76 protein-coding genes, 1 tRNA gene, 1 pseudogene and 1 riboswitch are annotated in these 96,531 nt (G+C 66.2%); of the genes and pseudogenes, 40 read left to right on the forward strand and 38 right to left on the reverse strand.

Annotated elements, in window-relative coordinates; all coding sequences use genetic code 11:
• Positions 1-2: 2 nt before the first annotated feature.
• The 6 genes from bamA to U1H82_RS17025 all read left to right on the forward strand — a co-directional run bounded on the left by bamA (position 3) and on the right by U1H82_RS17025 (position 6,007).
• A complete protein-coding gene (gene bamA, locus U1H82_RS17000; RefSeq protein ID WP_322966156.1) occupies positions 3-2,585 on the forward strand; it encodes an outer membrane protein assembly factor BamA in 2,583 nt (860 codons plus the stop codon).
• Positions 2,585-3,250, forward strand: a complete 666-nt coding sequence (locus U1H82_RS17005) for an OmpH family outer membrane protein (protein WP_322966158.1) — start codon at positions 2,585-2,587, stop codon at positions 3,248-3,250. Before bamA ends, U1H82_RS17005 begins: the two co-directional genes overlap by 1 nt.
• A gap of 7 nt (positions 3,251-3,257) precedes the next feature.
• Positions 3,258-3,746 (forward strand): 3-hydroxyacyl-ACP dehydratase FabZ, encoded by a 489-nt coding sequence (fabZ, locus tag U1H82_RS17010; RefSeq protein WP_322966159.1) that lies wholly within the window; start codon positions 3,258-3,260, stop codon positions 3,744-3,746.
• A gap of 100 nt (positions 3,747-3,846) precedes the next feature.
• The gene (gene rpmE, locus U1H82_RS17015) at positions 3,847-4,077 is read left to right on the forward strand and encodes a 50S ribosomal protein L31 (protein ID WP_042487709.1); all 231 of its coding nucleotides are present in this window, start codon (positions 3,847-3,849) and stop codon (positions 4,075-4,077) included.
• 135 nt (positions 4,078-4,212) lie between these two features.
• Entirely contained in the window at positions 4,213-4,530 is a 318-nt protein-coding gene (locus U1H82_RS17020; protein ID WP_322966160.1) for a PilZ domain-containing protein, read from the forward strand.
• 100 nt (positions 4,531-4,630) lie between these two features.
• Positions 4,631-6,007 carry an L-serine ammonia-lyase gene (locus U1H82_RS17025; protein WP_322966234.1) on the forward strand — a complete coding sequence of 459 codons (1,377 nt, stop codon included), beginning with the start codon at positions 4,631-4,633 and terminating at the stop codon, positions 6,005-6,007.
• On the opposite strand, the gene U1H82_RS17030 is transcribed toward U1H82_RS17025, so the two are convergent.
• The 7 genes from U1H82_RS17030 to U1H82_RS17060 form a co-directional block, all read right to left on the reverse strand.
• Entirely contained in the window at positions 6,008-6,808 is an 801-nt protein-coding gene (locus U1H82_RS17030) for a ThuA domain-containing protein (RefSeq protein WP_322966161.1), read from the reverse strand.
• Between the two features lie 175 nt (positions 6,809-6,983).
• Entirely contained in the window at positions 6,984-8,543 is a 1,560-nt protein-coding gene (locus U1H82_RS17035) for a DHA2 family efflux MFS transporter permease subunit (RefSeq protein ID WP_322966162.1), read from the reverse strand.
• Positions 8,543-9,727 carry an HlyD family secretion protein gene (locus U1H82_RS17040; RefSeq protein WP_322966164.1) on the reverse strand — a complete coding sequence of 395 codons (1,185 nt, stop codon included), beginning with the start codon at positions 9,725-9,727 and terminating at the stop codon, positions 8,543-8,545. The genes U1H82_RS17035 and U1H82_RS17040 overlap by 1 nt, the downstream gene beginning before the upstream one ends.
• A complete protein-coding gene (locus tag U1H82_RS17045; protein WP_322966165.1) occupies positions 9,724-11,127 on the reverse strand; it encodes an efflux transporter outer membrane subunit in 1,404 nt (467 codons plus the stop codon). Before U1H82_RS17045 ends, U1H82_RS17040 begins: the two co-directional genes overlap by 4 nt.
• Positions 11,124-11,576 carry a MarR family winged helix-turn-helix transcriptional regulator gene (locus U1H82_RS17050; protein WP_322966166.1) on the reverse strand — a complete coding sequence of 151 codons (453 nt, stop codon included), beginning with the start codon at positions 11,574-11,576 and terminating at the stop codon, positions 11,124-11,126. The genes U1H82_RS17045 and U1H82_RS17050 overlap by 4 nt, the downstream gene beginning before the upstream one ends.
• A gap of 84 nt (positions 11,577-11,660) precedes the next feature.
• Positions 11,661-14,162, reverse strand: a complete 2,502-nt coding sequence (locus tag U1H82_RS17055; protein ID WP_322966167.1) for a glycoside hydrolase family 9 protein — start codon at positions 14,160-14,162, stop codon at positions 11,661-11,663.
• A 342-nt stretch (positions 14,163-14,504) separates the two neighbouring features.
• Entirely contained in the window at positions 14,505-15,140 is a 636-nt protein-coding gene (locus U1H82_RS17060) for a tetratricopeptide repeat protein (RefSeq protein ID WP_322966168.1), read from the reverse strand.
• Positions 15,141-15,379: 239 nt separating this feature from the next.
• Here U1H82_RS17060 and U1H82_RS17065 point away from each other — a divergent pair, with 239 nt between their 5' ends.
• Entirely contained in the window at positions 15,380-16,066 is a 687-nt protein-coding gene (locus U1H82_RS17065; protein WP_322966169.1) for an Npun_F0296 family exosortase-dependent surface protein, read from the forward strand.
• 148 nt (positions 16,067-16,214) lie between these two features.
• Here the strand turns inward: U1H82_RS17065 and U1H82_RS17070 are convergent, their stop codons facing one another.
• The 4 genes from U1H82_RS17070 to paoA all read right to left on the reverse strand — a co-directional run bounded on the left by U1H82_RS17070 (position 16,215) and on the right by paoA (position 21,554).
• Positions 16,215-17,576, reverse strand: a complete 1,362-nt coding sequence (locus U1H82_RS17070) for a cation:proton antiporter (RefSeq protein WP_322966170.1) — start codon at positions 17,574-17,576, stop codon at positions 16,215-16,217.
• Positions 17,577-17,746: 170 nt separating this feature from the next.
• Entirely contained in the window at positions 17,747-19,957 is a 2,211-nt protein-coding gene (gene paoC / locus U1H82_RS17075) for an aldehyde oxidoreductase molybdenum-binding subunit PaoC (protein WP_322966172.1), read from the reverse strand.
• A complete protein-coding gene (locus tag U1H82_RS17080; RefSeq protein WP_322966173.1) occupies positions 19,954-20,904 on the reverse strand; it encodes an FAD binding domain-containing protein in 951 nt (316 codons plus the stop codon). Before U1H82_RS17080 ends, paoC begins: the two co-directional genes overlap by 4 nt.
• Positions 20,901-21,554, reverse strand: coding sequence for an aldehyde dehydrogenase iron-sulfur subunit PaoA (gene paoA / locus U1H82_RS17085; RefSeq protein WP_322966174.1), 654 nt, complete (start codon positions 21,552-21,554; stop codon positions 20,901-20,903). The genes U1H82_RS17080 and paoA overlap by 4 nt, the downstream gene beginning before the upstream one ends.
• 281 nt (positions 21,555-21,835) lie before the next feature.
• On the opposite strand from paoA, the gene U1H82_RS17090 reads away from it, so the two are divergent.
• Entirely contained in the window at positions 21,836-22,828 is a 993-nt protein-coding gene (locus U1H82_RS17090; RefSeq protein ID WP_322966175.1) for a methyltransferase, read from the forward strand.
• A 61-nt stretch (positions 22,829-22,889) separates the two neighbouring features.
• A complete protein-coding gene (locus U1H82_RS17095) occupies positions 22,890-24,503 on the forward strand; it encodes a DUF5597 domain-containing protein (RefSeq protein WP_322966176.1) in 1,614 nt (537 codons plus the stop codon).
• Here the strand turns inward: U1H82_RS17095 and U1H82_RS17100 are convergent.
• Genes U1H82_RS17100 through U1H82_RS17110 form a run of 3 tightly spaced genes read right to left on the reverse strand, consistent with a single transcriptional unit; the run spans position 24,494 to position 28,289 of the window.
• Positions 24,494-26,095, reverse strand: coding sequence for a sensor histidine kinase (locus U1H82_RS17100; protein ID WP_322966177.1), 1,602 nt, complete (start codon positions 26,093-26,095; stop codon positions 24,494-24,496). The two genes, U1H82_RS17095 and U1H82_RS17100, sit on opposite strands and share 10 nt — an antisense overlap.
• Positions 26,074-26,796: a response regulator transcription factor gene (locus tag U1H82_RS17105; protein WP_322966178.1), complete on the reverse strand. Its 723-nt coding sequence runs from the start codon at positions 26,794-26,796 to the stop codon at positions 26,074-26,076. Before U1H82_RS17105 ends, U1H82_RS17100 begins: the two co-directional genes overlap by 22 nt.
• On the reverse strand, positions 26,793-28,289 hold the full coding sequence (locus U1H82_RS17110) for a DUF4153 domain-containing protein (RefSeq protein WP_322966180.1): 1,497 nt from the start codon (positions 28,287-28,289) through the stop codon (positions 26,793-26,795). Before U1H82_RS17110 ends, U1H82_RS17105 begins: the two co-directional genes overlap by 4 nt.
• A 192-nt stretch (positions 28,290-28,481) precedes the next feature.
• Here U1H82_RS17110 and U1H82_RS17115 point away from each other — a divergent pair, with 192 nt between their 5' ends.
• From U1H82_RS17115 to U1H82_RS17140, 6 genes are all read left to right on the forward strand, one after another.
• On the forward strand, positions 28,482-30,293 hold the full coding sequence (locus U1H82_RS17115; protein ID WP_322966182.1) for a DUF885 domain-containing protein: 1,812 nt from the start codon (positions 28,482-28,484) through the stop codon (positions 30,291-30,293).
• A gap of 99 nt (positions 30,294-30,392) precedes the next feature.
• A complete protein-coding gene (locus U1H82_RS17120; protein WP_322966183.1) occupies positions 30,393-30,983 on the forward strand; it encodes a hypothetical protein in 591 nt (196 codons plus the stop codon).
• 169 nt (positions 30,984-31,152) lie between these two features.
• Positions 31,153-31,464, forward strand: coding sequence for a hypothetical protein (locus U1H82_RS17125; protein WP_322966184.1), 312 nt, complete (start codon positions 31,153-31,155; stop codon positions 31,462-31,464).
• A gap of 110 nt (positions 31,465-31,574) precedes the next feature.
• Positions 31,575-32,279 (forward strand): hypothetical protein, encoded by a 705-nt coding sequence (locus U1H82_RS17130; protein ID WP_322966185.1) that lies wholly within the window; start codon positions 31,575-31,577, stop codon positions 32,277-32,279.
• Positions 32,280-32,406: 127 nt separating this feature from the next.
• Positions 32,407-34,332: a 1-deoxy-D-xylulose-5-phosphate synthase gene (dxs, locus tag U1H82_RS17135; protein WP_322966186.1), complete on the forward strand. Its 1,926-nt coding sequence runs from the start codon at positions 32,407-32,409 to the stop codon at positions 34,330-34,332.
• Positions 34,329-34,502 carry a hypothetical protein gene (locus tag U1H82_RS17140; protein WP_322966188.1) on the forward strand — a complete coding sequence of 58 codons (174 nt, stop codon included), beginning with the start codon at positions 34,329-34,331 and terminating at the stop codon, positions 34,500-34,502. Before dxs ends, U1H82_RS17140 begins: the two co-directional genes overlap by 4 nt.
• Before the next feature lie 320 nt (positions 34,503-34,822).
• Here the strand turns inward: U1H82_RS17140 and U1H82_RS17145 are convergent, their stop codons facing one another.
• Positions 34,823-35,503, reverse strand: coding sequence for an RBBP9/YdeN family alpha/beta hydrolase (locus tag U1H82_RS17145; RefSeq protein WP_322966189.1), 681 nt, complete (start codon positions 35,501-35,503; stop codon positions 34,823-34,825).
• Between the two features lie 162 nt (positions 35,504-35,665).
• Here U1H82_RS17145 and U1H82_RS17150 point away from each other — a divergent pair, with 162 nt between their 5' ends.
• The 5 genes from U1H82_RS17150 to proC all read left to right on the forward strand — a co-directional run bounded on the left by U1H82_RS17150 (position 35,666) and on the right by proC (position 38,777).
• Complete coding sequence (locus tag U1H82_RS17150; RefSeq protein WP_322966190.1) at positions 35,666-36,400, forward strand: TlyA family RNA methyltransferase; 735 nt, start codon at positions 35,666-35,668, stop codon at positions 36,398-36,400.
• 90 nt (positions 36,401-36,490) lie between these two features.
• Positions 36,491-37,042, forward strand: a complete 552-nt coding sequence (locus U1H82_RS17155) for a TspO/MBR family protein (RefSeq protein WP_322966191.1) — start codon at positions 36,491-36,493, stop codon at positions 37,040-37,042.
• Positions 37,043-37,063: 21 nt separating this feature from the next.
• Positions 37,064-37,321 carry an accessory factor UbiK family protein gene (locus U1H82_RS17160; protein WP_322966192.1) on the forward strand — a complete coding sequence of 86 codons (258 nt, stop codon included), beginning with the start codon at positions 37,064-37,066 and terminating at the stop codon, positions 37,319-37,321.
• 138 nt (positions 37,322-37,459) lie between these two features.
• Positions 37,460-37,963, forward strand: coding sequence for a type III secretion system chaperone family protein (locus tag U1H82_RS17165; protein ID WP_175312383.1), 504 nt, complete (start codon positions 37,460-37,462; stop codon positions 37,961-37,963).
• Positions 37,964-37,973: 10 nt separating this feature from the next.
• The gene (gene proC, locus U1H82_RS17170) at positions 37,974-38,777 is read left to right on the forward strand and encodes a pyrroline-5-carboxylate reductase (RefSeq protein WP_322966193.1); all 804 of its coding nucleotides are present in this window, start codon (positions 37,974-37,976) and stop codon (positions 38,775-38,777) included.
• 328 nt (positions 38,778-39,105) lie between these two features.
• Here proC and U1H82_RS17175 read toward each other — a convergent pair whose 3' ends face one another.
• Positions 39,106-39,603, reverse strand: a complete 498-nt coding sequence (locus tag U1H82_RS17175; RefSeq protein WP_322966194.1) for a MarR family transcriptional regulator — start codon at positions 39,601-39,603, stop codon at positions 39,106-39,108.
• A gap of 51 nt (positions 39,604-39,654) precedes the next feature.
• Between U1H82_RS17175 and U1H82_RS17180 the strand changes: the two genes are divergently transcribed.
• The 8 genes and pseudogenes from U1H82_RS17180 (at position 39,655) to U1H82_RS17215 (ending at position 46,690) form a co-directional block, all read left to right on the forward strand.
• Entirely contained in the window at positions 39,655-40,758 is a 1,104-nt protein-coding gene (locus U1H82_RS17180; protein WP_375339554.1) for a branched-chain amino acid aminotransferase, read from the forward strand.
• A gap of 63 nt (positions 40,759-40,821) precedes the next feature.
• Positions 40,822-40,896, forward strand: a tRNA-Gln gene (locus tag U1H82_RS17185).
• A gap of 211 nt (positions 40,897-41,107) precedes the next feature.
• A pseudogene (locus U1H82_RS17190) lies at positions 41,108-41,362 on the forward strand (transposase); the annotation flags it as partial.
• A gap of 86 nt (positions 41,363-41,448) precedes the next feature.
• Positions 41,449-41,769, forward strand: coding sequence for a hypothetical protein (locus tag U1H82_RS17195; protein WP_322966196.1), 321 nt, complete (start codon positions 41,449-41,451; stop codon positions 41,767-41,769).
• Positions 41,770-41,917: 148 nt separating this feature from the next.
• A riboswitch (TPP riboswitch) is annotated at positions 41,918-42,027 on the forward strand.
• A 33-nt stretch (positions 42,028-42,060) separates the two neighbouring features.
• Complete coding sequence (locus U1H82_RS17200) at positions 42,061-44,370, forward strand: TonB-dependent receptor (protein ID WP_322966197.1); 2,310 nt, start codon at positions 42,061-42,063, stop codon at positions 44,368-44,370.
• Between the two features lie 8 nt (positions 44,371-44,378).
• Positions 44,379-45,518, forward strand: coding sequence for a phosphotransferase enzyme family protein (locus U1H82_RS17205; protein WP_322966236.1), 1,140 nt, complete (start codon positions 44,379-44,381; stop codon positions 45,516-45,518).
• Complete coding sequence (gene pnuC, locus U1H82_RS17210; protein WP_322966237.1) at positions 45,518-46,087, forward strand: nicotinamide riboside transporter PnuC; 570 nt, start codon at positions 45,518-45,520, stop codon at positions 46,085-46,087. The genes U1H82_RS17205 and pnuC overlap by 1 nt, the downstream gene beginning before the upstream one ends.
• 99 nt (positions 46,088-46,186) lie before the next feature.
• The gene (locus U1H82_RS17215; RefSeq protein ID WP_322966198.1) at positions 46,187-46,690 is read left to right on the forward strand and encodes a cupin domain-containing protein; all 504 of its coding nucleotides are present in this window, start codon (positions 46,187-46,189) and stop codon (positions 46,688-46,690) included.
• Positions 46,691-46,717: 27 nt separating this feature from the next.
• Here the strand turns inward: U1H82_RS17215 and U1H82_RS17220 are convergent, their stop codons facing one another.
• The 3 genes from U1H82_RS17220 to U1H82_RS17230 form a co-directional block, all read right to left on the reverse strand.
• Complete coding sequence (locus U1H82_RS17220) at positions 46,718-50,005, reverse strand: family 43 glycosylhydrolase (protein ID WP_322966199.1); 3,288 nt, start codon at positions 50,003-50,005, stop codon at positions 46,718-46,720.
• 179 nt (positions 50,006-50,184) lie between these two features.
• Positions 50,185-51,201: a metallophosphoesterase gene (locus U1H82_RS17225; RefSeq protein WP_322966200.1), complete on the reverse strand. Its 1,017-nt coding sequence runs from the start codon at positions 51,199-51,201 to the stop codon at positions 50,185-50,187.
• Positions 51,202-51,432: 231 nt separating this feature from the next.
• A complete protein-coding gene (locus tag U1H82_RS17230) occupies positions 51,433-54,375 on the reverse strand; it encodes a TonB-dependent receptor plug domain-containing protein (RefSeq protein ID WP_322966201.1) in 2,943 nt (980 codons plus the stop codon).
• 95 nt (positions 54,376-54,470) lie between these two features.
• On the opposite strand from U1H82_RS17230, the gene U1H82_RS17235 reads away from it, so the two are divergent.
• Positions 54,471-56,846 carry a S9 family peptidase gene (locus tag U1H82_RS17235; RefSeq protein ID WP_322966202.1) on the forward strand — a complete coding sequence of 792 codons (2,376 nt, stop codon included), beginning with the start codon at positions 54,471-54,473 and terminating at the stop codon, positions 56,844-56,846.
• 17 nt (positions 56,847-56,863) lie between these two features.
• On the opposite strand, the gene eutC is transcribed toward U1H82_RS17235, so the two are convergent.
• The 4 genes from eutC to U1H82_RS17255 are packed head-to-tail and all read right to left on the reverse strand — an operon-like array spanning position 56,864 to position 61,101.
• Entirely contained in the window at positions 56,864-57,619 is a 756-nt protein-coding gene (gene eutC / locus U1H82_RS17240) for an ethanolamine ammonia-lyase subunit EutC (RefSeq protein WP_322966203.1), read from the reverse strand.
• Positions 57,620-57,621: 2 nt separating this feature from the next.
• Positions 57,622-59,010, reverse strand: a complete 1,389-nt coding sequence (locus U1H82_RS17245; protein ID WP_322966204.1) for an ethanolamine ammonia-lyase subunit EutB — start codon at positions 59,008-59,010, stop codon at positions 57,622-57,624.
• Between the two features lie 10 nt (positions 59,011-59,020).
• On the reverse strand, positions 59,021-59,908 hold the full coding sequence (locus U1H82_RS17250; RefSeq protein WP_322966206.1) for a proline iminopeptidase-family hydrolase: 888 nt from the start codon (positions 59,906-59,908) through the stop codon (positions 59,021-59,023).
• Positions 59,905-61,101: an MFS transporter gene (locus tag U1H82_RS17255; RefSeq protein ID WP_322966207.1), complete on the reverse strand. Its 1,197-nt coding sequence runs from the start codon at positions 61,099-61,101 to the stop codon at positions 59,905-59,907. Before U1H82_RS17255 ends, U1H82_RS17250 begins: the two co-directional genes overlap by 4 nt.
• A 268-nt stretch (positions 61,102-61,369) precedes the next feature.
• On the opposite strand from U1H82_RS17255, the gene U1H82_RS17260 reads away from it, so the two are divergent.
• The 7 genes from U1H82_RS17260 (at position 61,370) to U1H82_RS17290 (ending at position 68,843) form a co-directional block, all read left to right on the forward strand.
• Complete coding sequence (locus U1H82_RS17260) at positions 61,370-61,984, forward strand: glutathione S-transferase family protein (RefSeq protein ID WP_322966208.1); 615 nt, start codon at positions 61,370-61,372, stop codon at positions 61,982-61,984.
• A 165-nt stretch (positions 61,985-62,149) separates the two neighbouring features.
• Entirely contained in the window at positions 62,150-65,167 is a 3,018-nt protein-coding gene (locus U1H82_RS17265) for a TonB-dependent receptor plug domain-containing protein (protein ID WP_322966209.1), read from the forward strand.
• 166 nt (positions 65,168-65,333) lie between these two features.
• The gene (locus tag U1H82_RS17270; protein WP_322966210.1) at positions 65,334-66,380 is read left to right on the forward strand and encodes a glycosyltransferase family 2 protein; all 1,047 of its coding nucleotides are present in this window, start codon (positions 65,334-65,336) and stop codon (positions 66,378-66,380) included.
• A gap of 5 nt (positions 66,381-66,385) precedes the next feature.
• A complete protein-coding gene (locus tag U1H82_RS17275) occupies positions 66,386-67,366 on the forward strand; it encodes an acyl-CoA dehydrogenase family protein (RefSeq protein WP_322966211.1) in 981 nt (326 codons plus the stop codon).
• Complete coding sequence (locus U1H82_RS17280; RefSeq protein WP_322966212.1) at positions 67,363-68,016, forward strand: PIG-L deacetylase family protein; 654 nt, start codon at positions 67,363-67,365, stop codon at positions 68,014-68,016. Before U1H82_RS17275 ends, U1H82_RS17280 begins: the two co-directional genes overlap by 4 nt.
• Positions 68,013-68,606 (forward strand): class I SAM-dependent methyltransferase, encoded by a 594-nt coding sequence (locus tag U1H82_RS17285; protein ID WP_322966213.1) that lies wholly within the window; start codon positions 68,013-68,015, stop codon positions 68,604-68,606. The genes U1H82_RS17280 and U1H82_RS17285 overlap by 4 nt, the downstream gene beginning before the upstream one ends.
• Before the next feature lie 48 nt (positions 68,607-68,654).
• Positions 68,655-68,843 (forward strand): hypothetical protein, encoded by a 189-nt coding sequence (locus U1H82_RS17290; protein WP_322966214.1) that lies wholly within the window; start codon positions 68,655-68,657, stop codon positions 68,841-68,843.
• A gap of 29 nt (positions 68,844-68,872) precedes the next feature.
• On the opposite strand, the gene U1H82_RS17295 is transcribed toward U1H82_RS17290, so the two are convergent.
• From U1H82_RS17295 to U1H82_RS17315, 5 genes are read right to left on the reverse strand one after another with little or no spacing between them, the layout of a single operon-like run.
• The gene (locus U1H82_RS17295; protein ID WP_322966215.1) at positions 68,873-70,117 is read right to left on the reverse strand and encodes an MFS transporter; all 1,245 of its coding nucleotides are present in this window, start codon (positions 70,115-70,117) and stop codon (positions 68,873-68,875) included.
• Positions 70,114-70,659 carry a cytochrome b gene (locus tag U1H82_RS17300; protein WP_322966216.1) on the reverse strand — a complete coding sequence of 182 codons (546 nt, stop codon included), beginning with the start codon at positions 70,657-70,659 and terminating at the stop codon, positions 70,114-70,116. The genes U1H82_RS17295 and U1H82_RS17300 overlap by 4 nt, the downstream gene beginning before the upstream one ends.
• Positions 70,656-72,071 (reverse strand): efflux transporter outer membrane subunit, encoded by a 1,416-nt coding sequence (locus U1H82_RS17305; protein ID WP_322966217.1) that lies wholly within the window; start codon positions 72,069-72,071, stop codon positions 70,656-70,658. The genes U1H82_RS17300 and U1H82_RS17305 overlap by 4 nt, the downstream gene beginning before the upstream one ends.
• A 2-nt stretch (positions 72,072-72,073) precedes the next feature.
• Entirely contained in the window at positions 72,074-75,181 is a 3,108-nt protein-coding gene (locus U1H82_RS17310) for a multidrug efflux RND transporter permease subunit (protein WP_322966218.1), read from the reverse strand.
• 3 nt (positions 75,182-75,184) lie between these two features.
• A complete protein-coding gene (locus U1H82_RS17315; protein ID WP_322966219.1) occupies positions 75,185-76,318 on the reverse strand; it encodes an efflux RND transporter periplasmic adaptor subunit in 1,134 nt (377 codons plus the stop codon).
• Positions 76,319-76,443: 125 nt separating this feature from the next.
• Here U1H82_RS17315 and U1H82_RS17320 point away from each other — a divergent pair, with 125 nt between their 5' ends.
• Complete coding sequence (locus U1H82_RS17320) at positions 76,444-77,121, forward strand: response regulator (protein ID WP_322966220.1); 678 nt, start codon at positions 76,444-76,446, stop codon at positions 77,119-77,121.
• Entirely contained in the window at positions 77,118-78,182 is a 1,065-nt protein-coding gene (locus tag U1H82_RS17325) for an ATP-binding protein (protein ID WP_322966221.1), read from the forward strand. Before U1H82_RS17320 ends, U1H82_RS17325 begins: the two co-directional genes overlap by 4 nt.
• Before the next feature lie 109 nt (positions 78,183-78,291).
• Here the strand turns inward: U1H82_RS17325 and U1H82_RS17330 are convergent, their stop codons facing one another.
• The 3 genes from U1H82_RS17330 to U1H82_RS17340 all read right to left on the reverse strand — a co-directional run bounded on the left by U1H82_RS17330 (position 78,292) and on the right by U1H82_RS17340 (position 83,308).
• Positions 78,292-79,464, reverse strand: a complete 1,173-nt coding sequence (locus U1H82_RS17330; RefSeq protein ID WP_322966222.1) for a glycoside hydrolase family protein — start codon at positions 79,462-79,464, stop codon at positions 78,292-78,294.
• Positions 79,465-79,525: 61 nt separating this feature from the next.
• The gene (locus U1H82_RS17335) at positions 79,526-81,073 is read right to left on the reverse strand and encodes a glycoside hydrolase family 43 protein (RefSeq protein WP_322966223.1); all 1,548 of its coding nucleotides are present in this window, start codon (positions 81,071-81,073) and stop codon (positions 79,526-79,528) included.
• 426 nt (positions 81,074-81,499) lie between these two features.
• Entirely contained in the window at positions 81,500-83,308 is a 1,809-nt protein-coding gene (locus U1H82_RS17340; RefSeq protein ID WP_322966224.1) for a DUF885 domain-containing protein, read from the reverse strand.
• Positions 83,309-83,467: 159 nt separating this feature from the next.
• Between U1H82_RS17340 and U1H82_RS17345 the strand changes: the two genes are divergently transcribed.
• A complete protein-coding gene (locus U1H82_RS17345) occupies positions 83,468-84,691 on the forward strand; it encodes a histidine-type phosphatase (protein ID WP_322966225.1) in 1,224 nt (407 codons plus the stop codon).
• A gap of 43 nt (positions 84,692-84,734) precedes the next feature.
• Here the strand turns inward: U1H82_RS17345 and U1H82_RS17350 are convergent, their stop codons facing one another.
• The 7 genes from U1H82_RS17350 to U1H82_RS17380 form a co-directional block, all read right to left on the reverse strand.
• Positions 84,735-87,161, reverse strand: a complete 2,427-nt coding sequence (locus U1H82_RS17350) for a TonB-dependent receptor plug domain-containing protein (RefSeq protein WP_322966227.1) — start codon at positions 87,159-87,161, stop codon at positions 84,735-84,737.
• Positions 87,162-87,427: 266 nt separating this feature from the next.
• Positions 87,428-89,473 (reverse strand): M13 family metallopeptidase, encoded by a 2,046-nt coding sequence (locus U1H82_RS17355; protein ID WP_322966228.1) that lies wholly within the window; start codon positions 89,471-89,473, stop codon positions 87,428-87,430.
• Between the two features lie 106 nt (positions 89,474-89,579).
• The gene (locus U1H82_RS17360; RefSeq protein WP_322966229.1) at positions 89,580-90,212 is read right to left on the reverse strand and encodes a pyridoxamine 5'-phosphate oxidase family protein; all 633 of its coding nucleotides are present in this window, start codon (positions 90,210-90,212) and stop codon (positions 89,580-89,582) included.
• A 59-nt stretch (positions 90,213-90,271) separates the two neighbouring features.
• Positions 90,272-91,264, reverse strand: a complete 993-nt coding sequence (locus U1H82_RS17365; protein ID WP_322966230.1) for an SDR family oxidoreductase — start codon at positions 91,262-91,264, stop codon at positions 90,272-90,274.
• Positions 91,265-91,288: 24 nt separating this feature from the next.
• Positions 91,289-91,723: a pyridoxamine 5'-phosphate oxidase family protein gene (locus tag U1H82_RS17370; RefSeq protein ID WP_322966231.1), complete on the reverse strand. Its 435-nt coding sequence runs from the start codon at positions 91,721-91,723 to the stop codon at positions 91,289-91,291.
• 193 nt (positions 91,724-91,916) lie between these two features.
• Entirely contained in the window at positions 91,917-94,355 is a 2,439-nt protein-coding gene (locus U1H82_RS17375) for a S9 family peptidase (RefSeq protein ID WP_322966232.1), read from the reverse strand.
• Between the two features lie 157 nt (positions 94,356-94,512).
• Entirely contained in the window at positions 94,513-94,905 is a 393-nt protein-coding gene (locus U1H82_RS17380; RefSeq protein ID WP_322966233.1) for a nuclear transport factor 2 family protein, read from the reverse strand.
• A gap of 389 nt (positions 94,906-95,294) precedes the next feature.
• Between U1H82_RS17380 and U1H82_RS17385 the strand changes: the two genes are divergently transcribed.
• Positions 95,295-96,502, forward strand: a protein-coding gene (locus U1H82_RS17385; protein ID WP_322962882.1) for an IS3 family transposase whose coding sequence is annotated in 2 segments (ribosomal slippage) — positions 95,295-95,619 and positions 95,619-96,502 — 1,209 coding nt in all. Because the reading frame shifts where the segments join, the coding sequence is not laid out codon by codon here.
• Positions 96,503-96,531: the final 29 nt, after the last annotated feature.

Here is a 96,531-nt window from a genome sequence, read left to right on the forward strand (position 1 = left end):
CGCTGCGCGTCGAGGGTGCGCAGCGTATCGAGCCCGAGACGGTGTTGTCCTACACCAAGCTTCGGGTCGGCATGCCCTATACGCCCGAAACGCTCGACCAGGCGCTGAAGGACCTTCAGGCGTCCGAGCTGTTCGCGGATTTCTCGATCTCCGGCGTGGAGACGGGCGACATCGTGCTGCGCGTGCGTGAGAACCCGATCATCAACCGGGTCATCCTGGAGGGCAACAAGCGCCTGAAGGAAGACAAGATCAAGAAGGAGATCAAGCTCGCGCCGCGGCAGATCTTCACCCGGACCGCGGTTCGCCAGGACGTGGCCCGCATCATCGAGCTGTATCGCCGCCAGGGCCGGTTCGGCGCGGTGGTCGAGCCCAAGATGGTCAATCTCGACCAGAACCGCGTCGACGTGGTGTTCGAGATCAGCGAGGGGCCGAAGTCCAAGGTCCGCCAGATCAACATCATCGGCAACGAGAAATTCTCCGACGATCAGCTGCGCGGTGCGATGTACACCAAGCAGTCGCGCTGGTTCCGTTTCCTGTCCTCGGCGACCAGCTATGACCAGGATCGCCTGGCCGCCGACCAGCAGAAGCTGCGCCTCTTCTATCTGACCAACGGCTATGCCGATTTCCGTGTGACCAGCGCGGTGGCCGAGCTGACCCCGGACAAGAAGGACTTCATCATCACCTATGTGGTGGAGGAAGGTCCGCGTTATAAGTTCGGCGACGTCAAGGTCGACAGCCAGATTCGCGACTTCGACAATGCCAAGCTGGCCGCCTCGCTGCCCATGAAAAAGGGCGACTGGTACAACGCCAAGCTGATCGAGGATTCGATCGACAGCCTCAGCCAGACGGCGGGTCTGTTCGGCTATGCCTTTACCGATGTGAACCCCGACTTCCAGCGCGACAAGGACGCGCTGACCATGTCGATCACGTTCAACATCGCCGAAGCCAAGCGCACCTATGTCGAGCGGATCGACATCAACGGCAACACGCAGACGCAGGACAAGGTCGTCCGCCGCGAAATCCGCGTGGCCGAGGGCGACGCCTTCAACAGCTTCCAGGTGCGTCGCAGCCAGGATCGCATCAATTCGCTCGGCTATTTCCAGGAAAAGCTGGAGATCAAGCAGAACCCCGGCTCGGCGCCCGACCGCATCGTGCTGGAAACCAATGTCGAGGAACAGTCGACCGGCTCGCTGCAGCTGTCGGCCGGTTACTCGTCGCTGGAACGCTTTATCATCCAGGCGAACATCACCCAGCGCAATTTCCGCGGCAAGGGCCAGGAACTGCGCGCTGGCGTGAACTATTCGGCCTATTCCAAGTCGATCGAACTGGGCTTCACCGAGCCCTATGTCTTCGACAAGAATATCGCGTTGGGCGTCGACGTGTTCCGCCGCGATTACAACTCGTTCAACTATCTGGGCACCACCCGCCAGACGACCTACAGCCAGGTGTCGACCGGCTTCCAGGTCCGGGCGGGCGTGCCGCTGACCGAATATTGGTCGCTGTCGGGGCGCTACGGCCTGACCTATGATCAGGTCGGTCTGGCGTCGTCCTTCTTCAACGCCGACGGCACCTGTAACTATCAGCAGGCGGGTCGCTATCTCTGCGACTCGATCGGCAACCGCTGGACCTCGTCGGTCGGCTACTCGTTGATCTATGATAGCTTGAATAGCCGCCTGCGTCCGACCGCGGGCCATCGCTTCTCGTTCAGCCAGGACTTTGCCGGTCTGGGCGGCGACGTGAAGTATATTCGTACCCGTGCGGAAGGTGCCAAGTTCAAGGGGCTGGGCAAGGGCTTCGTCTTCTCGATCTTGGGGGAAGGCGGCTATATCCACTCGCTGGAAAAGAGCCGTGGTCCGGGCATCGATCCGGTCCGCATCGTCGACCGTTTCTATCTGGGCGAGCCGCAATTCCGTGGCTTCGACATTCGCGGCGTCGGTCCGCGCGTGCTGCGCGTGCCCTATGTCATCGGTGCCGATGGCAGCCAGTCGAAGCAGACCGACCGCGACCAGATCGTCGACGACGCGCTGGGTGGCCGCGCCTATTACCTCGCTCGCGCCGAGCTCGAAATTCCGTTGGGCTCGGGTGCGCGGGAAATGGGTCTGCGGCCGAGCATCTACGTCCAGGCGGGCAGCCTGTGGGGCGTGACGCGCCCGCTGCCGTCGCTCAATTTCCCGCAGGCCAAGGACGCCAGCGGCAAGCTGCTGTTCAACAAGGATGGCTCGCCCACGCTGGCCCCGGTGGCGGCGACCGACGGGCAGGGGCGTCCGCTGTACGCCGTGCCCACCGACGCTACCACCACGGCCAATAATACGGCCGGGCTCAGCACGATCTGCCCGACCGGCTATGCGCCGCTGGGCAGCACGGTTGCCTGCTCGGGCACGTCGGTCAACACCGCGCTTCAGAACACCAGCTATGCCGTCGAGGAATTCTACGGCGGCACCTGGAAACCGCGTGTGTCGATCGGTATCGGTGTGAACTGGAATTCACCATTTGGACCGCTGCGCATCGACCTTGCCAAGGCATTGGTCACGCAGCCGGGCGACGACCCCAAGCTCATCACTTTCAACGTAGGGACGCAGTTCTGATGAAGACGATTTCCAAGCTCCTCCTCGCGGCGGCCCTTGTCGCGCCGGCCGCCACCGTCGCGACCACCGCGCAGGCCCAGGTGAACGGCGTCGCCGTCGCCGACCCGCAGGGTGCGATCGCCGGTTCGCGCGCCTGGACCACCGCGCGTCAGCAGATCGAGACGACCTACAAGGCGCAGCTCGACCAGGCCGAAGCCCGCCGCACCGCGCTTGGCCGTGAACTGGAACCGCTGGTCCAGGCGTTCCAGACCGCCCGCGCCGCGCCCAACGCCAACCAGGCCGCGCTGCGCACCCAGGCCGAGCAGATCCAGGCCAAGCAGCAGGCCGCCGAGCAGGAACTGTCGCGCCTGACCCAGCCCGCCGCCCGTGCGCAGAGCTATGCGATCGAGCAGATCCAGGCGCGTCTGGGCGAAGCGGTGCAGAACGCCGTGCGCGCCAAGAATGTCAGCCTGCTGATCAGCCCGCAGGCCGTGCTGTTCATGCAGCCGACCGCCGACATCACCTCGGCGGTGACCGCCGAACTGGACAAGCTGGTCCCGACCGTCAGCATCACGCCGCCCGCCAACTGGCAGCCCGGCCAGCAGGGTCAGCAGGGTGCGGCCCCCGCCGCCGCTCCGGCCGCGACTGCTCCGGCGCCTGCGCGTCGTCAGAACAGCGGCCGGTAATCCGTTCGTGAGTGACGCCGTGAGCGAGAATGTGAAGACCGTTATCGGCCCGCTGGACGTCACGCGGATCATGGCGGCGATCCCGCATCGTTATCCGATGCTGCTGGTCGATCGTGTCGAGGAACTGGTCCTCGACACGTCGATCCGCGCGGTGAAGGCGGTGACGATGAACGAGGCCTTTTTCCAGGGCCATTATCCCGGCCGTCCGATCATGCCGGGCGTGTTGATAGTCGAGGCGCTGGCGCAAGCCGCCGGTGTCCTGGGCGTGGAAAGCCTGGGCCTCGCCAATTCGGGCAAGCTGGTCTATTTCATGTCGATCGACGGCGTGAAGTTCCGCAAGCCCGTCGAGCCCGGTGTCCTCCTGCATCTGGAGGTCGAATTCGTGTCGAAGCGCACCCGCGTCTGCAAGTTCGCCGGTGTCGCCAAGATTGACGGCGTCGCCGTGGCGGAGGCCAATTTCACCGCGATGATCGCCGATCCGCCCGCCGAAGCGTAAGCGCGCGTCACGGGCTTTTGACTATCGGGGCGCGGTCCGCTATGGGCCGCGCCTTGAGCTTTAAGGCTGGTCGGAACCAGCCATTTTCCGGAGCAACATCATGAAGACCGATACGCATCCCGACTATCACATGATCAAGGTGCAGATGACCGACGGCACCGTGTTCGAAACCCGCTCCACCTGGGGCAAGGAAGGCGACACGATGCAGCTGGACATCGATCCGCTGGCGCACCCGGCCTGGACCGGCGGTCGCGGCACCATGCTGGACACCGGCGGTCAGGTCGCGCGCTTCAACAAGCGTTTCGGCGGCGGTCTCACGCTCCGCAAGTAATCGTTTCCGGCGTCAATGCCGAACGATCAGAAGGCCCGGTGCTTCCCACGAAGCGCCGGGTTTTTTGCGTCAGTCGACGGCAAACGCGCCTTTTAGGTTTGCAGTCTGTTAACCAGCGGTCTTTAGACTGATCGCATGTTCGCCGCCGAGTTCGAACCTGCCGGATTTACCAATCGCCGTCGCTCTCCCCGCGCGACGACGGCGCTGGACACGGATATGGGGCGGGGCGGGCTGGACCGGGCGCTGTGCCGGGTCACCGACATCTCCATCCACGGTGCGCGCCTTCAGACCTATACCGAGCTGCGTCGGGGCTCGAAAATCTGGTTGCGCCTGCCGCATGTCGGCGAAATCGAGGCGAAGGTCGTTTGGGCCGCCGACTTTGCCGCCGGCTGTCATTTCCAGACGCCGTTGACCCGTGCGGCGTTCGAGATCCTGGCGCCGCTGACCTCCTGATCCGTTCCCTTCGGCTGGTCAGCGCCGCGCGCGTGCGCTAGACGACGCAAAAGCCGTAACAATTGGAACGATCTTGACCCCGTCCGCCATTCCCGTCGGTATGCCTGCGCGCAGCGATGACAGCATCGCCGCCGTCAGTGTCACCGAGCTGTTCACGATCGGTATCGGCCCCTCAAGCTCGCACACGGTCGGCCCGATGCGCGCGGCCAAGGCGTTCGCGGTCGAGATGCTGGACACCGGCCTGATCCCGGAGCGGGTGCAGGCCGAGTTGTTCGGCTCGCTCTCGCTGACCGGCCGGGGGCACCATAGCGACCGCGCGGTCCTGCTGGGGCTGGCGGGCGAGACGCCCGAACGGGTCGATCCCGATGCGATCGACGGCCTGCTGGCGGAGATTGCCGCGACGCGGCAGCTGTTGCTCGACGGGCGTCATGCGTTGCCCTTCGATCCCGAACAGGATGTGCTGTTCCGGCCCGGTTTCCTGCCCGCGCATCCCAATGGCATGGTCTTCACCGCCTTCCTGCCCGATGGCAGTTCGGTCGTGCGCCGCTTCTATTCGATCGGTGGCGGCGCGATCCGGATGGAGGGTGCCGAGCCGATGCGGACCAACAGGCGGCTCGCGCATCCCTTTGCCTCTGGCGCCGAACTGCTCGAGCGGACGGCGGAAACCGGCCTGTCGATCGCGCAACTCGTGCGTGCCAATGAGGCGGCGTGGCGCGAGGATGGCGAGACCGATGCCTTTCTCGACCGGGTGCGCGATGCGATGGTCGGCGCGATCGATCGCGGCTGTGTCGCCTCGGGCATCCTGCCCGGCGGGCTGAAGGTGCAGCGGCGCGCGCAGGCGATCAAGCAGAAGCTGCTCGACCGTGGCCCACGCACCGACCCCAGCCTCGTGTTCGAATGGGTCAGCCTCTGGGCGCTGGCGGTGAATGAGGAGAATGCGGCGGGTGGCCGCGTCGTCACCGCGCCGACCAACGGCGCAGCGGGCGTGATCCCGGCGGTGCTGCGCTATTACGAGGCCTTTGTGCACGGCGCGACGCGTGACGGGGTGCGCACGCTGTTGCTGACGGCGGCGGCGGTGGGGATGCTCTACAAGAAGCGCGCCTCGATCTCGGCGGCGGAGATGGGGTGCCAGGGCGAGGTCGGCGTGGCCTGTTCGATGGCGGCGGCAGGGCTGGCGGCAGCGCTCGGGGGAAGCCCCGCGCAAGTCGAGAATGCCGCCGAGATCGGCATGGAGCATAATCTGGGGCTGACCTGCGACCCGATCGGCGGTCTGGTCCAGATTCCGTGCATCGAACGTAACACGATGGGCGCGATCAAGGCGATCAACGCAGCCTATCTGGCGCTGCACGGTGACGGCAAGCACATCGTCAGCCTGGACCAGGTGATCGAGACGATGCGCCAGACCGGCGAGGACATGAAGTCGCAATATAAGGAAACCAGCCTCGGCGGTCTGGCAGTCAACGTCGTCGAGTGTTGATTATTCCTTCGCCGCCCAGCGGACCGCGTTGGTCAGGATGCGGCGATAGTCGGGGTCGTCGTAAAGCTGCGGCTCATGGCCGAGCGCGGAGTAGAAGACCCGCCCCTTGGCGCGCGGGTTGATCCACATGACGGGATGCGCGGCGCCCATGCGGAGCGTGTCGCCCGGACGATAGCTGGCTTCGTCCACTTGCGCCAGGATGGTCATGCCGCGCGTCGCGGGGTTGCTGCCGAAGCTGTACCATTCGTCGCGGGGCGTCCACGGCGTCTTGACCCCGGTCATGATCGGGTGGCGGGGCTGCATGATCTCGACGCGGGCGGGCTGGATATGGTCCGCGCCGCCCGGATGGCCGGTGAAGGTCGTGCCGATGATCGTATCGACATACCAGGGTGCCTTGTGGCTGTTGTCGCCCGCCGCATGAAGCGCCACCACACCGCCGCCTTGCGCGACGAAGCGGGCGAAGGCCGCCTGCTGCTCGGGCGTCAGGAAGTCGCCGCTGGCGCTGTTCAGGACGACGACCGAGAAATGCGCGAGCTGTTCGTCATTGAAGACGGCGGCATTCTCGGTGGTGAAGCTGGGGCGGCCAAGCTGCTTGGCGATGTCGGCGAGGACGATGTTGGAATGCGGGATATGCTCGATATGTCGCCAGCCATTGGTCTTGGACACGATCAACACGCCGTGCCGGATATCAGCGGGCAGGGCGGGGGCGACGGTATCGACAACCTTGGGCGGCAGATGCGGGTCGGAGGGCGCTTGTGCCACGGCGACTAGCACCATCATCATCAGCGTTTTCAGCATCATCGCCCTCCCTTTTCGCGGAGTGTAGCAAGCTGACGGCGAAGGGCAATTCGTTCCTCCCCTGCAAGGGGAGGTGGCAGGCCGAAGGCCTGACGGAGGGGTGTCGCCCTATCGATAGCGGGACACCCCTCCGACGCGCTGCGCGCGCCACCTCCCCTTCCAGGGGAGGAATTTCATATCAATCCGCCGCGATCGGGCCGTCATGCGGCTTGGGCCGCCGGGTGAACCAGGTCAGTGCCGCCAGCACGATGCACAGCCAGGCCGAGACATAGAAGATGTCGGTCGAGGCGAGCAGATAGGCCTGTCCCACCATCTGCCGTGTGACGGCGGCGGCCGCCTGCACATCGGTCAGGCCGAGATGGTTGAGCCCGGTCCGCGCCATCTGCCACACCGGGTTCTGGCCGATCGCCTCGGACAGATGCGCCTGGTGCAGCGCCTCGCGCCGGTCCCACATGGTCGTGGTCAGCGACGCGGCGAAGCTGCCCGCCGTGATGCGCGCGAAGTTGGAGATGCCGGTGGCGGAGGGGATGCGCGCCTGCGGCACGCCGTCCAGCGCGATGGTCAGCATGGCGAGGAAGAAGGTGCTCATCGCGATACCCTGCACCATCAGCGGCAGGACGAAATCGCTGAAGCTCGCCTGCGTATTCAGCCCCGATCGCATCCAATAGGATAGCCCGAACGCCGCAAAGGCGATCGTCGCCATGACCCGCGCATCGACCTTGCCCGACAGCCGCGCGACGATCGGGGTGAGGACCACCGCCACCGCCCCGCTGGGGGCGGCGACGAGCCCTGCCCAGGTCGCGGTGTAGCCCAGCTGGGTCTGGAGCCAGAGCGGCAGCAGCAGCGTGTTGGCGAAGAACACCGCATAGCCCAGGCAGAAGGCCAGCGTCCCGATGCTGAAATTGCGCCCCTTGAACAGCGACAGGTCGACCGCCGGATTGGCGTCGGTCAATTCCCAGATCAGCCAGGCGATGAAACCGACGATCGCGATCACGGTCATCACCACGATCCGGGTCGAATGGAACCAGTCGTCATTCTTGCCCAGATCCAGCATCATCTGAAGCGCACCGACCCAGACGACCAGCATGATCAGCCCGACCTTGTCGATCGGCAGGTTGCGGGTCGGCGTCTCGCGGCTCGACAAGCCCCGCCAGCAAATACCGGCACAGAACAGGCCTACGGGAACGTTGATGAGGAAGATCCAGCTCCAGTGGTAATTGTCGGAGATGTATCCGCCCAGGATCGGCCCCATGATCGGCGCGACGAGTGTCGTCATCGACCAGATGCCGAGCGCAGTGGACCGTTTTTGCGGCGGGAAGATCGAAATGAGCAGCGCCTGGCTGCCGGGGATCATCGGCCCTGACACCGCACCCTGCAGCACGCGGAAACCGATCAGCGAGGACAGGTTCCACGCGATCCCGCACAGGAACGAGGCGATGGTGAACAACAGCACCGAGACGCAGAAGGTGCGCACCACCCCGAACTTGCCCATCAGCCAGCCGGTCAGCGGAACCGCCACGCCGTTGGCGACGGCAAAGGCGGTGACGACCCAGGTCGAATTGTCCGAACTGACGCCCAGATTGCCCGCAATGGTGGGCAGCGAGACGTTGGCGATCGTCGAGTCGAGCACCTGCATGAAGGTGCCCAGCGCCAGCGCGAAGGCGACAAGCGCCAGCGCCGGGCCTTTCAGCGGGGCGGGGCCGCTATTCCCGCCCGCCGGTGCGGCGGCCCCGGCCATCAGTGGTTCGCCGCGATGATCTGCGCGATCCGGGCCTCGATGGCCGGGTCGTTGCCGTCGGTGGCCTTGGTGCTGTCGACCAGGGTCGCGGTATTGCCGATACGCGGGCCATTCTGGTCGGCGGTGTCGACCGTGACGGTGGCCGACAGGCCGACGCGCAGAGGGTTCTGGCGCAGTTCGTTAGGGTTCAGGGCGATGCGCACCGGCACGCGCTGGACGATCTTGATCCAGTTGCCACTGGCATTCTGCGGGGGCAGCAGGGCAAAGGCGTTGCCGCTGCCCGCACCTAGGCCGACGACCTTGCCGTGATAGACGATCTTGCCGCCATACATGTCGGCGGTGATCGTCGCGGGCTGGCCGATGCGCAGGTCGCGCAACTGGGTTTCGCGGAAATTGGCATCGACCCAAAGGCGGTCGAGCGGCACCACCGCCATCAAGGGCGTACCCGCCGCGACCTGCTGTCCCACCTGCACTGTGCGCTGGGCGACGACGCCGTCGATCGGTGCGGTGATGTGCATGTGGCTGAGGGTGATCGCGGCGCGGCGATAGGCGGCGATCGCGGCCATGACGGCGGGGTTGGTGCCGACCTGCGTACCCTGCACGGCCGAGCGGGCTTGCGCTGCCTGGGCCCGTGCGACGTTCAGATTGGCGATCGCGACCTTCACCGCGTCGGCCGCGTGCGACAGTTCCTCGCCCGACACCGCCCCTTCGGCGGCCGCACCCTTGCGGCGGGCATAGTCGGACTGGGCGCGGGCCAGTTCGGCCTGCGCCTGGACGATGGTCGCGCCGCTCTGATTGACCTTGGTGAAGTCGGCGCGAGTCGCGCGTACCGCCTGCGCCAGCTGGGCGGCGGCGGCGGCGAGGCCGACATCGGCGGTTGCTGGATCGAGGTCGATCAGCGGCGCACCCGCCTTCACCGTCTGGGTATTGTCGGCATGGATGGACAGCACCGTGCCCGGATCGCGTGCGGTGATCGACACCACATCGCCTGCGACATAGGCATCGTCGGTTTCCTCCTCGGGCTTGGCGAGCAGGAAGTGGAATACCGCCCAGACGATCGCCGCGATGACGACGACGATCGCCAGGATGGTCAGGCCGGTGCGGCGCGCCTTGGGCTTGCCGCCCGCCGGGGCCTGGGTGGTAGGAGCGGGGGAGGAGGGGGCGGCGGCTTCGGTGTCGCTCATTGCGTGATACCTTGCGAAGAAGAGGAGAAACCGCCGCCCAGTGCGACGGCCAGCGCGATGCGCGCCTGGACCGCGTCGGCGGCGAGATTGGCGTCGGCCTGTTCGGCGTCCAGCTGGCGGATGTCGGGGTCGATCAGCCCCAGTTGCGATTGCAGCCCGCTCGACACGCGAATGGCGTTCAGGCGGCGGGTTTCGGACAGGCCGCGCGTCACATCGGCCTGGCGCGCCCGTTCGGTCGCGATGGTCTTGCTGCGCGTCACCGCATCGGCGGCCTCGCGCACCGCGCCGACGACACGATTGTTATAGTCGGCGGTGGCGAGATCGAGTGCCGCCGTCGCCCCTGCCAGCCCGGCACGAAGCCGTCCGCTGTCGAAGATCGGCAGGTGGATGGCGGGGCCTGCCCCGGCCGTCCCCGCATCGGCGGTGAACAGATTGCCTAGCCCCACCGCCTGGAAACCGGCCAGTGCGGTCAGGTTGATATTGGGCAGGAACGCCTTGCGCGCGACCTCCTGTCCCTTGCTCGCCGCATCGATACGGGCAAGCGCGGCGGCGATGTCGGGCCGCCGCGCCAGCAGGTCGGCAGGCACTGTTGCCGGGATGGGCAGGGCGGTATCGAAGGCGAGCCTGGTCGGCGCGATCGTCGCAGGATAGTCCAGGCCCCGCCCGGCCAGCGCCGCCAGCGCATTGCGCGACAGGGCGGCCTGCGTCTCGGCACGGGCGAGTGCCACCCGCGCCTGGGCGAGCAAGGTCTGCGCGCCGGTCGCGTCGATCTGGCTGGCGAGCTGATGCCGGATGCGGGCCTGGACCAGCCCCAGCGAGCGGGTGCGCGTGGTGATCGTCTGGCGTGCGATCGCCGCCTGCCGCTCGGCACGGGCCAGCTCGACATAGGTCTGCGCGACCGACCCGGCCAGCGCCAGCCGCGCCGCCGTCACGTCGAGTGCCGCGGCACGGGTCGAGGCGCGCGCGGCATCGATCGCCGCCGCCTGACGCCCGAACAGGTCGATGGTCCAGTTCAGATTGGCCTGCGCCTGACCCAGCCACTGGGTCGTGCCCGCATAGGGTGGCGGGATCGTATAGCGGCCCGAAATCCGGCTATATTGTTCCTGCGCGTCGAGCGACACCGAGGGGCCGTCATCGGCGCGGCGGGTGGCCAGCACCGACTCCGCCTGGCGCAGCCGGGCCAGGGCGATGTCGAGCGACGGATTGCCTGCCAGGGCATCGCCGATGATCCGGTCGAGCTGCGGATCGCCCAGCCCGCGCCACCAATCCACGGCGACCAGTGGCGCCTGGGCGCTGCCCAGTCCCAGCTTGTCCGGCATGGTGGGGGCAATGGCGGGATGCGCCTGGGGCACCGAACAGCCCGCGAGGAGCAGCCCGGTCAGAGTGGCGAACCGCTTCATGCCTGTACCTCCAGTCGATTGCGAAGCCGCAGAAGCAGGCGGACGAGCTGATCGGCATCCTCTTCCGACCAATCCGCCATCCAGCTGTTCCACTGGGCGACGACCTTGTCCCTGCACCGCTCCGTGACGGCGCGTCCCGCGTCGGTCAGCGTCAGGCGGACGACCCGCCGGTCATCGGTGCAGCGGCAGCGCGCGACCAGGCCGCGTTCCTCCAGCACGTCGATGACCCGCGTCGTCGCGCCCGTATCGTGGCACAGATGCCGCGCCATCTCGGCCGCCGTCTCCCCGAAACCGCAGAGCAGCGTCATCAGCGCGCTCCACTGGACATGGGTGACTTCCTCGTCCTGAAAAATCGGCTCCATTCCGATCCGGGCAAGCTGGAACACGCGCTTGGTCAGGTAACCGACCGAGCGTTCGGGATCGAAGAGGACAGAATCTTGTTTGACCATAAGACTGCCATGGCAATAGCTGCCACGGCAGTCAATTTGGTCCGGCGATCATGACGCATTTGTCATGATCGCCGGACCCGCGCGTCAGCGCGTTTCCTTCGTCGCCTCGATCGCGGCATTGGCGGCCAGGATATAGGCCGAGGTGGTCGCGACGGTGTATTCGTTCTCGAACCACAGGAACGGCCACTCGGTCTTCAACTCGGGGAAGTCGGGCTTCACGATCAGCACGCCCGGCACCAGTCCGCCGGGGATGAAGCCGTAATCGGCGCGATTATGGCCATAGCCGATCAGCTTGGACGCGGTGCCCACGGTCGAAACCAGCGACAGATTGTTCGCCGGATGCCGCCCCAGCACATAGTCGATCGCGTTCAGCGTATAGTCGGTGCCGACAATCTCCGGAAACGCCTTGTGCATCAGGAAGGCGGTTGATCCGAATTCGACCACCTGATGCGATCCGGCCCAGCTGCCCTCGGCGATCGGCACGCCGAACGGGTTCTTGGCCGCCTCCGCATCCATCTTCGCCTTGGCCTGACGGACCAGCGGGACCAGCGCGGCGCGATATTTGGCGTCCATGAACGGGATGGCCCGCACGGCCGAGGCGCCGACCCACGCAAAGCTCTTCGCAATGACCGGCATCAGCTTGCGCAGGCGATCAGCATAGACGCGCTCGCCCTTGCTGGTGATGAGCATCTCGACAGTCGCGCCGACATTGGCGCCGTCTGCCGACCAGGGCGTGCCGGAGTCGTCGCGCCCGTCGCCCGACTTGATCGGTCCTTTCTGATAGCGTCCCCATAGCACCTTGGCCGCGTCCCACGCGTCGGCCGCCATGGTCGGATCGCTGTCCGCCAGCGCACGGGATGCGGCGGCGAGCGCACCCGCGACCGCCAGGTTGTTGGCGGGCAGGTCGGTGGTGAAGGCCCAGCGATCGTCCTGCGCCCCCGACGATCCGCCCTTGCGATCGCTGGCTCCCAGCGAGGCGTCATAGGTCAGATTGTCGGTCTGCGACCCTGCATCGCCCAGATGGGCATATTGCCGCTGCACCGGATCGATGATGCCGACAATCGCATGGCCGAACACCTTGTACTGGGCGAGCAGTTGCAGGACGCCGTGGCGGATCTGCTGTACCGCGTCCGGCTTGCCGTCGGGCTTGCGGATTTCGACCGCGCGGGCGGCCTCGTCGACGCTCGTTTCGTCCCAGTCCAGGCCGTAGAGTTCACGCCCCCAGACCAGGTCGCGGACCACGGCGGCGTTCTGCGGCGTCTGGATATCGTAATCGCCTGCATCCTGAAAACCGCCGACGTTCAGGCCGGGGATATGCTCGCCGGGCTTGAACGGCGAGTCGAGGTTGGGGCCCATCTTGTAGCCGTCGAAATGGACATGGTTGGGCGGCGCCTGACGCGCATCGTCCAGGTGGGAGGGGGCGGACCAGACGCGATACTGTTCGCGAATGCCGACATGATCCATCTGCTCGGCGATGAAGGTGTCGAGCGAGGTCTGCCAGATGCGGTCATAGGCGTCGGCCGCGATGCGGAACGGGTTGGTCACCTTGCCGCCATAAGCGATGGCATAGACGCCGGGTTCGCGCACCTGCGAGAAGTCGAAGGCGGCGTAATCATAGCGCAGCCAGCGTCCGCGCGGGGCGACGGCGGCGCGCAGGACCGACTGATGCGTGCCATCGGGAGCAAGCCGGACCAGTTCCGCCTCGCCGGGCGCCGGTCCATGCGGATCGGTTTCGATCAGCGCGACCTTCGACCGGCCCGGCGTATAGCCCGCCTGGTTGAACGAGACGACCGGCGCGCGGACCCAGTCCTTCACGACATTGGGGCGGACATGCCAGACGACGGCATTTTCCCTGGCCCCCGCTGCGATCAGCGAGCGGACGACGAACCAGCCATTCTGCGCCCGGTTGCGCGCGTCATACAGTTCCAGCCCGCCCGTATCCGAGGTGATGGTCACGCGGGTCAGCGGGTCTTCGGGCGACAGGGTGATCGACGTGCCGCCCGAGGCGAGCGGCATCGGGTCGCCCGAGCCGTCCTTGGCCATCGGCCCCGTCGGATGGCGCGGGAACAGGCCCGGCGCGGCATCCATCAGATAGGTCTTGCCGAAATAGCTGGTCGGCAGGAAATCGAGATTGAACCCCGCCTTGCCCGCCAGCGCGGCGGGCAGCGGCTGGTCGAGATCGACCGCGATGCGGAAACCGTCGCCCTCCGCCGTCACCTTTACGCGGTAGCCGAGATTCTGATCCTTATAGGTGGAACGGACGACGACCTGATTGGGCTCGGTCCCGCGCGTGCGGCTGACAAAGGCGGGGACGGGGTCCCATTGTTCGGGCGTGCGGTTCAGGCGCACCGCGCCATCGGTGGCGATCCGCTCGCCATGCAGGACGATCTGAATCCCCGCATTCTTCTCGTCGAAGAAGATCGGGCTGAACTGATTCTGGTCGACCATCACGGTCAGGCCCTGCCGCTCCAGCGTTTCGGCCGGGGTGACGGTCAGCGATTGGGTCGATCCCTGGGCCTGCGCGGCGACCGTCCCCGCCATGATGCTTGCCGATGCCAGCAGAGCGACACCCATCCGTTTCAGCATAACCCCTCCTTTATAGATAGCGCTATCATTTTTGCATCTGGATAGGGCGTCGAAACCTGCTCGGGCCTACGCCGCATTCGGAATGCCGGGCGAAGCGTTTGCCGCTCTCGCCTTGGCCGCAATCTGTGCCAGGAGTTTAAATTAAACAACGAAAAAATAGAGACTTGCGCTGGATCAACTTCCGCCATGCCTGGCCGGTTTCCGGCGTTGTCAGGCTAGCATCGGACGGTGCGACCTGCGCGAATATAACGCTCACATGACAGGGGCAGGTTGCGGACATCAAAACGGCGCGGACCGCTTTTGCCGTCCGCGCCGTTTGAGGCTTCCAAATTGGGGAGGACGTTACGTTCGGGATTTATAACGGGGCTGGACGCGGCCAGCTTCGTCCGCCGCTTGGCGGATCAGCTGGATATTGCGCTTGACCGACGCGGCGAGGGCGGAACGGATCGCCTCGTCCGCGTCCGATCCCGCAGGGACTTCTCGCAACAACGCGATCCAGTCGCCGATCGCCTCGTCATGCTTGCCGTTAAAGTCCTTCTCCATCGCGAAGTAGAAGCGCGCGCGGGCATCGCGCCGATCGAGGGCCAGTGCCTTGCGGAAAGCATCGGCGGCGGCTGGGGGCAAATTGGTATCGTTCGACTTGGTCGTCTGCATCAACGCCTCACCCAGCGCCGACCAGGCGGTCGACTGGTTCGGATCGATCGCCAGCGATGCGCCATAGGCCGCCGCGGCCTCGTCGAATCGACGCTTGGCAAGCATGGCGTCGCCAAGCTGCTTCTGCGCCGCGGCATCGCGTGGTGCCTTGGCTGCGGCGGCTTGCGCGGTGGCAGGGGCCATGGCGGGGGTGGGGCGCTCGACGAAGATCGGGGGCAGCGCGGGCTTGTCAGCCGGGCGGCGCAGCAGCGCTGCGACGGTGATGCCCAGGATGACGATGGCGAGCACGATGCCCGCGATAAGGAAAAGCTTGCCCCGTTTCATGGATGATCCCTGCTGATAGCTTGGCGTTGCGACACATGGCCGATTCGCAAGACATAGCGCAAAAGGTAAAAGCTGCGATATCCGCCTGTCTTATCTTGGAACATATCCGCATAAATCCTTGAAAAATAAGTAATTGTGAGGATATTTTTCCATGTTCGATTGCGTGGTTCGCTGCCTTATAAGTCGAATGATACACAGGGGGGCGGCGTCGCTTCCACAGGGAGGACTGAGGACCAACGATGCGCAAGATCACGATTTTCATGCTCACCGCCGCCGCCGCTGTCATTGCGGCACCCGCGCTGGCCACGCCCGCGAGCCCCGGCACGCTGACCAGCGTCGCCAATGACAGCTATACCGCGCAGAACAACGTGCCCGCAGGCTCGACGGTCGTAACCTTCGACACCAATCCGCAACTGCCCAATGGTTTCTCGCTGAACGGTGGCAACATCTATGCGCAGGGGCAGTACCCCGCTTATCTCGCGCCGGAGGGTGACAACACCAAGTTCCTGGTGACGGCGGCCAATGCGACGACGACTCTGACTGCTAACAAGAATTTCGGCTATAGCGGCATTGGTCTCAACTGGGGCTCGATCGACAGCTCGAACGTACTTGATGTGCTGGATATCTTCGGCAGCGTGATCGCGACGATCACCGGCAGTCAGGTTGTCGGCAAAGACTCGTGGGGCGGGCAGGGCAATTTTAACCGCTACGTCACCTATACCCTCGATCCGAAAAGCGGTCAGCAGATCGGTGGCCTGCGCTTCACCAATCCCAATAATAATGCCTGGTCATTCGAAGTCGACGATATCGCGTTCATGGGCGGCAGTCCGGTCTCTGTGCCGGAACCGGCATCGATCGCGCTGTTCGGTGCCGGTCTGGCCGGTTTGGCCGGAGCGGTTCGCCGCCGCCGTCGCCAAGCCGCCTGAATTCGTTGCAAAGCTGCTGCGTCGGTCGGTGTGACCGGCGCAGCCCTTTTCCCCCGCGGCTTCGGCCGCTTTTTTGTGGTCCGGGTGTCGTGGAGGTCTGCGAGGCTGACCGGTCTTCCCGCTCCAGCGTGGAGCTGGAGCCCCGGCCTCATGACGTTGTCGCGTTCAGCGTCTCCATCTCACCCAGCACCCGCGCCTTGCGGCCATAGACATATTCGAACAGCGGGCTGGCCATCATGGTGGTCACGATCGCCATCAGCACCAGCATCGAGAACAGGGTGGGGCCGATAATGCCCTTTTGCAGGCCGATATTGATGATGATGAGCTCCATCAGCCCGCGCGAGTTCATCAGCGCGCCGATCCCCATCGCGGTGCGATTATCCTCGCCACAGGCCCGTGCCGCCAGATAGCAGGCGCCGAACTTGGCCACGATCGAAGCGATCAGGATGCCCAGCGCGACCAGCAGCAGCGGCAACGAGTTGACCATGTCCATCCGCGTGTTCAACCCCGAATAGGTGAAGAACATCGGCAGCAGCAGGACGACCGCCAGCGGCTCGACCTTCTTCTTCAGCTCGGTGACGAACAGGCCACGGGGCATGAACACGCCCAGGATGAAGCCGCCGAAAATGCCGTGCACGCCGATCGCGTCCATGATGAAGGCGGACAGGCAGAAGGCCATCAGAGTGATCGCCAGCACGGTGGTGGTCATCTCGCCCCGTGCCTCGACCGCCCGGCCGAGTGGCGCGAACAGGCGGCGGCCGAACAGGATCAGGACGCCGACATAGAGGAACGCCCCGCCGATCGCGAGGATCGCCACGCCGCTGCCGCCGCCAAAGGTCGCCAGCACAACGGCCAGCACGCACCAGGAAGCGGCATCGTCGAACGCTCCGGCCGCGAGCGACAATGTGCCCAGCGGACTATCGGCCAGTCCCCGCTCGTTGATGATCCGCGCCAGCATCGGAAAGGCGGTGAGCGCAATGCAGGCTCCCATGAACAGGGTCGCATTGGCGCGGCTGACCCCGGCGGTGAAGAGACCGGGCACCTGAAGCAGCAACGGCGTGATCGCCACCGCGATCAGGAACGGCGCGATGACGCCGGACGCCGACACCGCCAGGGCACTGCGCGCCTTGGACTGGAAATGATCGAGCCGCAGGGTCAGACCGACCAGGAACATATAGAGCGCGACGCCCAATTGCGCCCCCGCATAGAGGACGTTGCGGGTTTCCTTCGGAAAAATCGCGCCCTGTAGATCGGGAAAGAACAGGCCGAGTAGCGAGGGGCCCAGTACCACCCCGGCGATCATCTCCCCCACCACCGGCGGCTGGCCCAGGAAACGCTGCCCCGCCCAACTGACGATGCGGCAGGCGAACAGGATCACCGCGAGTTGCAGGAAGAAATGGACGCTATAGTCGCCGGGAACATAGGTCGCGGCCGCCCCGGCGCTGGCCGGGCCATGCGGCGACAGGATGCCGCCAAAGGTCTTCCAGAAACTGTCGATCGCGTCGTTCATCGGTGTCCCATCCCCCCCCCTGCCGGACTTGGTCGGTCCGGCCAGCGTGACAAATGCCCTATAGTGCAACAGGATTTTGAGGAAGTCCGATGGATTTGAAGACGGGTGTCGCAAATCCTGCCCGGCCGCGACATAGCGTCGCGGCCGGGGCTAAAGGCCGCGAATAGGGTTCAGGCGATGGCGGGCAGCCTGTCGAGATGCTTTTCCAGCGTCAGCGGATAGTCGCGGATACGAACGCCCGTCGCGTTATAGACCGCATTGGCCACCGCCGCGCCGACGCCGCACAGGCCGAGTTCGCCCACGCCCTTGGCCTTCATCGGATTGGCCTTGTCATCGGCTTCCTCCAGGAAGATCACCTCCTGATGCGGGATGTCGGCATGGACCGGCACCTCATAGCCAGCCAGGTCATGGTTGACGAAGAAGCCGAAGCGCTTGTCGACCGCCAGCTCCTCCATCAATGCCGAGCCGACGCCCATGGTCATCGCGCCGATCATCTGGCTGCGCGCCGCCTTGGGATTCAGGATACGGCCCGCCGCGCAGACCGCCAGCATCCGCCTTAATCGCGTCACGCCGGTATAGGCATCGACCCCGACCTCGACGAAATGCGCGCCGAAGGTCGACAGCTGCCACGTCTTGTCGAGCGTGCCGAACTCGATCTTGTCCTCGGCGGTCAGCGGACCGGCGGAGGCCGCATCGCGCAACGAGACCGATCGGTTGCCGCCCGACACCTGGCCATCGGCGAAGGTCAGATCGGCCGAGTTGAAGCCCAGCCGCTGCGCCACCGCCTCGCGCAGTTTGACGCAGGCCGCATAGACGCCCGCCGTCGCATTGGCCGCGCCGAACTGGCCACCCGATCCCGCCGACACCGGATAGTCGCTGTCGCCCAGCCGGACATCGACTGCGCTCATCGGCACGCCCATCATCTCGGCGGCGGTCTGGGCGATGATCGTGTAGCTGCCGGTGCCGATATCGGTCATGTCGGTCTCGACCACGACCCGCCCATCCTTGTTCAGCGTGACCCGCGCGCCAGACTTCATGTTGATATGATTGCGGAAGGCGGCGGCGACGCCCATGCCGACCAGCCAACGTCCGTCGCGGACCTGGGCGGGCTTGGCGTTGCGCTGGTTCCAGCCGAAACGCTGCGCGCCTTCCTCCAGGCAACGGACGAGCTGGCGTTGCGAGAAGTGCCGGTCGGGCTTTTCAGGATCGACCTGGGTGTCGTTCTTCACGCGGAAGGCGACCGGGTCCATGCCCAGCTTTTCGGCCATCTCGTCCATCGCGATTTCCAGCGCCATCATGCCCGGTGCCTCACCCGGTGCGCGCATGGCGTTGCCCTCGGGCAGGTTCAGCACGGCGAGGCGCATCGCGGTCAGGCGGTTGGGACCGGCATAGAGCAGCTTGGTCTGGTTCACCGCCGTCTCGGGACCACCGCCGGGCTGGTCGCCCGATCCGCTTTCATGCGCGATCGCCTGGATCGCGCCGTCCTTGGTCGCGCCGATGCGGATACGCTGTACCGTGGCGGGGCGATGGGTCGAGTTGTTGGCCATCAGCGGCCGCTGCATCGCGACCTTGACCGGCCGCCCGACCGCCTTCGCCCCCAGCGCCGCCATCACGGCATCGGCGCGCAGGAACAGCTTTCCGCCAAACCCGCCGCCGACATAAGGCGAGATCAGCCGCACCTTTTCCTTTGGGAGTCCCAGCGTCTTGGCGAGGTCGCCGCGACCCCAGGCGATCATCTGGTTCGAGGTCCAGACGGTCAGCTGGTCACCTTCCCAGATCGCCAGCGAGGCGAACGGCTCCATCATCGCATGGCTATGGTCGGGGGTGGTGTAGGTCGCGTCCAGCTGTACCGGCGCGGCGCTGAAGGCGCTCTCGAACGAGCCCGTCCGGTCTTCCTTGCCGGGCTTGCCCTCTTCGCCGCCGGTCAGCGGCGCACCCTTTAGCGCTTCGTCCAAGTCATATTGGCCCTTGGCGCGGTCATAATCGATCCGCACCAGCCCGGCGGCGGCGCGGGCCTGCTCGAAGGTTTCGGCAACGACGATGGCGACGGCCTGGTGATAATGATCGACCTCGGGACCGCCGAGCAGCTTGACCGTGTTGAAATTGCCCTTGTTGAGCTTGCCCGCCTCGGCGGCGGTGACGATGCCCAGCACGCCCGGCGCGCCGCGTGCATCGTCGAGGTTCATCGATCGGATGCGCCCCTTGGCGATGGCCGCGCCGATGATCCAGCCATAGGCGGCATTGGGTGCCTCGGCATGGCGTTCATAGGCATAGGGCGCGGTGCCGGTGGTCTTGCGCGGGCCGTCGATCCGGTCCTGCGGGCGACCGACCACGGTCATGCGGTCGATGGGGTTGGTGCCGGCTGGCTCGGTGAATTTCATGCGGTCCTCGCCTGGCTGATGGCCGCCGCCAGCGTCCGTTCGACGAGCGGCACCTTATATTCATTGTCCTTGGTGGGGCGGGCATCGGCGAGCAGCGTCGCCGTCACTGCCTTGGCCCCCTGCGGCATCGCGGCCTCGGCCGCTTCGACCCGCCAGGGCTTGTGCGCGACGCCGCCGACCGCGACGCGGCCCGTGCCGTCCTTCTGGACGATGGTCGCCACCGACACGAGCGCAAAGGCGTAAGAAGCGCGGTCGCGCACCTTCTCATAGATATGGGTGCCGCCGACCGGGCGGGGCAGGGTGACGGCGGTAATGAGTTCGCCCGGTTGCAGCGCGGTTTCGATATGCGGCGTATCGCCGGGCAGGCGGTGGAAGTCGGCGATCGGGATGGCGCGAGTTTGGCCTTCCGGGTTCACCGTTTCGACCACTGCGTCCAGCACCCGCATTGCGACGTTCATGTCGCTGGGGTTGGTGGCGATGCAATGGTCGCTGGACCCCACCACCGCGAGTTGGCGCGAATAGCCGCCAATGGCACTGCACCCGGTGCCGGGCTTGCGTTTGTTGCAGGCCATGTTGGTGTCGTAGAAATAGGGGCAGCGCGTCCGCTGGAGCAGATTGCCCGCCGTCGTCGCCTTGTTGCGCAGCTGTCCGCTCGCCCCCGCGACGATCGCGCGCGACAGGACGCCGTAGTCGCGCCGCACTCGCTCGTCGGCGGCGAGCGCGGTGTTGGTGACGAACGCGCCGATGCGCAGGCCGCCTTCCTTCGTTTTCTCGATCCGGTCGAGCTTCAAATCCTGCACGTCGATCAGATGGGTCGGCGTTTCGACCTCGATCTTCATCAGGTCGAGCAGATTGGTGCCGCCCGCCAGGAACTTGGCACCCGGCTTGGTCGCCGCGCGCGCCGCCGCGACCGCGTCCTTGGCGCGCTCATAGGTGAAGGGCTTCATGCCCCCATCTCCTTATTCGCCACTCCTGCGACGTCGGCCATCGCGTCGGCGATGTTGGAATAGGCGCCACAGCGGCAGATATTGCCACTCATCCGCTCGCGCATCTCGATGCCCGATGCCTTGGGTTTGGCGGTCAGGTCGGCCTGGACATGGCTGGGCACGCCGCGCTTGATCTCGTCGAGCACCGCCACCGCCGAGCAGATCTGGCCCGGCGTGCAGTATCCGCACTGATATCCGTCATGGCGGACGAAGGCGGCCTGCATCGGGTGCAGCTTCTCGGGCGTGCCGAGCCCTTCGATGGTGGTGATGCTGTCGCCCTCATGCTGGAGCGCGAGGGATAGGCAGCTGTTGATCCGCTCGCCATTGACCAGCACGGTGCAGGCACCGCACTGACCGTGGTCGCAGCCCTTCTTGGTGCCGCTCAGGTGCAGATGCTCGCGAAGCGTGTCGAGCAAGGTCGTGCGCGGGTCGAGCGACAGGGGCTGCGCCTTGCCGTTGACCTTCAGCGTGACGGGCATGGCGGGGGGATCGGCGGGCATGGTGCTCCTCTTGGTCTGCGCCTCGGCCGGGGCGGAGGCGGCCATCGCGGAGGCCGCGCCCCCGACGATCACGCCGCGTCGCGACACGGTAAATTCACTGCTATCCGCCAATGTCCCGGCTCCCTTGCATCCTGTCCAGACCCCATTTTCAGTCTGTGTTCGGCCGCCGGATGCTATCCCGGTCGCGGATCGCCGGACATGATCGCCGACGTCGCTGGCTGACATTTTGTTCACAACGCATCTAAGCCGTTTTGGTGGCGGCAAAAAATATCATGGGATAAGGGCGGGGCATTGTCATGTCCTCCGCCCCAACCGCTCGATCCAGATCAAGAGCGGGAACCGGCCTGTCCGCTTATCCATATGTTCCTGCAATAAAATACAGCAGGAACAATATGTTGAGTGAAAATCATGACAATCGTGCGGCGTTGCAGAGGGGATCGGAGCCCTGGTATGATCCGGCCCGCCGCCCGGCCTTGCTCGCCTTGCTCGGGCTGTTGGACGATCGGGGATACGACTTCGTGACCCCGACGCCCGCGACCCATGCGCGGGTGGTGAAACGGCCCGATCGCCGAAGTGCGACGAGCCTTCGCGACGTGCTGGGGTGGAGCCTGGCCTTCGATCGTGATCTGCTCGATCCGGCCATGTCCTGGGCGTTGGAGGAGGCGGGGGCGATCCAACCGATATCGGCCGACCGATGGGCCCCGACCTTGCGCGTATCGCGGGTCGGGGCGCAGCTCTACCTGCATTCCGCCTATCCGACCACGCAGGCCGATGCCGTGTTCCTGGGGCCCGACAGCTATCGCTTTGCTCGCTGGATCGCCGAGAATGGAAAGGCCGACGCCCGGACGGTGATGGATTATGGCGCGGGTGCCGGGGTCGGCGGCATATCGGCGGCGAGCGGACTGGCCGAGGCACGGCTGACCCTGGCCGATATCAACCCCAAGGCGCTGTTCCTGGCAGGGATCAATGCCGAGCATGCGGGGATCGCGCATGACACGATCGAGGCGCATGAACCACCGGCGATCGGGCGGCGCTTCGACCTGATCGTCACCCATCCGCCCTTCATGATCGATGCCGACCGTCGTGCCTATCGCGACGGCGGCGACCTGTACGGCGCGCGGCTGTCGCTCGACTGGGTCGTGCAGGGCGTTCGCCTGCTGACGCCGGGCGGGCGGCTGATCCTGCATACCGGCGTGTCGATCGTCGATGGGCGGGACGTGCTGCTCGACGAACTACGCCGCTGCCTGCCCGAACAGGGTCTGGCGATGCGCTATGTCGAACTGGACCCCGATATCTTCAGCGAAGACCTCGACCAGCCCGGCTATGAACAGGTCGAGCGGATCGCCGCCATCGGCCTGATGATCGAGCGCGACGCGGCCAGTTGATGAGCGCTCCCATCCCGTGCACAGAAGGCCTTACATAGCGAAAAAACCTGAGGGGGATGTGATGCGGGGTACGGGATGGGCCGTCTTGGCGCTGGGGCTGGGGAGCCCGCTCGCTGCGCAGACGACAGCGGTGCCGCAGATCGTCAGCAAGGACGGTCGCCATGCGCTGATGGTCGATGGCCGCCCCTTCCTGATGCTGGGTGCGCAGGTCAACAACTCCAGCAACTATGCCGCCGCGCTGCCGCAGGTCTGGCCGGTACTCGATCGCATCCATGCCAATACGATCGAAATCCCCGTCGCCTGGCAACAGATAGAGCCGGAGGAGGGGCGGTTCGACTTCAGCTTCGTCCAGACGCTGCTCGACCAGGCACGCGCGCATGACAAGCGCGTCGTGCTGTTGTGGTTTGCAACGTGGAAGAACACCTCGCCGGGCTATACGCCGGACTGGGTCAAGCTCGACAATCGCCGCTTTCCCCGGATGAAGACGAAGGCAGGGCAGGATCATTACGCGCTGACCCCGATGGCACGCACTACGCTGGAGGCGGACAAGCGCGCCTTCGTCCGGTTGATGACGTACCTCAAGGAGCATGATCCGCAGAACACGGTCATCATGGTCCAGCCGGAGAATGAGGTCGGCAGCTATCGCAACCCGCGCGACTATTCGGCGGCGGCGCAGAAACTGTTCGACGGGTCTGTGCCCGAGGCATTGACGCGCAGGCTCGGCAAGCCGCGTGGCACCTGGGCGGCGGTGTTCGGCGCGCAGGCCGACCGGGCGTTCAACACCTGGTACACCGCGCGCTACATCGATGAGATCGTCGCGGCGGGCAAGGCGGTGAAGCCGCTCCCCATGTACGTTAACGCGGCGCTCGCGGGGCCGTCCAACGTGCCCGATCCTGACGGCGTGGCGAGCGGCGGGCCGCAACAGGACGTGCTCGACATCTGGAAGGTCGCGGCGCCCTCGATCGATGCCGAGGCGCCCGACATCTATGACCGGGCGAGCGCCAATGTGGTCGCGTACATGAACGCCTATGCCCGGCCCGACAATCCGCTGCTGGTGCCCGAGATCGGCAATGCGCGCGCGTTCGCCCGCTATTTCTACGAGGCGTTGGGGCGCGGCGCGATCGGCTTTGCGCCGTTCGGCATGGATGACACGGGCTTCTTCAACTATCCGCTTGGGGCCAAGGCATTGGACGCGGCGACGCTGGACGCCTTTGCCGGGCCTTATGCGGCGCTGGGCGGCGTGATGCGCGACTGGGCGCAGGCGGCGTTCGAGCATCCGAGCTGGGGCACCGCCAAGCCTGATGACGGCAGCGACCGTGAGACGGTGCTGGGCGACTGGCGCATTCGCGCGGAGTTCGGCCAGTGGCAGTTCGGCGAGAAGAGCTGGAGCTGGCTCAAGTCCGAGCCTGCACCGTGGAAGGCCGAGCCGGTCGGCGGCGTCGCGGTCGTCCAGCTGTCGCGCGACGCGTTTCTGCTTACCGGCGACCATGTCCGCGTCCGCTTCGAGCCTGCGGAGCCGGACCCCAAGGCGATGATCGTTCGGGTCGAGGAGGGGCATTTCGCCGATGGCCGCTGGGTGATGGACCGGGTGTGGAACGGCGACCAGACCGATTACGGCATCAACCTGATCGACCGTCCGGTCGTGTTGAAGGTCGTGATGGGCCGCTATCGCTGAACCAAGGGCAGGGTCAGCCGCATCGCGGTTCCCTGTACCGCGTCCGCCAGGGTCAGCGTACCGCCCGATCCCGCGAGCAGCGCGCGTGCGATCGACAAGCCCAAGCCGGTGCCGCCGCTCGTGCGGCGTGAGGTGAAGAAGGGCTCGAAGATGCGGTCCCGGTCGCCAGGCGGGATGCCGCCGCCATTGTCGGCGACGGTGATGACGATGGGGTCGCCCGTCTCGATGCGAAGGGTGATCGCGTCGGCACCCGCCTGCGCGCCATTCTCGATCAGGGTGGTCAGCACCGCCTCCAGCGTTTCGGGCGCGATTTGCGCCCTCAGGGCGGGCGCATCGGCCTCGACCCGAACCGCGACACGGCGGGTGCGGTGCGCGTCGGCGAGCTTGCGGGCGGTGGCCACCACGTCGCACGACCGATCCGCCGCCGCGACGCTCATGTCCGCCCGCGCCAGATCGAGCAGGCGCGAGACGAGCAGCGTCAGCCGCTCCGCATCGGCATCGGCATTGGCGAGGAAGCGGTCGCGCTCCTCCGCCGACATAGTGGCGCCGTGATCCTGCAACAGCTCGATCGCGCCGCGAATGCCGGTCAGCGGCGTCTTGAACTCATGGCTGACCGCATGGGCGAAGTTGCGCAGATAGAGCGAGCGGGCCTCGATCGCCTGCGCCATGGCGGCGAAGTCGCGGTAAAGCTCCTGGATCTCGATCGCCGCCGTCGCCGGGATGGCGGGCACCGTGCCGCGCCCGGCGGCGACATCGCGCGCGGCATCCTGCAACTCCTCGATCGGCCGGGCGATACCGCGCGACAACAGGCCCGACAGCAGGATCAGCGTGCCCAGGATGGACACTATGCCGATGACGATCTTGCCCCAATCCTGATAGAGCCCGACGAACAGCGACCGCGCTGAGCGCGACAGCAGAAGGACGCCGACCACCCGGCCGTTCACCAGGATAGGTCGGGCGTAATGGACCCGCGTCGCCGCCGCGCGCGACAGCCAGTCGAAACGGTAGATCGCCCTGTACCGCGCATCCCGGCGTAGCACGGTGCGCGGCGTGCCGGTCAGCGCGACGGCGACCTCGGGCAATGCGGCATAGCTGCCCTGTCGCCCCGAGCCGCTGACGATCCGCCCGTCCCGGTCCAGCAGCATGATCGAGGCCAGCGTGGCCTCACGGGTGGCCGCCAGAACCGGGGCAAGCCGATGGGCGGCATCACGCGCGTCGGCGACCGGCGGCGGCGCTGCGGCGGGGGCGGGGCGTTCGGGCAGGATCGGCGTGGCGCTGAGATCGACCGCCGTCGCGGTCGGGCTATAGGGATTGGCTGTCGGGGGTGGAGCGCGCTCGACGCTCCGGCCAGGTGGCGCCTCCGGCCACAAGGCAGCGGCGCTGGCGGCGAGCGCGGCGCCTTGGGCCACCAGTTCGGCCTCGGTCTGGCGGACCAGCGTATTCTCATAGACGCGCAAGGCCACCGCGCCGACACCGGGCAGGGCGGCGACCAGGAAGAAGCTGGCGAACAGATAGGTGCGTAAGGTCAGGCGCGGCCAATGGCGCTTGGCCCATGCCTTGAGCGGCCCGATCACGCCGCCCCGCCGGTGCACGCCCCCAGCCGATAGCCGATCCCGGCGCGCGTCTCGATCACATCGGTCCCGCCATGTTCGGCGAACTTCGCGCGCAGGTTGCGGATATGGCTGTCGATCGTCCGGTCTGTTACGGCAAAGCCTGGCCCATGCAGCCGGTCGATGATCGCGTCGCGGCTGAACACCTTGCCCGGCATTACCGCCAGCGTGCGCAGGATGGAGAATTCGGTGACGGTCAGCGGAATTTCGGCGTCCGCCCAGCGCGCCTGCCATCCTTCGATGTCGAGGCACAGGCGGCCCTGCCGGATCACCGCGCCCGCACTTTCGACGCTGGGCGGATGGGCATGGGTGCGGCGCAGGATCGCCATGACCCGCGCCACCACCTCGCGCGGGGAAAAGGGCTTCACGACATAATCGTCCGCGCCCAGCTCGATGCCCAGCACCCGATCGATCTCGTCGTCGCGCGACGACAGGAACAGGATCGGTGTCTCGCTCTGGCTGCGCAGGCGGCGACAGACCTCCAGCCCGTCCATGCGCGGCATGTTGATGTCCAGCACGACGAGGTCGGGATGGTGCGCCGCGACCTCGGTCAGGGCCGCCTCTCCGTCCGCCGCCTCGATCGTATCGAGCCCCGCCTTGCCGAGCGCGAAGACGAGCAGTTGGCGAATATTGGGGTCGTCATCGGCGACCAGGATCGTGCGGGGCATGGGGCACAGGATCACGGGCGACGGCCTTCGTCAACGGGTGGGGGCGGGAAGGGCGCTCCGCCGCACTGGCGCTGCTCGCGTGAGTGGGCCTGCGTTCCGATCCGGCCCCGCGCGGCGGCCAGTCGCCGTGCGCCGCGCCAGGTCCAGCTATGCCAGTCGGCCTGTTCGCGGATCAGACGCGCGGCTACCTGATCGATCACATAACCCGTGCGCTCGCGCAGGATCGGCCCGGCGGCGCGGTGCTCCAACGCGATCAGCGGCAGCAGCGCGGCGGCCCCCGTGCTTTCCAGATGGCAAAGGTCGATGTCATCGGCGCTGTGGGCATGGGCCACGTTCCAGCTGGCGGAGATCGCTCCCAGATCGCTTGCGCATCCGGCGGTCAGCACCACGCCCGCCGCCAGCGCATTGGCATTGACCAGCCAGCGTGCCGATCGCCCGCGCCACATCCGCCAGAGGATCAGGACCAGTCCGAACACGACCAGCCCCATCCAGGCGAGCGCGGCGATCCGCCACGGGGTCAGCGAATAGACCGCGATATAGTCGATGGTCCGCAGGATGCTGGAGGCGACCAGCAGCACATTCTGCCCAACCCACAAGGTGATGAGGCGACGCAAGGTGCGGTCGTCCTCCGACCCGGCGGCATAAAGCACGAAACCGCCCGCCAGCAGCGCGGTCACGATCAGCGGATAGGCGCCGCGATGGGCATAGTCCGCCAGCGTCATCCCTTGGGGCAGCGGCGCGCCGCTCCACAGAAAGGCGAGGTCCAGCCCGTTCTGCACCGCAAAGATCAGGTTGAAGGCGACCAGCGACAGGATCAGCGTCGCTCGCCCCAGGCGGGGGAGCAGCGGCGTCGAATAACGCCCCACGCCCTGCGCCAGCAGCGTCTTTCGTGGCCGCAGGCTGGACCAGGTGAGCAGCAGGAAGGGCAGCGAGAACAGCAACCGGTACAGGATGTCCGACAGGTCGGGAAAACGGATCGCGGCAAAGGCGTCGTCGATCAAAGGATTGGCCTGCGCGAACAGGGTTAGGAACAGCGCGCTGCCCGCCACCGGCACGACCAGCATTGCTGCGACCGCCACCAGCTTGGGCTCGCTGCGCCCTTGCTCGATCCGCGACAGGCGTGCGGCGTCGCGTAGCGGGGCGACAAGACTGAGGACGCCGTGGATGAACAGCCGCCCCGCTGCATGGATCGCATCGTCATAGCGACGCAGCGGCAACAGCGTCGCCATGCCGATCGCGATCAGGAACATCAGGGCCTTGAGCGGCCCCGGATCATCGACCAGCATCAGTCCGAACAGCGTCGCCACCGCGATCGCCACTCGCGCCGACTTGCTGGCGCGGACGTCCGGCCGGGTCAGCAGCAGGACGATGGTCCAGCCGAGCGCGAAGCCGCCCAGCGTCCAGCCGGGCTCTTCGCCGTAGAAGAACAGATGCGCCAACCCGATCAGCGCGGCGGCGCCGATCAGCTTGAGGCGAAAGGTGAATGGTCCCGATGTCCTTGCCGTCATGCCGATCTCCCTTGATCGGGCCGCTATGCGGGGACGGCGTCGAGGGGCGGCGGTCGCCTTCGCGCTATTCCAGTATGGGATCGGTGCAGAACCGGTGCAGACCGCCACGTCAGCGCGCGCGGGAAAATACCTTTCCACTATCCGATCAAGGGCTTAGCCTGTCGGCTTCGACAGGATCGTCCGGGAGTGTTCATGCAGCGTCGCCAATTCCTCGCCTCCGCCAGCCTTGCCGCCGTCTCCGCCGCCACGCCGGTCTGGGCCAGGGCGACCGAAAGGGGTGGCGCGCGCGACGCGGAGCTTCGGGCGATGCTGGACCGCTTCTTCTATGCGCGGTTGGAGGACAGTCCGGAGCAGGCGACCTCGCTCGGCTTCGACACTGGCCCGCGTGCGCATCTGAAGGCTCGGCTCGGTGACGTGTCGCGTGCGGGTGAGGCACGGCAGTTCGCGCGCGCGCGGCAGGAACGCGCGCAGCTTGCCACCATCCCGCGAGCCGCACTGGGGGAGGCGGCGCGGCTGGATCATGACATCGTCGCCTATGGCCTGGACCGGATGATCGCGGGCGAGCGCTTTGCCTATGGATCGAGTGCCGGGCGTTATGCCCCCTATGTGCTCAGCCAATTATCGGGTGCCTATCGCGACGTGCCCGATTTCCTGTCCAGCCAGCACCGGGTGACGCGTGCCGCCGATGCCGATGCCTATGTCGCACGGGTCGAGGCGTTCGGCCCTGCGATCGATGCCGAAACCGAGCGGCAGCGTGAGGATGCGGCCAAGGGCGTCTTCGCGCCCGACTATATCCTGGACACCACGCTGCGGCAGTTGGCGGCGGTGCGCGACAAGGCGCCCGAGGCGACCGGCCCGACGGTCGATCTTGCCGCCAAGCTCAAGGCTGCCAACCTTCCCCCCGAACGGGCGCAGGGTGTTGCGCGGCTGATGGTCGAGCGGGTCTTCCCCGCGCTCGACCGGCAGCGGGCGCTCGTTACCGAATTGCGGGGGCGGGCGGCCCATGACGCGGGCGTGTGGCGACTGCCGGACGGCGAGGCCTATTATACGGCGGCGGCGGCCGCCGCGACCACGACCGAGATGACCGGCGACGAGATCCACCGGCTGGGGCTGGCGCAGGTGGCGGAGATCGGCGCGCGGATCGACGGCATATTGAAGGCGCAGGGCATGGCGCAAGGCAGCGTCGGCGAACGGCTGGTCGCGCTCAACAAGCGGCCGGACCAGCTCTATCCCAACACCGATCCGGGGCGCGAGGCGCTGCTCGAACAGTTACGTTCGCAGGTGGCCGCCATGACCCGTCGCCTGCCCGAACAATTTGCGGTGCTGCCCAAGGCGCCGGTCGAAATCCGCCGCGTGCCCGAAGCGATCCAGGCGGGCGCACCGGGTGGCTATTACCAGTCCGCCTCGCTCGACGGGGCGCGGCCCGCCATTTATTTCATCAACCTGCGCGACACGTTCGACCGGCCGAAGTTCGGGCTGGCGACGCTGACCTATCATGAGGCCGTGCCGGGCCATCACCTTCAGGTCATGTCGGCGCTGGAGAGCCAGGATATTCCGCTGATCCGCAGGCGCGGTTTCTATTCGGGCTATTCGGAGGGCTGGGCGCTCTATTCCGAGCAGCTTGCCGACGAAATGGGGATGTATGAGGGCAACCCGCTGGGTCAGGTCGGCTATCTGCAATCGCTGCTGTTCCGTGCCACGCGCCTCGTCGTCGATTCGGGGATGCACGCCAAACGTTGGAGCCGCGAAAAGGCGACCGACTATCTGATCGCCACCACCGGTATTGCGCGCGGGCGCAGCCAGGGGGAGATCGACCGTTATACCGTCTGGCCGGGGCAGGCGTGCAGCTACAAGATCGGCCACACCGTCTGGACCCGGTTGCGCGACGAGGCGAAGGCCAAGGCGGGCGCGACATGGGACCCCAAGGCGTTCCACCGCGTGCTGACGCTGGGCGCGATGCCGCTCGACGTGCTGGAGCGGGTGGTGCGCGAACGCATGGCCTGAGGCGAGTATTCCTCCCCGTGCAGGGAAGGAATGACGTGGACTTGAGGCTTGGCCAATCGCGATCGGGGCGGATAGGGTCGGCGATGGAGGAAGAAGTCTATGAAGCGTTCCCGTCGTCTGTCCGCTCTTTCGCTACTGGGTCTGGCGGTGGCGCTATCGCCGACCGGAGCGAGCGCCGCCGATAAGGGCGCCCTGCCGCGCAAGATCGGCGACTGGACGCTGGCGGTCAGCGAGGATGGTGACGGGTGTTTCCTGACGCGTATCTATGACCGACCGGGCGATACGACGTTGCTGCTGGGGCTCGACCGGGACGGATCGAATCATCTGACCGTGCTGAACGCCAATTGGTCGATCAAACCGAAGGAGCGGCTGGCACTCGACTTCAAGCTGACGAATGGCGGCTATCCCAAGCATTTCGCGGTCGGACTGGCGACGGATGACAAGCAGGGCTTCGTCACCAGCTTCGAAAAGCCGTTCCCAACCTATCTGGCCAAGTCGCAAAGGCTGGATATCGCGCGGGGGAACGTACCGGTCGAACGCCTGTCGCTCGAGGGCAGCGGCGTGGCGATCGCCGCACTGCGGGATTGCGTCGCCGCCCGGAAAGCCCAGCCAGCCAAGGCCTTGCGTGCCGATGATGGTGGCAAGGGCATTCCCCTCGATCCATTCGCGAAGCGGCCTGCGCAAAAATGACAGAATCTGAACGGTATCTTAACACGAAAGGATGTTCGTCAAATAGATGTCGCGCGGCGGATAGTAAACGCTTGGTCGAAAAACCGGCACGGTCGAACAGAAACAGGATTGTCGAACTTTTCCCGCTCAGCTTCGTTGTTGCGGTTGGTTAACGACTGGATGAACTGTTATGTCGGCTTATGCATCTAAATCCCTTCTCGCCGTGGTGACCTTGGCTGGCGCCGTCAGCCTTGGCGGATGTGCGACGAAATCCTTTGTACGCGAACAGATCGCACCGGTCAGCCAGCGGGTGGACTCGCTGGAATCGCGGCTCCAGCAGACTGACGGCACCGCCAAGGCGGCGCTCGCGGAAGCGCAGGCAGCCTCGGGCCAGGCGCAGCAGAATGGCCAGCGGCTCGATCAGCTCGGCAGCCGCGTCGATGGCGTCGAGCAGCGCCTGACCGTGCAGGAGCAGAAGCCCGCCCGTCGCCCGCGGCATTGATCGCGCAGGCTGTCGCGCGATAAACGCTTTCGAACTGCCGTGCCGGTCCTTCTCCTTATGGGAGAGGGGCCGGCCTTTCCCGTGAGTATGCTCCCCCGATGAAAGTTCTGATGGCGTCGCTGGCCGGGCTGGCTCTGATCCTTCCGGCGGCGGCCCCGGCGCAGCCGACCCCGCCCAAAACCGTCGTATCCAAATCCAAGATCAAGGCGAAGGCCAAAGCCAAAACCAAAGCACCGCAGGCCAAGTCGGAGGCCGGGCCCGTCCTCACGCCGTCACCCGCCGCCGAGCGGGTCATCGCCTGGGTGGCGGGATCGCACGACAATCGCGGCCTGCCTTGGGCGGTGGTCGACAAGGTCAACGCGACGATCTTCCTGTTCGCCCCCGACGGCAAGCCCCTAGCCGCCGAGCCCGTCCTGATCGGCATCATGCCCGGAGACGAGGCAAGCCCCGGCGTGGGTACGAAGACGCTGGCCTCGCTCGGCCCGGCGGAGAAGACGACGCCTGCGGGGCGCTATCTTGCCAAATTCGGCCTGCCGGTTGGGGGTGAGCGGGTGCTGTGGGTGGACTATGCCACCTCGGTCGCGCTGCATCCGATTCCGAAGGATGCGGGGGCGAAGGAAAAGCGGCGCGAGCGGATGCTGTCGCCCACGCCGGACGACAACCGCATCACCTTCGGCTGCATCAACGTGCCCCAAGCCTTCTACGCCAGGCAACTGCGCCCGACCTTCCGCAAGAAGGGCGGCTATGTCTATATTCTGCCCGATACCAAGACGTTGGAAGAGGTCTTCCCGCGGCTGCGGGTGCAGGCGTCATAGCGTCTTGAGTTTCCTGCTCGACAAGTGGGAAGGCCAGGCCGAACTGTCTCATATATCGTCCCCGACAATGACGCCTGGGTGAATAGTGGCAATCGACACCATCGCTTTGCTGCGATAAGCCGGTCAGATGGCAGACATTCCTCAGACCCCGCTGCTCGACACGGTGCACACTCCCGACGACCTGCGTCGTCTCGCCCCCGAGCAGTTGCGGCAGCTCGCCGATGAATTGCGGACCGAGACGATCTCGGCCGTCGGCACCACCGGCGGTCATCTGGGTTCGGGGCTGGGCGTCGTCGAACTGACCGTCGCTCTCCATTATGTCTTCAACACCCCCGATGACCGGCTGATCTGGGACGTCGGGCACCAATGCTATCCGCACAAGATCCTGACCGGCCGTCGTGACCGGATTCGCACGATCCGGCAGGGTGGCGGCCTGTCTGGCTTCACCAAGCGGTCGGAGAGCGAATACGACCCCTTCGGCGCGGCGCACAGTTCGACCTCGATCTCGGCTGCGCTGGGTTTTGCCATCGCCAACAAACTGGCGGGCACGCCCGGCAAGGGCATCGCCGTCATCGGCGACGGCGCCATGTCGGCGGGCATGGCCTATGAGGCGATGAACAATGCCGAGCAGGCGGGCAATCGCCTGGTCGTCATCCTCAACGACAACGACATGTCGATCGCGCCGCCGGTGGGCGGCCTGTCGGCCTATCTGTCGCGCATGGTGTCGAGCCGCGAGTTCCTGGGCGTGCGCGACGTGCTCAAGAAGCTCGCCAAGCGCTTCCCCCGCCCGATCCAGAAGGCGGCGCAGAAGACCGACGAGTTCGCGCGCGGCATGACCATGGGCGGCACGCTGTTCGAGGAACTGGGCTTTTATTATGTCGGCCCGATCGACGGCCATAATCTCGACCATCTGATCCCGGTGCTGGAGAATGTCCGCGACGCCGAGCAGGGCCCCATCCTGATCCATGTCGTGACCAAGAAGGGCAAGGGCTATGCCCCGGCCGAGGCGGCGGCGGACAAATATCATGGCGTCCAGAAGTTCGACGTGATCACCGGCGCCCAGGCCAAGGCGCCGCCGGGCCCGCCCGCCTATCAGAATGTCTTCGGCCAGGCGCTGGCGCGCGAGGCGGAGAGTGATCCGCGTATCTGCGCCATCACCGCCGCGATGCCCTCGGGCACCGGACTCGACAAATTCGCCGTCACTTATCCCGATCGCTTCTTTGACGTCGGTATCGCCGAGCAGCATGCGGTGACCTTTGCGGCGGGCCTTGCGGCGCAGGGGATGCGGCCCTTCTGCGCGATCTATTCGACCTTCCTGCAGCGCGCCTATGACCAGGTGGTCCATGACGTCGCGATCCAGAACTTGGCCGTACGCTTCGCGATCGACCGCGCCGGACTGGTGGGGGCGGACGGCGCGACCCATGCGGGATCGTTCGACGTTACCTATCTCGCCAGCCTGCCCAACATGGTCGTGATGGCCGCCGCCGACGAGGCGGAGCTGGTCCATATGGTCCATACCTGCGTCAACCATGACTCGGGGCCCATCGCGGTACGTTATCCGCGCGGCAACGGCGTCGGCGTGGCGCTGCCCGAGACGCCCGAACTGCTGGAGATCGGCAAGGGCCGCATGGTGCGCGAGGGCAAGAAGGTCGCGATCCTCTCGCTCGGCACTCGCCTGGCCGAAGCGCTGCGCGCCGCCGACACGCTGGAGGCCAAGGGGCTGTCGACCTCGGTCGCTGACCTGCGCTTCGCCAAGCCGCTGGACGAGGCGCTGATCCGCCGGATGCTGACCACCCACGAAGTGGCGGTGACGATCGAGGAGAATGCGATCGGCGGCCTGGGCGCGCATGTCCTGACCATGGCGTCGGACGAAGGGCTGATCGACGGTGGACTGAAGCTGCGCACGATGCGTCTGCCCGATCTGTTCCAGGATCAGGACAAGCCCGAAGTGCAATATGCCCAAGCCGGGCTCGACGCGGATGCGATCGTTGAAACCGTGCTGAAGGCGCTTCGCCACAACAGCGCGAACGTCACCCAGGGCGCGCGCGCGTGATCCGGGGCTGGACCGCCGTCATCGTCTTCACGACGCTGGCGGTGGTCATGATGGTGGGTCTGAACGTGCGGATGTGGCGGCGGATGAAGCAGACCACGGCGGCGGCCAAGGCCGAGGCGGAGCGGGAAGCGTTGGACGCCGAACGCAACCCCAACCCCCGTTCAGCTTGAGCGCAGTCGAAGGCTTCACGGACCTTCCCAAAATCACGTTGTTCCCCGGCGAAGGCCGGGGTCCAGTTGCCACTTGGTCAAGCTGGGGCGAGAAACCGGCGTGGGAGGCCTTCGCTACCCTCCGCAAAGGCCTCCCACGCAACGTTCCGCATCCACTTCGGTAACGCAGAAACTGGGCCCCGGCCTTCGCCGGGGAAGGCGAGGGGTGAGGGTTTCCCTTGGCCTTCGACTTCGCTCAGGCTGAACGGGGTGGGGGGGCTATCACCTCCGTTCACGTTGAGCGAAGTCGAAGCGCACGCCCCGACATTCGCCCGCTTCCCTTACCGCCCCAGATAATGCGCCTGCGCCGCGTCGGTCGCATTCACCGCCAGCACCGCGCGCGCCTCACTCGGCGGCAGCGGTCCTGAGGGCGTCGGCCGGTCCATGCCGCTTGCCGCGATCACCCGGTCGAGCAGTTCCTGCCCCTCCTGCCACCAGCCGAGACCGCTGGCGGCATTGATATGCCCCTGATGCCCGGCATCGACGAAATGGCTGCCCCAATCGACCGCCAGGCTGTGCGCGCGGTCGATCGAGATCCAGGGATCGTCCTGGCTGGCCACCAGGATCGATGGGAAGGGCAAAGGCGTACGCGGCGAGGGCGCGAAACCCTTCAGCGCATCGGGTGCATCGGCGCGATTGACATCGGCAGGCGCGACCAGCAGCGCGCCTGCGACCGGCCAGCCATAGGGTTGTGGCGACAACTCCGCCCACCATGCGACCGCCAAGCAGCCGAGCGAATGCGCCGCCAGGATCACCGGTGCCTGCGCCTGCCGGATCGCCTGATCCAACCGCGTGACCCAGGCGTTGCGATGCGGCGTCGACCACATGCCCAGTTCGACCCGGATCGTGTCGGGCCGCGCTTCTTCCCAAAGGGACTGCCAGTGCGAGCGGCCGGAGCCGCCAAGGCCGGGGACGGTGAGGACCGTTGGTTTGCGGGCCTCATAGGATGCGAACGAACCCATATGGCATCTCCTCGATTCCGGGCCGGGTAGCCGGGGGGCGTGGTGCCGAGCGACTCCGGGTCCATGCGCATCAATGTATTCCTACTAAACTAATAGGCAATAGCTTGTGCGCCGGGCGGATCGCGACTTGCGACGGGCCGAGGTGGCGGGTAGGGGCGGGCCATGGCCAAACAGCGTGTCGACCAGATGCTTGTGGATCGCGGACTCGTCGAGTCCCGGTCGCGTGCGCAGGCGCTGGTGATGGCGGGGCTGGTCTTTTCGGGTGACGTGAAGATCGCCAAGCCCGGTCAGCAACTGGCCGAAGACGCCAATCTCGACGTGCGTGGCCGGGACCATCCTTGGGTGTCGCGCGGCGGCATCAAGCTGGCGCATGGGCTGGAGCATTTCGGCTGGGACGTCGCGGATGCGGTTGCGATCGATGTCGGCAGTTCGACCGGCGGCTTTACCGATGTGCTGCTGCAAAACGGGGCGGCGCGCGTCTATGCGGTGGACAGCGGCACCAACCAGCTCGCTTGGCGCCTGCGCCAGGACAGCCGCGTCATCGTTCATGAACAGACGAGCGCGCGCATTCTGACCGAGGCGCATATCCCCGAGCCGGTCGATATCATCGTATGCGACGCCAGCTTCATCGGGCTGGCCAAGGTACTTGAGCGGCCCCTGCGCTTTGCCGCACCCGATGCGCGCCTGCTCGCGCTTATCAAGCCGCAGTTCGAGGCGGGCCGCGACGAGGTCGGCAAGGGCGGTGTGGTGCGTGACCCGGCGGTGCACCAGCGGGTCTGCGACCAGGTGGTCGCCTGGCTGACCGACAGCGGCTGGCAGGTCGCAGGTGTGGTGCAGAGCCCGATCACCGGCCCCGAAGGCAATATCGAGTTTCTGGTGGCCGCATCCCGAAATTGAACGGGTAAGGGCCAAATAACGTTGACCTTTCCGTTTACTGTCTCCGGGTGGTGGGGCAGATCGACGGGCATCATGGCGAAAGAGGAACGAGTGGGAAAGATCGCATCCAAGGGGCAGTTGCGGATGTCATTCCTGCGCTGGGCGATCGTGATCGTTCCGCTGATCCTGCTGCTGGGCTTCGCTTCCGGCCGTTCGGTGCCCTCGGGGGCCGAGAACAGCTGGTATCGCGCGCTCGCCAAGCCCGAACTGACTCCGCCGGGCTGGGTATTCCCGGTCGCCTGGACGACGCTCTACATCCTGATCGGGCTGGCGCTGGCGATGATCGTCCATGCGCGCGGCGCCAAGGGGCGGGGAGTTGCGATCGGGTTGTTCGCGGTGCAGTTCGCGCTGAACCTGGCCTGGACGCCGCTTTTCTTCGGTGCGCATCGGGTCGGCATGGCGCTGGTCGTCATCGTCGCGATCCTGCTCCTGTCGATCGTCACCACGGTCGCTTTCTCGCGCATCCGCAAGGGGGCGGCGTGGTTGATGGTGCCGTATCTGGTGTGGTTGTCCTTTGCGGGCGTGCTCAACTGGCGGATCGGCCAGCTCAATCCCGATGCGGAAAGGCTTGTGCCGGGGGCACAGACCTCCCAAATGCTGTGAAACGAATTTTGGGAATTTGATATGCAGGCCGATAACAAGCTGTTCGACGATTTCGCCAAGGTGATGAACGGCCTGGCGGGCACCGTGGCGGGCATGGGGCGTGAGGCGGAAGCCAGCGCACGGTCGCGGGCGCGCGAATGGATCGGCGGGCTCGACTTCGTCAGCCGCGAGGAGTTCGAGGTCGCCAAGGCGATGGCCGTCGCCGCGCGGGACGAGGCGGATGTGCTGAGGGCGCGTCTGGACGCGCTGGAAGCGCGCTTGAACGGCACGCAATCCTGACCGACTTGATATCTCAATGGAGCCTGTCTGGCACGCTCGGCCAGATAGCTATCCACAGATTTCGGCATTGGATGGCTTGCGGCCTGCCCCCGCGCAGTGCAACCTGCGCTGGTCTGGGTTTGTTCGCAAGGGCCTGTGATGCTTGAATCGACCGATCATGAAGCCGAAGAATCGGCCCCCATCGACATGCTGGAGGCCTATTTCGCCGCCCATGGATGGGAACATGAACGCCACGACGAGGAAATCGTCGCGACGGTCAAGGGCAGCTGGGCGAGCTACGAGCTTCGCGCTCTGTGGCGTGACGACGACAGCGTCCTGCAATTCCTGGCTTTTCCCGACATCAAGGTGACCGAGGATCGCCGCGCCAGCATCTATGAGGCGCTGGCGCTGGTCAACGAACAGCTGTGGATCGGCCATTTCGAGCTATGGTCCAACAGCGGCATCCTGCTCTATCGCCACGCCGCGATGGTCGATGGCGGCGAGGATGGCACCATCTCGCTTTCCGCCACCGAGCTGCTGGTCGAATCGGCGATCGAGGAGTGCGAGCGCTTCTATCCGGTGTTCCAGTTCGTCCTGTGGGGCGGCAAGACCCCGCGCGAGGCTCTGGCCGCCGCGCTGATCGAGACGCAGGGTGAAGCCTGAGGGCAGGGGCGTGAGGCGCTTTCCGACCGGGCCGATCTGGCTGATCGGATGCGGCAACATGGCAGGCGCGATGCTTCGCCGCTGGCTGGCCGAGGGACTCGACGCCGCCCAAGTCACCGTCATCACCCGCAGCGGTACACGCGCGCCGGAGGGCGTCCGCTCGCTGACCGCTTTGCCGGTCGATGAGACGCCCGCCACGCTGATGTTGGGGTTCAAACCGCAGCAGCTGGACGATATCGCGCCGACCCTGGCGCATCTTCATCCCGCTCTGCTGCTGTCGATCCTGGCCGGGGTCGAAGAACAAACGCTGGCAAGCCATATTCCGGCGGGTGCGGTGGTGCGGATGATGCCGAACCTGCCGGTGGCGATCGGGCAGGGGGTGACGGCGCTCTATACCCGTTCGACCGACCCCGCCGTCCGGGACGCTGCCGAGGCGCTGGCCCGCCCGCTGGGCATCGCCCCCTGGGTGGAGGACGAGGCGCGGTTCGACGCCGTCACCGCGCTGGCGGGCTGTGGCCCGGCCTTCGTCTTCCGCTTTGTCGATGCGCTGGCCCAGGCTGGTGTGGGACTGGGCCTGTCCCCCGAACTGGCGCAGAGCCTTGCGCTGGCGACCGTCGATGGGGCTGGGGCGATGGCGATAGCGGCCGATGCCTCGCCGGACGTTCTGGCGGACCGCGTCGCCAGTCCCGGCGGTTCGACCCGCGAGGGGTTGAACGTTCTCGACGCGGATGATGCGCTAAAGCGACTGATGGCCGACACGCTGGCGGCTTCGGAACGGCGCAATCGTGAGATGGCCGCCGCCGCGCGGCGCTGATCTAGAGCAGGATGACGTCAGTTTGATCCAATCCGTCATTGCGAGCGTAGCGAAGCAATCCAGGGCGTCCTGCCCGGACACTGGATTGCTTCGCTACGCTCGCAATGACGATTCCAGCTCATGTCATCCTTCTCTAAGCTATTAAAAGACCAAGATTTTGCGCGCAGAGGCGCGAAGAGCGGCGGCCATAAGGAAGCCGCCTCCCGTCATGGTTGGCGATGGAGAGCGGAGGGGCGTTTACCACCCAAAATCTCCGCGTCCTCTGCGCCTCCGCGCGAACCAAAACTCTTTCGTGCCTTGGCCACTTCGCTTGCTCTAAGAGCTGTCCTTAGTCGTCGTTGGATCGCAGATCGTCGATCCGGGCCCGCTCGTTTTCGGGGATGAACCCCTCCAGCACGGTCCAGAATCCGGTTACCGCCTGCTGCCCCGCACGCGCATAGGCCTTGGACAGCTTTTCACGCAGCGCGTCGAACAGCTCCGCCTCCATCGCCGCACCCGTGGGGGTCAGGCGCAGCAGCCTTTGTCGCCGATCGCGATCACCGGGGCGCGTTTCGACCAGGTCGCGGCTCGCCAGCTCGTTAAGCACACGGCCCAGCGACTGTTTGGTGATCGCAAGCAGCGATAGAAGCTCGCTGACCGTCATGTCGGGCTTGCGCGCCATGAAATAGAGCGCGCGGTGATGGGCACGGCCCAACCCTTGCGCGGCGAGACCGCGATCAATCGAGCGCACGAGATGGCTATTGCCGAAATACAGCAATTCCATACCCCTACGGAGTTCGGGCTCACGGAGAAATTGTGCCGATGCGGACTGGTTCGAGGCAGCCATGTTGACCCGTCTAGACACAGGGCCTAGGCCACGGCAACCCAAAACAGAGAGATGATCATGGAAGCGCCTCAATCCCTTACGTTTCGGTTCGATCCTTGTGCGACTCCCGTCGTGGCGAGCGAGCGGGCGGCGCGTCTGGTCGATCCGGGGTTCGGACGGGTCTTCACCGATCATATGGCGCTGATCCGCTATAGCGACGACAAGGGCTGGCACGACGCCCAGATCACCGCGCGCACGCCGCTTCAGCTCGATCCGGCCGCGTCGGTCCTGCATTATGCGCAGGAAATCTTCGAAGGCATGAAGGCCTATCGTCTGGCCGATGGCGGCACCGCCCTGTTCCGACCGGAGGCGAATGCCCGCCGCTTTCAGGATTCGGCCCGCCGCATGGCGATGCCCGAGCTGCCCGAGCATCTCTTCCTCGAATCGGTCGAGCGGCTGGTCGCGGTCGAACGCGACTGGATTCCTGAACAGGATGGCGGCGCGCTGTACCTGCGCCCCTTCATGTTCGCCAGCGAGGTGTTCCTGGGCGTGAAGCCCTCGGCCGAATATCTCTATATGGTCATCGCCTCGTCGGTCGGTGCCTATTTCAAGGGCGGCGCGCCTGCCGTATCGATCTGGGTGAGCCAGGGCTATACCCGTGCGGCGCCGGGCGGCACGGGTGCGGCCAAGTGCGGTGGCAACTATGCCGCCAGCCTGCTCGCGCAGAAGGAAGCGATCGCCAATGGCTGCGACCAGGTGGTCTTCCTCGACGCGGTCGAGCGTCGTTGGGTCGAGGAACTGGGCGGCATGAACGTCTTCTTCGTGTTCGACGATGGCAGCCTCGTCACCCCGCCGCTGACCGGCACCATCCTGCCCGGCATCACCCGCGATTCGATCCTGACGATCGCGCGCGCACAAGGGCTGACCGTGCGCGAGGAACCCTATGCCATCGACCAGTGGCGTGCCGACGCCGCCAGCGGTCGCCTGGTCGAGGCCTTCGCCTGCGGCACCGCCGCCGTCGTCACCCCGATCGGCAGCGTCGCGGAGCCCGCCGGTCGATTCACCATCGGCAGCGGCGGCCCCGGTCAGCTGACCACGCGCCTGCGCGAACAACTGGTTTCGATCCAGCGCGGCCAGGCCCCCGACCCCCATGGCTGGATGCGCCGCCTGGGCTGACGATTTCCGCCGATTAAGGGCTTTTCAAGAGCGGCGCGCCGGGTATAAGGCGCGCCTCTCCACTGGGGCGTCGCCAAGCGGTAAGGCAACGGTTTTTGGTACCGTCATACGCAGGTTCGAATCCTGCCGCCCCAGCCAGGCTTTTTCAGTAGTTTGGGTATTACCAGAAAAGTTGCCCGCCGGCCGTTCCGCACTTTTGGGCAAGGTTCGCCTTCGGGGCAGGCAGTCGCCTGCCTGCGCCCCCTCGATTAACAGTCGAGTGGAAAGCGCGGATTTCTGCGGCATTGTCGAGCGGTAGCGCAAAAAATCGAAGGCCCCTCACTCCGTGGCAATAAGGACGCGCACTGTCGATGCCGCCTATGACGCTGATCCGCTACGCACCTTAATCGCCGATGACCTCGGCGCCACCGCGCACATCAAGGCCAATCCCAGCCGAACGGCAAAGCCTTCCATCGACTCGCGCCTCTGCAAGGAGCGCCATCAGGTCGAATGCTTCTTCAACAGGCTTAAACGCTTCCGCCGCATCGCCCTGCGCTGCGAAAAGACGATCGCCGCCTTCCTGGGCTTCGTCCACCTCGCTTCCGCCATGATCTGGCTACGCTGAATGCCGACGCCGCCCGGGGCGCCCTGCACATACGCCGACACTTCCAGGCCCGTGCGTCTGCGGGGCTGACGTGCTAACCCGGCCCCATGTCAAAATCCCAAAGCACGGCCGGTACCGTCAATGTCGACGGCATTTCCTATGACTGGCACCTTCAACGAGAGCCGCATCTGTCCGATGACGAGGGTTGGAAGGGGATGACGATCGCCGTGCTTCAGCAGGATACCAAGCGCGAGGCATGGCTGGAATTTCCGGCGCCCAAGCGGCTGTTGAAGGGGCTGCCGCGTGGCCGTCTCCAGCTGGACGACGCGACGATCGCGCGGTGCGTGCGCTCCGCTCTGTCGGCGGGGTGGGACCCGATGTCGCGCGGCAAGCCGGTGGTGTTCGTGGTCGACGCCGAAGGCAATTGACGCGGCTCCCCGGACGCGGGGCCGGAGCCAGCACCAGCGCGAACCCGTAAAAATCCCCGCCAGACCATGGCCTTGGCGTGGGCGGAGGGCATGCCGCCATATTCCTGTCACGATAACCGTTTGCACGTCCTGAATAAGCGCCTAGACGACGCCATCCCCGGGGAACCGCTGACGCGCGGTTGAGAGGTGGGCAGCAGCCCATGACCCGCCGAACCTGATCCGGGTCATACCGGCGTAGGGAGGGGTGGCGGTTCGTCCGTCGTCCCTTCGAGTGAAGTGGACGTAAAGACGATGCCGGTTGTGATTTCGCGCGATCAGACGCTGATCCGCTATGCTGCTCTGTTGCTGTCCGCCGCATGGCTGGCGCTGCCCGTCGAGGCGATGGCGCAGCAAGGCACCGAAGCTTCGGCCGATATCCGCGTGATCGGTCACCGCGATCCCGAAGGGCTGCTGCCCGATCAGACCGCGCCCAATGCGGTCAGTGCGATCTCCAGCGACTTCATCGTCAAGCAGGCGCCGACGCTCAACGCGTTTCAGCTCGTCAACCTGTTGCCGGGCGCGAATGTCGCCTCCAGCGATCCCTATGGTCTGTCGACGAGTTCGAGCCTGACGCTGCGCGGTCTGGGCCAGGACGAGATTGGCGTGCTGATGGAGGGCGCGCCGCAGAACGATATCGGCTATTATTATGCCTATCCCTCGCAATTCGCCGATCCGGCCAATGTGCGGAAGATCGCGCTCGCGCCGGGATCGGTGGATATCGATGCACCGACGGTGGTGGGGGCGGGGGGCCTGTTATCGCTGACCCTGGACGATCCCAAGACGACGCGTCAGCTGCTCGCCGATCTTTCGGTCGGTTCCTACGACCTGCACCGGGTCTTCGTCCGGGTCGATACCGGGACGATCGGGGATACCGGCCTGAAGGCGTTCCTGTCCTATTCAAATACGCGCGCGGACAATTGGCGCGGCGCAGGTTATGACACGCGCCAGCATATCGATGCCAAGCTGCTGCGCGAATGGGACGGCGGCAACCGCGCCAGTCTGGCCCTGTCGTATAATGATGCCAATTCCTCCAGCTATCCCAGTCCGACACTGGCCGACTGGCAGGCGCTGGGGCGCGGGTTCAACTATGACGCGCGCTACACGCCGGGGAACACCAATTACTGGCGGCTGTACCGCGCGCCGTTCCGCAACCTCTATGCCTCGGCCCCCGTGCATCTGGTGCTCGGCGATCGCCTGACGCTGGACAGCACGACCTATCTGCAATTCGGCTATGGCAATTCGCCCTATGGCACCCAGTTGGCGACCACCGGCAATTTCCTGGGCAATGAGGAACTGGCCGAGCCGATCGCGTTGCCGGGCGCCGTGGACGGTGTCGCGACGGTGCTCGGCAACTATACCGGCGACCAGATGCGGGTCGGCCATGTCGGCAAGCTGACCTTGCAGGCTGGCAGGCACCGGCTCATGGCGGGTCTGTGGTTCGATTATGGTACGGACCGCGTCACCCAGACCTATACGTCGGTCGATGCCGAGGGGCGTCCCGCCGACCCATGGGGATATCGTAGCAAGGCCATCCATACCGCCGATGGCCGCCTGCTCGCTTATGAGAATCAGCGCACCGTCACGGTGACGAAGGGCGTCTTCCTGGCCGACAGCATCACCCTGAGCCCGCGCCTGACGGTGGATATCGGCTTCAAGGGCGTCAACCTGCTGCGTCATGGCCGCAATTACCTGCCGGGCCCGCAAAGCACTGTCCGCCGTGACAGCTTTACCGCCCTGCCGCGTGCCGCCATCCATTATGCGATCGACGACCGGCAGCAGCTCTTTGCCAATGTCACCACCAATTTCCGGCCCCCCAACGAGTTCACGCTCTATGACAGCTATGATGGCGGCGTGGTTTCGACACGCGGGACTGCCGCGCTGAAGAACGAATATTCGGTGTCGCAGGAACTGGGCTATCGCTATATCGGCCCCAATCTGTCGGCGTCGGTCACCGGCTTCCACTATACGTTCCGCAACCGTCAGCTCGCGACGGTGGTCGAGAATGGCGGTGCGCTGGTCAATTCGACGCTGAATGCCGGGGGACAGAGTTCTTACGGCGTCGATGCCGAGATCGACTATCGTCCCGCCAGAGGCGTCAGCGTTTATGTCTCGGGCGAATATCTGCGCGCGCGGATCGACGATGACCTGCCGGTCGGCGACGATTTTCTGCCGACGCGTGGCAAGCGGGCGGTGTCGAGCCCGACGCTTCAGATCGGCGCTGGCAGCACCTATGACGATGGCCGCCTGTTCGGCAGCATCGCGGGCAAATATGTCGGCCGCCAATATGCGACCTTCATGAATGACGAGAGCATCAAGGGGTACGCCACGTTGGACCTGGCGATCGGCGTCCACCTCGCGGACTGGCTCGATGGTAAGCGGACGGACCTGCGGCTCAACGCGATCAACGTCACCGATCCGCATATTCTGGCGGGTGTCCAGTCCGTTACCACCAATGCGCGCGATACCATCGGGCGGGGCGGCACGATCGTTACGGGGCGGGCGCCGGCCTATTATATCGGTGGCGGCGCGGCCGTCGTCGCGACCGTGTCGCGCGCATTCTGAGCATGACCATGTCCGGCGGGGAGCATCGTGTGCATGGCATGGGGCTGGCGATGGAGGCGCCTACCTGGCCTGCGATCACGCCCGACGAAGCGGCGGCGGTGCTGGCGCACTTCACGCAGGCCGAACGGATCGAGGGGCTGCGCTGGCATTCGCCGCGGCCCTTTTCCGCCGCCACGCTGATCGATACGACCGGCGGTACGCTCCTCCTGAAACGCCATGACCGCCGGGTGCGTAGTGTCGCGGGACTGGCGGAAGAGCATGGCTTCATCGCGCATCTCGCGGGTGCCGGGATGCCCGTGGCAGAGGTTCTGCGGACGAGCCATGGGGCGAGTGCGGTGGCGTTGGGGGCGTGGACCTATGAGCTCCATCGCCAGTCGGCCGGGGAAGACCTGTACCGCGACCAGCCGTCCTGGACGCCGTTCCGCCACCAGGAACACGCGTATGAAGCCGGGCGTACGCTTGCCCGGTTGCACCGCGCGTCGCAGGGGTTTGCCGCGCCGCCACGGGCCGTACAGCCCTTGGTTGCCAGCTTCACCATCCTGCCTGCCGCCGATCCGATGGCCGCCGCCCAGGCCTATGTCGATGCGCGTCCGGCATTGGCGGCGTTCCTGGAGAAACGGCCTTGGCAGCGGCAGTTGGCGTCGTTGTTCGCGGCGTCGGGCGAAGGGCTTTCCGGTCTCCTTGCGCGGCAAAAGCCCTTGTGGACGCATAATGACTGGCATCCCTCCAACCTGCTCTGGGCCGGAAACGGCACGGTCGAAACCGTGTTCGATTTCGGCTTGGCCGATCGCACCTGCGCGGCGCATGATCTGGCGACGGCGATCGAGCGGACCGCCTTTGCGTGGCTGGAACTGGGCGAGCGGCGGGATGATCGCATCGCGGACCCCGACGCGGCGCTGTCACTGATCGCGGGATATGAAAGGATGGGCCCGTTGGATAGCGCCATGATGGAGGCGGTCGTCAGGCTGTTGCCGCTGGTGCATATCGAGTTCGCCTTGTCCGAAATCGCCTATTTCGCGGGCGTGGTCGGTGATCTGGATGCGGCCCGGCTTGCCTGGGAGGGATATCTGCTCGGCCATGCGGCGTGGTTCTTCTCGGCGGCGGGGCAGGATTTCCTGGGCCGCCTTCGCGACGGGGCAAGCCTGTGATGTCGCCGCTGGAGATCGCGGCGGTCGCGATCAGCGTCCTGGCGATCTGGCTGACGGCGCGGCGGAATATGCTGTGCTGGCCGCTGAACCTCGTCGCCTGCGCGCTCTACTTCAAGCTGTTCCTCGACGTGCGGCTCTATGCCGACATGGCGTTGCAGGCCGTCTTCGGGATCGGCATCCTTTATGGCTGGATCGTCTGGCGCCGCAACAAGGAAGACACCGGGGCGGTGGTGGTGATGCCGCTATCGCGGCTGCACGCTGGCGTGGGTCTGGTCGTCGGGGCGCTTGGCGCGCTTGCGATCGGGTGGTTCACCAGCCGGCATACCGATGCGGCGTTACCCTGGCTGGACGCGACGCTCAGCAGTTTCAGCCTGATCGCGCAATATTGGACGGCGCGGCGTCATCGCGAGAATTGGCTGCTCTGGATCGCGGTCGACATCGTCTATGTCGGGATGTTCGTCTTCAAGGGGCTCGTGCCGACCGCAGGGCTGTACGCGGTGATGATCGGCCTCGCCATCATGGGCTATCGCGATTGGCGGCGGACAGGGGACGCGACGTCACACGGCTGACGAACGGTGTCGCCCTGCCTGATGACGATGTGCCGATCCCTCTGTTGCCGCGCGCGCTTGTCGATGCAACAACGTCGCTCTCAACGGGGTGATGTTAAGATGCGGATTTCGATCAACAAAATTGCGATCGCCATGCTCGCTGGCGTGACGTTCTCAACCGGCGCGGTGGCGCAGACGGGGGCTGCATCCACTCCTCCGGGCCAAACCGACGTCGCGAGCGCGACTGAGGTTCGCGCGCAGATCGCCGCGATGCTGGCCGATATGAAGCCAGGCCAGGGCTTCGCCTGGCGGCCGCTGCTGCGCGACGGACCGCGCGTCGCTGCCATCGAAATCTGGAGGAAGCCGGGTCGTCCAGCGGTCCATCCGACAGAGGCCGAATATGCCGTGGTGCTGGAAGGTGCCGGTACGCTGATATCGGGCGGCAGGCTGATCGCGCCGGTGACCCGCCGCGCGGATCTGATCGAGGGCGACCGGATCGAGGGCGGGACGACGCGCCCGCTTCGCCCCGGCGACGTGTTGCTCCTGCCCGCAGGCGTGCCGCACTGGTTCGGGATCACGGGCGATCGTCTGGTCCTCCTCGGCACCAAGCTTCCCGCCAATTGATCGCGGTCATCCGCCAGGTCTCGTTGATCACCGCACCGTGACCTCCATGGAAACGCGGCGGTTGGCGGGCGCGACTTCTTCGTCGGGGGCCATATCCAGCAGCGGGCGACCATCGGCGGCCCAGTGGACACGGCGCAGGCGCGCGTCGCGGCCGTCTCCGCCTACGCCATTGCCCCAGGTGTGATAGACATAGAGCGGGTTGCCGTCCTCGTCGGTGGTGAAGGCGCCGTGGCCAGGCCCTTGTTCGAAGCGCCGATAGTCTTCGTCACCCTCGGGCATGGCCACGCTCTTTTGCAGCGGGGCCGACCATTTGCGCCAGGAGTCGATCCGGGTGAGGTCGGCGTCGAGTGGTGCGGAAATGCCGTTGACGACATAGGTCGGGCTGACCCCCGAACTGGAATAGACGAGCGTCAGCCGCTTGTCGTGGACGAGTGCGAAGGCCCCCTCGGCAAGATTCTCCTCGACGGAGTTTTGCGGGGCGATAATCGGGGCGGGCGGGCTGGCAAGCCGTGTGGGTCGGGCGGGATCGACCTTGGCGATCCAGGTCAGCGGATCGCCCAGCGGACCGGATGTCGGGATGTAGCGCTGGGACCAGATATAATAGCCCTGACCACCGACCTCGAAATAGGACATGTCGAGACTGATATTGGCGGGCATGTCCGCGCGGCCGAGCGGGCTGCCATCGGCCTTGCGGATGGCGGCGGGCTTTGACCAGTCGGCGGGATTGGCGGGGTCGCCGCCCTCGCGCAGTTGGATGATGTGCGACTGGACGGTGGACCATGCGCCGCCCTCGCTGGATTGATCGTCCTTCGGGTTGAAGCAGGGCGCGAAGAGGATGGACAGCTTCCCGCCGATCTCATGGATTTCCGGCGCCCAATAGCATCCGGCGATCATGCGCCCTTCGGCGGTGCGATCGTGGCGCGTTCGCCGGTTGAGCAGGTCGACCTCCCGGGTGCGGCCGCCCTGATCATCGGCCAGCTCCGCAATGGTGTCGGCAATGCGAAGCGGCAGATGTGGCGAGCCGACATTGTTGTTGTCGGTGTCGTCGGTGGCCACGAACAGATAGCGTATGCGGCCGTCATGCTCCCATCGATAGATGTCGGGATCGGCGCGATTATAGGCGAATATCTGTGGATAGGGGCGCTGGCGGACCGTGCCGTGGATCAGATAGCGGCCGGGGCGGGTCAGGCTCGCGAGGTCACTCGCGTCCCAGTCCACCGCACGGGTGGCGGTGGAGCCGTCGGAATAGCCCAATGTCACGCGAGCCGCCTTCAGGTCGCGGGTCTGGCCGGCTGAGATGGTTCGAGGGGCGATGGTGGCCGTCCTATTGACGATCCGACCGAAGCGGGTCCTCAGGGCCGTAGCCGTGGCGTCGTCAATCGGCAGGGTATCGACCTCGGGGGTGGTGATGACACCCGAATGAACGTCGCCGACATTGCCGCCGGACATGATCCGCTGTCGTTTTCCTCCCGTTTGGGGATAGAAGGGCGTCTTCTGCCATTCCGTGCGGGCAAGGTCGGCCACGGTCGCCCAGCGCGGTCGGCCCACGCGATCGGCCCATGACACGATGTAGCGGTGAGCGGCGCTGTCCCAGATGGCACGCGCTTTCGTCACCCCGTCAGTCGTGTGGAGATCGAGCGTGCCAAGCTCGGTGAAATCCGGGGATTTGGGATCGCCGCGAAAGACGACCGTCGCGGTCGGGGCGGCGTCGGGCGTGCCATCCATGGCCACCCGCGTCGCGATGATGCCGAGCGTGCCATCGGCAAAATAGAAGGGGAACGGGTCCGCAACCCCTCGGAGGGCGACACGATCGATGCCGACATAGTCCCCGCGTGCAAAGGCGACGCCGTAATTGTCGTTGAGCGGGTTCATGCGACCATCGGCACCGGTCAGCGCGAGATGGACGCCACGTGCCACGGTCGGCTGGTTCGCTTCCTGCGTCGTCGTCGGCGTGCGGGCATAGGCTTCGAGCTGGCGGGCGGAGGCGTCCAGCAGCCTGACGGTGAACCGCTTGGTGACGGTCGTGCCGTCCGGCCGCTTGAGAATGCCCTCCAGGCGAATGATGCGCGCGCCCTTGCCGGGACTGGTGAGGATGCCGTCGAGCAAGGCGCGGCCGTCTGCGCGCCATGTCGCGACATGGCCGGTCGGAACAGGCAGGCGCGTACCCGACACCAGCACCGGTGGGACGATCCAGCGATCGGCGATGGTCGCGGCGTCCGGGCGCGCGGGATTCCAATGCGCGACAAGGGCGTCGCGCTCGGCGGCGGTGATCGCCATCACGGTGCCATGCCGTGGCGATTTGGGCAGGTTGAACTCACGCGGGTAGGTCCACGCGATCTTGCCGTCGAGCGAGTTGGTGCCAAGCGGGATATAGCCGACACCGCCATAATTATCGACCCACAGGTAATAGCGAAATCCGCTGGTATCGCCCGGATTGGCGCGGAACGCGGTCGGCCCTTCCACTTCGGGCGTGCCAGCGCGGCGGCCGATGCAGCGGTCGATGATCTTCCACGCGCCGGACGCGCCATCCGCCCGAAGCGAGGGAGACACCTGCGCCAGGATATCGCTTGATGGACAGCCGCTGGCGTCGCTGATCTTGGTGAAGCGATAATATCGGTCGCCGTCCTTCAGGACCGTCGCATCGATCATCCCCTTGGCCTTGACGGCGCCGGGCACGTCGGCGGCCTTGAACCATGGCTGGGGGGTGGTGAAGCTGCGGAAATCGCGGGTGATGGCGCTGAGTATCTGCGGACCGTTGCCGTCCTCCACCTTGTGCGCCGCGTCCTTGTAGAGGGTCGAGGTCCAATAGACGACATAGGCGCCGATCGTCGGATCATAGGTCGCCTCGGGTGCCCAGGTCATGCCCGCGCTGGGCAGGTTCACGCGGATATGGCGCTGCTTGCCCCAGTGGATGAGGTCGGTCGACTCCCAGATTTCCAGATAGCGGCTGCCCTGACTGGTCGACGCGTCCCAACCGGTCCGGCCGGTCGACAGGTCGGTGGCGAGAAGGAAGAAGCGATCCCCCTCGGCCGAGCGCATGATGAACGGGTCGCGCAGCCCCCGCGTGCCCTCGCTGGACTCGAGGATCGGCTGCGCGTCGTTCAGCGTCTGCCATTGCAACGCGTTGTTGCCCTTGGACACGGCGAAGCGCAGCTTTTCGCCATCGATCGTATTGCCGGTAAAATAGACGAAGACATAGGCCGAGGGCGCGGGCGCGGCGGCGGGGGCCGCCTTCACGGTGCCGTCGATCGGCACGATGGCATCGACACGCGGATCGGGGGCAGGAACCGTCCCGAGCAAGGCCGTACTCGCCATGGCGAGCAGCCATGCATGCCGAGGACGCGGTGCGCCGTTCATCCCAATTCTCCCCCGTGCGACGATCATGAATGCGACGATCATCGCACCGACCGTCTTACTGTCGCTTATCCGCCCATTATGTCGGACATTTGCGCTGCCGCAAGGGGCAAATTGGTGAACCCTTCGCCACGCGGGCGTTATGGCATCGGGCGCAATGTGAACAGCGTGATCTCTGACGGGACGCCCAGCCGGAGCGCAAATCCCGGCCATAGGCCGGTGCCGTTGCTGACATAGAGCGTCATGTCACCGATCGCGTATCGCCCCGACACGAACCCGGCATTGCCGCGCGCGACGAGCCGGTCGAGCCCCAGGAGCATGCCGCCATGCGTATGCCCGGACAATTGAAGTGCGACACCGCGTGCGGCGGCGGCGCGGGCTTGGCGAGGTTGATGGTCGAGCAGGATGATCGGCGCGTCGGCGGGCGCCCCTTTCAGCGCCTGGGCGAGGTCGGGCCCTGCCTCCCCGACGCTGGGGGCCGATAGGTCGGTCACGCCCGCGACGACCAGCCGGTTGCCGCCGCGCTCGATGACGGCATGGGCATTTGTCAGCATGCGCAAACCCATGTCCGACAGATGCCGTATCCATGCGCCGTAATCGAAGAAATATTCGTGGTTCCCCGGAATGGCATAGATGCCGTCCGGTGCGTGCAATTGTCGCAACGGCGCCACGTCCTCGCGGCGCATCTCGACCGACCCGTCGATAAAGTCCCCGGTCACGACGATCAGGTCGGCACCGGTACCGTTGGTGCGCTCGGCGACCGCCTTTGCCCATTCGGAGGTGAAGAGGCGGCTGATATGCAGATCGGTGAGTTGCACGATCTGATAGCCGTCAAAGGATGGCGCCAGGTCGCGGATGGCCACCGTCACGTCCCTGACCGGCGGGACACGCAGCGCATTGGCGACCCCGATCCCGGCGAGCAGAGCCGCCAGCCCCGCCACCGCATAGCGAAGCGCGGCAGGTTCACGGATCACCTGTTGACGAACCAGCATCGTCAGAAGCGCACCCATATCGACGATCAGTTGCAGGACAGCGAGCAGAAGCAGCGCGCCGAACGCCCAGTTGAAGAGGATCACGACCAGGCGCGGGAACTCTGGCGCGAAGACCGATCCCGACGAGAACCGGCTCCACAGATGGAATTGCGATGCCGCGAGCATCAGCAGCCCAGCCGGGATCTTGGCCCAGAGCGGTAGGGGCAGGGGCCACAGCCAGCGCGTCAGGACGATCAGCGTCGGGACGGCGAAGACAAGATTGAAAATGGGATCGGCTCCGGTTCAGTACGCGATGTCGTTCGTAAACGAGGCACGGGCCCTGAGTGTTCAACCGGGTGCCATGGGCGAGGGGGTGTCGGCCGGATACCGACACCCCCCCCCGTTGCAGCGGCAGGCTTAGCGCGTGAAGCGCAGGCCGACGAAGAAGGTCCGGCCGATCACGTCATAGACACCGGCCTGATAGCTCAGTTCGAAATTCGCGCCGCCCGCTTCGGCCCCCGGAATACGCGGCGGCTTGCGGTCGAAGGCATTGTTGAGGCCGCCCGACAGCTCGATATTCTTGGTCAGGCGGACCCAGCCGAAAAAGTCGTTGTAGAAGACGTTCGGCGTGAACACCGGATCATATTTTGCCGCGGTGATCGTGGTCGCCGCCTTCATCGGCGAGAAGTGGCGCAGCGTCCAGGTCGTGCCCCAGTTCGGCTGCGAATAGGTGGTGCGGATCACGCCCTTCCAGGTCGGGCTGCCGAAGACGCCGCGATATTCGGTGATCGTGCCCGGATCGCTGGGGTCCAGCGTATAGCGGCGGTTGAGCAGGCGGGTGTAATTGGCGTTGATCGACAGATTGCCCGCGCCCGCCCCCAAGCCCAGCCGCTCCAGATCGGTGGCATAGTTCAGGCCGAAGTCGATCCCGCGCGTCAGATATTGGGCCAGGTTGAGCTTCTGGGTGACCACCGACTTGATGTTGTTGCCCGCGTCGCGCGTGACCAGCGCGCAGAAGACGTTGGTCAGGCTGGGCTGGTCGACGCACTTGTTGATGATGGTCTGGGCGCCGAACGCGTCGATCGCGTTGCGCAGGTCGATGTTATAATAGTCGACGGTCAGCGACAGGCCGGGGATGAAGCGCGGCTCGATCACCGTGCCGACGGTCAGCGTCCGGGCGGTTTCGGGCTTCAGCGCCAGATTGCCCTTCGAGATGATGTCGCGATAGATCCAGTAGTTGGCCAGATCGGTCGGATTGATCGCCTTGCAATTGGCCGCGGTATATTGCGTCCGGGTGATACGGTTGGTGAGGTTATAGGCGTTGCAGGGGTCGGTCACCCACATGCCGCCGATGCTGCTGGCGGTGAACAACTCGCCGATATTGGGCGCACGGACCGCCTGGCCATAGGTTGCGCGGAAACGGATGTCGCGGATCGGCGCCCATTCGCCCCCGACCTTCCAGGTCGTGGTGCGACCGGCCGTGCTGTAATCCGACAAGCGCACCGCGCCGTCGATCGACAGGCTGTCGAAGAACGGGGTCGAGCGGAGGATCGGCGCATGGACTTCGCCATAGACTTCCTTGACGTTGTAATTACCGATCAGCGGCATCTGGGTCACGCCCAGCGTCGGGTCGTAGCGCGGGCTGTCGGCGTTATATTCGGCGGACACGCCGATATCGTTGCGCTCCTTGCGATATTCGGCACCGATCACCGCCTGCACCGCACCGCCGGGCAGGTTGAACAGCCCGCCCGAGATATAGCCGGAGGCGACCTGCTGGGTCATCGCCGACTTCGCCCAGCTCGACGTGTACTGGATATAGTTGATCATCGGCTGGGTCAGCGTGACGAACGGGTTGATCGGCACGCACCCGTCATTGGGGCTGGTCAGCGTGCTGCGGCAGATCGGATTGCCGCTGGCATCGGTCGTCGAATCCAGCCCCTTGTACCAGCGGGCATAGGAGGTTGCATTGAAGTCGCGCACCTGCTGCTCGGAGCGGCCATAGGTATAATAAGCGGTATAGTTCCAGTTATGCGCCAGCAGGCGGAAATCGCCCTCCGCCCCGATCACCGCCTGGACGGTCTTGCGGCGATACTGGGTCTCGGGGGTGCCGACTTCCATGACGCGCCGGGCGAAGTTGATGCCGCCGTCCGGCACCTTGCCGCCCGCCGCCGCGACCATCTGCGACGTGATATAGGGACTGTCGGCGGGAACCGCGTCATAGCCGAAGGCGGTCAGCGGCGCATAGGCGGCGGTCGAGAAGTTGCGTGCGAAGCTGACATTGCCGAACAGCTTGAACGCCTCGCTGAAGTCGTAATGGCTGGCGAGGCGGGTCGAGAAGCGCTCCGACGGGACGGACAGCAGCCAGCCGTCATAGCGGCCATGATATTCGCTGCCGTCCCCCGCCAGCAGCGTGCCCAGCGCCTCGCTGGTATTGGCCATGTTGACTTCGCCGGGGTTCAGGAAGCCCTGCGGCCCCAATATGGGTGCGCGCAGCGCGCCATTGGCGGCGACGGCGTAAAGCTGTTTGTTCAGGATCAACTGCGCCGAGTTGGACGAGTAGATGTTATAGTTGCCGTCATAAATCGTGTATTTCGACGCGCTCTTGGTCTTGCCGTAATAGGGATAGCCCTGCGCCGTCCAAGGGCGGTCCGCGCCGTTGATCCCCTTCGGCTGGTTGTCGTAAAAGCCGTAGAAGGTGACGTTACCACGACCGTCGGCGAAATTGGTGCCCGCCAGCAGGTCGAAGCCGTACTGGTTCATATCGTTGCGGGTCGAGGCATTGTAGCGGACGTTCGATTCCAGCCCCTGATAATTCTTCTTGAGGATGAAGTTGGCGACACCCGCCACCGCGTCCGCGCCGTAGAGCGCCGAGGCGCCGCCGGTTACGACCTCGACCCGCTCGACCAGGCTGGAGGGGATATTGCTGAGGTCCACGGCCGAGGTGCCGGGGATGGCGGGCACCTGACGATGGCCGTCGATCAGCACCAGGGTACGCTGCGTCCCCATGCCGCGCAGGTCGAGCGCGTTGATGCCTGCATTGCCCGCCAGATTGCTGGTCTGGTTGGTCTGGGTAATGGCCAGCGCCGGGAGCTGGTTGACGACGTCGGTGATCTGCTGCGACCCGACCGAGCGGATTTCGGCGGCGGTGACGACCGCGACGGGGGCGGGATTGTCCTTGGCATCGCGGCGGATGCGCGACCCGGTCACCAGCACCTCGCCGCTGCTGCCGTCATCGTCGCTTTGCGCCTTTGCCTGTGTGTCGGCCGTGGCACGCTTCTCCGTCTGTGCGCACAATTGCTGTGCAAAACAGGCGCATCCCAACATCAAGCCAGCGCGAATCGCCTTCTTTCGTTCAATCATGTCCCTTGCCCCCACTCTATGTATTTCGTATACAAAATATAGTCGCCGGTTAGTGTCAAGGGATCTACGGGCGAAAAGGGGGCTGCGTTACGTTTATGCCACAGTGGAAGAAGGCCTATGCCACACGCTCGCTGGGGGTATGGCTGACGCTATCGTTGGGGCTGCCCGCCGGGCCCGCCTGGTCGCAAAGCCGATCGGCCTCCGGGCAGCAGGCTGCGCCCATGCCCTTGACGGCCGTGCCGATCGCCGAGCGCTATGCCCGCGCCGATCGGCTGCTATGGCCGCAGCTCCCGAGCCTGCTTGCCAATGCTTCGCTGGCGCCGGTGTTCACCCAGGGCGATGGCGGGCTGCTCTACCGCACCGGCATTCAGGGCCGCCGCATGATCCATTATCTCGACCTGGCCAGCCACGCCCGGCGCGACCTTATCGATGAGGCGAAGCTGGCCACGCTGCTGGCGGCCAAGGTCGGGAAGCCGGTCGATCCGCTGGCCCTGGCGATCGAACAGCCAAGCGTCGACGGCGCGACGGGGGCGCTCAGCTTCACCGATCTGGATCGTCGCTGGACACTGACCTCGGACGGCACGCTTAACGAAGCTGCCAAGGGCCCGCCGGACGGGGAGGGCGTCGTCTCGCCCGATGGCCGGTTCGAGGTGGTCGCGCATGGCTATGACCTCTATGCGCGCGAGCGGAAATCGGGGCGCGAGGTCCGGCTGACCAGCGACGGCACCCGCGACCAGCCCTATGGGCGCGGGATCGCCCTGCTCCCCGATATCCTGAAGGCGGGCAGCGAAGAGCCGCCCATGCCGGTCTCGGTCAAATGGTCCCCCGAAAGCCGCCGGATCGCGACCTGGCGGCTCGACACGCGCGACGTGCCGCGTCTGTCGATCACCCAGGCCAACCCGCCGGGCAGCCTCTATCCGCGATCCTTCCATTATATCTATCCGCTGGCGGGCGGCGCGAAGCTGCCCCAGGCGCAGCAACTGGTGATCGATGTCGAGCAGGCGGTGCGGCAACGTCGCGCCAAGCCGGTGTTCCTCGACATCCCGAGTGAGGCGATCCTCTATCCCCAGGACCCGGATTTCAACTGGGAGGGGGACCGGGTCCGTTCGGTATGGACCCAGCGCGGCTATGGCGAATTGCGGGTCTACAGCGCCGACCCGACGACCGGTGCCGCGCAGGTGGTGGCGCGCGAAAAGGGCGATCCGCTGGTCTTCGTGACCTCCAGCTTCTTTCGGGCCGCCCCGGCGCTGGGCGGCGAACTGGACGTGTCGGAACGCAGCGGCTGGGCGCAGCTCTATCTCGTTCGTCCCGACCAGCCGGATCAGGGCTATCCGCTGACCCGTGGCGATTGGGAGGTGACGGGGATCGAGCATATCGACGCGCCCTCGCGGACGATCCTGGTGACCGGCGTCGGGCGGGAGGCGGATCGCGATCGCTATGACCGGGCGCTGTACCGGGTCACGATGGATGGGGCGGCTCCCCGGCTGCTGACACCCGAGCCGCTTGATCATGCGGTGACGGTGTCGGACGACGGGCGCTGGTTCGTCGATGCCATGTCCGATGCCGCGCATCCGACCCGCACCGTCCTGCGCGACGCCAGCGATGGCCGGATCGTGGCGGAGCTGGGCGCGGCGGACGATAATGCGCTGCGGGCGATCGGCTATCCGATGCCCGAGCCGTTCTACGGCGTCGCGGCGGACGGCCACACGCCGCTGCGCGCGATGATCTATCGCCCGATCGGCTTCGATCCGCACCAGCGATATCCGGTGATCGACAATGTCTATACCGGCCCGACCACGACGCAGGTGCCGGTCGGCTGGCGCGACATCATCTCGGCCAGTTCCTCCAGCGTGGCGCAGATCGGCGCGGTCGTGGTGATGATCGACGGGCGCGGCACCTCGCGCCGGGGCAAGGCGTTCCGCGCGCCCTCTTACCAGAATCTGGGCGAGGTGGGGCTGGACGATCATATCGCGATGATCCGCCAGATGGCGGCGCGCTATCCCGCGATCGATGCCAACCGGGTCGGAGTCTATGGCGGGTCGGCGGGCGGCTATGACGCGGCGCGCTTCATGTTGCGGCGGCCGGCATTCTTCAAGGTGGGGCTCGCCTGGTCGGGCAATCACGACCTGCGGCTCGACAAGGCGTGGTGGCCCGAGGCGTCGATGGGCAATGCCGATGCCGCCACTTGGGAGCGTAATTCCAACATGACCGTGGCGGGGCAGTTGCGGGGCAAGCTGCTGCTGGTCCACGGCGATATCGACGACAATGTGCCGGTGACCGAAAGCCTGCGTCTGGCCAAGGCGATCATCGATGCGGGGCGCGACGTCGATCTCGTCATCCTGCCCAACACGCGCCACTCGGTCTATCAGCCGTTCTTCTGGCGCAAGTTCCGGGATTATTTCACGCGCCATCTGCTGGACGAGGAACCGCCCCAGTCTTCGGTCCTGGCGCCTCGCCCCGATCCGCGTTGAGGTCGGGGACGTTGAGCCTATCCCTCGATGACGGGCGACGCGTGATCGTCGCGCAGGTCCTTCAGCGAGACGCCGGTCGCATGGCCCAGGCGGACCTGCCGCATCAGCCAGAGGATCGTATCGGCCGCCGCGCGATAGGATAGACCATGTGGCGGTCGGATATTGGAGATGCAGTTGCGTTCGCTGTCGCGCCGCCCGACGCGGGGCGATGCGGTCAGATAGGCGCCCAGGCTGTCGGGCGAACTGAGGCCCGGCCGCTCGCCGATCAATACCAGCACCATCGCCGCGCCGAGCGCCTCCCCGACCTCGTCCCCCAGCGCCACCCGCGCCTGTCGCGCGATGATGGGCGGTGCGATGCGCCAATCCGGCAGTGCCTGCCCGATCAGCTCGACCATCGCCGCGCCGTGCGCCTGGACGGCGGCGGCCGACAACCCGTCCGCCAGGACGATCGCCAGGTCGAAGCCGCTTTCGTGGCGCTTCAGAACCGCCTTGGACTCAGCATCCAGTCGCCGCCCCAGATCGGGGCGGGTCAGATACCGAGTGCGGTCGGTCGCCTGGCTGTTCACGACGATCGGCGGCTGGGAAAGCGCGGCGGCGATCCGATCCGGGTCGATCGCGCCGTGCACCGCATCGCGGGCGCGGGCATGGTCCCACTGGAACGCCAGCATCGGCCGCGTGGGCAGTGCGTGCCCCGCACGTTCCAGTCCGATCCGCGCCTGGGTCGCAGCGCGCAGCCAGGCGACGGGATCACGCCGGTCCTGCTCGCCCGCCATCGTCAGCCCCCTCCCGGTTTGGGCAGGGAGAGGAGGCGTGCGCCGTCTTCCAGCGTTCTTGGCCGGGGCGCGTCATCCTCGTCCGCCAGCCCCATCGCCTGCAACCAAGCCGCGAATTCCGGGGCGGGCCGCCGACCCAGCAGATGGCGGATATATAGTGCGTCGTGGAAACTGGTCGATTGATAATGGAGCATGATGTCGTCCGATCCGGGCACCCCCATCACGAAATTCACCCCCGCAACCCCCAATAGCGTCAGGAGATTGTCCATATCGTCCTGGTCCGCATCGGCGTGGTTGGTGTAGCAGACATCCACCCCCATCGGCAGGCCGAGCAGCTTGCCGCAGCAATGATCCTCCAGCCCGGCGCGGATGATCTGCTTGCCGTCATAGAGATATTCGGGCCCGATAAAGCCGACGACGCTGTTGACCAGGAACGGATCGAAGGCGCGGGCCACCGCATAGGCGCGGACCTCCATCGTCTGTTGGTCGACCCCGTGATGCGCGTTCGCCGACAGCGCCGAGCCCTGTCCCGTTTCGAAATACAGGCATTGCTGTCCGATCGTGCCGCGTTTCAGCGATGCGGCGGCGTCGCGGGCTTCGGCCAGCAGCGACAGGGTGATGCCGAAACCCGCATTGGCCGCCTCGGACCCGGCGATCGACTGGAAGACCAGGTCGACCGGCGCGCCGCGTTCGATCGCGGCGATGCTGGTCGTGACATGGGCCAGGACGCAGCTTTGCGTCGGGATGGCATAGCGTTCGCGCAAGCCGTCGAGCAGGTGCAGCAGTTCGATCGTACCCGCCAGATTGTCACGGGCCGGATTGATGCCGATCATCGCATCGCCGCAGCCCATCAACAGCCCGTCGAGCGTCGAGGCGGCAATCCCGGCGGGGTCGTCGGTCGGATGATTGGGCTGCAACCGCACGCCCAGCGTGCCCGGCTGGCCCATGGTGCTGCGAAACCGGGTGACGACGCGGATCTTGGCGGCGATTGCGATCAGATCCTGGTTGCGGCACAGCTTCGACACCGCCGCCGCCATTTCGGGGGTGATGCCGGGCGAGACGGCCGCGATCGCGTCGCCGTCCGTCTCGTCGGACAACAGCCATTCGCGAAAGCCACCGACGGTCAGATGGGCGATCCGAGCGAAAGCGACCGCATCATGGCGGTCGACGATCAGCCGCGTCACCTCGTCCTGTTCATAGGGGATGACCGGATGGTTCAGGATTTCGCGGAGCGGCAGGTCGGCCAGGATATGACGCGCCGCCACCCGCTCGGTCGCATGGTCCGCCGCGATGCCCGCCAGCACATCGCCCGAGCGTAGCGGCGAGGCGGCGGCGAGCAGCGCGGCAATATCCCGAAAGCGATAGCGTGTGCCGCCCAAATCTATCGCCATTTGCATCGGGTCAGCGCCGGCCCGTCACATGGTCGAGAAAGCCGGTCAGGACCGCGAAATAGGCCTCCGGCTCTTCATAGAAGGGCATGTGCGAACTGTTGGGGAAGACATGGATGCGCGAGTTCGGCATGGCGCGGTGCATCTTCTCCGAACAGGCCGGGGTCAGTTCGTCATGCGCGCCGGTCAGGACCAGCGCGGGCGCGGTGATCCGGTGCATGGCGGGGATACGGTTCCAGTCGGTCATGTTGCCGGTGAAGGTGAACTCATTGGGCCCCTGCATCGTATGATAGGGCCCCATATTCCAGTCGGCGAGCGCCTGCGTCAACGGCTCCGGCCATTCTTTCAGGCGGCAGACATGGCGATAGTTCAGGATGGTGATCGCCGCCTGATATTCGGGGTGATCCATGGTCCCGGCGGCTTCGTGCGCGGCCATCATCGTCACCGTTTCATGACCCAGGCCCAGCTTCAGCCGCTTCAGTTCCTCGACCAGATGCGGGATGTCGCAGGCGCCATCGGCCAGGATCAGGCTGGCGAGCCGGTCGGGATGGGTCAGTGCATATTCGGTGCCGAGCCAAGTGCCCCAGCTATGGCCGAGGAAGTGGACCTTCTCGACCTCGAAGGCGGCGCGCACGATATCGGCCTCATCGACGTAGCGTGCCAGCGTCCATAGCTTTGTGTCCTGCGGCCGATCGGAGGCGCCGCAGCCCAGTTGGTCCCAGGTGATGACGCGGTATCCCGCCGCGACCAGACGGGCATGGGGGGCTCGGAGATACAGGCTGGGCAGGCCCGGCCCGCCATTGGCCAGCATGACGACCTCCGGCCCCTCGCCATAAGAATAACCAACGACCGCATGGCCGTCGCCGAGGGGGATGGAGCGGATGTCCGGCGTGCCCGTCATGCGAGGCCTCCTTCGGTCAGGGGGGTGATGGCTTGCCGACGCCGGTGGCGGACCCAGAGCAGCGTGGCGAGGGCGATGACCGCACAGGCGGCAAGCGATGCCGCCGCGTCGGTCGCCAGCATCAGGTCCAGCCCGCCCCGGTCGAAGGCTTGCCCATCGACCGCCTGCATATAGGAAATCGGCAGGCAGGTGGCGGCCTGGAGAAAGGCGAATTGCGTCGCGGCCAGCGGATTGTCCTGGCCGATCGTGCGGAAGACGATCGTGCTTTCGACCGCGAAGGCCACCGCCTGGAAGATGTTCTGGCCGAACAGCGCCAGCGCGAAGGTCATCGGCGTACGCGGCAGCCCGATCAGCGACAGGGTGAAACAGGCCCCCAGCGTCCCGATCGCCAGATAGAGGATCAGCGGCTCGATCCGCTTGACCAGTGCCGGTACGAACAGGGTGCCGACGATCCCGGCCGCCGTCACGCCCAGCCCCGCCATGGCCGCGACGAACGTCTCCGACGCGCCGAACCGTGCGCCCAGGCCCCCCAGCGTGTTGGTCAACGCGAAGGAAGATGCGGGCAGGCAGAAGAGGAACAGGGTGCGCAGCACGACCCGGCTGCGCAACAAGGCGAGCAGGTCGCGGCCCAGTGTATGAAAGCTCTCCTTCGCGCCCCGCCGTTCAACCGGGGCGGTGGGAATGAACGGCAGCAGCAGCAACGGGACGAGGATCAAGGCCCCGCAGGCCAGCGCGCCGGGAAGGCCGGGCAGGTGGTGCAGGAACAGGATGAACAGGATGGCGCCGATCCCGAACCCGGCGACATTGCCCGCCGTGAATCCCGCGGCCAGTCGCCCAGCCTGCTCATGCGGCACGACCGATCCGAGCCAGCCGCCCAGCGCGTTATAATAGAGGTTGGCGCTCAGAAAGCCGAGGAAAAGGAGAGGCGCCAGCCATTCCAGGCGATCCAGATGGGTGAGTGCCACAACGCCCAGACAGGCAGTCGCCATACCGAAGACGACCGCATAGGTTCGCCGATCGAAGCGGACATCCAGGATCGGCGCAAACAGGAAACCGGCAAAGGTCGGGATCAAGGCGAAAGCGGTGATCGATGAAATGAACAGCTGCGACACGCCAGCCGCCGCCAATCGCTGCGGCACGGTCATCAGACACAGGGCACCGAACAGGCCGAAAGTCAGGTTCGCCAGACCCATAAGGGCAGGGGGAAGCCGATACCGTTTCGCGTTGTCCAATATCCCGACCCTGATCAACCACAACTCGATCCGATCAGGGTACAACGTTATATGGTATATTGTAAGGCTGGGTGGGCGAAATGCGCCATTCTCCTGCGAAATTCGCTGAGTTTGTAAGTCTTTCATATAGATAGTCTCCGATCCGATCGCTCCGGCTATGGTGCTGCGACATATTGGTTCGAGGCCGGGTCGAAACGCCGAGCGTTTCTGCGGCGGACAGGGGAGAGCGATGAAGCTATACGGAGTGCCGGGCTGGGGCTCGGCGATCGTCGAGGCGATGCTCGCACTGGTCGGCGAGCCCTATGATTTCGTCGATGTGGACGGGTTCGATCGTCCAGGCGAAGCACAGGATAGACTCGCGGCGGTCAACCCGTTGCGGCAAGTGCCCGCGCTGGTGCTGGACGATGGCGACGTACTGACCGAAACCGCCGCGATCGCGCTGTGGCTGGCGGATCGGCATGCGGGGCTGGCGCCGCCATCGGGGACGACCGAGCATCCCCACTTCCTGCGTTTGCTGATCTGGATCGTGGCGAACGTCTATCCGACCTTCACCTATGGCGATTACCCGGAGCGCTGGGCCGCTTCGGCGCCGGACGAACTTCGCGCCGCCACCAACGCCCATCGCGAGCGCCTCTATCATTGGCTGGAGGATCAGGTCGTCGGCCCCTATCTGCTGGGTGAGCAGCCATCGGCGCTGGATTGCTATGCGGCGGTGATGATCGACTGGCGGCCGCAGCGCGAATGGTTCGCCCAGAATACACCCCGGCTTTTCGCCGCCGCCATGCGCATGCGCCGCGATTCCCGAATGGCGGCGGTGATGGCGCATAATCGGCTGGGCTTCTGACGGCCGGACCGCTTTGTGAACCGATCGGGTGAAAGCAGTGTCAGAAATCGTGCCAGAAATGTCACGGTTTCGATCAATTTTCGGCCTAAGTCTTTGATGGGGTTGTGATCTGCACGGATGACGGTTTTTGGTCAACTTAATGAACAAGCGTATCAGGGAGTTGACATGAAGCGGATATCATTGGCCTCCGGCGTGGCGGCGATGGCCGTTGCGATTGCGAGCCTGTCGAGCGCGGCCCAGGCGCAGGACACCGCGCCCCCCCCGTCGCAGGCCGATGCGAACCTGCCCGGTGGCAGCCAGGCGACCGGCGCGGCGCAGGACGCGTCCGACACCGCCCAGTCCGGTGCGTCGCAGGGCAGCGAAGTCGTGGTAACCGGATCGCGCATCCGTCGCCAGGACTTCTCCACCCCCAGCCCGATCGTCTCGCTCGACCAGAAGACGTTCGAGGCGCAGGGCACGACCAATGTGACCGACTTCCTGCGCGCCTATCCCGCGCTCGTCGGATCGGGCAGCTCGGCCAATTATTCGGGCAGCCGCGCAGGCATCGGTGAGACCGGCCTCAACACGCTCGACCTGCGTAATCTGGGCCGTCAGCGGACGCTCGTGCTGGTCGATGGGCGCCGTCACGTCTCGGGCATTCCCGGCGAGCAGTCGGTCGACATCAACACGATCCCGACCGATCTGATCGAGGGCGTCGATATCCTGACCGGCGGCGCATCGGCGATCTATGGCGCCGATGGCGTGTCGGGCGTGGTCAATTTCCGCCTGAAGCAGAATTTCGACGGGCTGAGCGTTCGCGGACAGACCGGCATTTCGGACCGGGGGGACTCGGGTCAGCGGCTGGTCGCGGTCACGGCGGGTCGCAACCTGGCGGATGGACGCGGCAACATCGCCGCGGCCTATCAATATTCGATGGAAGACCGGCTGCAGGCCAAGCAGCGCCCGCAATATGGGCAATATGCCTTCCCGGTCTTCACCCGTAATCCCAACGGCACCGTGCCCGCGCGCATTCCGATCACCGATGCGCGCTATTATGGCACCTCGCCCGACGGTGCGGTGGATGTCGATGGTGACGGCGTGCCCGATTTCACCGGCACCGGTGCGGTCTATGACAATGGCACCGCCTATCCCGGCGGCTATGCGGTCGGCGGCTCCAGCACGCCGGTATCGCGCTATCTGAACGATCTTCAGCCGCAGATCGAACGTCATATCGCCAATCTCCTGGGCCATTACGACGTCAGCGACACGGTCACCGTGTTTGCCGAGGCGAAATATGCGACGACCAAGTCCTATTCGCTGGGTCAGCCGACCTTCGACTACAACCTGCTGATCCAGGCGGATAATCCGTATCTGCCCGCCAATATCCGCTCGGCGATCGATCCGGCGATCGGCGGCGCGCTGGTCAACCGCGACAATTTCGACCTGGGCTTGAACGGCAACGGTCAGCGTGGCGAGAGCATCAAGCGCGACACCTATCGCACCGTCATCGGCCTGCGCGGCGACCTGGAGGACAAGACGCATTACGAAGTGTCCTATGTCTTCGGGCGGACCGATGTGCGCAGCCGCTACACCAACGACATCTATTCGGATCGCTTCTTCGCCGCGCTCGACGCGGTGCGGGACCCGGCGACCGGGCAGATCACCTGCCGCGCCAATCTCGATCCCAACTGGACGCCGAACCAGCCTTATTCGAGCGGGCGCACCGTGTTGCCGCGCACCACGTTCCAGCCGGGCCAGTGCCGTCCGATCAACATCCTGGGCGAGGGGCTGTCTGATCCGGCGGGGATCGCCTTCATCCTGGCGCCGACCACCGACCGGTCGAGCATCGAGCAGCATGTCGTGTCCGCTTCGGTCAGCGGCGATTTCAGCCGCTTCTTCGAGCTGCCCGGCGGTCCGCTCGCTTATGCGTTCGGTGCGGAATATCGCAAGGAGATCAGCCGCTTCACGCCCGATCCCATCGAGCAGCAGGGCCTGACCTTCACCAACGCGCTCAGCCCGACGCGTGGCGCGTTTGACGTGAAGGAGGTGTTCGCCGAGCTGAACGCCCCGATCGCCAAGAACATACCCTTCGTGCATAACCTGGAGCTGGGGGCGGCGATCCGTCTTTCGGATTACTCGACGATCGGTCGCGCGACGACGTGGAAGGTCGACGGCATGTATTCGCCGATCCAGGACATCACCTTCCGAGGCACCTATTCGGTGGCGATCCGCGCGCCCAATATCGGCGAGCTGTTCGGCGGCCGGTCGCAGACCTACTCCTTCTTCACCGAAGACCCCTGCATTCCGGCCAATACCGGCAATGGCAGCCAGTATCGCGCCGCCAACTGCCGGACGCTGCTCCAGAGCCTGGGCGCCAATCCGGCCACCTATAACGACAACCGGTCGATCAATATCGCCGGTACGTCGGGCGGCAATCCGCTGCTGCGGGAGGAAGAGGCCAATACCTGGACTGCCGGTCTCGTCTTGGCGCCGCGCTTCCTGCCGGGGCTGTCGGTCTCGGCCGACTGGTATGACATCCGCCTGAAGAACGCGATCAACACGGTCTCGCCGATCCAGCTGGCCCAGCTGTGCGTCGACTCGCCGACGCTCGACAACCCGTTCTGCGGCGCGATCACGCGGCAAAATGGTGCGGGCACCGGCGTCACCCAGGCGGGCAACGTCATCGGCTTCAGCGTGGCGCCCCAGAATGTCGCCTCGTTCCAGACCGCCGGCCTGGACCTCAACCTGAACTGGCGTTTGCCGACCGCCAATCTGGGGCAGTTCAACCTGCAGGTGAACGGCAACTATCTCGACAAGCTGCTGTTTGTCGGCGTGCCGGGCGCCCCCCCGACCGACTATCGCGGTACGTCCGCCAACTATGCGCCAAAATATCAGGTGACGTCGAACCTCTCTTGGACCAAGGGCGTGCTGACCCTGAATTATGGTCTGCAATGGTTCGACAAGACGCTGCGCTACACCCGTGAAACCTCGGGCAGCAGCCCGGACTTCGTGGCGGCGCAATACTACTACATCAAGCCGCGCTGGGTGCATAACATCTATGCCAGCGTCAACGCCACCGAACAGTTCCAGTTCTATGGCGGTGTCAGCAACCTGTTTGATCAGCAGCCGGACTATGGTCAGACCATCTATCCCACCACGGCGGTGGGCCGCTTCCTGTTCGTAGGGGCGCGGGTGAAGATGTAAGGCAGAGATACCGGGCGGAGCGCCTCTTGCGCGAGGGGCCCGCCCGGTATGTCGATGTTCGGACGCGTTTCCCACCCTTGATATCCATCAAGCCGATATCCTGCGCCATGTCGTAGACCTACGATAATGATCGCGGCTCGCGGACCCTGCGGGGACTGAGCACGCCGTGCATGGGAGAACGGACCTGCTCGACACCCTGCCCGTCATCCTGTGCGTGCCCGCCCGGAATGAGGAAGCGATGTTGCCTGCGCTGTTGCAGGCACTGGCGGGGCTGACGGCGGGGACAACCGGACTGGAGCTGTGCGTCTATCTCGACGATTGTCAGGATGGCAGCGCGGCGTTGCTGGATCAGGCCGCAGTGACGCTGCCATTTCCTGTCACCATCGCGCATGGCGGCGGCGATGCCGAGCCGAATGCGGGCGCTGCCAGACGGGCGGCCATGGCGATGGGGCTGGAGCGGCTGGCCGGTCGCGAAGGGGTGTTGTTCACGACGGACGCCGACACGCTCCCGCATCCCGATTGGGTGGCGGCCGGATGCAGGGCGCTGGCGAAAGCGGAGATCGTCGCAGGCCGCATCGTGCGTGTCGATGCCGAAGCCGACCCCGATCAGTCGCGGATCGAGCGTTATTATGATCGCCTGCACCGCTATCGCCGGGTGCTCGACCCCGTGCCCTGGGAAGCGCGCGACACCCATCATTTCAGCGGCGGGGCCAATATGGCGATGCGCGCGTCCGCCTATCGCAGGATCGGCGGGTTCCGGCCGCTGGCTTCGGGCGAGGATGCGACCTTGCTCGACGATGCGGCGCGGGCGGGGCTTCGCGTCCGGCGTGATGGGGCGATGCTGGTGGAGACATCGTCGCGCCGCGAGGGGCGGATAGCGGGCGGGCTGGCTGGTATGTTGCGCGCGCTGGATGCGGGAGAGGCGCCGGCCATGGCCGATCCGCGCGGCGCCGCCTGGCAATGGCGGGCGCAGGCAGCGGCGCGGCGAAGCTATGCGATGATCGACCGGGTCGATGCGCGGGTCAGGCTGGGCAAGCGCATCGGTCTGACGGCGGACCATATATTGGGCGTCGCGCGCGACTGCCCCAATGCCGAGGCATTTGCGATGCGCGTCGTGCCAGCATCGCCCGCTTACCGCGCCATGGTGTCGCTCGGCCAAGCGGAGGACATTCTGACAGGATTGGAACGCGAATTGTGCGAGATCGCGGCGTGAACACCATGGCCGACCGTCTGAAGGCGGCGATCACGGCGGCGGGCTGGGCGACGGAACCCGGTGGTGATCCCATGACGGCGGCGGACTATCTGGCGCTGCTGGCCCCGCTCTACGACGTCGGTCGTCGCGATCTGCCGCTCGGCCGGTTGCTCGAGGGGCATGTCGATGCGGTGCAGATCGTGCAGCGCTACGGCTCGGCCCGGCAGGTCGATCGGCTGGCGCGCATCGTGGGGGAGGGCGCGACGCTGGGCGTCTGGAATGCCGCGCTGCCGGGTGAGCCGCTGCGGCTGGATGGCGATCGGTTGCGCGGTGGCAAGAGCTATGCCTCGGGGGCGGGCGTGCTGACCCATGCCCTGGTTACGGCGGAGGCGCCTGGTGGCACCCAGTTGCTGCTGCTCGACCTCGCGCGGGTTGTGCCGGTGATCGACCGCAACTGGTGGCGGGTCAGCGGGATGCAGCGCTCCGAGACGCATCAGGTCCGCTGGGATCACGCTCCGGTCGAGGATGAAGACCGGATCGGCACGCCCGATCTCTATGCGCGCGAGCCGTTTTTCAGTGGCGGTGCGCTGCGCTTCGTCGCGGTCCATGCCGGGGGCATAGCCGGGATTTTCGACCGGACCCGCGATCACCTGATCGAAACCGACCGTGCGGGCGACCCCTTTCAGGCGGCGCGGCTCGCCGAGCTGTTCGGGCTGGCCGAGGCGAGTGCGGCGATCGTGCGCCGCACGGCGACGCGGTGGTTCGAGGAAGAGGGCGAAGCGCGGCTGGCGCGGGTGGCGGCCGCGCGGCTTGCCGTGACCGATGCAGCCGAACGATCGATCGTGATCGCGCGCGAGGCGGTGGGCCTGGCCGGGCAGTTCCTGACGCATCCGCTCTCCGCGATGCTCGGCGACCTGTCGGTCTATCTGCGCCAGCCCGCCCCTGATGCCCAGCGGCTTCGTGTCGGGCGGGCGGTGCAGCAGCGCCTGCTGGTCCCGATGCTGTGAGGCTGGACCTGAAGACTGTCCGCCGGGCGGTCATCGTCGCGCCGCACCCGGATGACGAGATCATCGGCACGGCGGGTCTGATCCGTGCGCTGCGGGGGAAGGGGCGCGACGTTCGGGTGATCGTGGTCAGCGACGGCGCGGCCTCTCACCCCAACAGCCGACAATGGCCCAGCGCACGACTGATCGCGGCGCGACGGCGGGAAAGCCTGCAGGCGCTGGGCCGCCTTGGCGTGCGGCCTGACCGGGTGACGTTTCTGGGGCTGCCGGATGGCGGTCTGCCGGGGCGGCAGGACCTATGTCGCCGACAGCTGCGCCGCACGCTCCGGACCTATGGTGTCGTCGATCTGCTCGTCGGCCCGGCGGCGAGCGACGCGCATCCGGATCACCAAGCGGTGGCGAGGGCTCTGCGATCGGGCCGGGGTCGGGCCCGTCACCTGACCTATCAGGTCTGGCCACCGCAGCGTCGGGCCGGTCCGCGCTGCCATAAAGTGGTGATGCCCGGCGGTGTGGCGGCGAAGCGGTCGCTGATCCGGCTGCATCGGACGCAATTGGGGGCGATCAGGGACGACCCTGAGGGCTTCACGATCGCGCGCCACGAACTCGATGTCTTTGCGCATCCGGTCGAGCGTTTTGCCGAGGCGCGGCGATGAAGCCGATCGGGCTGGACGCCTTCGCCCAGAAATTCGCGGCGGATGCGGACCCATGGCGGACCTTCACCAGCCGCGACGAAGCGGTGAAGCGCGCCACGATCCTGCATGCGCTGGGGCCGGGGCCTTGGGGGCGTGTCCTGGAACTGGCCAGCGGCAACGGATCGAACAGCCGCAGCATCGCACCGGGTGCGCTTCGGCTCGATGCGGTCGAAGGGACGGCGGAGGGTACGCGACTGACGGCCGAGGCGATCGCGCCCTGGCCGCGCGGGCGGGCGATCCAGATGGCGCTGCCTGCCCGGTTTCCGCGCCCCACCTATGACGCGATCGTGATTGCCGAACTCCTCTATTATCTGTCGCCCCAGGCGATGAGGCGGATCGCCGCCAGTGTCGCGGAGACGCTGCGGCCCGGCGGGCGGCTGGTGCTGGCCCATCACCGGGTCGATTATTACGACTTCGCCCAACATGCGGCCGGGATACAGGCGCGCTTCCTCGACCTGACTGGCGGCGCGTGGCGGGTGCGGACGGTACGCCGCCGGTCGCGTTGGCACGTCATCGTTGCGTATCGCGACGAACCGCCCGGATGCCGTTGATCCATTCGGGCGGCCGGTGCGTTTAGGCGGCTCCATCAGGAGAGCGATATGCGCGACGACATCGATACCCCCGCCGAACCCCAGGGCTTTGGCGATCTGCCGATCCAGCCGACCGGATCGGGCGTGCAGGATCTGGAAGTCGCCTATGAGCAGATGCGTCTGAGCGAGACCGAGGCGGCCCCCATCGCCGAAGACAGCGGCGAGGCGATCGCCGAGAGCGAGGCACATCCAAGCTGAACCCGGCAGCCGCCGCCAAGCCGCGCGGGTCAGTCGGCGGTGCGCAGCGTGGTGGACAGGAATGCCAGCAGGCAGACGAGCGTGCCCAGGCCGCCGGTCAGCACGAACAGCCAGCGCACCCCGATCCATTGCCCAAGCGGTGCGGCGGCCAGCAGGCCGATCGGGGCGGCCAGTCCCATCAGCGTGCCGAGCAGGGCCAGCACCCGGCCCTGCATCTGGTTGGGCACCGTCGACTGGATCAGCGCGGTGAAGGGCGCATCGCCCAGGATGAAGGCCAGGCCGCTCAGCGCCCAGAAGATCGCCGCCAGCCAGAAGAGCGTGGGCGGCACCAGCGCGGTCAGCATCATCGTCACGCAGGACAGGGTGAACCCCCACAGCACCCAGGATACCAGCCGCCTGGGGACGATCGCCGCGACGACCATCCCGCCCAGGATCATGCCAGCCCCGCCGACGCTTTCGAGCAGCGCGACCTGTTGCGCGCCGCCCCCGAAATGATCCTTCACGAGCAGTGGTAGCAGGGTGAAGGTCGGCATGATGACCAGCACGACGGCGGTCAGCAGCGCGTAGATGCGCCGCAGCCGGGGATCGCGCCAGACAAGGCCGACGCCTTCACGAAATTCGGCCCATACACCGTTGGCCTGGTCGGGGCCTTTCGGGTGTTGCGGGACGGCGAAAATCAACAGCGGCACGATGCCCAGCACGGCGGTCGCGACATCGATCCACAGGGCCATGCCGACCGGCATCACCGCGATCGCCAGTGCGCCGAGCGGGGCGGCGGCGACGGTGACGATCCCCATCAACGTCTGCTCCAGGCCTGCCGCGCGCGACAGGAAGGCGGGCGGCACCAGCATGGCGACGCTGGCCGCCGACGCGGGCATCTGAAACGCCGCCGCCGCGCTGCGTACGAACATCGCGGTATAGATATGCCACAGCGCGACATGGCCGCCGAGGAACAGGGCGATCAGGATCACGATGCACAAGGCGCTGACGCCATCGGCGACGATCATCAGCATCCGGCGGCTATAGCGATCGGCGAAGGTGCCCCCGATCGGCCCCAGCAGCGCCTGTGGCAACAGCGCGACAAGGCCTGCGGTCGCGAGTGCGCCCAGATCGCCGGTCGTGTCGGTGATCCACCAGATCAGCACGAACTGCGTCAGGGCCGACCCGATCATCGACAATGACTGTCCGGCGAAGATCGACCAGAAGCGCCACTGCCAGCCAGGACCGGGGTCCAGGCCCGCCGGGACTTGCTCCATCGAAACGGTCCGGCTCATAGCATCCTGGGCAGCACGTCACTGTCGCGTCCACGATCGAGGAAACGGTGCTTGAGCACGCCCATGACATGCAGCGCGACCAGCGCCAGCAGGGTATAGGCCAACACCTTGTGCGCAAGCGCGAACAGCGCGAAGGCGCGGTCGTTCTTGGGCAGCAGTTCGGGCAGGTCGGTGACGAAGAACGGCACCCCATCGCTCTGGCTGAACGAACTGGACATGGCATAGCCCATCAGCGGCACGACGATCGCCAGTGCCAGCATCGCATATTGCACCATGCTCGACAGCATGACCTCCCACCGCGCCAGCCCGGCCGGGTGGCGGGGCCTGGCGGAACGGCGACGCACGACGAGTGCGAGGGTGCCGATCAGAAAGGCCAGCACGCCGAATTCCTTGTGGACGGGATACAGCCATTCGAACTTGGCGGGCATGGTGTCGGGCAGCACGGTCATCGTCCAGCCGAGCGCGATCAGGCCCAGGATCAGCGCGGCGCGCGTCCAGTGGAGCAGCCGCATCGGCAGGGTATAGCGGTCACGGCGGTTCATCGCGGCGTTCCTTGGGTTTCGGTATCGCCGCCGAGCGCACGGTAGAGCGCGGCGGCGGCGGTCAGTTGGTCGCGCCGGACGATCAGCGCGGTCTGGCGCGCGGCATAGGTGGCGCGCTGGGCGTCGAGCAACTCCAGACGGCTGGTCTGTCCGGCGCGATAGGCGAGGTCGGTCAGCTTGGCGCGTTGTTCGGCCTGGGTGACGACGGCGCGCTGCTCGGTCATCTGCCGTCCATAGGTTTGCTGTGCGGCAAGCCCGTCGGCGACTTCGCGAAAACCGGTCTGGATCGCCTTTTCATAGGTCGCGATGGCGGTCGAGCTGCGCAACCGGGCGAGGTCGAGATTACCGCGCAACTCGCCGCCGCGAAAGATCGGCAGGCTGATCGCGGGCGCATAGGACCAGGATCGGTTCGCCCCCTGGAACAGGCTGTCGAGTGCCAGGCTGGCGAAGCCGAAGGCGGCGGTCAGCGACACGCGCGGGAAGAAGGCCGCGCGCGCCGCGCCGATATCGGCATTGGCGGCGCGCAATTCCTGTTCGGCCTGGGCGATGTCAGGGCGACGGGCCAGCAGGTCCGAGGGCACCCCCGCCGCCAGCGCGGTGCGGATCGGCTGGTCCATCAGCGGGGTAGGCGGCAACAGGTTGGCCGGCAGCGGCGCGCCGACCGCCAGCGTCAGCGCGTTGGTCGCCTGCGCCAGTTCACGCTCGCGCTGTGCCAGATCGGCCTGCGCTTGCCGGACCAGCCCCTCGGCCTGCGCCAGATCGGCGCCGCTCGCCTGGCCTGCTTGCCTACGCAACCGGGTGATGTCGCGCGATGCCCGCCAATCGGCCAGCGTCGAGCGGGTCAGCGCCAGTTGCTCGTCGGCCAGCCGCTCGTTCCAATAGGCGTCGGCAACCGCGCCGATCACCGCCAGTCGTACCGCGCGCCGAGCCTCGACCGAGGCAAGCCAGCGGTGGAAGGCCGCCTCGTTCATCGCGCGCAGGCGGCCGAACAGGTCGACCTCGAAACTGGTTAGCGCGGCCTGGGCGCTGAACTGGCCAAATTCGAACCCGGTCGCCTCGCTCCCCGGCGTCAGGCCCACGCCTGCCCCGGCGACGCTGGCGGGCTGACGCTGGCGGGTATAGCCCGCATCGACATTGACGCCCGGCAGCGACTGGGCACGCTGCACCCGCACTTGCGCGCGGGCGGCCTCGGCATTCAGGGCAGCGATGCGCAGGTCGCGATTGGCGTCGAGCGACAGTGCGATCAGGCTCTGCAGTCGGGGATCGCCGAACATGCCGCGCCATTCGGGCAAGGCTTCGGTGCCGCCCGTCAGCGGGTACGCCTCGGCAACCGGCGGGGTCGGCAGCGTCAGCCGGGGCGTCATCGAACAGGCGGTGGTCGCCAGCAACAGGGTGAGGGACAGGTAGCGCATCGTCATGCCTCCTTGGTCCGGCGGGCGCGCCAGCGTTCGGCCAGGCCCACGACCACCACGAAGAAGGTCGGCACGAAGATCAGCGCCAGCACGGTGCCGGTGATCATGCCCCCGAACACGCCGGTCCCGATCGCACGCTGCGTCTCGGCGCTCGCCCCGCCCGCCAGCATCAGCGGCACGACGCCCAGCGTGAAGGCCAGGCTGGTCATCACGATCGGGCGCAGGCGTACCCTTGCAGCGGCGATGGCGGCGTCGATCAGGCTGCTTCCCGCCTCGCGATATTGCTTGGCGAATTCGACGATCAGGATCGCATTCTTGGCGCTCAGGCCGATGATAGTGATCAGGCCGACCTTGAAGAAGATGTCGTTCGACATGCCCCGGATCATCACCGCCGACACCGCGCCGATCAGGCCCAGCGGCACGACCAGCATCACCGCCATCGGGATCGACCAGCTTTCATAGAGCGCGGCCAGCACCAGGAACACGACCAGCATCGACAGGGCGAGCAGCATCGGCGCCTGCGCGCCCGCTTCGCGCTCCTGTCGCGACTGGCCGGTCCATTCGATGCCGAAGCCGGGCGGCAGTTCGGCGGCCAGCCGCTCCATCTCGCGCATCGCATCGCCGCTCGACACGCCGGGCGCGGCGCTGCCGGTGATGCTGACCGATGGATAGCCGTTATAGGTCGACAGCTGGAGCGGGCTGTTGCTCCATACCGGCGTGACCAGTTCGGCGAGCGCCACCGTGCCTCCGGCCGCGTTCTTCACGCGCAATTTCATCACATCGTCCAGGTTCATGCGGTGCGCAGGCTCGGCCTGCACGATCACCTGTTGCAACCGCCCCTTGTTGGGGAAGTCATTGACGTAACTGCTGCCGAGCGCGGTGCCGATCATGTCGCTGATCGCGGTGAACAGCACGCCCAGCGCGCGCGCCTTGGCCCGGTCGATGTCGAGCCGGACGCTGGTGCCGGACGGCAGCCCCTCGGCATAGACGCCGGTCAGCTTGGGGCTGCGCTGCGCATAGGCGACCAGCATGTCGCGGGCGGTGAACAGCGCGTGGCGGCCCTTGCCCGCCCGGTCCTCCAGCCGCAGCGCGAAGCCCGACGAGGTGCCGAGTTCGTCGATCGCGGGCGGCATGACGTTCATCACCAGCCCCTCATGCACGTCCCTGGCCATCGCGGCGTCGGCGGCGGCGACTTCCTTGGCGACATTGGTGCCAGCGCGGTCCTTCCAGTCCTTCAGCATCGTATAGACCATCGCGGCATTGGGGCCGGAGCCGGAGAAGCCGAAGCCCAGGATCGATTCCGTCGTCTCGACGCCGGGCCGGGTCGCCATATGCTTCTCGAGCGCCTTGACTGCCGCCAGCGTGCGGGCGGCGGTGGCGTCGGCGGGCAGCTGGAAGCTGGTCATGAAATAGCCCTGATCCTCCTCCGGCATGAAGGACGACGGCAGGTTGACGAAGACGATGGCCAGCATCCCGACGATCGCGACGAAGACCAGCATCATCCGCCCGCTCGCCTTCAAGAGCGTCGCGACCCAGCCCTGATAGCCGCGCGTCGCCCGGTCGAACTGGCGATCGAACCAGGTGAAGAAACGGTTCTTGGGCCGCTCCGCGTCCAGCGGCTTGAGCAGCGTGGCGCACAGCGCCGGGGTCAGGGTGAGCGCGAGGAAGGCGGAGAACAGGATCGATACCGCCATCGCCATCGAGAATTGGCGATAAATGGTGCCGACCGACCCGGCCGCCAGCGCCATGGGGATGAACACCGCCGACAGGACCAGCGTGATGCCGATGATCGCGGGGGTGATCTCCTGCATCGCCTTGCGCGTGGCATCGGCGGGGGAGAGCTTCTCCTCATGCATCAGCCGCTCGACATTCTCGACGACGACGATCGCATCGTCGACGATGATCCCGATCGCCAGCACCATGCCGAACATGGTCAGCACGTTGATCGAATAGCCGGTCGCCAGCATGACCGCGATCGTGCCGAGCAGCGCGATCGGCGCGACGATGGCGGGGATCAGCGTGTAGCGAACCTTTTGCAGGAACAGATACATGACGAGGAAGACGAGCAGCATCGCCTCGGCCAGCGTGTGCAGCACCTTCTCGATCGAGATGCGGACGAAGGGCGCGGTGTCGAACGGCGCGGACCAGCTCATGCCCGCTGGCAGGGAATGCGCGAGTTCGGCCATGCGCGTACGCACGGCCTTTGACGCGGCGACGGCGTTGGCGCCGGGGGTGAGCTGGATGCCGACCGAGGCGGCGAACTTGCCATTCTCGCGTGTGTCGTTGCCGAAGCTCTGTCGCCCCAGCTCGATCCGGGCGACCTTGTCGAGGGTGACGCTCGACCCGTCGGTATTGGCCTTCAGGATGATCGCAGCGAAATCCTCGGGCGTCTTGAGCTGGCCGTCAGCGGTCAGCGGGACCAGCACGCGCTGGCCGCCCGCGGTCGGCTCGGCCCCAAGCGAGCCGGGGGCGATCTGGACATTCTGCTCGGCGATTGCCGCCGTCACATCGGTCGCGGTCAGGCCATAGCCCGCCAGCTTGGCGGGATCGACCCAGATGCGCATCGCCCGCTCGGCCGAGAAGTTCTGGACGCGCCCGACGCCGGGGATGCGCTTCAGTTCGTCGACGATGTTGCGGGACATGTAATCGGACAGTTCGACCTCGTCCTGCCGCCCATCGGACAACAGGCTGACGATCATCAGAAAGCCCGACGAGGCGGACTCGACGGTGACGCCGGTCTGGCGCACCACCTGCGGCAGACGCGGCTCGATCGTCTTCAGCCGGTTCTGCACGTCGACCTGCGCCATTTCGGGATCGGTGCCGGGGCGGAAGGTCGCAGTGATCGTCGCCGAGCCCGAGGTATCGGCCGAACTCTCGAAATAGAGCAGGTTCTTCACGCTCGACAGCTCGCGCTGGACCAGCGAGACGACGCTGTCGTTCAATGTCTGTGGCGTGGCGCCGGGATAGGTGGCGAAGATGCTGACGGTCGGCGGCGCGACGCTGGGGAATCGGGCGACGGGCATTTGTGGGATGGCGATCAGGCCCATCAGGACGATCGCGATGGCGATCACCCAGGCGAAGATCGGGCGGTTGATGAAGAATTGCGCCATGGCTCAGCTCGCCGCGCCGCCGCGCCAGGGGCGCTGATTGACCGGGGTGCCGGGCTGGACGCGGTCCTGCCCCTCGACGATCACGGTTTCGCCAGCGCGCAGCCCCGACTGGATGATATAGCGGCCACCGACCAGCGGGCCGAGCGTGACGCGGCGCAGATGCACCCGGTCCTGCCCGCCGACGACGCTGACCTGCGGCGCGCCATCGCCCGTGCGGGTCACGGCCTGTTGCGGCACGGTCAGCGCGGCGGGCATCTTTGCCCGCGGCAGGCGGGCGCGGACGAACATGCCGGGTAACAGCCGCTCGCCGGGATTGGGCACCTCGACCCGCACCAGCGCATCGCCCGTACCCGGATCGACGGCGATCCCCGAAAACAGGATGCGGCCCTGCACCGGATGGTTCCGCCCCGACGCAGTGAGGATTTCGACCGGCCCGACGCCTGCACCCTGCGCGCGCAATTCGGCATAGCGTTCGGCGGGTTGTCGGACATCGACATAGACCCGGTCGATCTGCTGGATCGTCGCCATCGGCGTGGTATCCGCCGCCGTCACCAACGCCCCCTCGGTCACATTGGCCGGTCCGATCCGCCCGGCAATCGGCGCGGTGACGCGCGAAAAGCCCAGGTCGATCCGGCGGCGGCGAAGAGTGGCGCGCGCTTCGGCCAGTTCGGCGGCCGCCTGCGCGCGCGCGGCGACCGCGTCGTCATAGCTTTGGCGGCTGATCGCGTCGGCGGCGACCAGCGGCTTCAGCCGGTCGGCCTGCGCGCGGGCGCGGGCATAGGCGGCGCTGGCCTTTTGTACGGTCGCCTGCGCGGTGTCGGCATCGGCGCGGAAGGGGGCGGGGCTGATCTGGAACAGCATCTGCCCGGCGCGTACCGCCGCGCCCTGTTCGAACAGGCGGCGCTGGACGATGCCGCCGACCTGCGGGCGGATCTCGGCGGTGCGGAACGCCACGACGCGGCCCGGCAGTTCGTCGGCGGCGGTGACCTCGGCCGGTGTGACACGCATGGTCAGCACCGTGACCGGGTCCGCCGGGGCGGCGGGGGCTTCGGCGGAGCAACCGCTGAGCGAGGCCGCCATCACCATGACGATCGGCAGGGCGGGGAGCGTGCGGCAAGAGAGAGATCGACCCATCATGCCGCCGCCTATCCGCGCGGGTCGTTGCGCCTGCGTCGAGATTGTGTGGAGGTTTTGTGGAGGCGGGCTGGCGGCGTGCGGTGCGCCGCTGATAGGAACAGGGTCATGCTCAATGGACCCGCCGCATGAACCCGCTCGTCCTGATCGCCGAGGACGATCGCGATATCGCCGAGATCATTCGCGCCTATCTGGAGCGTGAGGGGTTCCGGACCGTCCATGCCGGTGATGGGCGCACCGCGCTCGACCTGCATCTCGCGTTGAAGCCCGACATCCTGCTGCTCGATATCTCGATGCCGATTATCGACGGCTGGGGCGTGCTGTCCGAAGTGCGGCGGCGGGGCAATATGCCGGTCGTCGTCACCACCGCGCTGGACCAGGACATCGACAAGCTCCAGGCGCTGCGCATCGGGGCCGATGATTATGTCGTCAAGCCGTTCAACCCGGTCGAGGTGGTCGCGCGGGTCAAGGCGGTGCTGCGCCGATCGGGCGGGGAGGGCGCGAACGGCGTGCTGCGGGTCGGCCCGGTCGAGATCGACACGACCGCGCATATGGTCCGCACCGAACGCGGCGAGGTGGCGCTGACCCTGACGGAGTTCCGTCTTCTCGCGCATATGGCCCGTACGCCGAGCCGGGTCTTCAGCCGCAGCGAACTGCTCGACGCCTGCCTGCCCGGATCGGACGCGCTCGACCGGACGGTCGACAGCCATGTCAGCAAGCTGCGCCGCAAGCTCGATCAGGCGGGGGTTCCCGATATGCCCGAGGGCGTGCGCGGTGTCGGATACCGGCTATGGTCGCGCGGATGACGAAGCGGATCAGCCTCACCCGGCAATTGTCGGTAGCGATGGCGACGCTGGCGCTGGTCGCGGTCGTGGTCAGCACGGCGGCCTTCTACATCGTCTATGCCGTGCTGGAGCGGCTGCGCATCGTCGCGCCGCTGCCGCCGGGGGTGGCCGATACCACCGGACTGGATGTCGGCATCACCCTGGCGGCCTGCGTCATCGGGGTGGTGCTGGCGCTGGCGGTCGCGGTGCGGCTGGCCCGGCGGATCGTGCAGCCGCTCGGCGCGGTGGGCGAGGCGGCGCGTCGGATCGCCGAGGGCGACCTGACCACCCGGATCGCGCCGGTCCGCGCCGCCCATGGCGAGGCGGCGCTGCTGATCGCCGATTTCAACGCGATGGCCGACCGGCTGCAACGCATGTCGGACGATGTGAAGCTGTGGAACGCGCAGATCGCACATGAACTGCGTACCCCGCTGACCATATTGCGCGGGCGGCTTCAGGGGGCCAAGGATGGCGTCTTCACCCTGGACGCGCAACTGGTCGACGGGCTGATGAAACAGGTCGAGGGCCTGACCCGGCTGGTCGAGGATTTGCGAAGCGTCAGCCTGGCGGATAGCGGGCGGCTGGAATTGATGCTGGGCGATGTCGATCTGGCGGCCGAATTGCGCGAGCTGGAACCGGCACTGGCGTTGATGCTGAAGCCTGCGGGGTTCGGCCTGGAACTGGTCCTGACCGCCGGGGTGGTGCGGGCGGACCCGACGCGTATCCGACAGGCGGTGATCGCGCTGGTCGACAATGCCCGCCGTCATGCTGATCCCTGCATCCTGCGGATTTCCGTGGCATTCACCGACAGGACGGCCGAGATCACGGTGTCCGATGACGGACCGGGGCTTCCCACCGGGTTCGAGGAGGACGCCTTTCGGCAGTTCGCACGCGGGGCGAGCCGCTCGGGCGGCTCCGGACTGGGGCTGGCGGTCGTACGAGGCATTGCGCGCGCGCATGGCGGCGAGGCGCGCTATCGCCGTACGGCGGAGCGGTCCGAGTTTCGCATCCTGCTGCCGCGTGCCGCGACAACCAGCCCATAGCGGATCGGGATTATCCGCCGGGCGTCAGGATCGAACTGTTGGGTGCGCCCTTGCCTTTCACGGCCCTACGATCGCAGGCCCGGCGTAAGAACGCACCCGGCGTTCCGCCTCATCCCGGCAGTTTGGCCAGATCGCGATCCATCGCCGCGCCGTCGAAGGGGACGACGATCACCTTGCTGCCATGGCCGTTCCCGCCGGTCTGCGCCTCTTTGGGGGTGTCGATGACCGAGAATGTCAGCGCCTTGACATGGCCATTCTCCATATACACCGCCGGGCGTTCCAGCTTGTTCCAGTGGTTGACCGTGCCGTCGCTATAGCGGAGGAAATCGGCGCCCGGTTCATAGGCCAGCCCCTGGAACCGCCAGCCCGTGATGCCGTCGCGCGAAATCAGGTGATAGGCGCGGCGATCGTCCCAATGATTGATGAGCATATGGTACCAGCCGCCGCTATGCCACAGCACCGGGTCCTCCAGCCGACCCAGATCATGCTGCGGCAGTCCCGGCAGCCCGAGGAAGACGCTCTTCCCCATGACCTTGTAGGGGCCGAGAATCCCCGATCGGCTGATGAGAATCTGGCCCGAGCGCTGCACCATCTCGAACCCGCCGTCCGGCCGGGGAATGATACTGACGTTCGAGGCGACCCATGGCTTGGGCGTCGGGCCGTTGTCGGGCGTATCGGTCGCGGTGAAGACGGAGCGGTAATCGCTCTGGTCGACGGTAATCTTGCCCAACAGCGTCCAGGGCCCGTCGATCGATTTGGACACGAACACCTGACCCGGCCGTGTCTCGCTGACGATCACGGCATAGCGGCCGTCGGGCAGCTTGAGCGGGGTGACATTATGGCCCAGCCCATCCCGGTCGGTCGGCCATAGCAGACCGCGATCCTTATAGGGGCCGTAGAGCGAATTGCTGATCGCACTCACCGCCAGCGATTTGGGCCAGGCACCATGACCGAGCGCCTGGTCCCAGCGGCTGGCGAACATGCGGTATCGCCCGTCCGGCCCCTTCAGGACGGGGCCGTCCCAATAATTCCACTTGGTCAGGCCTGGGTCTTCCAGCCCGTTGCCGGTGTCGCGCGGGCCGACCTCTGCCGCGCCCCAGACGCTTCGGCTGAGTGGGCGGATGATGGGCATGGGCTTGAAATAGGCGATGAAGGGCTTGGGCCCCAGCACCGGCAGCGCATTGCTGGCCGGCTTGGAGACTTGCGCCTGGGCAGGCACAGCCGAGCAGAGCATTGCCGCCGTCATGCCGACCATCCACCAGGTGCGGGCGTTTCCGAACATGTCTTATCCTCTTCCTTGATGACGTCCTGGTCGATCGTCCGGCAGGGGTGCCGAAGCGGCTTCAGGCATTTTGCGATGCGATCCGGTATCGGAAGTCCGAGACGTCGACATGGCCGCGCATCTCGTTGTCATGATAGGTGAACAGACCGACCCGATCGCCGCGATAGTCGCGCCATTGCAGGTCATAGGTCCCGCCGAAGCGCTGGAACCGGCCATGACCGTCGTCATGTTCGAAGATCGCGCGCCCGTCATTGCCCCAACGTGTCGCCAGACGGATCAGCGGGGTGGCGATCACGGGGCCGTCCTCCACGACCTCCCCCCGCGCACAGCACAATATCCTCCGGCCCGCCAGTTGGCGCACCCCGATCCACGCGCCATCGGCCGAGAGATGGCACAGACCCGCTGTCTGGCCATCGACCATGCCGGTCAGGTCGAGCAGGACGGCGGCGCGATTGTCGGCCGTCCGCCACGATCGCTGGCTCAGCATATTGCCGACCCCGCGCAGCCCCTTGAACGCAGGCGGAAAGGCCTTGAGCCGCAGCCAGCCGGGGCGTTCCTTCAGGCTGAAGGCATCATGCCGGGGGGCATGGTTCCACTCCCAGATCGGCTTGATCCCGCCGGAGAAATCATCCGACAGATCGGGCAGCGGCGGCCGCTTCGACGGGTTGGGCTTGCGCGAGTCCCAGACCATGTTGCCGATCCCGTCTGGCCCCGGTCGTCCGATGATCGGCCAGCCGTTCCGCCAGGTCACGGGCAGCAGGCACATGGCGCGCCCCTCCCAGTCGCCATGCCCCTGATGGGTCAGGAACCACCAGTCGCCGCCAGGCGCCTGAAGCAGTGCGCCCTGGTTCGGTTCCCGGTCGACCGGCGCGTCGACATGGCCCAGCTGCACCGCGACCGCATCGGCCAGCCCCGGCAGGCTGGTCGCACGCTTCATCATCGGCACCCGCCCCTCGGGCCGGACCTCGCTGAAATAATGATAATAGAGTTTGCCGAATCTGTAGAGCTTGCTCGCTTCGGAGCCCTGTGAGTTCTGGATCGGAATGCCCGATGCCACGTCCAGATGCATTCCGTCCGGGCTCATTCGGTAGAGAGTAATGACATAATGTTTGCCGGTGACCGGATCAGCGCCGAACCGGGTCATCGCCAACCAGGCGCTGCCATCCGTGTCCCAGAAGGGGCAGGGGTCGTCATGCCCCTGTTCGCGCAGCAGCGAGCGGGGCGGCGTCCAGGGGCCCTCCGCCCGCTCGCTGGTCGTGACGTAGAGGCCGCTGACCGGCGATGCGAAATAGATATAGAAGCGTCCCGCATGATGGCGGATCGCCCCGGCCCACATGCCGCGGCCATACCCGGCCATCTTGCGCCAGGTGAGCGAATCCTCGCCCAGTTCCGCCAGATCGGAGACGGCATGGCCGATCGTCGTCCAGTTCACCATGTCGGTGGAGCGCAGGATGACCATCGCCGGGCTGGTGTGCAGCGTCGAGCTGATCGCGTAATAGGTGTCGCCGACGCGGATCGCGTCGAGGTCGGAATAGTCGGCCGGGATGATCGGGTTGACGAACCGCCCATCGCCCTGATCCCCCCAGCGCGGCAAGGGAGAGGCGGTCATGGGCCCCGCCAGCGTGGCTTTCGCCGGACAAAACGCGATCCCACCCAGGCTCAACGAGCCCAGCAAGACCGTCCGCCGATCCGCGTTTCCCTCCATCATCGCCTTCGCGTGCATATTGCATTTGTGAAAGCGCGCTGTGGCCAATGCAATATGAAAATGCCGACGGTGCGGAGAAAGCGCATTTGCGTCGATCCGCTTTGTGCAAGTGATTGGAATCAATGATGGCCCGTTCCCCATCGGCGTGCCGGGCTTCGATCCGATACATCCCCACAGCCTCGGCGTGAGCGTGCGACACGGCCGAATCGCCGGATGCCTTGCTTCCTGAAGGGGCATCCGCGACCCTCCGGCACCGACATTGCTCGCGCTGCCGATGGCCTGGATCTGGACAAGGCGAAGCGGGCGCTGTTCGGCGAGGACTGACCCGGCTCAGCGGGCCCCGTCGATATAGCGGGTCACATTTTCCGCCAGCACGTTCAGCGGCACGTTGCCGCCATCGACCACCGCCTGGTCGAAGTCGCGCAGGTCATAGCGGGGCCCGAGCGCCTTTTGCGCGCGGGTGCGCTGGGCGACGATCTCGGCCCGCCCGACCTCATAGCCGCAGGCCTGGCCCGGCCACGCGCAATAGCGGTCCACCTCGCTCTCGGCATTGCTGCGCGGCAGGCCGGTGGCGGCGATGAACGTGGTCAGCGCCTGATCGCGGGACCAGCCGATCGCATGGATACCGGTATCGACGATCAACCGCACCGCACGCCATGCCAGCCCCATCAGATAGCCGAGGCGCCCGGCGGGATCGTCCCGGTACATGCCCAGCTCGTCGGCCAGCTGTTCGGAATAGAGCGCCCAGCCTTCGGAATAGGCGTTGAACGCCAGTATGGATCGGATCAGCGGCAGCTTCTGCGCATATTCGCCCTGCCAGACATGGCCCGGAATGCCCTCATGATAGACGAGGTCGGGGATGGTGACGCGGTTGTGGATCGACGGATCGCCCAGGTTCACCCAGACCTTGCCCGGCACACTGCCGTCGATCGTACCGGGGCCGCCATAAGCGGCGGGCGCACCCGGTTCCTGCGCCAGCGGCATCCGTCGGATTTCGAGATGTCCACGCGCCAGACGTCGAAAGGCATCGGGCAGGCGCGGACGGATCGCATCGATCCGACCCTGCATATAGGCGATGATCTGCCGCCGCCCTTCGTCACCATCGGGAAAGCCGATGCCGGGCCGCTTCTGATACGCGATGGCGCGCTCGGCGACGCTGCCCTGGGTCAGTCCTTCCTTGCGCAGGATCACGTCCATCTGCGCCTGAAGATCGGCGAGGCGGGCCTTGCCCATGGCGTGGAGATCGGCGGCGCTGCGCCGCGTCGTGGTCCCGGCGCGCAGGCCCCAGGCATACCATTCGGGGCCGTGCGGGCGGACGTTGAGGCCCGGTGCCGCCACGGCCACCGCACGTTCGGCGCGCAGCTCGGCCAGCTGCCGCTCCAAGGCGGGCACGATCGCCGCGCGCACGATCCGCGCGGCCCGGTTGGTCCAGTCGCCGGGGATCGCCGCCGTCTTGCGCGCGAGCGGACCGATCAGCGGGCCGTCCGCCTTTGCCGCCTCGGCGATGGTGCCGGTCATGCCCTTGATCGTCTTGTCGAGCAGGAAGGATGGCGGCACCAGCCCCTGTTCGCGGGCCTGGCGGATACGCAGCGTCTCGCCGTCCAGTTGCGCGGGCATGGCGGCGAGGCGGGCGAGATAGGCCTCGGCATCGGCCGAGTCGCGAACCGGCTGGTCGCCATCCAGCATCTGCGGCACGTCGAGCCATGCGCCGACATTCTGGATGACCGCATAGGGGGTGTTGCGCCAGTCGCCGATCGTCGCCACGCCATAAGGCAGCGCCATGCCGTCGAGCGCGGTCTGGAACGCGCTCTGGACGACCGCCAGGCTGGTCAGCGTCGAGGGATCGAGCCCGGCGCGTGGTATCTGCGCGACCTGTTTCAAACCATCGGTCAGAAAGCGCTGTCGCGCTGCGATGCCGGTGGGCGAGCGATCCTCCAGCCTGCGCCGCAGATCGGCATGGACGCCCGTATCGACGCCCAGCGTCGTCGCCCGCTCGGGCACGAGTTCGAGCAACTGCCAGGCGAGCCGATCGAGCAGCGCGCCTGCGTCAGTGGCAGGTACGGCACCCCGAACCGAAGCGGCGGCCGAAAGCGCGGTAAAACCCGCCAGCGTTTCACGGCGGGAAAAGAGACTGGTCATGGTGAGAGGATGACCGCCGGGCCGCCTGAGGTCAAATGGCGGATGCGTCCGGCACGGAATTGTAACATAAGGTTCATCATGGTGTCGCGCATCTGTCGTGTCGCAGCCCTACCGCCGACACCAGGGGCGGTCGTGACCGCGAACGGGGTCGGGGATTTTATGAAGCGTTTTGCGCGACTTGTAGGTGTATCGGCATTTGGCCTGTTGCTGGCAGGCGCGGCGAGCGCGCAGGAGCCTGCCACACCGCCGGGGCTGAAGCTGGACCGGGTCGTACTGCTCATGCGTCACGGCGTCCGGCCGCCCACCAAGTCGCCCCCCATGCCCGCGGGCACCAGCAACCAGAGCTGGCCGAGCTGGCCGGTCGAGCCCGGCTATCTGACCCCACATGGGCGGGCCGGTGTGGAGCGGCTGGGTGCTTATGACCGCAGCGTCTGGACGGCGGCGGGCCTGCTGCCGCGCGCGGGCTGCGCCGATGTACGGATCGTTGCCGACAGCGACGAACGGACGATCCGCACGGCCGAGGCCTATGCCGAAAGCCTCGCGCCCGGCTGTCCCGTCGCGATCGATCACAAGCCGCAGGACGTGCCCGATCCGATCTTCTCGCCGATCGAGGAGGGGCGGGTGCCCTTCGACGCGGCGCAGGCGCGCGCCGCCGTATTGGCGGGGGCCGGGGGTGAGGCGGGTATTGCGGCACTTGAAAAGCGACTCGCGCCCGAACTGGCGCGGCTGGATGCAATCCTCTGTGCACCGATCTCGCCAGGCTGCGGCGTGAACCGCAAGCCATCTGGGCTCGCGCCGGTCAAACCGAACAAGCGCCCAAAGCTGACTGGCGCGCTCGACCGGGCGTCGACGGCCGCGCAAATCCTGCTGCTCGAATATGCCGAGGGCAAGCCGATGGAAGAGGTCGGCTGGGGCCGCGCGACGCCCGTCGATATCGAACGGCTGGGCGTCTTCCATGCCGAGGAGTTCCGCCTGCTCGCCCGGCCGCGTTATGTCGCCAAGGCCAATATGGCGGGGATCACGCCGGTCATCATTGAGGGGCTGAGCGCGGGCAAGGGGCCGGTCGTCACGATGATCTCCGGCCACGACACCAATATCGCCAATCTGGGCGGGCTGCTCGATCTGCACTGGAAGGTGCCGGGGCTGGCGGCGGACGATCCCGCGCCGGGTGGTGCGATCGTGCTGGAACGGCTGGTCGATGCGCGGGGCCAGGCCTATGTCCGTGCGCTCTACCGCGCGCAGACGGTCGAGCAGATTCGCAAGCTGGCCGATCCGGCGGCCGAGGCGCCTTATATCGCAGTGCTGCCGATCGCGGGCTGCCAGGCGCGCGGTATCGTCGGGTTGTGCACGATGAAGGCGTTCGAAGCGCAGCTGACCCGCTGAAACCATTCCTCCCCAAGCTTGCTTGGGGAGGAATGCGCTTCCCTTACCAGGTCAGGTTCAGACGGCCGTACAGCTGCCGCCCGTTGAAACCGAAGGGCGAGTAATAAGGGAAGGCCGTCACGCCGTTATTGTTGAGCGCGGCGGGCGTCGTGCGCGGATAGACATCGAACAGGTTCGACGCGCCGAGCGCCAGCGTGACATTGTCGTTGAAGCGATAGCGACCCTCCAGGTCGATGATCGTCCGCGCACCGGTATGGAGGTCGTTGGCGGCTACCGAGCCGGGTTGCAGCACATCGCCATAATGCACCGCGCGCAGTGTCGCGCCCAGCGCCTGCCGGGTCCAGTCGACCGAGCCCACGATCTTGTTACGCGGCGTGCCCTGTTCGATGGTTAGGATACGGTTGCGCGCGAACAGGCTGGGCGCGGGGTTCAGCGAGGCGGTCGAGGTCGGCACCCGGTCGACCGAAATGTCGTTGATGTTTGCCGCCGCGCTCAGGTTGAAATTGCCGAGCGTCTCGTTGCGCCAGGTATAGGCCGCGACGATATCCAGCCCCTTGGTGGTGGTCTGAACGCCGTTGATGAAGAAGCGCGCGGCCTGCACCCCGAACGGCGACAGCAGGGCTGCGACCTGCGGGCTGGCCGAGGATTGGATATTCTCCGACAGCACGATCTGGTTGCGGATGCGGATGCGATAGCCGTCGACGGTCAGGCTGAACCCGCCGAAGCGCACGACCGTCCCCAGCGAATAGTTGCGCGACTTCTCCGGCTCCAGCGGCAGCGCGCCCAGCGTCCGGGCCAGGTTGCTGCTGACCGGATAGAGGCCGGTTTCCAAAATCTGGCCGTTGGTCACCAGCGTCTGGGTCGAGGTATAATATTGCTGCTGCAGCGACGGCGCACGGAAGCCCGTCGATACCGTGCCACGGAAGGCCAGCCAGGGCGCGACGTCATAGCGTGCCGAAAGCTTGGCCGTTGCCGTATCGCCGAAGTCCGAATAGCTCTCGCCGCGCACCGCCGCGCCCAGGGTCAGGCGATCCCACAGCTTGGCCTCGACATCCAGATACAGGCTGCCATTGCTGCGATGCGCATCGACCTGGTTCTCGGGCCGGAAGCCGACAAAACCCTGCGCACCCGAGGCCAGGTTGGCGGCCGAGCCCGGCGCACGGTTGTAGCTTTCTGGCTGGCCCGCATCGATCTTGAAGCCCTCGCGGCGATATTCGGCACCCGCCGCGACGTTGAAGACCGCCGCGCCCAGCGTGTATTCGCGCGACAGGTCCAGCCCGGTGACGAGCTGGTCATAGGTCAGACGACCGTCATCGAAGTCGCGCAGCGTCGCATTGCCATAGGTCGAATTGGCCGAGTTCAGCGTCGCGAAGTCGATCGTGTTGCGGCCATAGCTGACGGTCAGGTCGGCGTTCCACTCGCCGATCGTACCGCGCACGCCGCCGGTCGCGTTATAGTCGCGTGAGGTGGTGCCGATCAGCGGCAGGAAGCCGTCCGGATACAGGCCGCGCACCGCCTCGGCATTGACGTTGTTCGCGCCCGCGACACGCGGGAAGGCCGCGCTTTCGCTGTCGCGCTGCTGGAAGCCGCCATTGGCATAGGCGGTCCAGCCGCTATCGCCGAGCGGGAGTGCGGCGTTGAGATAGACGGTGCCCTGCTCGATCTGCGGATCGCCGAAGCGGGCCCGGATACGTTGCGGGGCTGGGCCGCGCGGATCGATATCGGCGCGGTTGGTGGGCTGGCGCGCGACATATTCGCCCGACAGGGTCAGGAAGCCCTCGGACCCCAGGCCGAAGCCCTTCCAGCCGCTGATCGTCACGGACTCGCCGTCGCGGACGGAACGCGAGGTGCGCGCGGCGTCATAATGGGTGGCAAAGGTGCCGAAGGTGACGTTCGCGCCGCCGCCCGAGCGGGCTTCGCGCAGCCGCAGATTGACCACGCCCGCAATCGCGTCCGAGCCATATTGTGCCGAGGCGCCGTCGCGCAGCACTTCCACCCGGTCGAGCGCGACCGTCGGAATGGTGTTCAGGTCGACCGCCGCCGATCCGCGCCCGATCGAGCCGTTGATGTTGAGCAGGGCCGAGGTATGCGCGCGGGTGCCGTTGATGAGGACCAGCGTCTGGTCGGGCGACAGGCCGCGCAACGTGGCGGGGCGGATCGCATCGGTGCCGTCGACCGCCGCCTGGCGCGGAAAGTCGATCGAAGGGGCGACCGTCGACAGTGCCTGGGCGAGTTCGGTCGTGCCTTGCGCGCGCAGGGCGTTGCCGCTCAGCACGTCGATCGGCGAGACGGAATCGAGGCGGCTGCGCCCTTGTACGCGGGTGCCGGTGACGACGATGTCGTTCTGGGCGGGGGCAACGGTGGCGGGCTCGGCCTCCGTCCGGGTGGTATTCTGGGCCAGTGCCGGTGCCGCCAGCATTGGCGTCAGCAGCATGGTGCCGCCAAGCAGCATGGATCGCGCGGTGCGCATAGGATCATTCCCCCTGTTATTATCGATGACTGGGCTTTGTTGATCCTATCTCTACACTGCGGATGGGAATTGGGGGGCAAGGCTTCCTTGGGGGGCGATAAGGTTGGCTTGGCGGTGACGAATGGCGTTCGCCGCCCACCCCTTCCTCCCAGCAAGGGGAGGGGGACCAGCGAAGCTGACGGAGGGGTGTCACCGCTATCGAGAGGGTGACACCCCTCCGTCAGGGCTTCGCCCTGCCACCTCCCCTTGCAGGGGAGGAATGGACGTTACCAGATGTGGACGCGCTGTTCCGGCGTCAGGTACAGCGTCTGGCCCGGTTGGACCTTGAACGGGCCATACCAGGCATCGAGGTTGCGGACGGTCAGGACGCGCCAGGGGGCGGGGGCATGGACATCGGTCGCGATCCGCGCCCGCAACGCCTTTTCGCGCATCTTGCTCCGCCAGCTCTGCGCGAAGGCCAGGAAGAAACGCTGGTCGCCGGTCAGGCCGTCGATCACCGGTGCGGGCTTGCCGCCCAGCGAGGCCTTGTACGCTTCATAAGAGGCGGTCAGCCCAGCGACGTCGGCGATATTCTCGCCCAGTTCCTGCTCGCCGTTGAGGTGAAGGCCGGGCAGCGCCTGATAGGCGTTATATTGTGCGACCAGCGCCTGACCGGCGGCCTCGAAGCGCTTCAGGTCGGACGGCGTCCACCAATTGTGCAGCCGCCCGGTGGAATCGAAATCGGCGCCCAGATTGTCGAAGCTGTGGCTGATCTCATGCCCGATCACCGATCCGATCGCGCCGTAATTGGCCGCCGCGTCGAATTTGGGATCGAAATAGGGGCTTTCCAGGATCGCGGCCGGGAAGTTGAGCGCGTTCTGGAGCGGCAGGTTGACCGCGTTCACCGTTTGCGGCGTCATCCACCATTCACCGCGATCGACCGGCTTGCCCAGCTTGCCGACATGATAGCGGTAGAGGGCGAGCCTGGCGCGCTGGGCATTGCCGACGGGATCGTCGGCGCTGACCGCGAACTTCGGATAGTTCCACCAATGGTCGGGATAGCCGACGCCGACCTTCAGCACCGCCAGCTTGGCGCGCGCCTCCTTCTTGGTTGCGGGCGCCATCCAGTCGAGCGCGGCGATGCGATGGTCGAAGGCGGCGACGATGTTCTTCACCATCTTCTGGATTTCGACCTTGGACGAGGCCGGAAAATAGCGCGCGGCATAGATTTTGCCGACCGCTTCGCCCAGCGCGCCGTTGACGGCGGCGATGCCCCGCTTCTCGCGCGGCTGCTGCGCGGGCGTGCCGTTCAGCGTGCGACCGTAAAAGCCGAAGGACGCGTCGTCGATCGCCTTGGGCAGTACGCTGGTCACCTGGTTGATGGTGTGGAAGGCCAGCCAGTCCTGCCAGCTTTGCAGCGGCTCGCTGGCAACCAGCGCCGACAGCTTGGTGATCGCCTGGGGTTGCCAGGCGATGAAGTTCTGCTGGGCAGCGGGCACGCCCGCCGCATTCCAGAAGGCGTTCCAGTCGATCCCCGGCGCGCGGGTCGCGAAATCGGCGCGGGTCCAGGGATTGTCGCCCTTATGCGCGTCCTGGCTGGCGATGATATCGGTCTGCGCGGCGGCGATCTTCATCTCCAGCGCGAAGACGCGGTCGGCGCGTGCCTGCGCATCGGACAGTCCGGCCAACTGCATCAACTGGGCCAGATAGGCGCGGTAGGCGGTGCGGATTTCCGCCATCTCGGGCTTGTCCGACAGATAGTAATCCCGGTCGGGCAGGCCCAGACCGCCCTGCATCAGATAGGGCACGTTGCGGGTCGGGTGGTTCAGATCCTGGCTGACGAACAGGCCGAACAGGTCGTTGGTGCTGGCGTAGTTATTGTTGTTGAACGGGTCGGTGTCGGAGCGCATCGCCGCCCCGATCGCACGCGACAGGTCGCTTTTGTCCTTGATCGCGGCGATCGCGGCCAGATCGCCCTGGATCGGCTTCAACCCACGCGCCTCGATACCGGCGGTATTGGTATAGGCGGCGTAATAGTCGGCGATCCGTTGCTCGTCGCTGCCGGGCGCGCCCTTGGCCGATGCCGCGCCCTTGATGATGGCGGCGGTCCGCGCCTCGGCCCGCAGCGACACGTCGAGGCCGACGCCGATCGACGAACGGTCGGCGGGGATCTGCGCGGTCTTCAGCCATGCGCCATTGGCATAGTCGTAGAAATTGTCGCCGGGTTTGACGCTGTCATCCATCAGCGCCTTGTCGACACCGGGAAGCAAGCCCGTCTGGGCAATCGCGGCGGATGAGGCGAGGAGGGCAAGGACGAGGGCAAAACGGTTCATGAGCATCCTGCAATCGGGAGTTATGCGCGGATGGAGCACCCGTTGCCCGTGCCAAGTCAAGGATCATAACATGAACTTGTCGTCATGATCGCCGGTGCGGGCGTCCTCAGTACAGCGTGTCGGCCAGCCGCTTCGGCAGTGCCCGGTCATAGGCGTCGCCGTCGATCTCGGCGGTCGACAGGGTGCGCAACATGGTGCCTGCGCTGGGCAGGGTTTCGCGGGCGACCTGGCTGTCGGGCTTCCACAATCCGGCCCGGATCACCGCCCGGCTGCATTGAAAGAATACGCTCGCGACGCTGATCCGCAGGACCGACTTCGGCAATTGACCGGCCATGGCGAAGCGGGCCAGCAGTTCGGGCCCGGCGAGGATGTCGGCGGTGCCGTTGACCCGCAGCGTCTCACCGATGCCGGGGATCAGGAACAGCAGCGCGACGCGCGGATCGGCGATAATGTTGCGCAGGCTGTCGATCCGGTTGTTGCCGCGCCGATCGGGCAGGAGCAGGGTCCTGTCATCCTCGATATGGACGAAGCCCGCCGGATCGCCGCGCGGTGTCGCATCCAGTCCCGCCGCGCCTGCGGTCGCGAGCACGGCAAAGGGCGAAGCCTCGATAAACGGCCGATAGACCGGGTGGATATGGTCCGCGACCTTGACGATCGAGGGCGGGGAGACCGGACCATATAGCGCCTCCAGGGCCGCGATCGTCGTGATCGGCGCGTCGTGCCGCGTATCCTGGCTCATGTCCGTCCCTCCGTCCCGCCGCCATTGGTGACGGGGAAGGGAGGGAAAGGCAATCGGGCTTATGGAAAGCCCTTGCCGCCATGCGCGCCGACGGCGGTGCCGGTGGAGAAGGTCGCCTCGCCGGATGCCAGCGCGACATAGAGCGAGGCGAGTTCGGCGGGCTGGCCCGCCCGCCCCAGCGATGTGTCCTGGCCGAATTCGTGCATCTTGCCCGGCAACTGTCCGCCCGCGACCTGAAGCGGGGTCCAGATCGGGCCGGGCGACACGGCGTTGACGCGGATACCCTTCTTGGCCAGCTGCTTGGCCATCCCTCGTGTCAGGTTCTGGATCGCCGCCTTGGTCGAGGCATAGTCGATCAGGTCCTCGCCCGGATCATAGCTGTTCTGCGAGATGGTGTTGATGATGACCGATCCGGGCGGCATCGACGGGATCGCGGCCTTGGAAAAGCGGAAGACGTGGAAGACGTTCGTCTCATAGGTGCGAACGAACTGCTCGTCGCTGATCTCCGAGATATCGGCCTTGGACTGCTGATAGGCGGCATTGTTGACCAGCAGGTCGAGTCCGCCGAGCTGCGCGATCGCCTTGCGCACCACTTCTTCGCAGGCTTTTTGGGTACGGATGTCGGCGGGCAGCAGCACCGCCTTGCGGCCCGCCTGGCGGATCAGGTCGGCGACCTCACGCGCGTCGGACTCTTCGCTGGGGTGATAGTTGATCGCGACATCGGCCCCTTCGCGGGCAAAGGCGATGGCGGCGGCGCGGCCGATGCCGCTGTCACCGCCGGTCAACAGCGCCTTGCGCCCCGTGAGCTTGCCCGATCCGCGATAGCTGGTTTCGCCATGATCGGGCCGCGGGGTCATCTTGCTGGCCAGTGCGGGCCAGGGCTGGCGCTGTTCGGGGAAGGGCGTGCGGGTATAGGCGTTGCGCGGATCGCGCAGGCTCGGCACGCCGCCGCCGGTCGATTGCGCCAGCGCTGCACCCGGAGCAGCGGTCGCCGCCAGCCCCAGCGCCGCGCCGCCCAGGACGCCGCGCCGCGAGGTTTCGATATCGCTCATGATGATATCCTTCAAAACGGGGGATCAGGCGGCGATCTCGCCCTCGTCATTGCCGTCCCAATAGCGGATGCGATCGGCATGGACCTGGATCATCACCACGCCGGGCGTGTCGATGCCGTCGGGGAAATAGCGGTCGAGGTCCTTGGTCCAGTGCGCCTCGAACTGCGCGCGATCCTCGATCAGCGAGGCGCGACCCTCGATCGCAACGAACAGGGGCGGGCCGCCCAGCATCCCGACCGCGCCGGTATAGCTCAACCCGACTTGCGGCTGCGTGCGGATGTCGGCAATCTTGCGGGACTGGGCATAGGCAAAGAAATAGCTGTCGCCGTCATAGTCGACATCGCCATTATTGCTCATCGGGCGCGCGGTCACCACGCCCGAGGTGTTTTGGGTCGCCAGCATCGCAAAATCGAGCTTGGCCATCTTCTTTGCCAGTTCCGGCAGCGTCATCGTCGCCATGCGATCAGTCTCCCGGCAATATCGCGGCGATGGCGGAAGGCCAAATACCTGAAATTGCGCCGGAAGGTAACGGGCGAGATCGCATAGGGTTCATCGCATCGGGAACCGTGCGACGACCGTGCCGTTGCCGCGGTCAGCGTCGGGATCAGCCTGGCGATCCACCACGCCTAAGGCCGATCCCGTTCTGCGGCGATCAGGAGCCGGCGGCGACCGGCGGCGTGGTATCGGCCTTCGGCTTGACATAGCGGTCCAGCCAGTCGGTCATCTGCCACAGCGTTTCTTCGGTGGATTCCAGCGCGCGATAGCCATGGGGTTCGTTGGGCAGCACGACATACCGCACCGTCGCGCCATTGCCCTTCAGCGCGGCATACATCCGCTCCGACTGGATGGGGAAGGTGCCGCTATTGTCGTCCGCACCGCCATGGATCAGCAGGATCGGTGCCTTGATCCGGTCGGCATAGGTGAAGGGGCTCATCCGCGTATAGGTGTCGGTCGCCTGCCAATAGGTGCGCTGTTCGGCCTGGAACCCGAACGGAGTCAGCGTGCGGTTATAGGCACCCGACCGGGCGATCCCGGCGCGGAACAGCTTGGTATGCGCCAGCAGATTGGCCGTCATGAACGCGCCATAGCTGTGCCCGCCCACCGCCATGCGGCCGCGGTCCGCGACCCCAAGCTTCACGACCGCGTCGACGGCGGCCTGGGCATCGGCCTGTAGTTGCTGGACATAGGTGTCGTTGGCCTCCGCCCCGCCTTCGCCGATGATCGGCATCGCCGGGTTGTCGAGGATTGCATAGCCCTGGGTCAGCAGGAACAAATGGCTGATCCCGCGCGGTCGGACGAAGCGGTTGCCCTGGTCGACCGTCTGGCCCGCGACCTTGGCATCGGTATATTCGGCCGGGTACGCCCAGAGCAGGGTCGGCAGCGGCCCGTCGCGCTTGGGATCATAGCCAGCCGGTAGGTAAAGCGATCCCGATAGCGGCAGGCCGTCGGCGCGCTTATAGGTGATCGTCCGCTGCGTCACACCCGCAAAGACGGGCGCCGGGTCGGCGAAGCGGGTGACGGGCTTGGCGCTGCCGCCCTTCACGCTGCGGATCATGTAATTGGGGGGCAGGGTGGCGCTTTCGCGGCGGGTCAGGATGCGGTTTGCCTTGTCGTCCAGCATCGCGACGACGGTTTCGTAATAGGGCGCCTTGGCCGCCCATAGCCGTGTCTGCGCCGCCCCCGATAGCGGCATGGTGGCGAGGAAGGGAAAGGCCCCCGCCTTGGTCGCGCCTTCGCCGGTGACATAGATGGCATCATGCGTGGGCGTGAAGCGCATCACTGGCTTGCCCGCCGCATTCTCCTCCATCACCGGACGGCCGGGGTCGCCATATTGATCCTGGTAGTTGCGGGTCAGCAGGGGCCGGGCCTCCCCCGGACGGCCTGGCGCGACCGCCCAGCGATGCTCGGTCCGCGAACGCCATTCACGGTCGATGACCATGGCGAAACCGTCATCGCCCCAGAAGGTCGTCGCATAGCGGGCGGGCGTCCGGGCCAGTTCGACCGGCGCAGCGTCGAAGGGCGCGGGCTGCATCATGACCTTGTCGTGGAAGGCGATTTTGGCGCGCGGATTGCCGCCGTCCAGCGCCTCGGCCCAGACCAGGGTGGCGGGCGCGTCTGCCCGCCACTCCGCCTCGCGCGGGCCCTTGACGGTCGCATCGAAATCGACCGGCAGGTCGTCCGCCAGCGGCCGGTCGACCAGCGTCTTCACCGGCTGTCCCGTCATCGTCGACACCGCGATCTCGGTCGGGAAGAAGCGGGCGGGCAGCAGATAGGAATAGGGGCGCTTCAGCCGCTCGGTCAGCACATAGCGGCCGTCGGGCGACACGCTGAAATCGGTAATCAGGCCCGGCGCGCCGATCGGCGTTGCCGTGCCCGACAGGTCGATCCGGATGAGCTGACCGGTGAAATAATGGTCGAACAGTGCCTCGTCATGCGCATCGCCCAGAAGATCCTCATAGGTTCGTGCGGCCGAGGTGCGGCCCATGCTTTCCTGAACGATCGGGCCCGCAGGCGTCGGATCGGCCGTGGGAGCGGGGCCTCGGTTCGGGACGACGGTATAGGCGATCAGCGCGCGGCTGTCGGGTGTCCAGACGAAGGGCGTGCCGAAGGTGCCGTTCAGCCCATGCGCGACGGCCCGCGCCGTGCCGTCGCGATCGGCGATCCACAGCGCCAGGCCAGCGGGTTCCTGGACGTAGAAGGCCAGATGCGCGCCATCGGGCGACCAGTCGGGCGATGCGAAGCGCGTGCCCTTCGGCAAGCGGACCTCCACCGTCCGGCCGCTCGCCACCTCCTGAAAGCGGAGCGCATTCAGCCATTGCACGCGGACCTCGGCCTGGCCGTTGGTGGCCGGGTCGATGCGATAGCCGCCCAGCCGCAGGATCGGTTTGGACAGATTGGCGATGGAGGGCAGGCTTTCCCGCCCCAGAATGGCCAGCGTGCGATGATCGGGGCTGAGCGCGACCGCCGGGGTCGGGGGTGTTTCCAACGCCTTGGCAATGGCATCGGGCGCATGGTGATAGCCGGTCTCCGGCGTCTGGGCATTCGCCGTGGTGGCGAGCAGAAAGGCAATGAGACAAGCTCCGGCGCGCATTATGAACCCCTTGTTATGGCGTGCAAAAGGGGTGTGCCATGTCTATCCCGCCGATGCCAGAGCCGGTGGCGGGGTGCGTCTCCATACCGCCAAAGCGCAGCGATCATCCGTCACCACGCGACCGGCCCAGCCGATACGGCCTATTCCAGCCAGACCGTTAGTCCGCCGCCAGCGCCCGCTGCACCAGGACGGTGTCGACATATTGGACGAACCGGACGATCCGGCCGTCGCGCAGTGTCCAGGCATGGACGAACGGCGCGCGAAATGCCTTGCCGGTTGCCTTGTACGTGCCGCTGTAATGGCCGAGCGCGATGACATCGTCACCCTCGCTCACATAGCGGTCGGGTATCGCCTGATAGCCGTCCCACTCGGTGGCGAGCGGGATGAAGACGCCGTCGACGATCGCCTGCGGCCCATGGTAGGTTCCGGCATAGGGATAGCCCTCGGCCTCGGTCCAGACGATGTCGGGGGCCATGTTGCCAAGGATGGCGGGCATGTCGCCCGAAGCGAAACCCGCATACAAAGCCTTGATGATGTCGGTGTTGTTCAAGAGAGCCTCCTCCGTTGACATGGACGTCAGATGTCGCTGGGTGGCGTCTGCCTATTCCCGCCAGCGGCCAGCCCGTCGTGGTCCTAACGGTCGGCCGGAGACGGTGTCACTTGGCCATTTGTCCAGCGCGCGGGATAATCATCCAATCATCGTGCGTCCTCATGGCGGCCTGTGCCAGATTGAACGGATATGCCTGTGTGGCGGACGGAATGCCGCATGAACGGTGCCGACGGGGAGCTATGATACGGCCATGACATCGCCTCAATCCAACCCGTATCGGCCCTGGCGGGCCAAGCGCTTCGAGGCGGCGGAGTGAGCTGGCCCCCGTTTTGACCGGACGGATTCAAGCCTAAGAAGGAGGCTTGGGGCTATCCCCTGAGCATAGGCTTATGTCCGTGTCCGAGATCATCACCGACGGCGGTCGGCGTCGTCACTGGGGTTCCACCGAGAAGCTGAGGATCGTTGAGGAAACGCTCGATGGTCGCGAGAGCATATCGGTGGTGGCGCGCCGCAATGGCGTGGCCCCGAACCTGCTGTACCGCTGGCGGCGGCTGATGCTGGAAGGCGGAAGCGTCGCGATCGTCGGCGACGATGACGTAACCAGCAACCGTCAGGTCCGTGAGATGGAAGCCCGCATCCGCGAACTGGAGCGCCAGCTCGGCCGCAAGACGCTGGAGGTCGAGATACTGAAGGAGGCGCTGGAGCGCTCGCGCCCAAAAAAAGCGAGCTTGCTCATGCACTCGCCGCTGCCGGAGACTATCCGGTGAGCCTGGTCGCCAGCACGCTCGGCGTCGGACGCTCGACGGTGTACGACCGCCTGACCGGCAGCACCAAGACGCGCGGGCCATACACGAAGGCCGACGACGCGGACCTGTTGCCCCGCATTCGCCAGATCGCCGCGCAGCGGCCAACATACGGCTACCGCCGCATCGCGGCGGTCCTCAATCGACAGCAGCGCGCCGAAGGACTGGTGCCGGTCAACCACAAACGCGTCTACCGCATCATGGCAGCCAACCGCCTGCTGCTGGCGCGGCGCTATACCGAGCGAACCGATTACGGTCATGACGGCGTCGTGGTGGCGATCCGCTCGAACCTGCGCTGGTGCTCGGACGGGTTCGAGTTCACCTGCTGGAACGGCGAGGTCGTGCGCGGCGCCTTTATCATCGACGCCCACGACCGCGAGATCATCGCCTGGCACGCCGTCACCAATGCCGGCATCAGCGGTTCGGACGTGCGCGACATCATGCTGGAAGCCGTGGAGGCCCGCTTCGGCGGTATGCGCACGGTCGCGCCGGTTGAGATGCTGTCCGATAACGGCTCGGCCTATACCGCCCGCGAAACGCGGACCTTTGCCCGGCAACTCGGGCTCAAACCCTGCTTCACCCCTGTCCGCAGCCCGCAATCCAACGGCATCTCCGAAGCCTTCGTGCATACCCTCAAACGCGATTACGTCCGCGTCTCGTCGCTACCCGATGCACTCACCGCGTTGACATCGCTTGCCGGATGGATCGAAGACTACAACGACAACCACCCTCATTCAGGGCTCAAAATGCGTTCCCCGCGCGAGCATCGCGCAATGGTTTCTGCAACCGCTTGAATCCGTCCGGCCAAACGGGGGCCAGATCA

It is taken from the genome of Sphingomonas fuzhouensis, assembly GCF_034659795.1.
GTDB classification, from domain to species: Bacteria; Pseudomonadota; Alphaproteobacteria; order Sphingomonadales; family Sphingomonadaceae; genus Sphingomonas; species Sphingomonas fuzhouensis.

Coding starts and splice junctions, on each gene's coding strand:
- U1H82_RS17005 (WP_322966158.1), top strand. CDS start 2,585: ATGAAGACGATTTCCAAGCTCCTCCTCGCGGCGGCCCTTGTCGCGCCG.
- rpmE (WP_042487709.1), top strand. CDS start 3,847: ATGAAGACCGATACGCATCCCGACTATCACATGATCAAGGTGCAGATG.
- U1H82_RS17020 (WP_322966160.1), top strand. CDS start 4,213: ATGTTCGCCGCCGAGTTCGAACCTGCCGGATTTACCAATCGCCGTCGC.
- U1H82_RS17025 (WP_322966234.1), top strand. CDS start 4,631: ATGCCTGCGCGCAGCGATGACAGCATCGCCGCCGTCAGTGTCACCGAG.
- U1H82_RS17030 (WP_322966161.1), bottom strand. CDS start 6,808: ATGATGCTGAAAACGCTGATGATGATGGTGCTAGTCGCCGTGGCACAA.
- U1H82_RS17035 (WP_322966162.1), bottom strand. CDS start 8,543: ATGGCCGGGGCCGCCGCACCGGCGGGCGGGAATAGCGGCCCCGCCCCG.
- U1H82_RS17040 (WP_322966164.1), bottom strand. CDS start 9,727: ATGAGCGACACCGAAGCCGCCGCCCCCTCCTCCCCCGCTCCTACCACC.
- U1H82_RS17045 (WP_322966165.1), bottom strand. CDS start 11,127: ATGAAGCGGTTCGCCACTCTGACCGGGCTGCTCCTCGCGGGCTGTTCG.
- U1H82_RS17050 (WP_322966166.1), bottom strand. CDS start 11,576: ATGGTCAAACAAGATTCTGTCCTCTTCGATCCCGAACGCTCGGTCGGT.
- U1H82_RS17055 (WP_322966167.1), bottom strand. CDS start 14,162: ATGCTGAAACGGATGGGTGTCGCTCTGCTGGCATCGGCAAGCATCATG.
- U1H82_RS17060 (WP_322966168.1), bottom strand. CDS start 15,140: ATGAAACGGGGCAAGCTTTTCCTTATCGCGGGCATCGTGCTCGCCATC.
- U1H82_RS17065 (WP_322966169.1), top strand. CDS start 15,380: ATGCGCAAGATCACGATTTTCATGCTCACCGCCGCCGCCGCTGTCATT.
- U1H82_RS17070 (WP_322966170.1), bottom strand. CDS start 17,576: ATGAACGACGCGATCGACAGTTTCTGGAAGACCTTTGGCGGCATCCTG.
- paoC (WP_322966172.1), bottom strand. CDS start 19,957: ATGAAATTCACCGAGCCAGCCGGCACCAACCCCATCGACCGCATGACC.
- U1H82_RS17080 (WP_322966173.1), bottom strand. CDS start 20,904: ATGAAGCCCTTCACCTATGAGCGCGCCAAGGACGCGGTCGCGGCGGCG.
- U1H82_RS17090 (WP_322966175.1), top strand. CDS start 21,836: ATGTTGAGTGAAAATCATGACAATCGTGCGGCGTTGCAGAGGGGATCG.
- U1H82_RS17095 (WP_322966176.1), top strand. CDS start 22,890: ATGCGGGGTACGGGATGGGCCGTCTTGGCGCTGGGGCTGGGGAGCCCG.
- U1H82_RS17110 (WP_322966180.1), bottom strand. CDS start 28,289: ATGACGGCAAGGACATCGGGACCATTCACCTTTCGCCTCAAGCTGATC.
- U1H82_RS17115 (WP_322966182.1), top strand. CDS start 28,482: ATGCAGCGTCGCCAATTCCTCGCCTCCGCCAGCCTTGCCGCCGTCTCC.
- U1H82_RS17120 (WP_322966183.1), top strand. CDS start 30,393: ATGAAGCGTTCCCGTCGTCTGTCCGCTCTTTCGCTACTGGGTCTGGCG.
- U1H82_RS17125 (WP_322966184.1), top strand. CDS start 31,153: ATGTCGGCTTATGCATCTAAATCCCTTCTCGCCGTGGTGACCTTGGCT.
- U1H82_RS17130 (WP_322966185.1), top strand. CDS start 31,575: ATGGCGTCGCTGGCCGGGCTGGCTCTGATCCTTCCGGCGGCGGCCCCG.
- dxs (WP_322966186.1), top strand. CDS start 32,407: ATGGCAGACATTCCTCAGACCCCGCTGCTCGACACGGTGCACACTCCC.
- U1H82_RS17145 (WP_322966189.1), bottom strand. CDS start 35,503: ATGGGTTCGTTCGCATCCTATGAGGCCCGCAAACCAACGGTCCTCACC.
- U1H82_RS17150 (WP_322966190.1), top strand. CDS start 35,666: ATGGCCAAACAGCGTGTCGACCAGATGCTTGTGGATCGCGGACTCGTC.
- U1H82_RS17160 (WP_322966192.1), top strand. CDS start 37,064: ATGCAGGCCGATAACAAGCTGTTCGACGATTTCGCCAAGGTGATGAAC.
- U1H82_RS17165 (WP_175312383.1), top strand. CDS start 37,460: ATGCTTGAATCGACCGATCATGAAGCCGAAGAATCGGCCCCCATCGAC.
- U1H82_RS17175 (WP_322966194.1), bottom strand. CDS start 39,603: ATGGCTGCCTCGAACCAGTCCGCATCGGCACAATTTCTCCGTGAGCCC.
- U1H82_RS17180 (WP_375339554.1), top strand. CDS start 39,655: ATGATCATGGAAGCGCCTCAATCCCTTACGTTTCGGTTCGATCCTTGT.
- U1H82_RS17195 (WP_322966196.1), top strand. CDS start 41,449: ATGTCAAAATCCCAAAGCACGGCCGGTACCGTCAATGTCGACGGCATT.
- U1H82_RS17200 (WP_322966197.1), top strand. CDS start 42,061: ATGCCGGTTGTGATTTCGCGCGATCAGACGCTGATCCGCTATGCTGCT.
- U1H82_RS17205 (WP_322966236.1), top strand. CDS start 44,379: ATGTCCGGCGGGGAGCATCGTGTGCATGGCATGGGGCTGGCGATGGAG.
- pnuC (WP_322966237.1), top strand. CDS start 45,518: ATGTCGCCGCTGGAGATCGCGGCGGTCGCGATCAGCGTCCTGGCGATC.
- U1H82_RS17215 (WP_322966198.1), top strand. CDS start 46,187: ATGCGGATTTCGATCAACAAAATTGCGATCGCCATGCTCGCTGGCGTG.
- U1H82_RS17220 (WP_322966199.1), bottom strand. CDS start 50,005: ATGGCGAGTACGGCCTTGCTCGGGACGGTTCCTGCCCCCGATCCGCGT.
- U1H82_RS17225 (WP_322966200.1), bottom strand. CDS start 51,201: ATGCTCGCGGCATCGCAATTCCATCTGTGGAGCCGGTTCTCGTCGGGA.
- U1H82_RS17230 (WP_322966201.1), bottom strand. CDS start 54,375: ATGATTGAACGAAAGAAGGCGATTCGCGCTGGCTTGATGTTGGGATGC.
- U1H82_RS17235 (WP_322966202.1), top strand. CDS start 54,471: ATGCCACAGTGGAAGAAGGCCTATGCCACACGCTCGCTGGGGGTATGG.
- eutC (WP_322966203.1), bottom strand. CDS start 57,619: ATGGCGGGCGAGCAGGACCGGCGTGATCCCGTCGCCTGGCTGCGCGCT.
- U1H82_RS17245 (WP_322966204.1), bottom strand. CDS start 59,010: ATGGCGATAGATTTGGGCGGCACACGCTATCGCTTTCGGGATATTGCC.
- U1H82_RS17250 (WP_322966206.1), bottom strand. CDS start 59,908: ATGACGGGCACGCCGGACATCCGCTCCATCCCCCTCGGCGACGGCCAT.
- U1H82_RS17255 (WP_322966207.1), bottom strand. CDS start 61,101: ATGGGTCTGGCGAACCTGACTTTCGGCCTGTTCGGTGCCCTGTGTCTG.
- U1H82_RS17260 (WP_322966208.1), top strand. CDS start 61,370: ATGAAGCTATACGGAGTGCCGGGCTGGGGCTCGGCGATCGTCGAGGCG.
- U1H82_RS17265 (WP_322966209.1), top strand. CDS start 62,150: ATGAAGCGGATATCATTGGCCTCCGGCGTGGCGGCGATGGCCGTTGCG.
- U1H82_RS17275 (WP_322966211.1), top strand. CDS start 66,386: ATGGCCGACCGTCTGAAGGCGGCGATCACGGCGGCGGGCTGGGCGACG.
- U1H82_RS17285 (WP_322966213.1), top strand. CDS start 68,013: ATGAAGCCGATCGGGCTGGACGCCTTCGCCCAGAAATTCGCGGCGGAT.
- U1H82_RS17290 (WP_322966214.1), top strand. CDS start 68,655: ATGCGCGACGACATCGATACCCCCGCCGAACCCCAGGGCTTTGGCGAT.
- U1H82_RS17295 (WP_322966215.1), bottom strand. CDS start 70,117: ATGAGCCGGACCGTTTCGATGGAGCAAGTCCCGGCGGGCCTGGACCCC.
- U1H82_RS17300 (WP_322966216.1), bottom strand. CDS start 70,659: ATGAACCGCCGTGACCGCTATACCCTGCCGATGCGGCTGCTCCACTGG.
- U1H82_RS17305 (WP_322966217.1), bottom strand. CDS start 72,071: ATGCGCTACCTGTCCCTCACCCTGTTGCTGGCGACCACCGCCTGTTCG.
- U1H82_RS17310 (WP_322966218.1), bottom strand. CDS start 75,181: ATGGCGCAATTCTTCATCAACCGCCCGATCTTCGCCTGGGTGATCGCC.
- U1H82_RS17315 (WP_322966219.1), bottom strand. CDS start 76,318: ATGATGGGTCGATCTCTCTCTTGCCGCACGCTCCCCGCCCTGCCGATC.
- U1H82_RS17320 (WP_322966220.1), top strand. CDS start 76,444: ATGAACCCGCTCGTCCTGATCGCCGAGGACGATCGCGATATCGCCGAG.
- U1H82_RS17325 (WP_322966221.1), top strand. CDS start 77,118: ATGACGAAGCGGATCAGCCTCACCCGGCAATTGTCGGTAGCGATGGCG.
- U1H82_RS17330 (WP_322966222.1), bottom strand. CDS start 79,464: ATGTTCGGAAACGCCCGCACCTGGTGGATGGTCGGCATGACGGCGGCA.
- U1H82_RS17335 (WP_322966223.1), bottom strand. CDS start 81,073: ATGACCGCCTCTCCCTTGCCGCGCTGGGGGGATCAGGGCGATGGGCGG.
- U1H82_RS17340 (WP_322966224.1), bottom strand. CDS start 83,308: ATGACCAGTCTCTTTTCCCGCCGTGAAACGCTGGCGGGTTTTACCGCG.
- U1H82_RS17345 (WP_322966225.1), top strand. CDS start 83,468: ATGAAGCGTTTTGCGCGACTTGTAGGTGTATCGGCATTTGGCCTGTTG.
- U1H82_RS17350 (WP_322966227.1), bottom strand. CDS start 87,161: ATGCGCACCGCGCGATCCATGCTGCTTGGCGGCACCATGCTGCTGACG.
- U1H82_RS17355 (WP_322966228.1), bottom strand. CDS start 89,473: ATGAACCGTTTTGCCCTCGTCCTTGCCCTCCTCGCCTCATCCGCCGCG.
- U1H82_RS17360 (WP_322966229.1), bottom strand. CDS start 90,212: ATGAGCCAGGATACGCGGCACGACGCGCCGATCACGACGATCGCGGCC.
- U1H82_RS17365 (WP_322966230.1), bottom strand. CDS start 91,264: ATGAGCGATATCGAAACCTCGCGGCGCGGCGTCCTGGGCGGCGCGGCG.
- U1H82_RS17370 (WP_322966231.1), bottom strand. CDS start 91,723: ATGGCGACGATGACGCTGCCGGAACTGGCAAAGAAGATGGCCAAGCTC.
- U1H82_RS17375 (WP_322966232.1), bottom strand. CDS start 94,355: ATGCGCGCCGGAGCTTGTCTCATTGCCTTTCTGCTCGCCACCACGGCG.